This window comes from Flavobacterium tistrianum, from assembly GCF_003254545.1.
Taxonomy (GTDB): domain Bacteria; phylum Bacteroidota; class Bacteroidia; order Flavobacteriales; family Flavobacteriaceae; genus Flavobacterium; species Flavobacterium tistrianum.
Genome location: NZ_QJRH01000063.1, coordinates 1 through 115,343 on the forward strand (window position 1 = coordinate 1; position 115,343 = coordinate 115,343).

Consider the following 115,343-nt stretch of genomic DNA (forward strand, 5'->3'; position numbering starts at 1 on the left):
CTATTTTGCGAGTGCAAAGATATAAATGTTTTTTAATATTCCAAAAAAAATTTCGCACCTCTCTCTATAATTAAAAAAACCACCACATTTCTGTGATGGTTTCCGTTTTTTGAGCCGATAGAGGGACTCGAACCCACGACCTGCTGATTACAAATCAGCTGCTCTAGCCAGCTGAGCTACATCGGCGTCATTACGGGTGCAAATATAAAGCGGTTTTTCAATTTCCCAAAATATTTTTGCACTTTTTTACGCTTTTTTTTGCTTATAATGCGTTGATTTTTTCAATCAATTGATTAGCAGCTTGTTCTAATTCAACATTAATTTGCTTGAAGTGCGCTTTTTTATTTTCAACGTTCTTTGCGTTCACTTTTGTAATCAAAGTATCGAATGCAGCAATAGCTTCATCGACCAAAGCATTCGTTTCTGGAGTAGGATTTCCTGTTGTTGACATCTCAAACAAGTAAACTGCCTCAATAATATCTCCTAATACGAAGTTGATGTCTTTCTTTAAATTCTTAACGTTTGCCATTTTTCTTTTTATTTTAATTTGCGTCTGCAAAAGTACATATTATCTTTAAATTTAATGCTAAGAAATGTAAATTTCTAAAATTGAAGCTTTTCCGCTCAAACTAAATGCATTTATTGCAGCTGGAACCAAAACAGTATCTCCTTTTTTGTAAGCCTGTTTGAATCCATCATATTCGATTTCAAAATCACCTTCGATACACATATATACCGTAAATGTTTCTCCATTTTTAGCAACTTCTAATTTATTTTCTAACGGAAGAAAATTAGTTGTAAAATAAGGACAATCTACAACCGTATTTGAAGTATTAACTTTAGTCTCGTATTTTTTCTGTGTATCAACCTTATTATAGTTAATTGCATCTAGTGCAAGATCTACGTGCAATTCTCTTTTGTTTCCTTGTGCGTCTACGCGGTCAAAATCATATAATCTATACGTAATATCAGATGTTTGCTGAATTTCTGCCACTACCAATCCAGCTCCAATTGCATGAACCGTTCCAGTTTCTAAGAAGAAAACATCTCCAGATTTTGCTTTTACATCATCTAGAATAGAAACTAAAGTATTATCGTGCAAATGCTTTAAATATTCTTCTTTACTAGAATCTTCTTTAAAACCAACAATAATTCTAGCATCTGCATCGGCTTGCATTACGTACCACATTTCTGTTTTTCCGAATGAATTGTGACGCTCTTTTGCCAATTTATCATTTGGATGCACCTGAATAGAAAGATCTTCTCTTGCATCTAAATATTTAAAAAGAAGCGGAAACTGTTTTCCAAATCTCTCATAAACTTTAGTTCCTAAAATAGCGTCTGGTGTTTCATCGATTAAATCCATTAAAGATTTTCCTTTTAAAACTCCATTTGCAACAACACTTACATCTCCTTGTACAGTAGATAATTCCCAGCTTTCGCCCGTGATTTTAGAAACGATTGGTTTGTTTAGAATAGTTTTTAGTTTTTCTCCTCCCCAGATTCTTTCTTTTAAAATCGGTTCAAATTGCAAAGGGTATAAATTTTGACTCATGTTTTTTAGGCTAATATATTTGTTTAATTAATTCTATTCTGATACTATTTTGGTATTCTATGATACTAATTCTTGTACAGCTTCTAACGCTTTCGATATATGTTTAGCCGCATTTGAGCTATCAAATATCGAAATCACCAGTCCATTTTTATCAATTATATAGGTAATGCGTCCCGGAAGAAGTCCAAATAAAATATTGCGGACACCAAAAAGTTTTCTTAATCTTTTATCCTGATCTGAAAGCAAAATAAAAGGTAATTTATGTTTAGCAGCAAATTTATGATGTGATTTTACACTATCGCTGCTAATACCAATTACCTCAGCTCCCAAATCTTTAAAATCTTCGTATTGATCCCGAAAACTGCAAGCTTCGGTTGTACATCCTGGCGTATTATCTTTTGGGTAAAAATAAATCACCAGCGGTTTTCTTCCTAAAACGCTTTGGCTTTCAAAAAGTTCACCATTGTTGTCTTTCGCAGTAAAATTCGGAACTATATCTCCTATTTTTAATGACATTTTTTATTCTCCTTTATAAGTTACAAAATTTCGTTCCGTTTCGTTCAGCACAACCTCAAGGTCAAAGTCGGCATGAATTCGTTGTCTAATTTTATTCCATATCACAACAGCAATATTTTCTGCGGTCGGATTCAAATCTGCAAATTCTGGAACGTCCAGATTGAGATTTTTGTGATCAAACGGAATTTCTACTTCTTCACGTATAATATCCGCTAATACTTTCACATCGAGAACAAAACCAGTTTCGGGGTCAATTTTTCCTGTAACACTTACTGTTAAACCATAATTATGACCATGAAAGTTGGGATTGTTGCATTTTCCAAAAACAGCATCGTTTTTCTCAAATGACCAATCCTTTCGATGCAGTCGATGTGCAGCATTAAAATGTGCTTTTCTTGATATGGTTACTCTCATTTATGCTTTTGGTTAGTTGGCTATAATTTATGGTCTTCTAGATAATGATCAAATTCATCAAAAATTATCTTAAACCATACGGTATAAATTTCGGGCTGTTTTTCAATATCTGCTTTAACATCTTCAATACTCATCCATTTCCAGTCTTCTACTTCGTCTGGGTTTATGTTTGGCTCTTCATTATAGTAACCAATCATAACATGATCCAGCTCATGTTCTGTCAAACCATTGTCAAAAGGCGCTTTATAGATAAAATGGAATAACTCTTTCAATTCAGCTTTAAATCCCATTTCTTCAAACAACCTTCGGCTTCCCGCTTGAATATTTGTTTCTCCTTCTCTCTGATGACTGCAGCAAGTGTTTGTCCAAAGCAACGGAGAATGATATTTATGATGTGCTCGCTGTTGCAGCATAATTTCGTTTTTACTGTTTAAAATAAAAACCGAAAAGGCACGGTGCAAAAGCGCTTTTTCATGTGCTTCTAATTTTGGCATCAAGCCAATCTGTTCATCGTTCTGATTAACCAGTATTACGTTTTCTTCTATCATAATGCTTCTTAAGCAAACAAAAATACGAAAAAAGAAATGGCTTAAAAATGCTAATTAAGCTTGTCAAAAGTTAAGGTTTTGACCCGATTTCTATTTTACTGATTTACAACGTTATAATTTACATTAAATTTTAAAAGCAGTTAAAATTAAGACATAAAAACTACATTGCCTTATTTTACGTAACTAATAAAAAGTTAAAACACACTTAAAAAAATCTCAATAATAACACTCCCTGTATTTTAAAGCTAATTCTCAGCGTATCTTTGATATACAGATTAATTCACCCAAGAACTCATGAAATCCAAAAATCTAATTTTCAGCCTTTGCTTTTTACTGCCGCTGTTTATTTTGCAGGCTTGCGGACAAAACACAAAAAAACAATCTGCAAACACAACTGTTATGGAAAATAAAATCAGTAAACCCGGGAATCCTTATTATTCAAATACCGACACTACGAAATTAAATGTAAGCAATGCCGAATGGAAAAAGGTTTTACCAGAAGATGTTTATGCCGTAATGCGTGAGGCGGACACCGAAAGACCTTTTACAGGAAAATATTGGAACACTGACGAAAAAGGAACATATTACTGCGCTTCTTGCGGAAATTTGCTTTTTAGATCTACAGCAAAATTTTCAAGCAGTTGCGGATGGCCAAGTTTCTTTGAACAGGAAAACAAAAAAAGCATTGTTTTTAAAGAAGATAATTCTCTTGGAATGGAAAGAATTGAAGCGCTTTGCGGACGCTGTGGAGGACATTTAGGACACATATTTGATGATGGTCCTCCTCCTACAGGAAAACGCTACTGCATGAATTCGATTGCTCTTGATTTTATTCCTGACAATAAATAATCACAAAATGAAAAATATACTTTTAATATGTCTTTTTGCGCTTTCGCTAAATGGCGTTTCTCAAAATAAAAAAGCCAATCTAGAAACTATTACACTTGGCGGAGGATGTTACTGGTGCGTTGAAGCTGTTTACGAAAATCTTGACGGAGTAAAATCTGTTGTTTCTGGATTTTCTGGCGGAAAAGTCGCCAATCCAACTTACGAAGAAGTTTGCACAGGAGAAACAGGTCACGCCGAAGTTGTGCAGATTACTTATGACAAAAATGTAACTGATATTAACGAAATCTTCAAAGTCTTTTTTACCGTTCACGATCCGACAACATTAAATCGTCAGGGAGCAGATGTTGGAACGCAATACCGTTCTGTTATTTTCTATAAAAATGACGAACAGAAAAAAGCGGCTCAAAGCATTATTGCCGAATTAAATAAAGCTAAGGTTTACAGCAGTCCAATTGTGACAAAAGTTGAGCCTTTTAAAGTTTTTTATAAAGCCGAAGATTATCATCAAAACTATTATTCCAACAATAAAAATCAGCCGTATTGTAAAATGGTGATTCAACCGAAAATAGAAAAATTTGAAAAGGTTTTTAAAGACAAACTCAAAAAGAAATAACGATTATTAAAAACATAATTCTAAAACCGTCCAAAAAAATGGGCGGTTTTTTTATTTCCTAAACCCTTATGAATACAGGGATTTCCGTTTAATTGAAAAAATATTTTAATTTTTTTTCTCTTTTTTGTCCAATCCTGAAAGTTCGATTGTTATTAGGGTATAAACAATTAAAAAATATACATCATGGAAACTAGATTAAATTTATTCGAACAAGGTCAAAAAGCAGTTAGCACATTATTTGGAATTAGCGGTTACTTGAAAAAAAGTTCAATCGAAGCATCTCTTATGGAATTAATAAATTTCAGAGTATCTCAAATCAACAACTGCGGTTATTGTTTAGACATGCACTCAAAAGAGGCTTTAGCGGCCGGAGAAACAACACAGCGTTTATTTGGATTAAGTGTTTGGAAAGAAACTCCTTACTATACAAAAAGAGAAAGAGTTGCTCTTGCTCTTGCAGAAGCTGTAAATGCGTGCGATGTTCCAGACGAAATTTACGAAATAGCAAAAGCTGAATTTACAGAACAAGAATTAATCGATCTTACGCTTGCAGTTGCAGCAATTAACGCTTGGAATCGTCTTAATATCACTTTTGCAAACGTACCAGGAACTTACAGAGTTGGGCAGTTTGGATAAATAATAATTGGTTTTTATTTTCTAAAAAACAATTAACTTTATACAACTTAAAGCAGATTATTCAATTATAAAAACATAAAAAATGAATGAGTTTTTATTGATTTTCAGAAGAGATTTTAAAACAAAAGAAGCACAGCCTTCTCCAGAAGAATACCAACAGCACCTGCAGCAATGGCAAAACTGGTTTGGAAGCCTTGCTGCTCAAGATAAACTGGCTAGACCTTTACAGCGTTGGGACGGACAAGGAAAACTAGTCAATTCTAAAGGAGTAACTGATGGCCCATTTGTAGAAATTAAAGAATCAATCGGCGGCTTAATAATCATTAAAGCCAAAGATTATGATGAAGCTGCAGAAATCGCACAAGGATGTCCAGTTTTAAATTTTGGCGGAAATGTCGAAATTAGAATGGGTGTTTAATAATAAACCAACTGAAATAAAAATGCCTTTGTATCTTTACTTAGGCATTTTTTCTTAAAAACATGGAGCATAAAGAACTTTTACCCAATTTATTTAGAACCGAATATCAAAAAATAGTTTCAGTTCTCTGCAGCTTATTCGGTATTCAGCATATCGAAATTGCTGAAGATATTGTAAGTGATACTTTTTTGACCGCTTCAGAAACTTGGGCAATTAAAGGAATTCCAGAAAATCCTTCAGCTTGGCTTTATACCGTTGCCAAAAACAAAACCAAAAACTACCTGAAAAGAAATAATATTTTTGAAACCAAAATCGTTTCCGAAATAAAACACAATACTCCATTAAACAATCCTGAAATAGATATTGATTTATCTGATCAAAATATTGCCGACAGTCAGCTCGCGATGATCTTTACGGTTTGTAATCCGTGTAATTCAGAGGAAGCTCAAATTGCTCTTGCCTTAAACCTATTGTGCGGTTTTGGTGTCAACGAAATCTCAGATGCTTTTTTATCTAACAGAGAAGTTATTTACAAAAGAATTAATCGCGCCAAAGAAAAACTGAAGGAAGAAAATATCAAAATTCAGAATCCCAGCAATTCTGAAATAAAAGACAGAATTCAAACCGTTCTAAAAACGATTTATCTACTTTATTCTGAAGGCTACTACTCTATTTCACAAAACACCACTTTACGAAAAGATCTTTGCACCGAAGCCATGCGTCTAACGTATTTATTAGTTCAAAACGAAAGCACAAATCTGCCGCAAACTAATGCTTTAATGGCTTTGATGTGTTTTCATTCTTCAAGGTTTGATGCACGAACTGGCTCAAACGGCGAAATTATTTTATATGAAGATCAAGATCAATCGCTTTGGAATCAGGAATTAATTGGCAAAGGAACTTATTTTCTTAGCCAGTCTTCAACTGGAAACACACTTTCAAAATATCACTTAGAAGCCGGAATTGCGTATTGGCATACCATAAAAACAGAAACTATCGAAAAATGGAAAAATATTTTGGAACTCTATAACAATCTGATCATTTTAGAATACTCGCCAATTGTAGCTTTAAACAGAACTTATGCTTTGTCTAAAGTAAACGGAAAAAAAGAAGCAATTAAAGAAGCCGAAAAACTGAATTTAACTGATAATCACTTTTATTATTCTTTACTCGGAAATCTCTATTCTGAAATTGATGCAAAAAAAGCATCGCAGCATTTCGAAACTGCATTTGGTTTAGCCAAAACCTCAGCTGACAAAAACATTATCAGTAAAAATATTGAACAGTTGAAATTGAAAACAAATTAACTTTAGCATAAAACAAAAAGAGGAAATGATTTTTCATTTCCCCTTTTTTATACTGATTTGTTAAAACTATTGCTTAGCTACTTTTTTAAATCTCATTACCGGAATATCCCCCTGAATTAAATTTAGTTTTCCATCTTTATCAATAGAATAACTAGTAATTTGTCTAATTTGTTTTAAGAATACTTGTTCCCCTCCGCCTTCACAAAACATCATTGTAGTTGGCCCTTCTTCTCCAAAAGTCAAAGAATTTCCTTTTAAAGTGTAAGACGCACTATAACCGTTACATCCGTTATTGCCATAAACTTTTGTTTCTTTTTGTTCAAAAGTAAGCTGTGGTTTTTTATTTGGGTATAATCCTTCAAAAGCAATTCTTGGCCCTGAGATATATTCCAACTCCCAAATTGTGCCAATTAAATCGCCATCATTAGAAGCAGATTTTGACGCCGTACATGAAGCAAATAATAAAGTTAAAACTGAAAGGACTGCTAATGTGTATTTTTTCATAAAAGTGGATTTTAAAGATTTATAATTTGTTTTTCGAAGTTTAAAATTATTCTATAAAAATTCTTTTCTCAATATTCGTGCCCAGTTACAGGTTTATCAAAGTTTTAATTTTAGCATAAACCGTAATTCTCTGTCTCTAAGTTACTACAATTTATTTAAAGTTTTATGACTCAAATGTTTAAAATAAAACAAGCTGCATTATTTTTTTTGTAATTTGCATCGATCAAAAAACCAAAAATCATCAATAAAAAACCAAAAAATGAAACAATTTCTCTTCTTGTTTGTATTTGCATTAACAGCACCATTTGCTCATTCGCAAGAAAACCTTCCAACAGATTATCTCACAAAAGAATTTCATCAAGGACGCCGCGAAGCATTTAGAGCGCTAATGCCAGCCAATTCAGTTGCCGTTGTTTTTTCTTATCCAGAAAGAGTCTTTTCTAGAGACGTCGATTACAATTACCACGCAAATCCTGACATGTATTATTTATCGGGATACAAAGAACCAGATGCTGTATTATTAATTTTTAAAGAAGCACAAGGAACGGAAAAGTACAATGAAGTGCTTTTTGTTAGAGAGAGAAATGCAGCGTATGAAATGTGGACTGGAAGACGTCTAGGAATTGAAGGCGCAAAATCGAAACTAGGTTTTACTACCGTTTATAACGGAAAAGATTTTAATGCCTTTGCAATTGATTTCGCAAAATTTGATAAAGTTATTTATGATAAAATCCCAACAGATGTAGCAGAAAACAATAATCCTGATAATTTATATGCATTATTAAAATCATTTAAATCTAAAGCTGGAATTACGCAAGCAAATGAAACCTCAACCAATTTATTCAATAATATCACCAGTTCTCTTCGTGAAATAAAAACTCCTGAAGAACTTGTTTTGATGCGCAAAACAGTAAAACTTTCTTGTGTTGCACACAACGAAGTTATGAAAGCTGTAGGTCCAGATATGAGCGAGAACGAAGCCGACGGAATTCATGCCTACATTCATAAACATTATGGTGCAGAAGGCGAAGGCTATGGACCAATTGTAGGTGCTGGAGCAAACGGATGTATCTTACACTATTGGGAAAACAACGCCACAAAAATTGACAACCAATTATTATTAATGGATGTTGGTTCTGAGTATCACGGCTATTCTGCAGACGTTACGAGAACAATTCCGGCAAACGGAAAATTTACTGAGGAACAAAAAGCGATTTATCAAATTGTTTATGATGCTCAAGAAGCTGTTTTTAAAATATGCAAAGAAGGAACTCCTCTTGTTGCACTAAATGAAACTGCAAAAGATGTTATAGCAAAAGGTTTGATCAAATTGGGAATTATTACAGATCCGAAAGATGTAAAATTATATTATCCTCACGGCTGTTCGCACTTTCTAGGTTTAGACGTTCATGACAAAGGAACTTTTAAAGGGCCAAATACTCTTATAAAAGAAAACATGATTCTTACTGTTGAACCTGGAATCTACATTCCAGCAAATAGCAAATGCGATAAAAAATGGTGGAATATCGGTGTTCGCATCGAAGATGATATTTTAATGCTAAAAGATTCATACGAAAACCTTTCAGCAGATTCTCCTAGAAAATGGCAGGACATCGAAGCTTTAGCCAAACAAAAAAGCACTTTTAATGATATGAAATTCCCTAAAATATAATTAGTTTTTTTGCCACAGATTAAATGGATTATTAAGATTTTTAAATTCTAAACTTAAAAAAAATCTGTGTAAATCTTTTTATCCCGATAGCTATCGGGAGTGGCCAAGAAAAGTAACTAAGGGGCTGTCTCAAAAGCAAAATCAAGTTGTAGAAATCGCATAAATGGAAAATTTCTCCAATAGCCACCGAATAAAAAAGAGTTTATCTCGACTTTTGCATCTGATTCCAGTTAGAAGCTTTAAACATAGCCCGTGGTTTCAACCACGGGAACGCAATGAAATTCCTCCTCGCATGTCCCCGTGGTTGAAACCACGGGCTATATTTGAATAAATGCGTATAAATAAAAACTATTGAAGCTGTCTCAAAAGCAAAACCAAGTTATAGAAATAACATAAAAGGCAGTCTAGAAAATTTTTGAGACAGCCTCTTTTCTTTTAATTTTTCCCGAACTTTACATTCTTAAATCAATTAAAAATGAAAGCACTTACCTTTTCTTCTTTTGGAGAATCAGATGTTTTAGAATATATAGAAATCCCTAATCCGCAATTAAAGAAAGATGAAATTTTAGTCGAGATGAAAGCCATCGGATTAAATTTCGCAGATGTTTACCGTCGAAAAGGAAATTATCATTTAAAAGGAAATCCACCCTTTATTGCCGGTTATGAAGGCGCAGGAATTGTGGTTGATGCCAACAATCATCCAGAATATAAAATTGGTGATCGCGTGGCTTTTGCCGATGCACCTTTTGCTAATGCAGAATTGGTTGCCGTAAATATAAATCACATCATTCCATTATCTGAAAATATCACTTTTGAAACTGCCGCTTCTGTTCTGCTTCAAGGTTTAACAGCGCATTATCTTGCAACAGACAGTCATAAAACAGCAAAAGGAGAAACGGTTTTAATACATGCCGTTGCAGGTGGAGTTGGTCAGATTTTAACACAAATTAGCAAACTTCTTGGCGCAACTGTAATTGGCTTAACCTCATCGGTAGAAAAAGCAAAAATCGGTTTTGAACAAGGTGCAGACCATGTTTTTCTTTATAATGAAGATTGGAAATCGCAAGTTTTCAAAGTGGCTCCAAATGGTGTCGATGTTGTTTATGACAGTATCGGAAGCACTTTAATGGAAAGTTTTGAAGTCACTAAAGAATGCGGACAAGTTATTTTCTTTGGAATGGCGGGCGGGGATCCAGCACCTGTAGATCCGAGAATGCTGATGGATGGTTCTAAAACTTTAACGGGAGGCGATTTATGGAGCTATTTAAATTCTAAAGAAGAACGAATTAAAAGAGCAACTCAGTTATTCAGCTGGATTACCGAAGGAAAAATCAAACTTTCAGAACCGACATCTTTCAAATTATCTGAAGGAAAACTGGCTCATGATTTCTTGGAAAGCAGAAAAAGTACAGGAAAAATTATTTTGATTCCTTAATTTTTTTTCGCCACGAATTCACGAATTTTACTTTTAAAATCTATGCGTAAAGTTTTTAAATAAATTCGTGAATTCGTGTGGCTATCAATTACAACTGAGTAACTTCAATTTTAGTTCGGTCAGACAATTCTAAAATTCTTTCTACTTCATCTTTGTTTACCACAAAAAACAAATAACTGTCTCCATAGGTTTCATAAGTCAATAACTCTAGATTTGATTTTTCCAATTCAGATTGAATGTACGGAAACAAATCATGACTATAGGTTTCTTCTGGATAATCAAATTTGAAATCTTCGCCAAGCATCTCAGAAATAAAATACTCTGCATCTTCCGGATCAAATTTCCAGTCGCTATGCCAAGTATTTATTTCGTCAAAAAAACTAAAATGATCTTCTGTAGTCTCATAATACGTTTTACCTTCCTTGTTAAGGCTTTCAAAAAGCTTCTCTGAATATTTTTTCACATCATTTTCTTCGATATTATTTCTCGAAACTAATTTGACAAATTCTTCAAAGTCCTCTAAAGCCGCTTTGTCATCTAGCAGCAGATTTTCTGAAGACGGAAGCTCAACATCTGCTGGAATTTCGATATTAAAATACTGAGAGATAGCTTGCAAGACTTTTTTTAAATCTTTAACTCCTATTTCCTGAGTTTCATTTTGAGGATTATTGAAATCAAGATATTCTGAATCTAGCAAACCTTTTACATAATCAGAAAAATGATTGCTGGAATACAACATTCTAAAATCGTTTACTTCTAAACTATTGGTACAGCAAAAGAAAATCATGAAATTATTAATAACACTTGTAAAGTGTTTTTTCATTTCCTGACTAGGTCGCGAATAAAACTGAATATGAATAAAATCATATTGCAAATCATCCTGCATCGCTTCTTCTGACAAGCCTCCAATATTCAGTTTTTTATAAAGCTCGTTCAGAACTTCATACGCATTATTAAATCCTGCTTTTTTAATTTCTGCTTTTCCTTCTTTGTGATCCAATGAGGAAGGAACAGAATATAAATTTACAGTAACCGTATCATGAATTCCTTTTACTTTGAACTCTATGCTATTCGATTCATGATGTAAATGACTATAGATTGAATCAATAACATCAAAAGAAATAATAGATTTCGGATCATTATTTCTATTAAACAAATTGGAGAAAAAGCCCATTACAAATATTTTACATTAAAAAACTAATCGTTTGAATATTTAAAACTCTGATTCATTTTATCAAAAGGAATTACTTCATTGACAATAGATTCTAATTCGAAATCTGTCAATAATCCTCTCGCCGATTCTACTATTTTTGGTGAAACATGTATTTCATAATCAATGATCTCTCGTTTTAAAATATCAGACAGAATATTGTTTTGCTGCTCCGTCAGATATTTTTTGTGCGATTTAAATACTGATTTTATATCGTCTCTAAATTCTTCGTCAGTAAGTTCATTGTAGACATCTTGTTTAGACATATCGATCAATAAAACTTTGAAGATAAAATCTTGAAGGTTCTTTGCCAGATAATTGACTTCGTTTGAATCGTGCCACACAAAAACAATGGGCACATCGCCATTGTTTTCTTCGTTTAAAAAGAAACAATAATGATCACCTCCGCCACTTTTTGCAAACGGAATAAATTTAAATTCTGGATTGATATTTCGATAATCCTCTGGATCTCTGAGTTCTTCTATTTCTTCTGCAACCGATTTCAAATTCAATGATTCAAAATCATACGAATGCAAAAGCAAAGGCGGATTATCTTTTAAGGTTGGATAAACTTCGGTGTACCAATTTGGACCATATTCTCCAACGTCTAACATTCCGTCAGCGTCTAATTGCTTGTATAAAAGCGGGAAAGTGAATCCGTATTTTTCTTCTATTTCTTGTATTGTCATCTTTGGGGCAAATTCTATTACAATCAAACCACTAAGATAACAATCTTTTTACTACACCAAAAAACCTGAGGTCAATTATTTCAAGGACTCCGCAATCATCAAGGCACATTTTTCGCCATCAATTGCTGCAGAAATAATTCCGCCAGCATAACCTGCACCTTCTCCGCAAGGATATAAACCTTTGATTTGCAAATGTTCTAAGGTCATCGGATCTCTCGGAATTCTAACTGGAGATGAAGTTCTACTTTCTGGCGCGTGTAAAATAGCTTCGTTGGTCAAATAACCGCGCATTGATTTTCCAAAATCCTGAAAACCCTGACGCATAATCTGAGTTAGAAATCCTGGAAAAACCTGTCCCAATTCAACAGAAGTAGTTCCCGGCACGTATGAAGTTTTCGGAATATCTGCTGAAACTTTACTCTTAGTGAAATCAATCATTCGCTGTGCTGGAACTTTTTGGGTTTCTCCAGCCAAATGCCAAGCTTTTTGTTCGATACTTTTTTGAAATTCCATTCCAGCTAAAGCTCCGAATTTCGCAAAAGGTTTAAAGTCTTCTAATTTTAATTCGACCACAATTCCTGAATTTGCTGTTGCCTGATCGCGTTTAGATGGCGACCAACCATTTGTAACCACTTCTCCCGGACTTGTCGCACAAGGCGCAATTACACCTCCCGGACACATACAGAAAGAGTACATTCCGCGACCGTTAACTTGCTTTACGATAGAATATGGCGCTGGCGGCAAATGTTCGCCACGGAAATCACAGCTGTATTGAATACTGTCGATTAATTCCTGTGAATGTTCCGCACGAACTCCCAAAGCAAAAGGTTTTGCTTCTATTAGAATTTTCTTTTTATCTAATAATTCAAAAATATCACGAGCCGAATGTCCTGTGGCCAAGATCAATTTATTGGCGTGAATTTTATCTCCGTTTTGGGTTACGATTCCTTCAACTTCATTATTCTTTACTAGAATATCGCTTACGCGAGTTTCGAACAAAACCTGTCCGCCAAATTCTCTGATTTTATTTCTAATATCTTCAATGATTTTCGGCAATTTATTGGTTCCGATATGCGGGTGCGCTTCTACCAAAATATCTTCAGAAGCTCCAAAAGCCACTAAAAGTTCTAAAATTCGAGTTACATCGCCACGCTTTTTAGAACGGGTATATAATTTTCCATCAGAATAGGTTCCTGCTCCACCTTCACCAAAACAGTAATTAGAATCTTCATTTACAATATGCTCGCGGTTTATCGCTTTCAAGTCACGACGACGTCCTCGAACATCTTTTCCGCGTTCTAAAACAATTGGTTTTAAACCTAATTCAATTAATTGCAATGCTGCAAAAAGTCCAGCTGGACCAGCTCCAACAACAATAACTTCTTGTGCATTGGATACATCCTTATATATAGGAAGTTCAAGTTTAGTTTCCTGGAAAGGTTCACCTTTTAAATAAATAAGAACTTTCAAATTGATTTTAATCGCCTTCTGACGTGCATCAATAGAGCGTTTTAAAATTGAAACATGCTGAATTTCTTGAGCAGAAACTTTAATCTGCTTAGACAAATAGTCTTTTAGCAATGATTCGTTTGCAGCAATTTCTGGTGTAACTTGAAGTAAAAGTTCTTTAGGCATTTTGTATTTTTTATTCTATTAGCTTTTCTTTTTACGAAAAGAACATGCAAAAGTACTATTTTGAAATGAGATTTTATATTTACTGTAAAATTTGCATGCAGATTTTCAGCACAAAGAATATCGTAGAGACGCACTGCAGTGCGTCTACGCAACGAATATCTACAACTAATCTACAAATACGTTAGACGCACTGCAGTGCGCCTCTACAGAAAAAACTTTGCGTCCTAGCGTCTTTGCGAGCAAATTGTTTTTTTTCTCTCGCAGATTTTGGGATTTTTTTAACGCAAAGGATATACGTTACGTAGACGCACTGCAGTGCGTCTCTACATGCAACCTTAAAAAAAACCTTTGTACCTTTGCGCCTCAGAACCTTTGCACCTTATAAAAAAATGTCAAGAAAAATAAAACTAATCTGGGATTTCCGTGGACCAGCTTCAGCTAAAACCGCTGAACACCACGAAATTCATTTAAAAGAATATATTGCGATAGAAAAATTGCCTTTAAATATTACAGGATTTAAAATCATAGACGAAATGTACGCCATAGCTTTTATGGTTGTAACCGATGAAAATATGATTCAGGTAAGAGATGCTTTGAAACCACATCGTGGGGAATTGTATGCTGAATAAAATTCCAATATTTTAAATTCCAAATTCCAAGACTGAAATACTTAAAAAATAAAATTCCAAATTCCAAAACTATAGAAGCTTAGAATTTGGATTTTTTTATTTGAAATTCCTCGAAAGGTTGGAATTTGGAATTTAAAATATTGGGATTTAATTTGCTACTTCACTAATAAACTTAATACGCATTAAACGAAGTTCATCAATATCATAGTCGCCATCAAATTCTTTGAGAGCATCCTCGATTTTATCAGATTCCGACTCCATGAAATAATCGTGAATTTCTTCCTGCTGATCGTCATCTAAAATATCATCTAACCAATATTTGATGTTCAGTTTTGTCCCAGAATAAACAATCTGCTCCATTTCTTTAATCAATGCATCCATCGTAAGTCCTTTCGCGGAAGCGATATCATTTAAAGAAAGTTTTCTATCAATATTCTGAATGATGTATAATTTATTGGCAGAATTTACTCCTGTAGATTTTACGACTAAATCGTCTGGGCGAATAATATCGTTGTCCTCAACATATCGGCTGATTAAAGCAACAAATTCGCTTCCGTATTTTTTTGCTTTTCCTTCACCAACACCATGAATATTATATAATTCCTGAATTGTTATTGGATATTTTAAGGCCATATCTTCAATTGAAGGATCTTGGAAAACTACGAATGGAGGAACTCCCAATTTCTTAGCCACTTTTTTACGAAGCTCACGAAGCATTCCAGTTAAAACTTCGTCTGCTGTTCCAGAAGATTTTCCTCCTGTTACAATAGTTTCATCATCGGCTTCAGTGTATTCATGATCTTCAGACATCATAAACGAAACTGGCTTTTTGATAAAATCTAGACCTTCTTTTGTAATTTTTATCACACCATAAGTTTCAATATCTTTTGACAAAAGTCCTGTTACCAAAACTTGTCTCAACAATGCCATCCAATATTTTTCGTCGTGGTCTGAACCAGAACCAAAATAAGGCTGAGTATCTGTTTTATGAGCTTTAATAACCGCATTGATACGACCAATTAAAGTAAACACAATTTCTTTTGATTTGTAAATATGTTTGGTATCACGAACAATTTCAAGCAATTTAACTACTTGATCTTTGGCTTCGACTTTATGTTTCGGGTTACGAACATTGTCGTCCATATCGGCACCTTCTCCTGTTTCGCTGTCAAATTCTTCTCCGAAATAATGAAGAAGGAATTTTCTACGCGACATCGAAGTTTCGGCGTAAGCCACGACTTCTTGCAAAAGTGCAAAACCAATTTCTTGCTCAGCAACTGGTTTTCCAGACATAAATTTCTCCAACTTTTCTACATCTTTATAAGAGTAATACGCTAGACAATGCCCTTCTCCACCATCACGCCCTGCACGACCCGTTTCCTGATAGTAACTTTCAAGCGATTTTGGAATATCGTGGTGAATTACAAAACGAACATCTGGTTTATCAATTCCCATTCCGAATGCGATTGTTGCCACAACAACATCGACATCTTCCATCAAGAACATATCCTGATGTTTCGCCCGTGTTTTCGCATCCAAACCTGCATGATAAGGAACAGCACTGATTCCGTTTACTTGCAAAACTTCGGCAATCGATTCTACCTTTTTACGGCTTAAGCAGTAAATAATCCCAGATTTGCCTTTATGCTGTTTTATAAATCGAATAATATCCGACTCGATGTTTTTTGTTTTTGTTCGAACTTCATAGTATAAGTTCGGTCTGTTGAACGATGCTTTAAAAGTATTTGCATCGGCCATATCAAGGTTTTTCAGAATATCTTCCTGAACCTTTGGTGTTGCGGTTGCGGTAAGTCCAATAATTGGCACTTTCCCCAACTGCTTGATTATATTTCTCAGATTTCTATACTCTGGTCTAAAATCATGTCCCCATTCTGAGATACAGTGTGCCTCATCAATGGCTACAAAAGAAATAGGCACGCTTTGTAAAAAGGCTACATATTCTTCTTTTGTTAGTGATTCTGGGGCTACATACAAAAGTTTGGTCAATCCAGAACTAATATCTTTTTTGACCTGAGCAATTTCTGTTTTGGTTAGAGAGGAGTTTAATACATGTGCAATTCCATTTTCAGACGAAAGGCTTCGAATTGCGTCAACCTGGTTTTTCATCAAAGCAATTAAAGGAGAAACAACAATTGCTGTTCCTTCTTGAATTAAAGCTGGCAGCTGATAGCAAAGAGATTTTCCTCCACCAGTCGGCATTATTACGAATGTATTCTTCTCATCTAAAATACTCGTAATGACTTGCTCTTGCAAGCCTTTAAATTGGCTAAAGCCGAAATACTTCTTTAATTCTTTATGTATTTCAATTTCATTTGAATTCATTCTCTATATTAATGGTATTTTGTATAAATTTGCAACACATAAAGATACAACTTTCTTTTATACATACAAATTTTAAATATTCTGTTTTGATCACAAAAGAAAATATATTGGCGATCGCCAAGAAAACAATACTCTCTGAAAGTGAAGCAATTACAAAACTAATTGATTTTTTGGACGAAAATTTTTACGAAGCTGTCCAACGCATATACGAATCTAAAGGCCGTCTCATCGTTACAGGAATTGGAAAAAGCGCCATTATTGCTCAAAAAATGGTGGCAACTTTTAACTCAACTGGAACTCCTTCTATGTTTTTGCATGCAGCAGAAGCTATTCACGGTGATTTAGGAATGATCCAAAATGATGATGTCATTATCTGCATTTCTAAAAGCGGGAATAGCCCAGAAATTAAAGTGCTTGTTCCTTTATTAAAAAGATTTGGAAATACTTTGATTGCCATTACAGGAAATACAACTTCATTTTTGGCAAAAGGCTCTGATTTGGTTTTAAATACAACTGTTGACACAGAAGCCTGCCCTATCAATTTAGCTCCTACAAATAGTACGACGGCTCAACTTGTAATGGGCGATGCATTGGCTGTTTGCTTAATGGAAATGCGTGATTTTAAACCAGAAGATTTTGCGGTTTATCACCCGGGAGGCGCTTTAGGGAAAAAATTACTGCTTCGAGTAAAAGACATGATCGAGCATTCATTAAAACCAGCTGTCACTCCAGAAACTTCTATCAAAAAAGCAATTTTTGAAATCTCTGAAAAAAGATTGGGAGTTACTGCAGTAATTGAAGACAATAAAATTGTTGGAATTATTACCGATGGAGACATCCGAAGAATGCTAAACGACGTAGATAGTATTGCGGACTTAACTGCAAAGGATATTATGTCAAAAAATCCAAAAGTAGTTTCGTCTGAAACTATGGCTGTTGATGCTTTAAATATTTTAGAAGACTTTTCGATTACACAATTGATTGTTGCGGATAACGGAGAATATAAAGGAGTTTTACATTTACATGACATTTTAAAAGAAGGAATCGTATAATGGCAAAGAAAAATCTTGGCGAAATGTCATTTTTAGATCATCTTGAAGAACTAAGATGGTTATTGGTTAGAAGTACACTTGCAACAATCATAATGGCAATTGTAACTTATTTTATTAGTGATTATTTATTTGATCAAATTATTTTAGGTCCGATTAGACCAACATTCTTTACGTATGTTTGGTTTTGCGACTTATCTCATTCATTAGGCTTTGCTGATAGCATCTGTATTACAGAACTGAATTTCATTATTCAAAATACTGAAATGGAAGGCCAGGTAAATATTTTTGTCTGGATGTGTCTTTTGGCAGGTTTCATCTTGAGTTTTCCTTATATTTTATGGGAAATCTGGAAGTTTATCAGTCCTGCACTTTATGAGAAAGAAAGAAAGAATGCGAAATTATTCATCTTTGTTTCATCTTTGCTTTTCTTCTTAGGAGTATTGTTTGGATACTTTGTTGTAATTCCGATGTCGGTAAATTTCGTAGCGACTTTTTCTGTGAGTGATGTAGTAAAGAATCAGTTTACTCTAGAATCTTATATGGGAATGGTTAAAACGAGTATTCTTGGAAGTGCTATCTTTTTTGAACTTCCAATTGCTATTTATTTCTTAACAAAATTAGGATTAGTAACTCCTGAATTCTTAAGAAAATATTGGAAATACGCTGTTGTAATTATTCTAATCATCGCTGCGATTGTAACACCGCCAGACGTTGTGAGTCAGACCATTGTTGCCATTCCGATGTTGCTTATTTACGAAGTTAGTATTCTAATTTCGAAGATTGTTTATAAAAATAAATTAAAAGAAAATGTCTGATATAGTTCAAGAATTTAACGACTATCGTTCTAGAATGAACGAAAAACTGCTTGCTGACAACAACAAAATTGTAAAGCGAATTTTTAATCTTGACACCAATGCGTATGCAGAAGGCGCTCTTGATGTAAAAACAAAAGAATTACTTGGTTTAGTTGCATCGACTGTTTTAAGATGTGACGACTGTGTAAAATACCATTTAGAAACTAGCTATAAAGAAGGTGTTTCTAAAGAAGAAATGATGGAAGCCATGGGAATTGCTACTCTTGTTGGAGGAACAATTGTGATTCCTCATTTAAGAAGAGCTTACGAATTCTGGGAAGCACTGGAAGAGCAAGGCAAATAATTAGAAAATGTGTCAATTTAATGATTAGATAATTTCTCTTGAAATACGCTAATTATTTAATTTTGAAATACAAGTTCTAAGTTTTGAAAACGCAATAATTTGTTAATTGATTCATTCTATTGAATATTTTACATTTATTTTGCCTTTCAAATCAAATTATAAAATTGATTATGATTTAGTTTTTTTAATTATCTCATTTTCAAATTATCTAATTTTCACATTAAACAAATGAAGCTAAGAGCCGATAATTTAATCAAAACCTATAAAGGACGAAGCGTTGTAAAAGGAATTTCTGTTGAAGTAAATCAAGGCGAAATTGTAGGGCTTTTGGGACCAAATGGAGCTGGAAAAACAACATCATTCTATATGATTGTAGGATTGGTAAAACCAAATCGAGGAAATATTTTTCTTGATGATTTAAATATTACCGATTATCCAATGTACAAACGTGCTCAACAGGGCATTGGTTATTTGGCACAAGAAGCTTCTGTTTTTAGAAAATTAAGTATTGAAGACAATATCTTGAGCGTTTTACAATTGACAAAACTTTCTAAAGAAGCTCAAATTGCTAAAATGGAAAGCTTAATTGAAGAATTCAGTTTAGAGCATATTCGCACCAACCGAGGCGATTTACTTTCTGGAGGTGAGCGTCGTCGTACAGAAATTGCTCGAGCATTGGCAACCGATCCAAAATTTATTTTATTAGATGAGCCTTTTGCAGGAGTTGACCCAGTTGCGGTAGAAGATATTCAGCGAATTGTAGCGCAATTAAAAAACAAAAACATCGGAATCTTAATTACCGATCACAACGTTCAAGAAACATTAGCCATAACTGATAAAACATACTTAATGTTTGAAGGAGGAATTCTAAAAGCTGGAGTTCCAGAAGAACTGGTAGAAGACGAAATGGTTCGTCGTGTTTATCTTGGACAAAACTTCGAGCTTCGTAAGAAGAAATTGGAATTTTAGAAAAAAGTATTCAGTCGCAGTCTCAGTTTACAGTCTCAATAGAAACTGAAAACTGTGACCGTCACTGCAAACTAATTTAAAATGAAATCAGAAAAACCAACTCAGGAAGATTACGATAATTGGCACAAAGATCCAAAGAATTGGTATTTCTTCAACACCTGTTATTATAATCCAAAAGACAAAAGATTACTTCCTCCCAAAAAGATTCAATGGATGGGTTATACTATAAATTTTGCCAATCCGTATTCTGTAATGCTTCTGTTACCTTTTATAATAATTGTTATTTTGGTTTTATCAAATACTCTCTGAAAACTGAAGGCTTTTATTCCACTGTAATAAAATGCAATTGTTCTAAATCGCCGTTGTAAATATTAACATCAACGCGATGTTTGATTCCTGGCAGAGAAGCTTTTTCTGTAAACTGCCAAAACAACCAGTCATCTTCGATTTTTTCTCTGTAGAAATTATAATTGGCAATCCAGAACAAATAATCTCCGAATTCTTCTTTTAAAAAATCAGAATAATATCTTTCTCCTGAATAAATTATGGGACGAACTTGATAATGCTTTTCCACTTTATTCAACCAACGTTTCAATCCTTTTTTCAAACTGTCTAGAGGCTGATTTTTAGGTAATTTTTCGATATCCAAAACAGGCGGAAGATCTCCTTTCTGTAATTTTACTGTTTTGATAAAAAGATCAGCTTGTTCAATAGAATTCTCATTTGGACGATAATAATGATAGGCGCCACGCATTATTTTATTTTCTTTTGCACCTTCCCAGTTTCTTTTGAATTGTCTATCGACACGATCATTTCCTGCCGTTGCACGAATAAACACAAATTGAACGGGATATTTTTCATCTAAGATTTCAACTTCTTCCCAATCTACTTTTCCTTGAAATTCAGATACGTCAATTCCAATTACTTTTCCTTTATGATTCTCTAAAACACGAATATTTCGAACGTCAGAAAGATGTTTATCTACCTCATCTTCATCTAAAACCTTTTCTGTTTTAAAACCTAAATAATAAGCAAGTCCTTTGCGATAATGATAAATTATCCCAATGAATAAAAGTCCGAAAAAAATCAATAAAAGTCCCCGAAAAAGTCTGCTCAGAAAAGATCTTCCTGCTGGTTTTCTTGAATATGTTTTACGATAAGTCGTTTTTCTTGCCATTCAACAGAATTACTTTTTCAAAAAAAGATTATTGATAACTGACAATAATACATAAAAAACAATAATCAACGGAATCGCGATATATTGAAGTAAAACAATCATTAATACAGAGACAATTAAAAATACAATTTGAAGTGTGTTTCCTTTAAAACTAATTTTTTTAACCTTTAAAGAAAACAAAGGAATTTCAGCATTCATGATATAAGCACTACACAAACTAATAACCAATAAAATCCATTGATTAGTTAATAATTCAAGAACAAGAAGTGATGATTCTGCATACATATCTAGAACTACTTGCAAACTAATAATAAAAATGGCATTTGCAGGAGTTGGCAAACCAATAAATGAATCTGTCTGACGTGTGTCAATATTAAAGTTGGCTAATCTGTAACAAGCACCTAAAGTTATAATAAATCCTAAAAAGGGAACAATTGCTTGATTTCCTAATTGATCACCCCCTCTTGCGAACATACTATACATTACATAACCTGGGACAACACCGCTTGTCACCATATCTGCTAGAGAATCTAATTGTAATCCAAGTGGGCCCGCAACTTTAAATAATCTGGCAAAAAAACCATCAAAGAAATCAAAAAAGATTCCTAAGCAAACCATATAAAAAGCCATTAAAAAATCCCCCTTAGAGACAAAGACGATTGCGACACAGCCGCAGAAAAGATTAATTAATGTAATTAGATTTGGTATATGCTTTTTAATATTCATAGCTTAAAAATTTGATAATGGTAGAGAACAAATTTAGTATAATAACTCGATCAAAAACGAGTTTTTTCGAGAGTTTTTTATTTCTAAGTTCGACTTTGGGAATATTTAAGCATAGGAACTCATTAGATGATTAAAATATTATATTTTTGATAAAAATTTAAAACAGGCCTCGATCTGCAAAAACATATACGTTGAAGAAATATTTATTGTTTTTATTCTTTTGGAGTTGTACTTTTCAGTATGCACAAACCGTTCGTAAATACTCGAATGAATTTATGAATATTGGGGTCGATGCCGCTGCTCTTGGAATGGCGAGTGCCGTAACTGCTTCTTCAAATGATGTAAATGCCGTTTACTGGAATCCCGCAGGTTTGACGCATCTCGAAGATCATCAAATTGCTCTGATGCACGCCAGCTACTTTGCCAATATTGCACAATACGATTACATAGGTTACGCAAGTCCAATTGACGACAGAAGCGCGTGGGGAATTTCGATGATTCGTTTTGGAGTAGACGACATCATGGACACGACACAATTAATCGATAACCAAGGAAATATAGATTATAATAGAATCAGTCTCTTTTCTACGGCAGATTATGGTTTTACTTTTTCTTATGCGCGAAAACTGCCTGTTGACGGATTTCAATATGGAGTAAATGCAAAAGTTATTCGTAGAATAATTGGAAAATTTGCCAATTCATGGGGTTTTGGATTTGATATCGGACTTCAGTTTGAAAGAAATGACTGGAAGTTTGGTTTAATGCTTCGCGACATCACTACAACTTATAATGTCTGGAATATTGATGAAAAAGAATATGAAAAAATCGCCAATGCTATTCCAGGAGAAAACAATACTTTGCCAGAAAGTACAGAGATAACATTGCCAAAAGCACAATTGGGAGTTTCAAAACGATTTGATTTTCATAATGAATGCAGTCTTGTTACCTCAGCAAATTTAAACATGCGATTTGAACAGACAAATGATATTATTTCTTCAAAAGCTATAAGTATAGACCCAGCTCTAGGGTTTGAGTTTGGTTATACCGATTTGGTTTTTGTGCGGGCTGGTGCAGGAAACTTTCAGAATGTAATGCAGCTGGATAATACTGAAAAAGTAAATTTTCAGCCTAACATTGGTTTAGGATTTAGATATAAAGGCATACAAATTGATTATGCTTTGACCGATTTAGGAAACCAAAGCACTGCATTGTATTCTAATATTTTTTCGTTAAAAGTAGATTTGGGTATCTTTAGATAATTAGAAATCATAAAACATTTAAAATTTTAAATCATGAAAACTGTCATGTTCAAAAAAGCACTTTTTATTTTATTATTCTTATCAAGTTTTATTGGTTTCAGCCAAAATTTAGCTTTATCGAAAGATGCTAAAATAAGCGTTTTGACATGCGGGCTTGGAAACGAAACGTATTCTTATTTTGGACATACGGCTGTTCGTGTATTTGATCCATCAAATAATATTGATCTCGTTTATAATTATGGCGCATTTGATTTTAGAACACCTAATTTCGTTGCCAAATTCGCGAAAGGCGATTTACAATATTTTATTATTACTCATCCTTTTTCTGATTTTATAAGTGAATATAGTAATGATAAACGAAGTGTTTATGAACAAGAACTTCTAGTTTCTCTTCCTTTAAAACAAAAAATATTCGACAATCTGAATCATTCTTTATTTTCTGAAGAAAGATATTATACTTATAAATTCATAGATAAAAACTGCACTTCGATGGTTGTTGATGTTATTAATAAATCACTAAATCAAAATGCAATAACTAAAAAAGGAGACACAGATAAAACCTACCGTTCTATCCTATTTCCTTATTTTGACGGGCATTTTTATGATAAATTAGGAACAAGCATTATTTTTGGAACTAAAGTAGATCAAATGGGTACCAAAATTTTTCTCCCATTTGAATTGAAAAACAGTTTAGATAAAACCACTTTCCAAAATAAACCTCTTGCAGCTAAAAGCAAAACGCTATTAGAGTTTACAAAAGAAACACCGAAATCTTGGTGGAATAATATCTATACGTATCTTTTTATTCTACTTTTTGTAATCTTTGCCAGAAACAAAACAATCGATAAAATCTATTTTGTGATTTTATCTTTAATTGGAATATTCTTCGTGATTATGGGATTTTATTCATTCCACCAAGAGCTGGCGATGAATTATAACGTATTACTTTTTAGTCCGCTTTTATTGGTTCTAGTTTTGTTTTCAATCTTCAAGAACAAACTATGGACTTATAGATTTTCGCTAATCAACTTTATAATGCTTGTGATTTACTTCTTGTTTTTAATCAATAAAGCACATTTCTTTATCACTTTACCATTGATCATTACAAGCGGAGTGGTTTTAGTGCGAACCGCAATTCGCAACAAAAAACCAATTCCGATTATAATCTAATTTTTTTACTGACCTCTGTAGAATAAAACCGTAGTAATGGTTTTGAAAGTAATACTTAGGTCGAGAAATATACTTCTATGTTTAATGTAATACAAATCGTACTGAAGTTTTATCAAACTTTCGTCGATTGATTCTCCATAAGAATAATTAACCTGCGCCCATCCAGTGAGTCCAGGTTTAATTACGTGACGCGTTTCATAAAAAGGCATTACAGCGGCAATTTCCTCAACAAAAAATGGTCGCTCAGGTCTTGGACCAATTACGCCCATATCTCCTTTTAAAACATTAATAAATTGTGGAAGTTCGTCTATTCTAGACTTTCGCATAAATTTACCAAATGGAGTGACTCTTTTGTCATTATGAGTTGCAAAAACAGCTCCGTTTGCCTCTGAATTCTCGGTCATAGTTCTAAACTTGTAAATTTTGAAAATAACTCCATTTTTCCCCACTCTTTCTTGAGTATAGAAAAGACTTCCTTTATTGGCAAAAAGGTTGCACGTAAAAATTATCGGGATAAAAACTAAGCTCATTAAAAGCCCTAAAACAGAAAATATAAGCTCTATAAGACGAACGAAAAACAAATAGAGTTTGTTGCTATTGCTTCTGCTAAAAGGGAAAAATCTATAAAAATCTCTTTCTATGTAATGAACAGGAATTCGCTGTGTTTTACTTTCGTAAACTTGAGTATACTCACGTATAATATTTCCTTTTTCTAATAAATGAAGCAATTGCTGATACAAATCGGGAGTAATTCCATCTGTTTTCTGAGAAGCAATTACAATTTCTGAGACATAATGTGTAGACACGAAACGTTCTAAATCTTCCTTCTTTATTTCGCTTACATAATGAAAATCTAAATTTTCATCTGCAACAGAATCGGAATTAACAAAACCAACAATTTTATAATGCGGATCTACATTTTCCAGTCCTAAAACTAATTCTTCTACTTCACTCTGATCACATATCAAAACAACATTTTGCGAGAAACGATGAGAGGCCAAGAAATAACAATAAAACAAACGCCATAAAAGCAATGTAATTAATATTGTAAAATAAAATATTACTATTACTAATCTTTGTTTGGGCAGCAAAGGGGAAAGAACTGGCGTTAACAAATAAGCTAAAACCGTTGCAGTAGCTGTAAAAACAACATTCTGCAGAATCTGAAGATGATTGCTTGCTACTTGTAAATTATAGATTTCGAATATTACACCAAAAGCATAAAGATAGCTGACTAATAAAAGTATACTTAGGGAGCTACTTAAATTAAAGGTGAAATAATGATAATCAAAGATTGCGCTTAATAGATATAAAGCAAATAAAATAAAAAGAGCATCGAAAGTAAGGAGCAGTATCTTCCTCTCCGAAATTTCGAAATGCATTTTCTTTTTTGACAACATCACTTGTAGGTTTTAATTTGGTTAGGGCAAAGCAAATGTATCGTAAAAAAATATAACTAATCTATTAATTTTCTGTTTCTTCAGGAATTTTTATTTGAACAGAAAGAAGGCATAGTGCATACACAAAAGCTGGAGCAGCCGTTCGCATTGCCGCGTGATTAATTGTTAAAAGCCAAAAGATAAAGAATGATAAAAAATATAAATGCTGTCTATTTTCTATATAAAATACAAAAGGGGTAACTCCAATTATCAACAATGCAAAAATACCCAATAATCCATGTTCGGAAAAAAGTCTAGTTATTTCGTTATGTGAAGCAATTGCTATTCCAAGTTGATCCTCTCTTTTCTCTTTACTAAGTCCCACACCTACCCCTAAAATGGGATTTTCTAAAAAAAGTGCAATATCCGCATCCATTATTTCTTCTCGACCTCCTAACCTATCTTTCTTTTCTCTCCCTAATGCATCTTTATTAGCATATCTTTTCTCTATAAGGCCTTTTGTTTGAAAAGAACTATATCCCCAAATAGCAGTTCCTAAAGCGATTGTTAAAACAAAAACTAGAGTAAATTTGCTTCTACCTTTTGAATTTGAATAGTAATACAATAAAAGTAAAAGACAAATAATCATTATTACACCAGTAATAATTCCTCCTCTCGAAAAGGTCACAATCCCTCTATAACTTACGAAAACTAACAGTCCTCCATTTATTAATAATTCTATTTTAGATTTTGAAAACAGAATTACTTGCGTAAAGAAAACAAACATTCCTAATCCCAATATTGTAGACACTTGATTTGGTCCAAAACCACCAGAGGTTTCAAAATTTGACTGAGTTCCCGTTACAACATCTTGTATATTCGGAGTATAAAGAAACAAATATACAGTTGTAGAAATAATAGGAAATCCCATAATTACTAATAACTTTTGAATACTCTCGAAAGTAATTTTTCTCCCAAATGTATATATTGAGCATATTCCCAAACATATTGGTCCTGACAAATTAAAAAATAAAACTTTTTTAACATCTGTTCCTGCATTCTGATAATTGGCAGTAATAAGAATAGAAGGAACCAAGAGCACGAAAAAAAACAAATAAATTAATGCGCTTTTTGAGAAATTACTATATATCATACCAAGGAGCATAAAACCTATAACACAAAATTTTGCGTATTCATTATTAAAATTCCCTCCTGTCATGCGAAGAAATACCTCAGCACCTACTAAATATGCGCTAACAAAAAGTACTTCGTTATTTCTGTTTTTGTTTCTAATGATTACAATAACGCCTATTAAAACAATTAATAGCGCATATATTTTTGAAAAAAAAGGAATAACAAAAATAATTAATGCTAACAATGCATGAAAAACGATTATGGGTAAATAACTAAGTTTTGTGTTTTTCATTATAAAATATTTACTTTGTAATAGTAGTTAAAGATTTTAACCATATTAAGTACTCTTTTAAAATTAATTTTTCACCAAAATTTTCATTTACATAAAAATTCAATTGGTTTCCTAATGATTTACGGACATGTTTATTCTCAATCAATATTTGAATTGAATCTACAAATTGGCTTAAATTATTTGAATCAATTACCAAACCTTCTTTAGATGAGGGAATGACTTTTAAAATTTCACCAACATTGGTTGCCACAACAGGTAAATTTGCTAATCCATATTCTAAAGCAGCCAAAGGAAGTCCTTCTGAAAGAGAGGTTAAAACTGCTATTTCACTCTGTTTTAACAATTCCTGAACATTATTTACTGCTCCATAAAAAAATATAACTTCATTAAGCCCTAGCTCTTTTACTTTTTTTAATAAATTTTCGCTGTAAGCATCATTAAATTTTTTACCGACCAAATGGAAAGTCCAATCCGGAAACTTTTTATGGATTTCTAATGCGCCATTAATGAGTAGTTCATGATTTTTTTGAGGGCGTAAATTTGCAACACAGATTATCCTGTAGCCATCTTTTCCTTTTAACTTAAAACTACTTAAAGAAGCATTTGGCTCTATTATAAAATTGGGAAAATACTTAGTATTTGAACAATTTAAATAGTTCTGAGCCCATTTTTTTAAAGCATCGTTTACAGAAATAATTCCTAAAAAGAAAAAAGATGAAAATTTTAACGCCAAATTTTTTCTTGATGAAAGATCCTGCGAAATTCCATAGTGGTCATGCCAGATTATTTTAATTCTAGGCATCGTTAATTTAACTAAAACCGCGATAAAGAAAGAAGAACTATGCGCATGAATTAACTGAACTTTATTCTTCTTGAGATAATTTCTTAATCTAAAAATTGCATTTAAATCAAGAACCGATTTTTTTCCCAGAAATGAATATGCGACTTTTTGATTTAAATGGTCTAAAAGTAAGCCTTCACTCCTTGTTGCAATTAATCCCGAAAATTCAATTCTATCTGCAAGTGAATTTGCATAATTTACAGCCATACGCTCTGCACCACCAACTTCTAATGAATCTATAATTTGTACAATTCTCATTTTATCAGCAATTTTGCAATTTCTTTTTCAAAAACATCTGTGGTGAAATTGCGTGACCATTCCATAGCCATTTCGCTTTTCTTTAAAAAATCATTTTGGTTCACTATTAAATTCTCTATCTGCTTAGCATCTTTATCCAAATCAATTTCTAGTAAAACGCCTCGTTTGCAATAATCTAACATATATGGAACACATGAGACTTTTGTCGCAATTGGAACACATCCCCAAAACATTCCCTCTGCTACAGCTTTAGGCCAACCTTCACTTTTTGAAGGCAAAATTACAAAATGACTATTTTTATAGGCATTTTTCAAAATTTCCCTATTATTATTTCCTCTTAAAAAAACACAGCTTTCCAATTTATTCATTCGAATATAATTTTCTAGAGAATTTCTTTCTACACCCTCTCCATATAAATCTAATGTTGCGCTGTGACCTTTCATTACCAATTTTTCAACTAATTTAATGCCATATAGAGGATTTTTGCCTGAAACCAAGCTTCCAACAAAAATGAACTTAATTCCATTCTTAAAGTCCGTTTTTTCAATATTTTCTTTTTCAGATTCTGAATAAGTTGCTGTGAAAAATGATTTTATATTTTTTGATTGATTTTCCCAATCGCCATATACCAAAACCTGCATATTTCTTGTTAGAAAAGCATTATTAAGAATCCATTTTTGTATTTTATAAGACCATGGCTGTTTACTTTTAGAATCCCAATTTCCAGCATATTTTGCTGTTTTAATTTTATTTGGAAAAAGAATCTGAACAAAACAACCTATTAACCCCATATTTCCTGGGCATCTTAAATGAATATGATTTGCTCCTTTCATTGCCCAAAATATCTTCCAAAAAATCAACGGCAACTTTAATATAGTTAGAATAATTTCTCTTACGCCTGTTAAATTAAAGTTTGGAACTTTTCTGAAACTAATATTAGAATGATTGTAATCTAAATCTATAGCAGTTGAGTTTCCTGTTAATAAAGGAGCAACCACTATAATTTCATCTACAAATTTCAACCAAATGTTCATTTCGCCAATATATGGTCCATAACCAAAATATTGATCATTTTTATGAATATGATTGACATGTGTTACTATTAAAAAATTCATTCTAGCTCCTTTCTACTAATCTTAAAATAACTTTTTTTGGAGTCAGCCATTTATCAAAATAATTTCGACTTTCCACTTCTAAGCTATTTTTAAATGCTGGATCATCTGTCAATTTTGCAATAGATTTTTGTAATTCGTCGTTATTTTCTATGTACAAAACATGTTTTTTATCTTCTAAATTCTCTGGCAACACATTATAATGTTTCGTTGTAATAATTGCTTTCCCTAGAGCAAAAAATTCACCTAATTTCCAACCGTGACAAGAAAGAACAGCCGGTGTGTTGAAAACAAAAGCGGAATTTTTAATTTTTTCGATATAAATGTTAAGCGGAATTTTTTTTGAGTATACTAATTTATCAAAGCCTAAATTGTCTCCATTAGTTCTAGCAGCAAAGCCTCCCTCAAAAATAAGATTAGAATTGTTTTTACATGCTTCAATAAATAAAGCCCTATTCTCATTTGTTTCGTTCTCTTTTTTCCAAATTGAATTCATAAAAAAGATTTCATTAGAAGAAGATTTTACATATTGATATTTTTTCAATTCAAGTCTTTTATATTGTCTCCAATAGTTTGCTAAAAACTCTCTTTTATTTGTAATATTTTTTCTAAACCTAAGAAAATTAAAACTTAAAAAATACAATGTTTCACCTAAATTCCAGATTTTGACGCCAAAACTAGGACCAATAGGAACAATTTTTTTTTCATCACTAACTGGGATATCCTTAGTATTGTAATTTATTTTACCATATACATCACACCATTCAAGTTCAGGAGTATTAATTTCGCTAGAATCTCTTGAGTCTATAATTATTTTTTTTGATTTATTTTCTTCTTCAATAATAACAGCAAAAGTATCTTGATTAAACTGCGGAAATTTAGAAACATTGAACTCAAAATTCTTATAAATTTCATTTAGCCCTTGAATATAATATGAATCATAGAATATATTACAAAGTCCGTAAATGTAAACTTTTGTTCTCATTTTATTTTTTAGGTTTATTTAAAATTAGGCTAAAGTAACCAGAGACACGCCCCATTACTTCGGTAAAAGCACCTTTTTTTTCAGCTCCATTAATCACATTTGTAAATCGTATCAAAATCAATAAAAATGTGATTGCATTCCATTTCAATCGGTCTTTTAAAGACGGATTAGAATTTTTTGTTCTCCAAACATACCATCCATTTCGCAGAACCATTTTGCCATATCTAAATTGGTTTGGTCTACCAGCAGGATCATGATAGTGGTTTAGCTTCGCATCTATATTAAGGTATAATTTTCCTTTTTTAGCCAATCTTAGACAAAAATCAGCATCTTCGTACAAGCCATATCCTTCAAAATAAGTTGAAAATGAAAGCTCCTCAAATACTGATTTTCGAAAAGACGAAACACCTCCCATTAATTGTTCTACTTCATAAACCTTCCCGCTAGGAGGTAAAAACCCAACACTTCTTCCATGAGAAAATCCTGGAGAAAATCCTGGAGAAACATTACTGTCCAAACCCAATCTTTTTCGTAGCACAAAACGACTTCCATCTTTACGTACCCAGCCATCGAAATAGAATTCTTTTATGGAAGGCTTATAATTTTCTTCTGCTTTTTCCCATTTAATTTCATTCGCAATATAACCTCCTACACCTAATGCATCGGAATAAAGTGTGTACGTATTTAATAATTGCTCAAAATAATTGTGCTCTAAGACAGTGTCATCATCTAAAAAACAAATTATTTCAGAATCAAAAGCAACATGGCTGATTCCAAAATTACGTTGTCTTGTTAATCCTCGATCTTTCTCAGAAACTAAAAAATATTTTAAATTCTTAAAATTATTTTTGTCTAGAGCTATTTTTGTTTCTTCATTTAATGATCCATCAATGATCAAAATTTCATCTGGATATTTACTTTGAATATTTACTGAGTTTAATAGTTTAACTAATGGCCCAGGTCGCATATATGTACAAATAATCAGTGAAAATTTCATTGTTTAGCATTTAATTTATTAGCCCAATATTGGCTTTTTGACCATTGTTTTTTATAACTAGAATAGTATCGCAATGGGTTTCTAATTTTTTGAACTTTATAATATTTAAAGAATAAAACAGTTCGATACCCCTCAATCTGTTCTTGCGTAAAATTTAAAATCTTATTTAGCATTACTGTCGGAGAAGGTTTTGGTTTAATCTTTTCTTCTGCCCAAGCCAAAATATGTTTTGTCCTAAAACCGCCGGTTGGTGCTTTTATATGAAGAATTTCTGGCTTTGGAGAATAAAGAATATCATGCCCTAAATTTCTAAGTTGCATTCCAAAATCACTGTCTTCTCCATAACCAAATTCAAAACTCATATTGTAAGAAAGCGTTTTTATATTTTCTGCTTTTACGATACTACAGCCTGAACCAAAACTGCCCCATTGAAATTTCTGTTTTATTTTTTTATCTAAAGGGTAATCAGGTTGATAGCATCCTAAAGTAATCTGTTCTACTCCTTCTTTTTTAATTATCTTAAATGTTTCTTCCAAAAAGTCCGCTTCTATTCTGATATCATCATCTGCCATAAATACCCATTCGCTCCTCACTTCTTTCATGGCCAAATTTCTTGCATTACATGCTCCGGTTTGATGCGTAAAAATATGTTTAATTTGAAATGGCCACTCTTCATTCACAATATAATCAAGTTCTGTGATGCTATCTTGAATAGGATTTTGCTCCACAATAATAATACTGGTAGGCAAAAATGTTTGCAAGGAAAGATCTTTTAGAGTATCAAATAAATATTTTTTTCGTCCAATTGTTGGAATGATTACGTCTATAGTTCTTTTTTCAATTACTTTATTATTAGATTCGGTTTTAACTTCTTGGAATGTATCAGTTTTCAAAAATCTTTTCTTGTAAAAAAAACACATTAAAAAAGGAAAAACAGCCAATGTTTTTTTATAAAGAAATAGATCTAAGAAAAGTAAAAATATCCAACGTGTTTTATAATGTTGTATTGCAAACCTAAAAAGAAGACTCTTATCATCCTTGTACTTTGGAAAAACTTCAAAACAATCTTTTAGCAGTTCGGGATTAGAATAACATAAAAGGCCAAGAGGCATTCCTAATTTTGCTATTGAATTTAAAAAATAGTCAAAATTTGGATCTGCCTTTATCTGATTCTTTAAAAGCAATAAAATAGAAGCATGAATTCCTCCAACGTGACTGCTCATAATCCAAGTTGGATAGCTTACTTCTTTGTTTATTTTTAAAAAAGGCGAAGAATCTATATATCCAATATTATTTGAAATAAAGCTATTGGGAGACAAACTGTATGAAACCATTATCTTATTCTGATGAAAAATTTCATTAAATTTCTCAATATTAAGATAAGACTCTAATGAAATATGACACCAAATAATTAAATCTTGAGGAAATTTCTCTGCAATTTCAATTAAATTTTCAGCAATACTTTTACTTCCAAAGAAAACATTTTTTGTTTTGGCTTCAACTTTAACTATTTTATTATTTTGATGATAAACAATGATCACGCTTTCTTTTTGTTGCAGTTTATGATATTTTGATAAAAACTAATATTTGCTAGTGCAAGGTTATTTATGTCAAATTTTTCTTCAGCTCTTTTTCTAGCTCTTTTTCCTAATTTTAAAACCAAAGAATCATTTTTAAACAATTCTACAATTCTATCAGCATACAAATCATGATTTGACGGATGTACAAGATAACCGCTTTCTTCATCAGTCAGAAGTTCTTGTGACCAACCAATATTGCTATTTACAATTGCCTTACTCATTGCCATAGCTTCTATGGTAACCATACCTAAAGTCTCGGCATAAGTAGGGAATACACATACATTTACTTTTTTTATATGTTCCTGAACTTCATTGTATGGGATTTTACCGAGATAGTTTACATTATTTAAATCATCCTTAGTAAATAGAATTTTCATTAATTCCCAAGTTGATTTAGAATTGGTTTTTATATCGAAAGAATCACTTCCTATTAGAAAAAGTTTTGCTTCTGGAAAAACATTACGCACTTTGCTAAAAATTTCTGGAAGTTCTAAAACACCTTTTTTTCTAATTAAAGTTCCAATGTAAAGAATAGTATTTTTTTCAAAATTTTCTGGTTGCTTATTTTCAAACTCATTAATATTTAAACCATTATGAATGGTCTGGATTTCTTTTCCTTTTATCTTAAAAAGTTTTTTTGAAACTTCTCCTGCAAAAGTTGTTGGCGCTATAAACGCTTGAGTTTTATTTATTGCTAATTTTTCAAGCCAGAAATTTTTAAGTTTTTGTTTTCTATTCTCTAAGTGACAGAAATAAGTATCGCTTCCATGAAAACGAATTATTAGAGGAATTTTGAAATTCATAAATGCTGTAATTCCAGTCCAATCTGCGGCTTCAATTACTTCGATATTCTCTTGTTTTATGATTTGATTACAGTATTTCTCAATGTATTTACGATACAAATACCATCCAAAAAAATTATACTTTTTTATTTGAATGCGATGAATTTTTATTCCGTTATCATTTATAATCTCCGCCACAGGTTGATTATAAATAAAAATAGTGATGTCATTTCCAGAGTTAAACAGTGATGTAGCCAGATTTTTAATACTTGTTCCAATTCCAGCTGATTTTGTAATACTAGAATGTGAATATTCTGGGGTTAGAAATGCTATATGCATAATTATTTATAAAAAAAATCTTTAATAATCCTTGCTGTAAATTTTTTCGCTCCCATATCATTCATGTGACCACAATTGGAGAAGTACTTATCTTCAATCACCATGTTTTCATAATTATAAATTTCAGGATATATTTGGTTAACCTTTTTAAAATAATCGTTTCCAACCGCATTTTCACAGACTGGGGTCATAAAAGCAATAAGCCTAATATTATTTAATTTGCATATCTTTTTTATTTCCTCATAATATCTGTTCCTTTTTGGTTGAAAATTTAAAACCTCAGGAGGCATCTTTCCATTATTAGGAGACAATGGACTGTATCCTCCATTATTTTGTTCTTTATTTTTTTTATTTAATGCATAAAAAAACATTTCTCTAAAACCAATTTTCGTATCAAATTTTAGATATCTAAAAAAAGGAATATAATAAATAACATTAAAATCATTTTGCGTCTCGAAATGTTTTTTGATAACCTCAGAATTATGCAAATACGGTAAAAACCTTAAAGACATTCCTTCCGATTTCTTTTCAGTTTTTAGTGTTACGTCCACATCAATTATTACATTTTTAATTTTATTTTTTTTCTCTAAAAGCAATTTCAAAACCAAATCAGATTCAAATAATTTTGATCCCTGCATCCCAAAATTAAATGCTTTTAAACCTTTATCAGTAAACATTTGCGTAACAAAATGATTATTTGCTCTTGACGAACCCAATATTACAACATCGTATTCTCTTGGTGGAGAGTTATAAATAAGGCCTATTTTATCTCTTTTATTCGATTGAAGAAAAAAAAAGGAATACACATTATCCATAACCAACATCAAAATAAATGTCAAGATTAAAATCTTTAAAATATAAAATAAAAACTTCCTTATATCCATGCAGTTATTCTGTAAGGTAGATGAATCATATTTCTATTTATTAAAAAAATCTTTAATAATTCTAGTGGTAAACAATCTTGCTCCTTCATCTGTCATATGCCCGCAAGAAGAAAAATATTTGTTTTCAATAACTGTATTTTCGTAATTGTAAATTTCTGGATATGCCTTTTTTACCTTATCAAAATAATTCATGCCTACAACATTCTCACACATAGGAGTCATAATAGCGATAAAATTAATGTTATTCTTTTTGCATATATCTTTAATCTCTTCATAGTACTTATTATGTGGTAGCGGATTTAAATTGACAATATTATTTTTCATATTACCATTTTTATGTTTTTCTAATGGATGATATCCTAAATTTTCTAAGGAATTTGTTTTTTTGTGTATTGCTGTAAAAAATGTTTCCCTAAAACCAATTTTACTATCATATTTTAAATATCGATAAAATGGAATATAGTATAATTCATTGAAATTATTTTCATTTTTATAGCGCTCTTTTATTATTTCAGAATTATGAATGTAAGGCAAAAATAAAGCAGCAATTCCTTCAGCTTGATGGTCACTTGAAAGATTTAAATCGGCTTCAAGAATTATATTTTTTATTTCATATTTTCTTTCTATCATCAATTTCAACATTAATGAAGCTTCAAACAAATGTCCGCCGCTCATTCCGTAGTTAAACGTTTTTAATCCTTTATCTTCAAACATTTGAGAAACAAAATGATTATTAGCTCTTGAAGAACCTAAAATTACCACATCGTATTTCTTTGCTGTAGAATTGAAAACAGTTTCTATTTTTCCACGATTTCTGGACTGCATAAAAACATAAGTATACAATCCGTCCAAGAGAACTGCAATCAAAACTGTTAAAAGAAAAATTCCTAATATATATAATAAAAACTTCTTCATTAAAACTGGAAATAAATAAATTCTTTATAATCAGAATAAGTTCCGAAAGCAATAATTACCATAATTGCCAATGCCATTTTTAACCAACTTCTTTTTCCAGAAATTGGTTCTACTTTAGTTTTATTATTCCATTCTACTAAAACGAACAGACCAATCATCAATAATAATTCATAATTATATCGCTCGTTATCTAAATACTGAGGGCTAAACTCGCCATTAGTAAATATTCTTTTTAAATACAAAACAGCATCTGTAATAGTTTTTGCTCTAAAAAACACCCAAGCAATGCAAGTCAATAAAAATGTGGTTAGCATACTAAATAATACTTTCACAGAATCAAGATTCCATTTTAGAATTATAGAATCCATATTATTTCTATTACTATTTGAAAGTAATAACGGAAGGAAATAAACTGCATTTATAAACCCCCAAACAATATACGTCCAATTGGCACCATGCCAAAATCCGCTGACAATAAATATGATAAAAGTATTTCTAATTTTCATCCAAAGTCCACCTTTACTTCCTCCAAGCGGAATATATAAATAATCTCGAAACCAAGAGGAGAGCGAAATATGCCAGCGACGCCAAAACTCTGCTATATCTCTTGAAAAATAAGGATAATTGAAATTCCTCAGCAACTCTAAACCAAATAATTTAGAGACTCCAAGTGCAATATCTGAATATCCAGAAAAATCTCCATAAATCTGAAAAGCAAAATAAATTGCTCCCAAAATCAATGAAAATGAATTCATCGAAGGATAATGATCAAAAATCGCATTTGCATAAACTGCACAAGTATCTGCAATCACAACTTTTTTGACCAACCCCCAAACAATTTGGCAAATTCCTTCTTTTGCTTTTTCTAAATTAAACTCACGTTTCTCTTTTAGCTCAGGAAGTAAATGTGTAGCTCTTTCAATTGGTCCAGCTACTAAAAGAGGAAAATAGCTGACAAATAAGGAATAATCAATAAAATTATACTCTGCTTTTATTCTTTTATAGTAAATATCAATTACATAAGATAATCCGTGGAAAGTGTAAAATGAAATTCCAACAGGTAGAATTACATTCAATAAAAATGGACTTACCTTAAATCCAAACGAAGTAAACATTTCTGCAAATGATGTTGCAAAGAAGTTATAGTATTTAAAAATTCCTAAGAATCCTAAATTCACTAAAATGCTAAGCCAAAACCAAAATTTTCTACTTTTATCTGAATTACTCTTTTCAATTTGTATTCCCGTGAAATAATCTAAAAATGTAGAAAAAACTAGCAAAAACAGAAATCGCCAATCCCAACAGGAATAGAAATAATAACTGGCTACAATTAGCAAAGCATTTTGCGTACTTTTATTTTTATTGAAGACAAACCAATATAGTAAAAAAACAATTGGTAAGAATATGGCAAAAGCCAATGAGTTAAAAAACATGAATTAAAATGGTTTTATTCTAGATCAAAAAATCTTTAGTAGTTAAGAATTGTTTCTATTGATTTCCATATTCTAACAGAGGAAATTTCTGGTGGTTCCTGATTGATAATCCTAAACCAATTTTGAACACTTTCTAATGTTTCTCCTGTATTCAATCCATGTAGAATTTTATTTGAGATTTCATCTGCTGAATTTAACCAAATAACAGAATTTAAATTTGGCATCGAACGAAAATGTACATAATTATAAATTTTAGAAACTGACCAATTCATATCTATTTTATTTGGAACATCATAATTTAAAAACGCGCATGGCTTTTTAAAACATGCATAATCAAATACCATTGAGGATCCTAGATTTACAACCATTTCAGTATGGAATATTGTATTAGCAAGTAATTTAGCATCTTCTTGTGTTGGCAGAATGGTATTCCATTCTTTTCCTATTCTTTCCCAAATAGGGTCAATTGGCACAATCAAATCTTCATTTCTTTTAAGAACTTCATCATACCTAGTAGAAAAATCAACTGGACAGCGTCTAAATATAATACCTAATGACTCATTATTCTGCTCATTTAATCTTCGCACTCCATCTGCAACATCTGATAAATACTTGGGATCGTCTGGACAAGTTGTAAAATCATCGCCAGAATAACAAATGTATTTTTTGTTTAGATCTAGTTTGTATTGATTAAAAAAACGAGTCCTATCTACAATATTGTCTGCATTAAAATGATTTTCGAATTGTGGTGTACCAACGACAAAAACCTGATTTTCTTTTATATATGGATAATATTTAAGAAGTTCTTTCTTCATGTATTCACTCCATACAAAATAGTAATCGGTTTCAATTACCATTGTCGCTTTTGGCAGATTATCCCATGAAAAAATAAAAGTTGCTGTTGGTATTTTTAGTTCTTTTGCGGCCAATATTGGAGCTATTGCTAAAACGGGACGCTGGTTAGTACAAAACACAAAATTAGGTTTCTCTTTCTGAAGTGTTTCTAAGCAATTCTTATAAAACTCGGTTTTCTTTTCTTTGAATTTTATTTTTTCTCTAACCTTTTCTAAGCCTTTTTCTGAATTGTTTATCGCAATAAAAAGTTTTGTTGCATAACTTTTAACCGCACCTTTTATACTTTTAAAGGAAAAAGGAAAACGATAAGAATCATAAACATTATCTGCCGCTCTTTTTATATTAAGATTCAGCTCGATGTGCTTTCGAGCATTTTTATAACTATCTGTAAGAGGATTTGTTTTAGCGTTCTTAATTCTAATTTCATTAAAACCTAAACTTGTCAAATCAAAAGGTGTATTATTCCAGTAAACAATATCAAAGCCTTTTCCTAATTGATAAAAACTAGAGAAAGCAAAATTCTTAAGCCCCACTCCATCAGGCAGTAAAATAAATATTTTTTTTTTTGACATTTTATATAAATCTACTTGCAAATATATTTTTTTATTCTTTTTTTGAATTTATTCTTTTTTTGAATGAATATTATTTTTGAGCCAACTAAAAACTCATAGACAAAACCTCTGATTTGGAAAACTAAATATTTTTTTTCAAGGCTTTGATTTTTGTCATCAAAACTAACCCATCTTTCTGGAAAATAGTCAACATCGTTGTTTTTTTTTGCAAAATCTCCTCTAAAATTTTTTAATGGTCTTATAACCTTTGAGCTCTCCTTTTCGCCTAGCCAAGCTATCCACCAAGAAAAAGTTGAATTACTAATTACAAAATCATCACATTTTGAGCCCAAAACCAATTGTTCTATCGCTGATAAGTTTTCCAAAAAAAAACTATTTTTCAAAAAAGAAAAATGATACTTACAATAATTTATGTCGTCACTCGTAAAAATTATTCTACGATCTTTCCAGTCTGGAAATTTTTTTATTATCGCTTTTAAATAATATAAATGCGACAATTGATAATAATAGGGGTGTTTTACAAAATCTCCTCTTCTTACAGATACCAAAATTGTTTTTTTTGTAAAAAGATAATCGAATTTTAAATGCAATTCATTTGCAAAATCTTTAAACTGAAAAACTTCTTTTGTCTTTTGTATATCAAAATATTTTTCAGATTGAAGCCATCCATCAAGATCATAATTTCCTTGATCTAAATTCCATTCATAATGGTTATATGATTTCTCTTTTATGAGCTCAAAAGAATTGTCTTTTTTTAAAAAAGGAATTGGATTTTTAAAATACTGAGAAAAGTTCCAATTTGGAAAACCGTATTCGTATCCATATTTTTCTCCAATGCCGATAGTTGAGGCAATTTGAAATAATTGATTCCCAAGATTTCCTTTATCTCCAAGCTTAGAAAATGTTATCATTCTTAAGTTATGCATCTCTAAATTGCTTTTGATGATTTAGTTGCCAAATATTTGACTTCTGCAAACAATCTAAAAATAATTGATTACTATTCCCATCTCCAAAATCATCCTCCAAACTTTCAATTTTATGCAAATCTATTATTGCGAGAGCCTCCTTTATTTGTGCTTCGGTATAATCTGTATTGATTATATCTGCATGTATAGACCTGTTTTTCTGTCTTGTACCAATATTGATAATCGGAATTCCATAATATGGCGCTTCTCTAATTCCTGCACTACTATTACCAATGATAAATTGGCTATTTTTTAAAAGAGTTAGAAAATATTCAAAACGAAGTGACGGAAAAACTCTAAATCGCGAATTTTTTTCAAGTTTTTTATAAGCCTTAAGAATAAATTGACTGCCTAGATCATTATTAGGAAAAATTACCACATAATTATGATTATCTTCTAAAAGGGATTTTACAAAAATTTCTGCATATTTTTCCATTCCATTTATTTCTGTTGTTACGGGATGAAACATTACAATGGCATAATTTTCAAAATTGATATTATAATAATTTTTAGCTGTTTCTATATCAGGTAATTGATCTGAAAACATGATATCAACATCTGGAGATCCAATAGTAAAAATGGATTCCTTAACTTCTCCCATTTGAATAAGCCTTTTAGCTGCCTGCTTGTTAGAAACAAAATGAATATGACTTAATTTACTAACACTATGGCGGATTAATTCATCAACGGTTCCCGAAACTTCACCGCCTTCTATATGTGCTACCAGAACATTATTAAGAGACCCAACAATTGCTCCTGCAAGAGTTTCAACACGGTCACCATGAACAACAATCATGTCAGGCACAATTTCTTTGCAATAACTCGAAAAACCTTCGATAGTTTTAGCAAGAGTAAGATCCATGGTAGTTTCATGTGTATGATTCACAAAAGTGTGAATGTTTTTAAAATTACATCGTTCAATTTCAATAAGGGTATACCCATATTCTTCTTGCAGATGCATACCAGTCACGAAAACAAAAACTTCAAACTCTTGATGTTTTTCAAGAATTGTGATTAATGATTTTATTTTCCCAAAATCGGCTCTAGTACCTGTTAAAAAAAGGATTTTTTTCATTGATATTATTGAATATCTTCCCAAGTTAATTGTTCATCATTCTGAATATCTTTCGTTGCCGTTTTACCAATTATATCATTAAAACTTTCAGCCAAAATTTTTCCTGTTCCAGGTCTTTTAACCCAGATATTTTCTTTGGTAAAAATTTCTCCTTTTTTAATTGAAGCAATAGAACAAACTGTTGCAAAAGCAAAATCAATAGTTACTTGTTCTTCATCGGCAGGCTTTTTTGAACCACCACGCATTTGTGCAATTTCTGCACTTGAAACGATTAGTTCGTGACAAGCATTTTCATCCATGCTGCAAACAATATCTGGTCCAGTGCGCTGCATATGATCTGTAAAATGTCTCTCTAAAATACTTGCTCCTAATGCTACCGCACCTAAACAAGCATTGTTATTCAATGTATGATCGCTTAAACCAAAAACTTTGTCTGGAAATGCTTCATTCAATTCGACCATGGCACCAAAACGAACTAAATGAATTGGTGTTGGATATAAATTTGTAGTATGCAATAAAGCAACAGGAACATTATATTTATCAAATACAGCTACTGCTTTTTGAATGCTTTCAATTGTGTTCATCCCTGTACTTAAAATTACTGGTTTTCCAAAAGAAGCAATATGTTCTAATAGTGGATAGTTGTTGCATTCTCCAGATCCTATTTTATAGGCTGGAATATTGAACTTCTTTAATCTTTCTGCTGCTGCACGTGAAAATGGAGTTGAGATAAAAATCATGCCTTTACTTTCTACATAATTTTTAAGCTCTAATTCATCCTCTTCGTTTAATGAACAACGTTCCATAATTTCATATATAGAAACATCTGCATTTCCAGGAATGACTTTTTTGGCTGCCCCAGTCATTTCATCTTCTACAATATGAGTTTGATGTTTTACTACTTCAACTCCAGCGCGATGAGCTGCATCAACCATTTCTTTTGCAACTGCTAAAGAACCTTCGTGGTTAATTCCTATCTCGGCAATTACTAAAGGCTGAAAGTCTTGACCTATTTTTCTTCCTGCAATTTCTATATATGGTTTCATTTATTTATCTATAAGGTTTTATAAGTTTTAAATACAAATATTCTGTATAATCAAAATCTTCTTGTGTATCGATATCAACGTTTGCAAAAATATGATCTATTACAAGAGGAAATGCATCTTCTGAAATAATTATATTTTCTTGAATTAAATTGGCTTTTGTAATATAAAGTAATCCATTTTCAAAATAAATAGGAGACAGATCTTGGCTTCTTTGACCTATTTTGTAGTTGTATGGAACAAACTTTTGATCAATAATTTTTCCAAATTTTTGATGATTTCTTGAGACAGTAAATAAACTATTGTAGTTTTCATTTTTATAGGTTTCAAAAGCTTCCTTTAACAAGTTTTCAGGTCTAAGAGGATTTGTTGGTTGTAATAAAATTACATTTTCAACATCTGCATCAATGTTTTGTAAAACATGTTTTAATGCCGAAACAGTTAACTCATTGTCACCAGAAATATTTTCTGGCCTATCTATTACTTTTGCTCCATATTGTAATGCAATATTTTTTATATCCTCATCATCAGTTGAAACATAAATTTCGTCAATGATATTACTATTTTCTTGTGCATATAAAATACTAAATGCTACTAATGGAATTTTATCAATTTCTCTTATATTTTTTTGAGGCAATCTTTTTGAACCTCCTCTAGCAGGAATAATAGCAATGTTTTTCATAAAAAAATTATTGTTCCTTCGGCAACCAATAAATTTTGGTTTCACCAAGTTTTTGATACTCTGAAAACTCTAACTCTGAAAATCTATTTTTATTTTTTACTATTTCTGGAACAAAAGTAATTAAATCAAATCCAGCTAGAATTAAAGCTTTTAGTGCCATAAAATCACCCTTAAAAACTTTCATTTTCAATTGCATCCAGATTGAATAAGCCATTTTTCTTGGTATTAATTTTAGTGGCATAAATAAAAAATAGAGAGACCAGCCAGCTCTTAAAGACCTTTGCAATCTAATTGAGTAATCTGCGTCTTTTTTTCGTAATTTAATATCAACTCTATGATTTATTAAGACTTCTGGAAGATAGTGTATTTCCCACTTTTTTTTAAACAATTGATATGATGCAAAATCTTCTTCTCCATAAAATATCAGCCACTCTGGGTAATTTGTAATATCTTTCCACGCTGACATACGCCAAACATGTCCACAACCAACAAAACTTTTCATTTGATGCGAAGCTTCAAAATTACTACTGTTTTTAGGCTCATTTAAACCCCAAAAAATTCTAAATCCTAATAATCCTATTTTAGGATTATTATTAAATGCTTCTTCAATAAAATCCAAGGGATTTTCAGTAATAAAATGCGCATCATCATCTATCGAAATAGCATATTTAGAATTAACCAGCGAAAGAAGCCTGTTCCTACTATATATAAGTCCTTTGCTCACTTTATTTTGAATAAATTGAATTTCGGGAAATTTTGATTTAATAAATGTGGCTGTATCATCGGTGGAACCATCATCGCAAATTATACAAACTACATCTTCCCTTTCTATTATTTTTTTGATTTTAGTTAATGTAAAAATCAAATCATTACATCTATTTTTCGTTGTAATTAATATTGAGAATTTCACCTCCTTTAAACTCATAGATTTAAGAATTTAAATTACTATTATAAAAAAGAGAAAATGTTTGTTTTATAATTTTCTTTCTCAAATTATAAAGTTTGTTTTTAAATCGAGAATCAAATAAATCCAGACTTTGTGTAAAATCTTTCTCAATTTCAAAATCCTGCTTTATTTTTTTTAGATTATTATCCTGAACATCAACCATCCACTTTTCCACATTATTCCCCATATGAAATGCATAATTGTTATAGGTAGATAATCTTAGCTTGCCCAACTTGTCAATAGGCTGATCAACGTAATTAAATTCGGACTCATTGCCTACTAATGTTAAACTTGGATTTGAAGGCACTTTTCTAAACAAAATATCTCGAGTAATTGTCAATATTTGGTGTCCGCTCCCAATTACAGCACTATTTCCATTTTTTTCAATTATTGGCCACTTAATATTCTCATTCTTCTCCAAGTCCCAGTTAATGCTTTCTAAGTAACGATTATAATCTTTAAAGTTTTCAGGAATTGATACGCGTTTAAATTTTACTCTTTTAAAAATAATTTTTTTTAAAACCGAACTTGTTCCGTAAAACAAAGCATGTCTAACAGGAATTGGAGAAACTGATCCTACATCTTTAAAATTTTCAAAAACTTCTTCTACTTTTTGCTGCCAATTTTGAACGAAAAGTATATCTGAATCACTTAGCGTAATATACTTTTCACGACTTCCTCTTGCGGCACCAATCATGGCGTCAATTTTTCCTATATTTTCATTATGATGTATTAAGGTATCAATTTTCTTATCTTCTAAATAAGAGTTTAAAAAACTTGAAACTTCCTTACATGACCCATTATTTACAACCGTGATAAGGCAATTTTTATCTATGGTTGCAACAAGAGAATCTATACATAATTTAAAAACCTCGGCCGAGTTACTGTAAAAACCTTTCGAATCTGGAATATATACCACTACTATAACTCTATGATGTGTTTTAAGTATAATTTTTTTATCACTCTTTTGTGGATTTACTCCTATTCTCATTCTCTTTATTTTAAATTTTAGTTATTTTCTAGCTTCAACTTGACTATAAAATTGGCATTTTTAATGCCATTCTATAGGCCTTTATTAAGATCCTTATATCTGACAATTTCCCTTGCATAAATAGAAGCTTAATAGCAAGAAAAAACTTTATATAAAATTGTTGCTTTACTACAGTATTTGAAAAATGTTTATTTAGGAAATAAAAATATAATCTCAGTTTTTCTAATTCCATATTTGTGGTTTTCCATTTATCTCTTTGTCCTCCTACTGAAACCCATAGATGCTCAACTAAAATTTTAGGTTGAAAATAAATATTTGCACCCGCTTGCAGCAAGCGCATTCCATAATCCCAGTCATCTCCCCAAATTGTAAAATTTTCATCAAATAAAAAACCCGCTTCCTTAAAAGTTTCTCTTCTTGTAATATTTAATCCCGAACAAACCTGAAGTCTAAAACGAGGCTTTGAAAAATTACTAGGTTTAGAGATAGTATCTAAAATTGTGTGATACTTAAATTCTGTGGTTTCCATTCCTTCAAATTGAATTCCTGGTATTAGAACATCAATAATATTGGGTTTTAACACTTCAATTATCTTCTCAAACGCCACATTCGGAATTCTTAAATCATCGTCAAGAAAAAACAACCATTCTTCATTTTGATAAAATTTTAATGCTTGATTTCGAGAATGATTAACTGAATTTTCTCTTTCGTTTTTTACAAAAGTAAATTTATAACTCAACGATAATTTATTTATATCTGCTTCTATATCCTGCTGACTTTGATCAACAATGACAACTTGCGAAATATGTTCTTCGAATGCATTTAAATCTATAAGTAAATTAGACAAATACGATAATCTGTCTCTTGTTGGGATAACTAAAAAAAAGTTTTTCATTTATTTAGTAATTTGTCATATATCGCATAAATGCCATTAAAAATTTTAAGTTTTTTCAAGATCAAAATTATATTATATTTTATTAAACGCAACTGAAAATCTATGGTAGCCCAAAATCCTAGCTGTCCAAAATAATGTTTTGTTATTTTTTGATATGTTTTAAACGACGGAATATTAAAAAAAGCAACTTCAAGTTTTTTTAAAATTACTTTCTTTTGAAATTTTGTAAAAAGTAAAGTATGATCCTTAAACAAAATCTCGCAAAATTCAAAAGTTGCCCAATTCTTTTGATTGTTTGAGCCAGAATCGCCAGTGATACTTAAATTTGATACTCGAATTAACAACTGAGCTTCATTAATTGAATAAATAGAATTTGGAATTGAGAATTCTAAAACAGCCAAGTCATCTGAATGCCAAGCTAAAGGAAGATCTTTAAACTTTACATTTTTTATCTGTTCCCTTTTAAAAAAGTATTCCCCTAGTGAGCTTCTAGTTTTTTTTGAAAATTTTCTTGTTAAAAAATCTTGTCCAGTTTCTAAAACTGGATGCTCATGTTTTTTGGAAATAGTTTCCTCTTTTTCATTTATTACCGTCGTAGCAAAACGAACAACATTTATTTCATTCTTATTTATATCTTCTAAGTTCCTATAAAAAGATGCTACTACATTTTCATCAAGGACATCATCATCACCTAAAATCATGATCCATTCTTCACTTTCAACTAAGTCTACACACCTCTCCCATTGTTTTACTAATGAAATCCCTCCTAAATTCTGCTCAAAAAGATAGTACTTGAAGTCAAAATCATTTTTATATTTTTCTAATAGAGAAAACGGATTTTCTGGACTTGAATCATTTCCTATGTAAACTTTAAATCTTTTATCAATTTGTTTTTTTAAGGATTCTAAAGTTTTTTCAAAAAACTCAAGTTTATAATACGGAATTACTATAGCAATCATTTTTTAAATTTTTTAAGTATCCAATTTCCGAGAGAGAGCAGGTGTAAACTGGCTAAAATATTTTTAATTTTATTTCCTAATTTATAAGAACCTGAGTTTTTATATTTCTTAACCTCGATCCCCTTTTCTCTAGACTGCTGGTAATACTTTTCAATTAAAAAAATTAAAAAATTCTCAAATTCATCTTCTGTTAATAATGATTTTAGAATTGGAAAAGAGTAGAAAAAATTACTTTTCATATGAACAAAATCTTTGGTCATATTTTTTTCATGATATCTATAGTATGCCAAAAAACGATCTAAAAAAACGACTTCTGGATTCTTTTTAAAAATTTTCAGCCACATGATCCAATCTTCTTTTGCTCCTAATTCTGTCGAAAATTTAAAATCTTTAAAAATACTTCTATGGAAAAAACCACAATGAATTGGTATATTAAACTCAAAGTCCCAATCGAATAAAACTTTTTCAAAAGTAAACTCTTCTAAAGAAAGTTTACAAAATGGAGGCTCTACATTTTTCAGATTCCCTCGAAACATCATAAAATTAGAAATAACTATTTTATTGTTTCTTTCCTCGCCAGCTATAATGTCTAATGATTCTTCAAGTTTCTTTTCATGTAATAAATCATCCGAATCTAAAAATTGAATAAACTCTCCTGAGATTTTACTTAAAGCATGGTTACGAGCAAAACTTACACCTTTGTGCTCTAAACAATAAAGTAAGAATCGAGAATCTTTCTTTACAAATTCTTTAACTATATCTACCGTCTTATCTGATGAACCATCATCGACAATAATACATTCCCAGTTTGAGTAAGTTTGCATTTCAATCGACTGCAACGTTTCTATTATTAGAGATTCTCTATTGAAAGTTGGAATTACAATCGAAATTAACGCAGTATTTTGATAATGTATATTCATTTTCTTAATATCTGCCAATTATTTTTTTTATAGCTTTTTTTAAGATAATTTTTAAGGGTAAATTCACTAAATTTTGATGATTTCTTTCTGAGAACTTATCAATAAATTCATCTATTGATTCTGCAGGTAAAAAATGAAGTCTATTCCATACTTTTGGCAACAAAGGATGTATATTGGTATAATTTTTATAATTTAAACTTGATAGTGATTTCCAAAAGTGAAAATATTTTTGTGTATCAAAATCATCTCTATGTCCCCAATTTGTAATTTTTTGCACTATTTCACCTTCACTTCTCGCCCAAGATTGATGAATAACATTTACTTCTGAGTAATAATTCCTAATATTATCATTTCTTCTTGTGTGAGAATTCAATAATTGATTTGTTATAAAGGGAAACTGTTCTTTATTATCTATAAATAGATATCCATCATTTAGTTGTTTATATAACGTGACTAATTTTCCTTGAATACATATTGGAGTTACATTGGGAAAAATGTTTAGATACCAATATTTATTTAAGTATTTATACAATTTTTCAAAATCATATATATATTCATCAACATCTAATTGTAATTTCCAACCTCTTCCTAATTTTTTCAAAATCATATTTCTTTCTCTTGATTCGCATTGAGTTGGATTTAAAGAAGGAATATAAAAATTATCAAAATAAAATTCTATTATATTTTTGGTATCAAAGGCTTTAACCTCCTGAAAAAAAGAATCTGGAATCTCAAAAGAATTTCCACTCCATGTTTTATAATTACAGTCTATACCAATAACAATTTTATCTACATAATTATACAATTGCTTTACAGATGTTAAAAACATGTGATAATCATACGAAACAAGATAACCTACCTTAATCAAAATATATTTTTTACTTTTTTTGTAATTGTGCTTAATAAAAATGTGCAATAATAAAACTTGAACTCTTTAAAATTACAGATGATATTTTTTAGTTCGAAATTACTTTTTAAATCTTTCAGAAAACTTTTATCAAGACTGTTTTTATAATACTTATACACTTCGATTTCACGATTTTTATAAAATTTGCACAGATATATATAATCAGAAATCATTTTTTTTGTTTTAAAACTTTCATCTATTCCGCTCCACACTCCACCAGCATGCTCTCGATAAGAAGCTCCATTAAAATCTAAATACTTTGCTTTTCCATAATCCCCTAAAAAAGAGGTCAAGAATAAATCTCCACAGTTAACCTTGTCAAAAAAAACTGGATATTCTTTTATTACATTTCTAAAACACCTTGTTAATGTAGGAAGCCATGCTCCTTTTTTTAAGTCTTTTTCATTATAGTCATTTTTATAATTTTCTAAAAATGATTGTACCGTTAGATTATTAAATTGATCAACTACAGAGCAATCATGATAACATACCACATAATCTGAATTGTTTTCCAAAAAACTAACTTGTTTTTGTAGTTTTAACGGATCAGTCCAAAAATCATCTCCCTCGCATAGAGCTATATACTTACCTGAGCAATGTTCCATAGCAAAAATAAAATTAGACATCATACCAATATTTTTCTCATGTCTAAAATATTTTATTTTTGAAGCTTTGGGATTACTCTTTAAAATCTCCTCAATAACTTTATCTGTTTGATCCGGAGAGCTATCGTTGGCAATAATCAATTCTATTTCAAAATCACATTCTTGCATTAATACGCCTTCTATGGCTTGATGAATGTATTTTTCATGCCCATAGGTAATCATACAAACACTTACTTTCACAGTATTTTGCATATCTAGAAATCTAACGCCTCTAATTCTTTAAGAACTTTACCTGGTATGCCAACAACTAGAGAATTATCAGGAACGTCTTTTGTTACCACAGATCCAGCACCAATAATTACATTCTTACCAATTTTAACTTTAGGCAAGACAGTTGCATTGGTTCCTAAGACACTATAATTTCCAACTATACAATTACTAGAAATACTTACTCCCGGAGATAACTCTACAAATTCACCTATTATAGAGTCATGTCCTACTGTACAATTTAAATTGATTAAAGAACCTTGTTTTATAATCACATCTGATGTGATAACTGTTCCCGTCATAATATTACATCCTTTTTGAATTTCGTTACCGAAACTACCAATATGTGCATATGGACTAACTGTCGAAGAGAAAACGCCACCTATTTCACTGAATTTATCATAAAGTTTTTTTCTTAAAATTGGATTGCCAATTCCGATTGTAAATCTATTATCAATTGTTTTAAAATAAACTGAAGCATCATCAATATTTTTCAGAATGGGGAATTTATCATATAAATTTCCGCATACGTCTTCATTAACATCATCATAAAATGCCAAGTTATCTAATTGGTTTAATTGATGGAGTACTTCTAAAACTTCTTTTGCAAAACCTTTGCCGCCAGTAATCAACATAAAATAGTATTAATAAGTAAAACAATTTTTTCTAATTCCTCTAATTGTAACTCTGCATAAAGTGGCAAACACAATATTCTTGAAGCAATGCTTTCTGAAATTGGCATTTCATCACCTTCTGTGTATTCAATTGTGTTTAATGACGGATAGAAATATCTTCTCGGAAAAATATTATTCTCGTTCATTTTTTTTTGTATTGTGAGCAAATCTTTCTCCGTTTCAAAAATAACTGGATAATAACTATAATTCCATTGTGTATTTTCCCTAATTTTCAAAAAATCAATTTTTTCAAAATTGAGATTAGAATTATAAAATCCCACTATTTTTTTTCTTTCATCCATTATTTTATCCATATAAGGAAAAACAGCCAAACTCAGTGCAGCTTGTAACTCTGAAACTTTACCATTAATCCCTAATCCGTGAAAAGCTAAAGTGCCATTATGTCCAAAGTTATGCGAATAAAACAATTTATCCCTCAGATCTGCATCATTAGTAAACATGGCACCACCTTCTCCAGTATGAAATAACTTTTTTGCATGAAAACTACAAGTACTTACATCTCCATAATCAAAAATAGATTTATTATTGAATTTCACACCAAAACAATGTGCGGCATCATAAATAACCTTTAAATTATACTTTTTTTGCAATTAACTTAATATCAAACACATTTCATGGATTTCCAAAAACATGAGTAGCTAATATAGCTTTAGTTCTCGATGTAATCGCTGCTTCTATTTTAGTTTCATCAATTGTCAAATACTCTGGATGGATATCCACGAAAACTGGGCTACAATTTTCCCAAACTATTGATGCAGTAGTTGCTACATAACTAAAAGGGGGCGTTATAATTTCACCTTGATTTCCTAATAACTTCAACGCTATTTGTAATGGTATAGTACCATTGTTCGTTACAATAATATTAGACACATTTAAATATGCCTTTAACTTCTCTTCTAATTCCAATACAAGCTCTCCTCGATTTGTGAGCCATTCGATATCCCAAGCTCGTTTAAGATAAGAATTATATTCTTCTAAAGGAGGAAGAAAAGTTTTGGTAACATTTATCATTAGTTCTTTTTTAATATCCAATTAAATTTAGGTTTAATGTAACCTGGTTCTCTTCCCATATATACCCCTAAATCTCGTCCCCCATCAATAACAGTAAAACATAGAATATCATTTTCAACAAAACGAGCTTCCCGTTTGTCTTTTATAAAAAAGAATGATAAAAAATATTGACCTGACTGAAAAAATGAGGAGGGAAAAAAACATATTAATTCATTTTTACCATATTGCAATTTTTCCTTTTCCTCTCCATTTGAAAAAGAGAAAAGAGCTTCTCCCATCTCGTTATATAAATGATACGTTACATGATAACTCCCCAAACAATCATCTTTCAAATTTATTACTGTTTTTAATTCAATTTCACTATTTTCTATTAGTGGCTCATTTATACTTTTACCTAAACAATTAATTGAAATTTTTTCTAACTTAAACTCGTCTGTTTCGTAATTTGGACCAAATGTTTTTTGATTGATAACTTCCGAATCTCCACTTAGGTAATAACTAACTGCTTTTTCAATATTAGTAATAAGTTTCACTTTTCCATGCTCCAAAACAATTCCTCTTGTACACAAACTTTTTACTGCCGCCATATTATGACTTACAAACAAAACAGTTCGTCCCTCTCCCTTAGAAATATCCTGCATCTTACCAATCGCCTTTTTTTGAAACTCAGCATCTCCAACAGCTAAAACTTCATCCACAACTAAAATTTCAGGTTCTAAAAATGCGGCAACAGCAAATGCTAAACGCACAGTCATTCCAGAGCTATATCTTTTTACAGGAGTATCTATATAACGTTCACATCCTGAAAATTCAATAATTTCATCTAGTTTTGATGTGATTTCTTTTTTGGTCATTCCTAAAATCGCTCCGTTTAGAAATATGTTTTCTCGTCCAGTCATTTCTCCATTAAAACCTGTACCTACTTCTAATAATGAAGCAATACGGCCACGAGATTTTATGCTCCCAGTTGTAGGAGCGGTTACTTTTGAAAGTATTTTTAAAAGTGTAGATTTTCCAGCTCCATTCTTGCCAATAATTCCTAAAACTTCTCCTCTTTTGACTTCAAAATTAATATCTTGCAGTGCCCAAACATAATCTGAAGTTCCTTTTCTGGAACGATCATTTGCGTCTCCAATCTTTAAATACGGATTTTCTTTTCCACGAACTTTATGCCACCATCTATTTAAATCATGACTCAAAGTACCAGTTCCTACTTCTCCTAAACGATATTGTTTGGAAATATTTTCGGCTTTTAATATAATATCTTTCATTTATACTGTATCTATAAAGCTTTTTTCTGTTCTATTAAAAACCAATAATCCAGCAAAAAAGACAACTAAGGTAACTACCATTGTATATAATAATCCTAAAATTGATATACTACCAATATTTAAAAGCATATATCGGGATGTTTCTATTACATAAGCCAATGGGTTATATTGAACTATCCAACCAAATTTCGGGAGTTTTTCTTTTATCAATTCCATCGGATACATTACTGCAGATACATACATTAACAATTGTACCCCAAAACCAACTAAATTATTTAAGTCCCTATATTTTGTAACCATTGACGAAATCATCATTCCTAAACCAAGCCCTAAAATTCCCATAAACACAATTAGAACTGGAAAGAACAATATTGATATATTTAGGTTTAAATCTGCTCCTTGAATATAAAAGAAAAGATAAAAGAAAATAAATATCCCAAATTGAATTCCAAATTTGATCAGGTTTGAAATAACTATTGACAAAGGAGTGATAATTCTTGGGAAATATACTTTCCCAAATATACTGGCATTGGATTTAAATGTATCTGAAGTTCCATTTAAACAAGCAGTAAAATAATTCCAAACCATAATTCCCGCAAGATTAAATAAAAAGGGCGGAATAGAGCCGGTTTTAATTCCGGCAACATTGTTGAATATAATAGTAAAGGTTATAGAAGTAAACAAAGGCTGTATAAGATACCAAAGTGGTCCTAAAACCGTTTGTTTATAAACTGTAATTATATCTCTTTTTACAAAGAGCATTAATAAATCTCTATACTGCCAAATCTCTTTAAAATTCAGAGAGAAAAATTTATTCTTCGGCGTTATTTCAAACAACCAATCATTTGTGTTTTTAGAATCCATTTAAAAGAGCTAAAAAAATCTTGTCTAAAAAAATTAACAAGATTTTTAACATTTTAGAATTTGTTTAAAAATGTCAAAAGGCGTTTAAAAAAACACCTTTTGAACTATATTTTGTATATAAATTTGATCTATTATTTGTCTAAAATCTCAAAAGCAGAATTCATGCTCTTAAATTCTGGAACAATTTTTTTCATCTTAGCCACAATATCATCATTTTCATAAAAATCAGCAATTCCAATTAATTCGTCTACATCATTATGAAGAGTTTCATATTCGTCTTGAATTTCTTGTGCAATCATAATCTTATTATGGTATGTCGGAAGAGTTTTAGAAGTATCATTTAATAATTCTTCATAAAGCTTTTCACCAGGCCTTAGACCAACTATTTTTATTTTAATTTCTTTATCTGGAATAAAACCTGCCAATTTTATCATCTTTCGTGCTAAATCAATAATTCTAACAGGTTTACCCATATCAAAAATATAGATCTCGCCACCATTCCCCATTGCTCCTGCTTCTAATACAAGCTGACAAGCTTCTGGAATTGTCATAAAATAACGTATAATATCCTGATGTGTAATTGTTACTGGCCCTCCTTCTGCAATTTGTTTGGTAAATAAAGGAACTACAGATCCATTTGATCCCAAAACATTTCCAAAACGAGTTGTAATGAATTTTGTGCCACCTTCCACATTTTCGCGTTGATTCTTTAAGAATAAAGACTGCACATATTTTTCAGCAATACGTTTACTCGCTCCCATCACATTACTTGGGTTCACGGCCTTATCTGTAGAAACCATTACAAATTTCTTCACATGATACTTACAGGCTAAATCTGCCAAGTTTTTTGTTCCCTTTATGTTAGTTTGAATTGCCTGAGAAGGATTTTCTTCCATCAAAGGCACATGTTTATATGCGGCGGCATGAAAAACAACATGCGGATTATAATTTTTAAAAACTTTATCTAATGCTTTTTTGCTTCTTACATCTGCAATTACCGCCACAATTTTTGTACTAAAATTCATTGCTTGAGTTTCTAAACATAAATTATGCAATGGTGTCTCAGCATGATCTAAAACAATAACGTTTTTTGGATTAAAATTCAGAACCTGTCTCACAATTTCACTTCCAATTGATCCAGCCGCGCCAGTAATTAAAATAGTTTTATCTTTTAATTGTTTAGAAATTGATTTACTATCTAGAACTATAGGTTTTCTTTCTAATAAATCTTCAATCTGAATATTTTTAACTTTTTGAGAGATTTCCTTCTGATTTTCCCAATCTGAAATCAATGGAACGGTATATACTCTATAATTAAACTCTAGACATTGATCAACAATAATAAGCTGTTCTTCTTTTGATAAACTTTTATCAGCAATAATAACTCCTTCTGCAGCAACAGAACGCATTAAAGCTGGAAGTTTCTTTCTTAAAATTAAGATCGGTAAATCCAGCATTCGTTTAGATGCATTCTGATTATTTTTATCTACAAATCCTACAATCTTAAATCTGGAAGGTGTTTCAAATTTCAAAGCGTTGGCTACTGAAATTGCATTTGCATCTGTACCATAAATAACAGTCCTTACCAATTTTGTTGTCGCTTTTTCTGAAAAGTACATTTCGAAAGTCTGTTTTACAATTACTCGATACAAGAACAACCCGCAAAAAGACAAAACTAAATTGATAAATAAAGCTGTATTCAAGAAAGCTTTATGTCCAGTATATAATTCGAATATTAAATTTATAAACAGAAAGAAAACTAATACTGACATTTGAGAAAAAAGCAATTTTATAGCATCAATATATGATGAGTGTCTAATAATTCCTGAGTACGTTCTAAAGAGCCAAAAGAAAAACACATTGACCGTTATTAAACTTGCAACAAAATAAAAATCATGTGATGTTATAATATATCCTATTGCCGTCCCATCGAAAAGCAAATAAGTAAAAGAAAAAGAAAAAAACAAAACCATTATGTCAATAGCAACAATAATCCATCTTGGCAAATAACTCAAATTATTGATGTTTGCCCTTAGATTTCTTGGTGAAAAGGCTTTATAAAATAAAGCCGTTATAGTATTTGGTTTGTCGGTATTCAATTTAGCTTTTTTTAAGTCAGTAAAGTTTGAACTTTATACAAAAATACAAATTAAAGGTTTTAAACGATTGCTTATAGATACAAATTAAACTTTAACACCTTTTTTCTTTTGTTTAAGGAAGTCCAATAAATAGGTTCCATAACCAGACTTTAACAAAGGTTGGGCAAGTTCTTCTAACTGATCATCATTAATAAAACCTTGTCTCCAAGCAATTTCTTCGATACAACCTACTTTTAGGCCTTGCCTTTCTTCTAGTACCTGAACAAACTGACCTGCCTGCATTAAACTATTAAAAGTTCCAGTATCTAGCCAAGCTGTACCTCTGCTTAATATACCCACTTTTAGCTTCCCTTTCTCGAGATAAATTTTATTAACATCTGTAATCTCATATTCGCCACGGGCACTAGGTTCAATGTTTTTTGCGATTTCTACAACTGAGTTATCATAAAAATATAGACCAGGAACGGCATAATTTGATTTTGGTTCTAATGGTTTTTCTTCTATAGATATTGCATTTTTGTTTCCATCAAACTCAACAACTCCATATCTTTCAGGATCAGAAACATGATAAGCAAAAACAACCCCGCCTTCCGGATCGGCATTATCTTTTAATAATTGTTGCATGTTTGTTCCAAAGAAAATATTATCTCCGAGAACTAACGCTACTTTATCATTACCTATAAACTCTTCTCCAATTACAAAAGCTTGGGCTAAACCATTTGGATTTGGTTGTTCAGCATAACTAAATTTACAACCAATTGTACTACCATCGCCCAAAAGCTTTTTAAAATGTGGTAAATCATGAGGAGTTGATATAATTAAAATCTCATTTATTCCTGCCATCATTAAAGTTGACAAAGGGTAATAAATCATAGGTTTATCATAAACTGGCATTAGTTGTTTACTTACGGCTAATGTTAATGGATGTAATCTTGTGCCAGAACCTCCGGCTAATATAATTCCTTTCATAAATCTTATTTCTATAAATCTTTAGATTTGCGAAATCTAAAATCAAATTTTAGATCTTATACAAACATTTTTTTTAAACTTTCCATATAATATGGAATATCTAAATTATAAACCCTTTTTATCTTTTCCTTATTCAATAATGAAAAATTTGGCCGTTTTGCAATGGTTCTATAAGATGAGGATTGGATTCCTTTTACTTCACAAGCATATCCTCCTAATTCTTTGATATTTAATGCAAATTCATACCAACTAATCTCCCCTTCATTCGAATAATTGTAAACTCCTGGAATCCATTTTAAAGATTCAAGTATATCAATCATTGCTTTTGCCAAATCAGCAGCATAAGTTGGAGAGCCAATCTGATCGTTTACAACATTAATTTCATCTCGTTCCTGCATTAATCGCTGCATAGTTTTAACAAAGTTATTTCCAAACTTACTGTAGACCCAAGAAGTTCTAATAACAATTGATTCCGGATTTTCTTTTAAACAAGCCATTTCACCAACTAGTTTACTTTTCCCATAAACATTTATAGGATTTGTTTCCTCATCTTCATCTAAGGCAATAGATGAAGATCCATCAAACACATAATCCGTTGAAATATGAATTAATTTAGCATTATTTTCTGCACAGTATTTTGCAATTAATTCTACTGCTAAATGATTCACTTTAAAAGCCAAATCTTTTTCTTCTTCAGCTTTATCCACAGCTGTATAAGCTCCGCAATTAAATATAATATCAGGCTTAATTTTATCTAGTTGAGATTGAAGCAATTCTAAATTATCTAATGTTACTTGTATGCGATCAGCAAATATCCATTCATATTGAGGATAAGACGGCGCTAAAACTGAAAGTTCAGATCCTAATTGCCCTGTTGCTCCAGTTACTAGAATTTTTTCCATTAAAATAAGCTGTTACAATTTTCTATAAAAGGCAGGATTTGATCTTTTTCTGAAACTATAGCTTCATCCAGATTCATACCCCAATCAATATTTAAAGAAGGATCATCATATTTAATTCCGCCTTCAGAGTCTTTCTTATAAAATTGGTCACATTTGTACATTACTGAAGCTGTTTCGCTAATAACAGAAAATCCATGTGCAAATCCTTGTGGAACTAATAACTGTTTTTTATTCTCTGCTGACAATAAAATACTAAATGATTTTCCATAAGTCGTAGAATCTTTCCTTAGATCTACAGCAACATCAATAATTTCCCCTTCTAAAACACGAACTAATTTTGTTTGTGCAAAAGGAGGATTTTGATAATGCAGCCCCCGTAAGGTTCCTTTTTTTGAAAAGGATTGATTATCTTGAACGAAATCAATATCAATTCCCAAATCTTCAAATTTGTTTTTACTATAAGATTCAAAAAAGTATCCTCTTTCATCCCCAAATACTGTTGGTTCCACAATTACCAGATCTTTAATAAATGTTTCTTCGATTTTCATGTTTTATGATTTAAAAAAAGCTGTAAAAGCTTCTTTTATTCTATTTTTATCATTTTCTGTAAGATTTGACCCAGATGGCAAGCATAATCCATTTTTAAACAAATTCTCAGCTACATCACCTCCATAATAAGAATACTTTTCAAAAATTGGCTGTAAATGCATAGGTTTCCAAAGTGGACGGCTTTCAATGTTTTCAGCCTCTAAAGCTAGTCTTAAATCTTCTCTAGTATTTCCATCAACTTTGGCAGGATCGATAACGATTGCTGACAGCCAATGATTTGAATAATATTGGTCATTTGGCTCTGTTAATACCGTAATACCTTCAACATCCTTAAAGTAATCTACATAAAAATCATGTATTTTTCTTCTTAAAAGAATATGCTTATTTAAGACTTCCATTTGCCCACGACCAATCCCCGCACATATATTACTCATTCTATAATTGAAACCAACTTCACTATGTTGATAGTGTGGTGCATTATCTCTTGCTTGCGTTGAAAGAAAAACAGCCTTATCTTTTTTTTCTTTAGTTTTAGTTACTATTGCACCTCCCCCTGAAGTGGTAATGATTTTATTTCCATTAAAAGAAAGCACACCAATTTCTCCAAAAGTTCCGCACTTTTGATTTTTATAGTAACTTCCTAAAGCCTCAGCACTATCTTCCAAAACAGGAATTTCATACTTCTTTGAGATGGCATTAATTTCTTCTACTTTGTATGGCATACCATAAAGATGCACGGCTATAATAGCTTTTGGCTTCTTTCCTTTTGAAATTCTATCTTTAATAGCTTCTTCCAGTGCAATTGGGCAAATATTCCAAGTTTCTTTTTCGCTATCTATAAAGATTGGAGTGGCACCGAGATATAATATTGGATTTGCTGAAGCCGAAAAAGTCATACTTTGGCAAATAACCTCATCACCTGATTTAACGCCTAGTAAAATCAAACCTAAATGTATTGCAGCAGTACCAGAACTTAAAGCTCCCACATGAACCTCTTCTTTTAAATAATGTTCCAGATCTTTTTCAAAACCGTTAACATTAGGCCCTAATGGCGCGACCCAATTAGTCTCAAAAGCTTCTTTTACATAGTTTTGTTCTGCGCCTCCCATATGTGGTGAAGAAAGCCATATTTTTGAATTACTCATTTTTTTAAAATATTTTTTTTGCAGGGTTACCAAAATAAGTTCCTTTATTTTTTATCGATTTTAAAACTACAGCACCTGCACCAATTCTTGTATCGTCAGGAATTTTAACACCTGGAAGAATTACTGCATTAGAACCTATAAAAACATTTTTTCCTATTTGGGCACTACCACCTATATCGACATTTGCCATGATGCTTGTAAAATCACCAATGTTGACATCATGACCAATCTGGGAACCATTATTAATAAAAACTAAATCTCCGATTCTACAATCACATGAAATGACTGCATAAGGAAGCAAAACCAATCCTTTTCCACAGATTGTTCGTTCTCCTATAAAACAAGATTTATGTACAAAAGAAAATATTGAAATCTGGGATTTAATTATTTCATTAAACAATTTCTCTTTTACATTCACATCAGCAATTGCACAAATTACTGATTGATTTTTTTTTACCTTATCCAGTTCTATTTTTCCAATAATTTTTTGATCTATGTTATAGTTATTTAAAGCTTCAAGATTTTCATCCATAAAGCCTATTATCTTCCTATTGTCTTCACTAGAACCTATATTATACCAACTTGCAATTTCTCGAGCTAACCCACCTGCTCCTAAAATGATAATTTCTAAATTATTGTATTGAATACCCTCCATCAATTTTTAAATTTTGTCCTGTTATCCATTTACTAGAATCTGACAACAAGAATGTTATCGCAGGCACGACATCATCTACTTCGCCAATACCTAGAGGGTGCATTTCTTTAATTCTTTGAATATTATCCTCTTCAATTTGAGAAAATAATTTTTGGGTCATTGGTGTATTTACGACTCCAGGAGCTACTGAATTAACTCTGAATTTTCTTTTTGCAAGCTCAAGCGCAGATGCTTTTACAATTCCTAGAATAGCAGACTTTGTGGCGCAATAACCAATTTTTCCAGGCTGTCCCAATTCTCCCATAACCGAAGAAAGAAAAACTACACTAGCTCCATCATTTGAATATTTTTTCTTAGAAAAATATCTTAATAATTCAACTCCTGAAAACACATTGATATCAAATATACGCTTTACATTTTCTGGATTATACATCGTTAACGGTAACGTTTCTTCTATCCCAGCGCAATGAACGAAACCATCAAATTTTTCTCCGTTCAGCATTTCATCAAAAACCATAGTATAGCTCTCAAAATCAATTAAATCAAGAGACAAAAACTTTAGTTTATTATCAGCCTTTTCAATAAGATCTTTAATTTTATCTTTATCTCTTCCAATTCCTATTACGCTGCAATCCTGTTTTATTAAAAAATCACAAAGAGCTAATCCTATTCCAGACGTAGCTCCTGTAACTAATATTTTTTTATTTTGTATCATTTCAAATATTTTTTATACTCTTGCTGAAAATAAAGAACTCTTTCTTCTTCTTCACTTAGCTCGCCATCATATGAAGAAAATTTGACACCTTTTTGAACTTCTTGACAGATGGCTTTATCTTCATCAAAAACTTTTCGATTAAAATCTACTAGACTCTCTTCATAAACTTTTTCTAAAATAGACCCTTCACTTTCAATATCTTTTTTAGCAATAAAAACAAAACTTCTAAACAATGTCTTGTCTTCTGAAAGAGGAATAATTTGTGATAAATTAAAAGAAACTCCGTAAGTTGACGAAATTAAAATATTAGGAAAAATAATTAAATGTTTATATCCTTCAATTTTGTAATTTCTATTTTGAAATGGTTTATGAACTTTAGCTTGTTTTCCTTCATTTTCTTTCATTAACAAAACAGCATCCCACATAGAATGGTTTTTTGAAAAAGAAAAATCTAAACCATCAGCTCCTAACTTCTGAAATGTTTCAGAATGAATTAAAGCCACATGATAGCTTTCTAATGTATTCTCGACAACGATTTTCCAATTACATTTGATTTCAATTTCATTTAAATCTATTTGCTTTCCAAAATTATTAGACATATTTTCTATTTCATTATAGAATTCACCTAAATAATCTTGAAGAGTTGTTTCATCATTCTTTACTTTTAAGAATACTAAACTTCCACAGATATCAACCGAATATTCTTCTAACTTCAGACATTCTAATTCTTCTTTTGTAAAATTAAATAATGGCTTTTTAGGGATTCCAAAAGGAATTCCTTTGTCATTATATGCCCACCCATGATAAGGGCACATTAAAGGTCTGTTTCCCTTCTCACAAGTTTGAATTATAGAGTGTCTATGGGAACAAACGTTTTTAAACGCTCTAATTTTACCTTTTAAATTCTGCACAACAACTGATATACCTGAAACATTAGATACCACGAAATCATTTATTTCAGCAAAATCAGAAATAAAACCTACAAAGTTCCAAATTTCCGAAAATAACTCTTCTTTTTCTCTCTCAAAAATCTCTTTTGTGTAATATTCTTTTGGCTTTATTAAAGCTTTCATAATTTCTTATATTTCTATTATATCGAAAATCTTAGTTTTGGATAAATTAATAATCAAATTTCCCCAATTTAACCCAGAGCCATATCCACTCATTAAAACATTTTGCGAGTTATTTAATAACTCTTTGTGAGAACATACTAAAAGTGGGATTGAAACTCCACTAGTATTTCCAAAATTACTAATGTTCAAAAGCATCTTTTCTGGCTCTACTTTTAGCTGGGAAGCTACTTGCTTTATAATAAACTGATTAGACTGATGCAAAAGAAAACAATCAATATCTTCTTTTTTAATATTTGTTTTTTCTAACAAGCTAATAATGCTATTTGAAATTTCTCGCAGGGTAAAATCAAAGACTTTTGGACCATTCATACTCAAATGAAGACCATTTTTCCTATTCCCCATCTCATCACTTACAATTTCAAGACTTTTCTCAGTGATTCCATTACGGTATCCGCCATCAGGAATTTGAATTGCATTGGCATTTTCTCCATCCGAAAAGAAATTTAAATAGGATTTATTATTAGATTGATCGGCACTAATTAAAACAGCCGCCGCACCATCTCCAAATAACATTGCGGTGCTTCTATCTTCAATTGAAAGTATCTTTGAAAGGGTTTCTGCTACTATAAACAACACTTTTCCTTTCTTTAAAGATTTCACAATTGAGAATGCAGTGCTTATCCCTTGAATAAATCCTGCACAACCCGCATTAATATCTAAACATAAAATTTCTTTTTTTAATTCGAGTTTATATTGGAGAATATTGGACGTAAATGGAATTTTATAATCTGGTGTTTGACTTAAAAAAATTAAACACTCAATATCTTCTTTATTTATTTTGTGTTTATCAATTAAATTTAAAGCTGCACTAAGACCTAAATCAGATGCAGTTACATTTTCTTCAGCCCAACGTCTTTCCAGTATACCTACCGTTTTTTCAAAAACTCTATACTCTTTTGGAGACAACAGTTCTCCGAAAGAATCGTTTAAGATTTTTCTCTTAGGGACACAAGCACTAATTGCTTCAATTTCTACACCTTGAAATTCCTGAAGCATATTAATTAAATTTATCTAATCCAATTCGTTCAATCAATGAGTCAATTGTCGTTATGTCTTTCAAATCGTCACCATTTAAAGTAACTCCAAATTCATTTGACACATATCCTATTAAAACCATAGCTGCCATAGAATCCCACTCATCTAAATCTTTAAGATTTGTAGTACTTTCTAAGGTAGTTTCAATTTCCAATTCTTCAGCTAAGCCTGAAATAAAATCAACTTTTTTCATAATATTATAATTTATTCTTAATTTTAATAAGTCCTCCTGACCAAGAAAGACCAACTCCAAATCCGACAATAATTATTGCAGATTCTTTGTCAATCAATTCACTATATTTTTTTAATGCAATAGGTATCGTACAAGAAACTGTGTTTCCACCATCTTCCAAATCGATAAAAAAATTATCACTAGCAATCTTCAATCTTTTACGCATAAAATTTAACATATATGCATTTGCCTGATGAAAAACAAACTGATCAATTTTGTCAACGCTTAAGTTGTTTAGTTCAACAATTTCTTTTGTAAAGTTTGGTATAACTTCATTTGTAAAATTAAACACATCAGGTCCATTCATATACAAATGATTGTCCGTATATGTATTATCTGTCCCATATACTATTTCGGGAGCATTTGGATCATATGAAAATCTGCTACATCCATTTTTAACAATTAACTTGTCGTAGCCTAAACCATCTGTCCCGAACATGAAATTGCCAATTCCATCCTCTTCTTCTGAATATGATATTAATGTGGCAGTTGCAGCATCTCCAAAAATTGATCTATTAGATCTATCATTAGGATGAAGATATTTAGAATAAGTTTCTGCTGTTACTAATAATACATTTTTTACTTGTTCAGAACTTATTAACCCCTTTGCAAGACTAATCCCATATGTATACCCTGAACATCCAAGATTAAAATCTAAAGCTCCAATATTCTTTTTTATTCCTAATTGATTTTGCAAAATACAGGCTGTTGTAGGCAAAAAATATTCTGGACTTTGCGTGCAATACAAAATATAATCAATTTCTTGCCTATCGTAATTTTCAAATAACTTTTCACATGCTTTCAAAGCTAAATCAAAAGCCGTTTCATTTTTACCAACCCAGTATCTATTTTTTATACCTACTTTTTCTTCAAATTTTGAAAAGTCATAATCTGGAAATGCTTCTTGTAAATCTTTGTTTGTGATTTTGTTTTCAGCATGAACATATTCAATTGCCTTAATAACCATACCCATATTTAATTTCCTTTAAATGATTCTGTTGTTGCCGCATTATTGGCATTTATTCCCTCTGACCTAAAAACTTTTTCAATAGTTAAAAATACTATTTTTAAATCTAATAAAAATGAAACATTTTTCGCATAATAAACGTCAAATTTAAATTTTTCTTGCCAACTAATAGCATTTCTTCCATTTACTTGAGCCCAGCCCGTTATACCAGGTCTAACATTGTGTCGCTGTTTTTGAAAATCATTGTAGAGTGGCAAATATTCAGGCAGTAATGGTCTTGGCCCTATCAAACTCATATCTCCCATTAATACATTTAACAATTGTGGCAATTCATCTAAAGAAGTCTTCCTAATAAATGAACCCACTTTTGTTAATCTTTCCCCATCTGATAACAAAACCCCTTCTAAATCGACTTTGTCATTCATTGTTTTAAATTTGGTAATTTTAAATATTTTTCCATTTTTACCAGGTCGTCTTTGTCTGAAAAAAGGCTTGCCATTATTCGCAATAGTTAGACAAAAGATTAGTATTAAAATTATTGGCAAAGTACATATTAATAAACTCAAAGCTCCAATAAAGTCTATAAATGGTTTAAGGATTTTATACATTATTTTTTAACTTTAATTGGCATTAAACTTATTATTCCAAACTGAATCATCTTATTTCTACTTCTCATTAATTGAAAATTATATCTAAAAATAACGTAAAATCTTGTAAAATAATTTTTTGAATATAAATTATAGATTTTCATATACTCAGAATTCTTTGGAACCAATTTTGAAAAATCTTTTATTTGCTGGAAATACCAGCCCTCTTTTATTAATTTCAATCTTTCTTTAATTGCATGAATTGACATTTTATTTAATTGACCATGCACATTCTCCCCGTGGATTCTATATAAAATATAAGCATTACTGTCAACTGATATATTGTAATTGTTAATTCTTGCAAAAAAATATACAAACCAATCATGTGAAAAAAACTTCCATTTACTATAATCAATTTTATGCAAACAGCTTTTTAAATCTAATGCAAATTTTCTCGTAAAAACGTAAGTACAACCAGCGCTACCGCCTTCAAACAAAAAATCGTATTTTTTTTGTGGATAGCATTTTTTTATTAATGATTTATTATCTGTTTTCTGATCCCATAAAATTAAATTAGAAAAATATAAGCTAGATTTTTCACTCTTTAACATTTCAACTGCAGATATTATTTTTTTTGGCAGCCAAATATCATCCTGATCAGCAAATAATACATAATCATATTTTTCTATAAAATCTTCTTTCAAATATTTAATTGCACCAAAAAAATTGCTTGCAGCGCTCCCTGTTGGATGGTCATTTACTACTAAACGAATTCGTTCGTCTTCTTTAAATAAATTTACAATTCCTAATGTATCATCTTTACTTACATCGTCAAAAATAACCACATGGACATGCGCTTTCTCTTGAGACAATATCGAATCTAATTGCTCTTTTAAATACTTTTCTCCGTTATAAGATGCTAATATGATTAAAACTTTCATATAAGAAACATGTATGTTTTCAATTTCATTACTCTTTTATTTCAAACTATTTTAAGTTTTCGCGTCCCATTTTTCTAACTTATCAGCATAAACTTTAATGACTTTAGCTGGAGAACCAACTGCTATGGAATTTGAGGGAATATCTTTTGTAACAACACTCATTGCACCAATGATTGCCCCGTCTCCAATTGTTACACCAGGCAAAATAGAAACAAATTCTCCTATCCAAACATTTTTTCCAATCTTAACTTCTTGTGATTTTAAAATTCTCGAAATCGGTTTTTCATATGGGCTGCTTTGGTCTTCACCACTATAACTTCCATGATTATGATCTGAAATAAAAACCTTTGAAGCTATAAGGGTATTATCGCCAATTGTTACGCGGTTTGTAACTCCTATATGAACATAATCGTTAATTTGAACGTCATTCCCGATAATGAGAGAGCTTTTTTTTCCTATAATATCAACTCTCAAATTAATTCCAGTAGTTAATCTAACTCCCCCTATTATTCCTTTTTTGCCACGAACATAAACAGGCATCCTAACTATTCTTGCTTTTGGGTAAAATAAAATTGTAAATATTTTATCTCTTAATAAACGTAAAAAACCAAAAAATCCATATTGATCTAAATAACCATTCATCTAAATATATTTAATTTCATTTTTAAAGAACCCATCTAACCTTCCACTTATTGCTAATAAATATTTTCGCGAAGATTCTTTATGAATATTCAAAATAAAACGTAACACTTGATAAAACAGAGAAAACAGAAACAAGACAAACAAACTAAAATTCAAATTCTTACGAATTATAGATGCGTATCCATAAGCATATTTATACACTTTTTCATTAGGCATTGTTGAGACGCCCAATATAGGATGCCAAACTTGAATTAAGGAGTAATAATATACATTATAGTTACTATTAATAGAATTAATTACATAATCTAATTCTTCGCCAGAAGATATTCTTGAGCCAACCCCATAATTTTCATCAAATCTTATCGATTTAATTCTTGTAAAACAAGTAATCGCCGAATAGTAAAAACTAAAGTTAAATGAATTCAATTTTAGCAATTTATTCTCAACATCAAATTGATTATTCTTATATAAATCGCCATACCAAACACTACCAAAGACAATATCAGCTGTTGGATTCTCTTCAAAGAACGTCAAAGCGCTGGAAATTGTATTCGGATAAAAAGTACAATCATCATCGGGGAAAGTAATTAACTCACCTCTAGCCAATTCTATTCCTTTGTTTTTTGCTTTTGAAAGCCCCTTTACATCCGTTTTATAATGATTTAATATTAAATCATTCTTATATAAATCTGTCAATGATGACAAATTAATCACATCATTTTGATCAATTAGAATTACTTCAAAATTTTCTCTGCTATAATCCTGTTTTAAAAGACTATCAAATAGTTCCTTTAATTCTTCATATCTACCATAAGTAGACACTACTAAGCTTACCTTAATTGCCATAAAATTTCTAAAAAATAACGGAAACACTTAGATCTGTAAGTGTATACCATATGATATTCGCATTTATTCTTCACCACAAACATTAGTTCTGATAATAGTCTTCATACAATGCAACAATTTTATTAAGAGAAAATTGTTTAGAAAAACTGAGACTATTCGTGGCAATTTTTTCATAAAACTCCTTGTTTTCAATTAGCTCAAAAATATTATCTGCTAAAGCAACTTCATCAAACATTGAAAACAAGAGACCGTTTTCTTTATGAATTATTAAACTTTTAAAACTATCATTATCAGCGGCAACGACAGGTAGACCCATTGCCATTTTCTCAATTAATGTTAATGAAAAACCTTCAAATTCTGAAGGAAAAACACAAAACGATGAAACTGACAAAAGTTCTGCAACATTTTTGATAGCTCCAAGCAAAATGACATTTTGTTGCAGTTTGTTTTTATCCAAAAAATCTTCGATAAAGCCTCTTCTTTCACCATCCCCTGCCAAAATCAATTTAGCGGAAGGATACTTATTTACAACTATTTTTATTGCTTTTAATAGAGTTTCATGATTTTTTCCATCGCAAAACCTAGCCACGTACGTGATAATAATGTCATTTTCATTACAACCAAAGTCTGTTTTTTTTGCATCATAAATTTCTTTATGGTAGATTTCTAAATCAACACCATTTGGTATATACCTTGAAGTCTTAGATTGATATCTATATAATTGAATATTATTGCTTTGCACAACTTCAGAAATTCCTACAAGAAAAGGATTTACCAATCCGATCGTAAATTTTTCAAACAAAAATTTAAGCTTGTCAAAATACTTGTCGGATTTATAATACATTCCCGAAGTATGAACTGTATGAAAACTTTTAAAGTCATTTTTGATCCTTTTTATTGCTAAATTCTCTATTAGCAATCTGTGAAGATAAGAATGTGTATGAACTATATTTGGACATATTGAGTCTAGTACATTTGATAAATTCTTGATAGCTTTAAAAAAGAAAAAAACAGCATTAACCCCCACTAATTCATGATGTTTAATCGGAAGAGAATAGAGAGTCACATCTGAATTTATTTTATATGACAATTCATTTAAATCATTAGTCAAAGTGATAATAAAAACCTTGTATTTTTTTTTATCTAAATGATTACAAATATCAATTACAGAATTCTCTCTTCCTCCTACACATAAAGTATCTATAATATGAACTATTTTTTTCATAATTATAATTCAGAATAAAATTCACTAAACAATTTGTTTGGAGAAAATCTATTTATTGCCCATTCAGAAAAATTAGCCGTTTCCCTTTTCAAATTATTTAAGTAATACTCCTCAATTCTTTCGCTAAAGCCATCCACATCAAATGGGCTAATTAATTCGTTATGTAAAATTTCTGGTGTAGTTTCCATTATAGGTTTGATATTGGAAGCAACTATAGGCAAACCTGTTACCATAGCTTCAATTAAAGCATTTGGTTGTCCTTCTGTAATTGATGGAAAAAGATACAAATCAAAAATGGTTAACATACTCGGAACATCATTGCGATAACCTAAAACTTTAACTCTATTTTTTAAAATTTTATTCTCTTGAATACGATTTTCTAGATAAATATCTGTGTTCTTGCCACACAGTATAAAATAGATGTTTTCAAATTTAGCGCAAATAGCTTCTGCCACTTTAAGAATTGTTTCGTGATTCTTAGCTCTATTATATCTTCCAGTATGCCCTATTACAAAACCGTCTTGGGGTATACCGAAATCATCCTTATTATATTTTCTGGAAATGATCTTTTCAACATCAATTCCATTATAAATTACTTTATATTTTTTGTCATCCACATCTCTATTAGGAAAATAGAAATCAAATGCTGCCATTGAATTAGATAAAATTTTTGTTGAATTTTTGCTAGCAAGTATTTTTAAAAAATCAACAAACGATCTTTTTAAAAAAGACGATTCAAAATCATGACTAGAGCCTCTGTAAAATACTATTCGCTTTTTTAAACCCGTTAAATTTGCCAAAAACATTAAAATTCCTGAATAACTTCCTGTAAAATCTACAATACTATCTGCATTCTTATTTTTCAGAATTGAATACAAATCTTGATAAGGTTTAATTTGAAGTTTTTGTAAATCAACTTTAAGTAGTTCAATATTATTAATTTTTCTATATTCTTCTTCAAGTTCCCCAAAATGATTTCCTCTACAAATTACAGTAGGTTCTATCTTATTTTCAAAATGCCTCAAAAAACGTAGGAGATAATTTTCTATACCTCCAGAATCAAGAGTTGTTACAATAAATATTGTTTTTTTCATTACTTTTTTTAAAATCGCTATATATAAAATCTATTTTATTCTAAAAAATCTTTTTGTTGTAAGGGATCAGCTGTAAAAATAGTTGTTAAAAATAAATTGCCTTTTTTCGAAAATGTGGCAGTAATATTAGGAAGAGCACTAATTATTTCAAAAAAAAGAATAGATATCAATAATAAATGAAAAAAGCTTACAATAATTTTTTGTTTGTATTTGTATAATTCATAAATCAAAAGAAAGACAAATAAAAATCTAAGTAGAATATTATATCTATAAAAAATAGTTGGAACTGAATAAAAAAGATTTATTACTGCTGCAGTGAGCAAAACAATATTTCTCAATGTACTATCTCTATTTTTTGTTAACAAAATATAGCCATAACCGCATAAGATCCAAATTAAATTAAGTGAACTGCTAATTCGAAGAAGATATGATTCATCTAATCCTTTTTTGATAAAGTCTTCCCCTTCTAAATATGCTTCTTTTTTAACACTTAACCCCCCTGACATACCTATTAAATCAAGTATTGAATTCAATATTTGCTGAGGCATCAACATAAAAAAAAGGGAGATAACAAATATTGTTTTATATATCTTATTACTATTTGGAAAAAATAATAATATAAAAAAGACGGGCAAAAAAACAAATGTACTAAAATGGATAAATGCCGCTATTAACATAAAAAAAACAGCATAAAACTTTCTTTCAATGACACCTGTATAAAGTCCTGCCAAAGCAAATGAAGCTGCAAACATGAAACGCGTTCCTGAAAACAAATCAACATATGGTATGGCAAGACATAAAAGTAATAATGCTATTAGTCTTCTTTCTAAATTAGTTTCTACTTCAATGGTTAACTTATAAAAAATCTCTAAAATTAGACTCATAGTCACAATAGTGGTAATTGCAAAAACAAGTTGAGCAGAAAACTCTATTTGAGAAGCAAAATAAAACATGGACTGCAATATAAAATCTTGTCCAGTAAGCATTAAATATGCAAATAGTTCAAAAAATGATCCATCTTTAAAATCTTCATACAATTCAAAATATCTTGCTCTATCATTTGAAAAATGTGGTACATACATATAGCTTACCACTGCAAAAACTAATACAAGCAATTGTAATGAGAATTTTGATTTATTAATAACTCCCACAAATATAGTAGGAATTGCTAAAAAGGGAGAAACTACAAATAACCCCAAATTCAATAAATCAATTTTTTTTAACTTCATTATTACAATAACGAATGTACTTCTACAAAGTAAAATACATTCAATTTTATTACATTTTAAACTCTTTATACCATTTAGCTAACACAAATAATTTCCAAATATTAAAAGTATAATCGGTCTTATTTTCTAAATGAAGTTTTAATTGTTTTTTAAATTTCGAAACATCCAAATTGGGAACTTTATTCAAGAAATCATCAGATAACTCTAAAGTTATCTCCTCTTTTAACTCTTTTCTGATCCATTGATTCAACGGTATTGCAAATCCTCTTTTGGGCTGATTAAAAACTTTCTCTGGAATGTATTCAGTTAAAATATCTTTCAGAATTTTTTTCTTTACTCCTTCTTCATATCTATAAGAAACTGGCAGTTTTCTAGCAAATTCAATTATTCTGTAATCTAAGAATGGGCTTCTCACCTCAACAGAATAGGCCATACTAGCTCTATCAACCTTAACATTACTATCATTTTCCAACCAAAGTTTAATGTTTAAATCAGCTATCCTTTGAAAACAATTTGTTGAATATGTTCTAAAGTTATCATATAATTCAGCCCAACTTTTATAATGCTTCTTTTGCAAACTATCAAAACCAGTAAATATACCCCATGAATAATCATCACTTGATTTTGTTTTTAGGAGAGAATTAACTGTTGATGGTTGAATTTTTGTCAAATTCTCATTGTAAAAGAAAGCAATAAATTTTCTAATAAAAAAAGGAATACGTGAAATTTTATTGAACTTTTTTAGTGCATCAAAATGATTGTACCCCAAAAAACTTTCATCACCACCATCTCCTGACAAAGCTACGGTTACGTGTTTTTTTGTTACCGAATTTAGAAGTAAAGATGGCAAAGCAGAACTATCTGCAAAAGGTTCATCGTATACTTCTATAAATTTGCTTAACATTGTCAATGCATCATCTGACTTACAAATTGTTTCAGTATGATTTGATCCTATAATGGAAGCAAATTCCGCCGCTACTTTGCTCTCATCAAATTTTGGATCTTCAAAGCCAATAGTAAATGTATTTATTCTATTCTCTGATAACTTTGATGCAATTGAGGATACTAAAGCAGAATCAACCCCACCAGAAAGAAATGTCCCAATTGTAACATCTGATTGAAGTCTGATTTTTACGGCATCAATTAAAAGCTCATGCAGTTCTTTTTTTGCTTCAGCATATGAAATTTCACTAACTTTTACAGGCTTCAAATTCCAATATTCTGATATCGTTTTTGTTTGAGCACTTAAATCAATTAACATTGTATTACCTGGAGGTAATTTGTAAACATCTTCTAAAATAGAAAAAGGACTAGGTACGTATCCGCAATCCAAATACATTGAAATTGATTCGTCTGATAATTTACTTTTAGGATTAATTAGTGGTCTTAATTGACTACAAATTTCGAACTTTCCTTCTCTCCAAAAATAAAAAAAAGGCTTTACACCGACTCTATCACGAGCACAAAATACTGTATTTGAAATAGTATCAAAAATAGCAAAAGCAAACATTCCATTTAATTTTGGAACTATGTCTACTCCCCATTCTCTATAGCCGAAAAGTAAGACTTCTGTATCGCTTTTTGTATTGAATTGATAACCTAAATCAATTAACTCCTTTTTTATCTCAAGAAAATTATAAATTTCACCATTAAAAACAACATGAAAATGTTCAAAGGTCATAGGCTGATTAGAACGTTCTTCTAAATCTAGAATTGACAATCTTAAATGGCCTAAAGATACATCACGAACTTTTTTATAACCCAAATTATCAGGTCCTCTAAACTCAATTGATTTTAATTTATCTAATACCTCTTCTTTTTCGTAAGGAATGTTTGTTATATATATACCACACATAAAATTAATTTCATTAATTAATAAAGAACTATTTCTAAAAAATTAAATGAATTTCAAAAAACAATCGATTACTTTAATTTTCACTAAATAGTAACCTTTAAATATTTTTACGTCGCATTTTTGAAATCTTATATACTGAGTATATTTATAATGTATTATTTTGAAAATCAAACTATAATTATTATTCAAAAAAATCTGCCAATATTTTAAAGTACCCAAAAACTTTTCATATACGTTATATGAAACTGTATTACTAACACTACCAGTATTAACCCTATAAATAGAAAACAAATCAGGATGATATTTTATTTTCCCATCCACTCCTGTTTTTATGACAACTAATGACTGATCCCCCGCATGTACGTCTTTAAACCAATCGGGGATAGGTTCATTTGAATTTCTAAAAACAAAAGATGAAGTCTGTGAAAATGGGTTTTTGATATAATCCTTTAAAACATATGTTTCTTTTTTATGTGGATTTACTAACTCAGGTCTTTGTGTAATTTCACCTGTGGATTGCATAAACATGTCAACTCTACCCATTGAAAAAGAATAGGAAGGATTAGCCTCTAAAAAGTCTATTTGTTTTTTCAACTTTGAAGAATCTACCCAATAGTCATCCCCTTCACAAATGGCAATATATTTTCCTTTACATTTTTCAAAAGCAAAAACGCTATTAAGTTGCATGCCAATATTTTCTTTATGCAAAAAATATTTTATTTTATAACCTTTTGGATGATTTCTTATTATTTCAGATACAATTTTATCAGTTGAATCAGGGGATGAATCATTAGATACAATCAAATCGTATTCAAAACTTGTTTCTTGCATCAAGACCCCTTCAATTGCTTCTCTAATATACTTTTCATGTCCATATGTAATCATACAAACAGAAACTAATATATTTTCAGTATCTTTCATATTTATCCAAAAATTTTTACTGCAGGATTCCCAAAAACTGTTGTTTCAGACTTAACTTTTTTAACAACCAAGCTTCCAGCTCCAACCGTTGCACCTTTCTCTATTTCCAATCTGTCAAGTATTGTGGAACGGACATATACTGTTACTTCTTCTCTAACCTTTGCATATCCTCCAAAAAAACAATGAGCTCCAATATGAGAATACTTCCCTATAACAACATCATGCCCAAATAAAGAATGAGAATGAATGGAAACGTAATCATCTATAACAGCATCATTATTTATCACAGAATATTCACATACAATACAACCTTTACCAATAGAAACATTTTCCCCTATCCTCACAGATTTTTCAATTATATTAATAAATTCACCTCCTTTTTCAAGAATAATTTCAATATAATGTTTTTTCCATTTTACTGATCCCAATGCACACACAAAAACATCGTCTTCTTGAATTTCATAATCTTCAACTGACCCAATTATCGGTGGATAATTCTCAAATTCATCTAAGACCTCTGATTTACTATCTAAAAAACCTTTAATACTAAATTCCTCATTGTATCCTATAGAACGTGTAGCCAAAGAAAAAACTTCTCTTCCAAATCCTCTAGCTCCGATAATAATTAATTTTTTCATTATTTAATTTTCTTTCTATATAAAGTTTTAAAAATAATTGGCAGTATGGTTCCTTTATCAAATACTTTTGCAAATATTCCTTTAAAAGGTGTAGACAAATTCAGTTATTACTTATCTAACCTTCTTCATCTAATTTAATTATTCTGTGCTCTCAATATTAAACGACAAATCAAATCAACTTCTTCCACCGTTAAATCATGATATAGAGGTAAACATAATACTCTTTTAGAAATTGACTCAGTAACTTCGATTATTATAGGTTCTAAATATGGCAATGTACTAGCCAACGAAGGATAAAAATAGCGACGCGTAAAAATTTCATTTCCATCTAAAACTTCTTTTATTCTTAGCAATAATTCTTCGCTTTCAATAACTAAAGGATAGTAAGCATAATTTAATGACGCGCCCTCAAGCCATAAAGGTTTATATGCTTTAAATGATTTTAGTTTTTCATCATATCGGTTTGTCAGTTTTTCTCTTTTATGATGTATCGATTGGATATATTTCAAATTAACCAGTCCCATAGCAGCATGGAATTCTGAATTTTTTCCGTTAATCCCCAATTCAGCAAAAGCTTCTGGTCCATTAAAACCAAAATTTCTAATATAGGCCAATTTTTTTAGCAAATCGGTATTTTTTGTTATAATTAATCCTCCTTCTACTGAATGATATAATTTGGTAGCATGCAAACTACAAATTGAAATATCACCGTATTCAAATATAGATCGCCCTTTAAATTTAACACCAAAAGCATGAGCACCATCATAAATGACTTTAAGATTATGTTTTTCCGCAATTTTTTCAATTGCAACAACATCACAAGGGTTTCCATAAACATGAGTTGCTAATATAGCAGATGTTTTATTTGTAATTGCAGCTTCAATTTTTGAAGCATCAATGTTTAAAGATTTTTTATCAATATCAACAAATACTGGTTGACAATTTTCCCATACAATACAACTTGTAGTAGCAATAAATGAAAACGGTGTTGTAATAATTTCTCCTTCAAGTTCAAGAGCCTTAATTGCCATTTGTAATGCAATTGTTCCATTGGTAACAAATAACAAATGATTTACACTAAGATGTTCTTTAAGACTCATCTCCAATTCACTCGCCAATGGCCCCATATTGGTGAGCCACTGTCGTTTCCAAATACCTTCAACTAATTGCTGATATTCTTCGTGCGGAGGTAAAAATGGTTTTGTAACTGGTATCATTGTTTTTTTATAATTTTAATCAATTCTTTTAATGAATTCATTTTAAATACATATGCTGCAAACAAATACAATATAGCATACGTAAATCCATTAATTGTTAGTCTTATTGCATCATATTTAAAATAATCCATAAAAATAAAATCCAATTTATAAATAATTACTCCTATTATTGTAGCCAAAACAATTATAGGCAATAAATCTAGTAATTGATTTATGGATTTATAATTAATAAAAACACCTGTATAGTGACTATTAATAAAGAATGCTAAAACTGATGTCAATATGCTTCCATATAAAAGTCCTTGAATTCCAAATCGAATTGTAATTACAATTACTACTACAATCATCAATTTTTTTATTACTTCTAGTTTCAAAAAGAGGTCGCTTCTTCCTTTAACCTTAAGTATATTAAGGTTATATGCATGAATTGGATACAATATTCCGTTCCAGCATAATATTTGAAAGTATGGTACAGCTGGTAGCCATTTTTCAGAAAAAAGTAAACGAAATAAAGGTTCTGCTAAAGCTGACATGCATAATAAGACAGGGGCAACAAAAAACAAAACCATTTGCATAATTCTTTTATAGATATCTTTAAGCCGCTCATCATTATCATGCACCTGCGCAAATAATGGAAAAGTAACTTTGTTTAAAACTACAGAGATATTACTAACTGGCAATTGTTTTAAAGTATCTGCTCGGTTATAAAAACCAACCTGAGCTGGAGCAAAAAATTTTCCAATTATAATTGAATAAGCATTAACAAAAATGGCATCTAAAACACCTGACAAAGTCAGCTTATACCCATAATGAAAATGGTAATTAAATTTTTCTCTATTAAAATTCAAAGTAGGTTTCCAATCTGATCTAATCCATAATTGAATTGATGCCAAAACTGATTGTGTCAAAGCACTAACAATTAAACTCCATATCCCATAACCCATATAAGCCATGGTTATTCCAACAATACTACTTAGAATCAAAGACGGAACAACGATTGTAAGTTCCTTCTTAAACTTCATTTCTTTGGACAATTTTGTATATTGTACGCTTGAAAAAGCATTTGTAATAAAAATGACGCAGTACCATTTTATTATTAGCTCAAGTGATGGTTGCTGATAAAATTTAGCAATCGAACCAGCAAATAAAAAAACGATAATATAAATTAAAAAACTGCCAATTAGATTAAAATAAAAAACTGTAGTATAATCTTCTTCTGTTGGATCATTTGTCCTAATAAGAGATTGTCCTAATCCTCCTTCCATTAAAACAGTACCAATACTCATCAATACTGTAATCATTCCTATTAGTCCAAATTCTTCAGGAGAAAGCAATCTTGCTAAAACAACTGACACAACAAAAGCAATGCCTTGTGTACTAAATTGTTGTATCGTTGACCATAAGACCCCCGCTAAAGCAGCTTTTTTTAAAGACATAGAATAAAATTACAGCTGACCGTCGATTTCACATTTTAAAAAACCTTTTACATCGTACAAAATACTATTTGGTTTTTGAATAGTTTTAAAATCAATTTCACGAAACTGCTTGTGTGAAACACCTAAAACTACAGCATCAAATTGAGCATCCGGTAATTTTGAAGTTGTGGACAATCCATATTCATGCTCAACTTCTAATGTATTTGCTAAAGGATCAAATATCGTTATCTTAATGCCATAGTCTTTTAATGAATTAACAACATCAACTATTTTCGTATTACGAACATCAGGACAATCTTCTTTAAACGTAATACCAAGCATTAATAGATTTGCACCATTAATTACAATTCCTTTTTTAATCATTAATTTTATAACTTGAGAGGCTACATACTCTCCCATACTATCATTTAATCTTCTTCCTGCTAGAATTATTTCGGGGTGATATCCAAACTCCTGTGCCCTTTGAGCTAAATAGTAAGGGTCTACACCAATACAATGTCCTCCTACTAAACCTGGTTTAAATGGCAAAAAATTCCATTTAGTGCCAGCCGCTTTTAAAACAGCACTAGTATCAATATTCATTAGATTAAATATCTTCGCCAATTCATTTACAAAAGCAATATTAATATCACGTTGGGCATTTTCAATTACCTTAGCCGCTTCGGCAACTTTTATTGAAGGTGCTAAATGAGTTCCTGCAGTAATAACGCTATTGTATAGATTATCTACTACAGTACCAATCTCCGGCGTAGAACCAGAGGTAACTTTCAAAATTTTATCAACTGTATGTTGTTTATCTCCAGGATTTATCCTTTCTGGAGAATATCCAGCAAAAAAATCTATATTAAATTTCAAATTAGATCTTTTTTCTAAAACAGGTATGCATTCTTCCTCTGTAACTCCTGGATATACGGTAGATTCATAGATTACAATATCTCCCTTTTTCAAAACACTGCCTACCATCTCACTAGCTTTATACAGCGGAGTCAAATCTGGTCTATTATTTTTATCAACTGGTGTAGGAACCGTAACAATAAAAACATCGCATTTTTTCAAAAATTCGATATCATCAGTACAATAAAGACCAATATCCTCAGAACTTTTTTCAACTAAAACTGCCTTCAATATCTCGTTTTCGACCTCAAGTGTACTGTCTTGTCCTTGGTTTAAAGACTCTATTCTCTCTCTGTTAATATCAAAACCAATTACAGAATATTTTGTAGCAAACAACCTCGCTAAAGGTAAGCCTACATAGCCTAAACCAATAATGCCAATTTTTCTCATTTTTTAATATTTTCTTAAATAAAAGAATGTATGCTTATGATTTTAAATTATCATAATACCAATTAACAGCTTCTTCAATTCCTCTTTTAATTGAATATTCCGGTTTATATCCTAGCAATCTTTCCGCCTTAGCAATACTAGCTAAAGAATGAGGTATATCTCCAGCTCTGTTTGGTCCATATAAAACCTCAACGGCGCGGATTTTTGGATCCAAATTTGAAAGATTTTCCTTTAACATCTCAACTAATTGACTTAAGGTTGTTCTGTCACCGAATGCAGTATTATAAACTGTATTTATAGCTTCAGGATTGTTTGTTAACATTGCTAATTCATTCATTTGAATAACATTATCAATATAAGTGAAATCACGGGAGAAATTCCCATCGCCATTAATCACGGGACTTTCATACTTCATAAATTGCATTACAAATTTTGGAATAACTGCTGCATAGGCTCCATTTGGGTCTTGTTTTCTACCAAAAACATTAAAGTAACGCAAACCGATAGTTTCTAAACCATATGTTCTGCTAAAAATGTCTGCATATAATTCATTAACATATTTTGTAATAGCGTATGGTGATAATGGTTTTCCTATTATCTCCTCTACTTTGGGCAATCCCACAGAATCCCCGTATGTCGAAGAACTTGCTGCATAAACAAAACGCTTTACTTTTTCATCTCTGCAAGCAACTAACATATTTAAAAATCCTGAAACATTTACTTCATTAGTTGTTATTGGATCATTTATAGATCTCGGTACAGAACCTAAAGCTGCTTGATGCAATACAAAATCAACATTTACAACGGCTTTACGACAATCTTCTATATTTCTAATATCACCTTCAATAAGTTTAAAATTAGTGTTGTCAAGACAATTTTTTAAATTATGCATATAACCTGTCGCAAAGTTATCGAGACAAACAACTTCATAACCTTTATTTAAGAAATGTTCTGTTAGATTTGATCCTATAAAGCCTGCTCCACCTGTAATCAAAATTTTCATGAAAAAGATTTTATTATTTTTTTTAATATTAAAAAAACTATTACAAAAAAGCCACCCAAAAAACCACCTATAATAATCCCCTTAATTTTACCAAAACGTTCTTTTGCCAAGGGCAAAATAGGCTGATCAATAATTTGGATCAATGGTGTTTCTTTACGCAAAGTAACTTTTGCTAATTCAGCTTGCTTAACTAATTCTGTTAAGATAGCTGTATTTGCCTGAACATCAACCTGTCTTCTTGCCGATGGGGCTCTACGAACATTCAGTGCTGGGTTTAAGTTAAAAGTATTATCATTTGCAACAGCGACACCTGTAATGGCACCATTAAGTTCTCCACGTATAGAATCAACTTGATGTTCCAAAATTGACATATTCATACGAGCTTTTTTACTCTTTGTTTCAACATAAAATTTGCCAACTTGTTTTGCTAATGCTTCACAAAAAATCTTCGAAAATAGTTCATTCGTAGAACGAACTTCCATTGTTATAATTGAAACTTTTTTGTCCTTTTGAGAAACAGATAGACTTGATTTAGATAAACCTCCATACATTACTCCTAGAATACTATCCTGAACTCTTGTAAACTTTTTACGATCAGAATTTGGCAAAAATTGGATCTTACGCAAAAAAGGTTTATCGCTCCAACCTTTACGCCACTTATTATTCTCAATGTACATTTCTGCAATAGAAATTTCCTTTCCATTTAATTTTACAGGAGACAAAAGTGTCTTTTCAACCATAGCTCTTGATTTAAATAACTCTGTTAGGTTAGAACCAGTAAATATTCCACCTCCACTTCCTCCTAAATCTAAACCAAAAGAACTAGCCAAACCTAATGCCCCTCCAAGACCTCCTCCAGTTTTCTCATCTTCTAAAGCGAATGATAATGTTGCAGTGTAAATTGGCTTTTTGAATATTGAATAAGATATTCCTAATGTTGCACCTATTATTCCTGCAAAAACAATAATTTTCCACTTAGAAAGTAAATAGATATACCATTCATGTCCTTTCTCAAATAAATCTTTTAACGAAATTTCATCGTTTTCAATAGTTTTTTTTTCCATTAAAAAATTATTTAAATGCTGTAACTATTAATAATGCCAAGCTAGCAAATGCTGTTCCTAGACCAGCCCATTCTCCTGCACTCATTTTTTTCCTTTCAGGCTTCTCTGGTACAACAATTTGTGAATCTGGTTCTACTTTTGGATATGATCTAAAAAACAGAAATGAAGTTGTTACGGCAGCTTTCCCATTAGGATAGATGATATAAGCTTTTCTTTTCCATCCCTTATTGTCGACCCCACCAACAGAATTTATGTAATATTTAAATCCTTTTCCATTTCTATATGGGATTTCAGAAGTTAACAACACGTTGCCAGTAACTTTTACTCCTTCGTTATATACTGCAACTTCAATTTCATCTCCTGGAAATAAAGTAACATTTGAATAGTGATTTTTGTCTTTTACAATTTTTTCCCAGTTAACTGGGATTGTAGTGTATTTTAATTCGTCTCTTAATTTTTTTGATAATTTAGATTTGAGGGTATCTTTAGATTTAAGATTTGATTCATCTAAAGCTCCTTCTTTTTTATCTAACGTTTCTTTCTTCTCCAAGTTAAGATTTACAGTTTCTAATTGCTCTAATTGTTCCTCTTTTATTGGTCTTTTTATCTTCATACCATCCAAATTTGCTATAGACGTTAATCCTCCAGCTCTCATGACCACATTATAAACCCTTTCTTTTTTATTGGCCAATACATATTTTCCCGGATAGGTTACAGCTCCACTTACTTTGACCATTTCCGGTTTTTCATATACGGCCATTCTACGAATATTAATAACATCAAAAGGTTTTAAAACAAAATTCTTAATTTGTTCATTATTTTCTGCTGTAATCTCCAATTCAACTAATTCTATACGTTTAGGATCTGCATCGTCAATAGCATCAGATTTTATCATTCTAGCAATTTCAACTCTTTTTGAAGCTGAACCTGTTAACCCACCTACTTGAACTACTAAATCATTTAAAGTAAGATTCTCAAAATATTCGTATTCACCTGGGTTCTTTACTTCACCGTCAATTGTAACTTTATACTCCTCTCTAAAATCTAAAATAGAATATACCGTAACTATATCTTCTCTTTTTAATTCAATATCTGCATTTAAATCTCCTGACAGAGCAGCTCCTAAATCTACATTAACAATTTCTGTTGTTAAATCTGTTTTTAAACGGATAATTCTTGCCCTTTTACTATAAGCATCTTCTTTTAATCCCTCTGCTCTTGTTACAAGATCTGAAATTCTCATTCCTTCTGTAAAAGAATAATAATCTGGCCTGAAAACAGCTCCTTCAATCTTGATACGATTTTCAAATCGATTAAGGATTTTAGTTATTCTAAAAACATCTCCTGATTGAGGTTGATAAGAATTATACTCACTTTCGTTTATATCATGAACTTTAAATTCTTTTCCCGTCTTTTGCAGCACATTTACCGAAGCTGTATAAGCAAATTCATTAAATCCAGAAGCAAAATTTAATAAATCAGAAAACTTCTCGCCTTTTTTCATTTCAAAAATACCGGGACGCTTAACTTCTCCGTCAACGGTTACTCTTTGGCTATAGGCAGGAATTCTAATAACATCATTCTCTTTTAAAGAAATATTATCAGATTGATCTCCTTTAACTAAGAATCTATAAATATCAATATTTTTGTAAACCTTATTGTTTCTGATCAATTCTATGTTTCTATAACTCCCATTTTTTCCAGGTCCGCCTGCTAAATGCAAAGCATTATAGACTGTTGCTAACGAAGAAATCGAATAATTACCTGGCTGCTTACCTCCAACAATTGTTACTTTAATAGTACGTATTTTCCCTAAACTAATGCTTACCTGAGATTGTCCAGAACGAACTGTGCTGTAAACTTTAGCGATAGCTGCTTTTATTTTTTGTGTAGCGGCCTCTATAGACATTCCTGAAACAGAGATTTGTCCTACATAATCTATACTTACTTTTCCTTCTACACTTACAGGTATATTAGCATTATACTCTTGAACACCATAAACACTTACTTGTAATTCATCACCAGGACCAAGAATGTAATTCATAGGTGTAGCCAAATTCAAATCTGGCTCAAAATTTAATGTAGGATTATCAAATAACTCGGAACCAAAAATTAATGCATTTACAGAATCTTTTACTTTATCATTTTTTATTTCCCCCTGTTTTCTCCCAAATTCTGAAGTTTTCTCGCCTGTTTTTAATTTACTATCCTTATTTTTATCTTTTGCATTTTTCTTTTCATACTCATTAAGTTTAACTCTAAGTTTATTAAACTCTGTTTGACTCATCCCTTTTGAAAGTGCCATCGATTCGACTTGATCAATTGTTGCATTATTACTTTTTAATTGAGCACTAAGCTTTGCTAAATCATCATCAGATAAGTAGTCAACTTTTACTGTAGTTAAATCTTTAGATTTCATTATATCTTGCGCAGTTGCATTAAAAGTAATTAATGCAAAAAATACAATAAGAACGTATATTATTTTTTTCATATTAGGAAAAATTATTAAAAAATATTTACAATAAATATTTTCTTTTATGAGTATTGTTTTTGATAATAATCTTTATACGAACCAGAAGTAACGCTTTGAAGCCATTCTTGATTATTCAAATACCAATTTATAGTTTTTTCCAGTCCTTCTTCAAAAGTGACCGAAGGTTTCCACCCTAATTCTCTATTAATTTTTGAGGCATCTATTGCGTAACGTAAATCGTGACCAGGTCTATCTTTTACATAAGTAATTAGTTTTTCAGAAGTACCTTTTTCTCTTTCTAATTTACCATCCATTATTGCACACAATAATTTAACTAAATCAATATTTCTCCACTCATTAAAACCACCTATGTTATAAGTTTCGTGGTTTTTTCCTTCATGAAAAACCAAATCAATCGCAATGGCATGATCTTCAACAAATAGCCAATCTCTCGTATAATTGCCATCACCATATACAGGCAATGGCTTATTATTTATAATATTATTTATAAAAAGAGGAATAAGTTTTTCAGGAAAATGGTAGGAACCATAATTATTTGAACAATTGGTAAGAACATAAGGTAACCCGTAAGTTTCACCATAGGCTCTTACAAAATGATCAGAACTTGCTTTTGATGCCGAATAAGGAGAGTTTGGATCATAAGGAGTATTTTCAGTAAATAATCCTTCAGCACCTAAAGAACCATAAACTTCATCCGTGCTTATATGATAAAATCTCTTTCCTTCAAAGTTATTTTTCCAATTATTCTTAGCGGCATTCAATAAATTCATTGTTCCAATAACGTTGGTTTTAACAAATGCAAGCGGATCCTCAATGGAACGATCCACATGTGATTCTGCGGCTAAATGCAGAACTCCATCAAATTTATGAAGATCAAAAAGCTCATTAACAAAACTCTCATCAACAATATCTCCTTTAACGAAAGTGTAATTTTTTTTATTTTCAATATCTTTTATATTTTCAAGATTTCCAGCATATGTCAATGCATCTAAATTGAAAATTTGATATTCTGGATATTTGTTCACAAAACGTCTTACTACATGAGAACCAATAAAACCAGCACCGCCAGTTATTAGAATTTTTTTCATTTTTATTCTTTAATTTAAGAGTTTTGAATTCTGCTTTTCTAATTCGCTGTAAAGATCTTTCACATCTTGCGAATTTTCTTTTTGCAAAATTAGATTAGCAGTTTCAGTATAAACAAAAATAGTGTTTTTCAAACCGAGAAAAGTTGTATGCTTATCACATCCGATAACCATGTTACCATTAGAATCTGTTGAATGTCCTTTTGAGTATAAATAATCATAAACCGATTCAAATGAGCCTAAATCCGACCATGAAAAAGAAGCAGGAACAACTTTAATTTTTTTACTACGTTCCATTACTGCGTAATCAATACTAATAGAAGGAATTTCCATAGATAAATTTAAATCTAGAAGCCCTTCTTTACTTGCTTCCCAAACTATTCTAGATTTTTCGTAAACTTCAGGCTGGAATTTCTTCAGTTCCTCTAAAAGTACACTTGCTTTAAAACAAAACATTCCACTATTCCACAAGAAATTACCTTTTGCGATAAATTCTTTTGCAGTTGTTTTGTTTGGTTTTTCACGAAAGGAAATTACATTATCTGCTTTTGCCTCTATATAGCCATAACCTGTTTCTGGCTTTGTTGGGATAATTCCAAAAGTAACTATAAAACCGTCTTTTGCTTTGGAAATTGCTTCGTGAATTGCTTTATTGTAATCTTCTATTTTATCTATTATGTGATCAGAAGGAGTTACAATTAATATATCTTCCGGGTTTGAAGCAAAAGCCGCAAAAGCAATCGCGGCTGCAGTATTTCTAGGAGTCGCTTCCACAATATTGGTATAGGTAGTATTGGTTTTGTTCATAACAACACCACTCAAATGATGATTATCAACATTTCCTACTACCATCACTTTATCAGCTAAATGACGATTGCGTTCTACCGTCATTTCGAATAATGACTTCCCTTCAAATATCTCTAAATACTGTTTTGGTCTGCTTTTACGAGAAAGAGGCCATAACCTACTGCCTACTCCCCCCGTTAGAACCACATGTATTATTGAATTTTTTGTTTCCATTTTCTCTAAAAATAAAAAAAGACTTTTAGTTCTATAGTCTATTATCGGCTATAGCACCTAAAACTCCTTTTACATCATATAATAAACTATTTGACTTTTGCAATTCAACAAAATCTAATTCTAAAAACTCAGCGTGTGAAACTCCCAGAACTATGGCATCAAATTTATTGTTTGGAAGAGAGTTTAATGTTACTAAATTATATTCTTTTATTACATCATGTACATCTGCTAGAGGATCAAATATGGTGACTAAAATCCCATACTCATTTAACGCTTTTACAACATCTACAATTTTAGTATTTCTTACGTCTGGGCAATTTTCTTTAAAGGTAATTCCAAGCATCAATAATTCAGCTCCATTAACCGAAATACCTTTTTTAATCATTAGCTTCACTATTTGTGAAGCTACATATTCTCCCATACTATCATTCAAACGTCTTCCTGCTAAAATTATTTCAGGGTGGTATCCAAACTCTTGAGCCCTTTGCGCCAAATAATAAGGGTCCACGCCTATACAGTGTCCTCCAACAAGACCTGGCTTAAAAGGCAAAAAATTCCATTTTGTCGCTGCCGCCGTTAGCACTTCTTGTGTATCAATATTCATTAGATTGAAAATCTTCGCCAATTCATTGACAAAAGCAATATTAATATCCCTCTGAGAGTTCTCAATTACTTTTGCCGCTTCTGCAACTTTTATAGTAGGCGCTAAATGCGTTCCTGCAGTAATTACCGATTTATACAATGCATCAACTTTTAAACCGGTTTCTGTAGTTGAACCAGAAGTAACTTTTAGGATTTTTTCAACTGTATGTTCTTTGTCTCCTGGATTAATTCTTTCTGGGGAATATCCTGCAAAAAAATCTTCATTAAATTTCAATCCCGAAACCTGTTCTAAAACTGGCACACATTGTTCCTCTGTTACTCCAGGATAAACAGTAGATTCATAAATAACAACATCACCTTTTTTTAAAACTTTACCGACAGTTTCGCTCGATTTGTAAAGGGGTGTTAAATCTGGTCTATTATTCCTGTCGACTGGAGTAGGAACTGTAACTATATAATAATTGCAATTCTGAATATCTTCTAATGAAGTTGTACAATATAAACCAATTTCCTTACTGGGTTCTGCAATTAAGACTTTTTGTAAAACATCATCTTCAACTTCTAAAGTTGTATCGGTTCCCGATTTTAAAGAATTAATTCTAGATTCATTTATATCAAAACCAACTACAGAATATTTTGTTGCAAATAATCGAGCTAATGGCAATCCAACATAGCCTAAACCAATAACTGCAATTTTAACATTTTTTTCTAATTCCATTTTTTTAATTTATTTAGGCTTTTAAAAACTCACGGCTTCGCCGTTCCAAGTCACAAAATCTGACTCAGATGCCTAAATTAATCATTTTCGCGCAAATATAATATATTAAGTCTAGTTATTCAATACGGTTTCACGTAATACTCAAAAACAAATTGTTAATTTAAAAACGCTTAACTACAACATATTATTAATCAGGCTGTAAATAATTACTTTATAAAAAAAACAGAAGAAAAAAATCTAAAAAAAGACTTCTCTTCTGTTTAATTTTTACTTGATAACGTTGTTATTTGTATTTTATTTTTAAAACACAGCCCAAACTTTCTAAAACTAATATATAGTAATTATTAGAAACTTCCCTAACAATTGCATTTTGATTAACAAATGCACCTGATTCTAATTTAATTTTATCTCCTACTTGAAGAGTTGAAACAGTTATATCACTAATATTTGACGCTTTAAGACTAGCTTTTATAATTTCAATTTCTTGGTCTTTTACAATTGCTGGTTTTCCAAGCCAAAATAAGTACCTTATAACTCCTGCGACTTGAAAAACTAAATTTCTTTCTGAATCCTCCAATTTTACAAAAACATAGGAACTAAAAAGCGGAACCTCAATTTTTTTCTTTCTGTCAGACCATTGCTTAACTTGAATAATAAGAGGACAATAACACTCAATTCCTAATTGATTGAGTTTATCTGCAACTTTTTTTTCCCATTTAGGCTTTGTATAAACTACGTACCAATTCATTCTTCTTATTTATCACGAAGCAAAACCTACTACACTTCACATTAAAAACATCATTTTACTTCACTAAAAACTTTATGCCCCTATACCATTGTAAATAAAACCTATAGATTCTAATTCTTTAGCATTCAAAATATTTCTTCCATCAAAAATAAAAGCTGGCTTATGCATAGAATCGTAAATTTTTTGCCAGTCATACGTTGTAAATTCGTCCCACTCTGTTAAAACAGCAATTGCATGTGCATCTTTACACGCTTCGTAAGCATTCTCAAAAACATTTAACGCTTTTGCGTTTTCTTTATTTAATCTTGTTTCTAAATAATCTAGATCACTTAACATCTTATTTTCAGAAACTTTCGGATCGTAAACTGAAATTTTAGCTTGTTCATTTATTAAATCATCAGCCACATAAATTGCAGCAGATTCTCTAGTATCGTTTGTATCTTTTTTGAAAGCCCAACCTAAAAAAGTAATTTTTTTATCAGCAACAGTATTATATAATGTCTGAACAATTTTATTTGAAAATCTTCTTTTTTGATGATCATTCATAATAATGACTTGTTCCCAGTAATCCGCAACTTCATTCAATCCGTATGACTTTGCTATGTAAACCAAGTTTAGAATATCTTTTTGAAAACAAGAGCCTCCAAATCCTACTGAAGCTTTTAAGAATTTAGGTCCAATTCTACTGTCCATTCCAATTGCTTTTGCAACTTCGTTCACATCAGCGCCCGTTTTTTCGCATAATTCCGACATTGCATTAATAGAAGAAATACGCTGTGCTAAAAATGCATTTGCAGTAAGTTTAGACAATTCTGATGACCAAACATTTGTTGTTAGAATTTGATCTTTATCAACCCAATTAGAATAAACTTCTACTAGCGAATTAATAGCCTCTTCTCCTTCTGGTGTTGTATCTCCACCAATTAAAATTCGATCTGGATTTAACAAATCTGCAACTGCAGTTCCTTCCGCCAAAAATTCTGGGTTAGATAAAATTTGAAATTGAACGCCATTTCCTGTATTATCTAATATACTTTTAATTGCTTCAGCCGTTCTAACTGGCAAAGTAGATTTCTCGACTACAATTTTATTTTGTTTTGCTACTCTTGCTATTTGCCTTGCGCATAACTCAATATATTTTAAGTCAGCAGCCATTCCTTTTCCTTTCCCGTAAGTTTTGGTTGGAGTATTAACTGAAATAAATATCATTTGTGCTTCATCTATTGCTTGATCAACATCTGTAGAAAAAAACAGATTTCTGCCTCTCGCTTCTGCTACAATTTCAGAAAGACCTGGCTCATAAATAGGAATATTTTCAGGATTCGGATCATTCCAATCCGCAATTCTTTGTTCATTTAAATCAACAACTGTAACTTGAATGTGTGGGCATTTCTGAGCAATAACTGCCATAGTTGGACCACCAACATATCCTGCACCAATGCAGCAAATTTTTGTAATTTTCATTTGATCTATTTTATCTTGATCTATTTATTTTAAATTATTCCAGTACCACCACACAGCTTCTTTCAATCCTTCTTGCAAAGAATATTTTGGTTTATAACCAAGCATTGTTTTTGCCTTTTCGATACTTGCTAATGAATGGGGAATATCCCCTACTCTGGTTTCTCCATAAATAATTGGTACATCTTTTATTTTTGGATCAAACTCTGATAAATATTCTTTTAAATATTTAGCTAAATCATTTAATGTATTTCTATCTCCAAATGCAGTATTGTAAATAGAATTAATCGCTTTCGGATTTTGAGAAGTCATTGCCAGCTCATTCATCTGAATAACATTATCAATATAAGTGAAATCACGCGAATAATTTCCATCTCCATTGATTACTGGACTTTCATGATTCATAAACTGCTTTACAAATTTTGGTATTACAGCCGCATAAGCTCCATCTGGATCTTGCTTTCTTCCAAAAACATTAAAATAGCGAAGACCAATTGTTTCTAAGCCATAAGTTTTACTGAAAATTTCTGCATATAGCTCATTTACATATTTAGTAATTGCATAAGGAGATAATGGTTTTCCTATAACATCTTCTACTTTTGGCAATCCTTGAGAATCTCCATAAGTTGACGAGCTCGCTGCATATACAAATCGTTTTACTTTTGCATCGCGCGCTGCCGTAAGCATATTTAAAAAACCCGAAACATTTACATCATTGGTAGTAATTGGATCTTTTATTGATCTTGGAACAGAACCTAAAGCAGCTTGATGCAAAACATAATCTGCTCCTTCAACTGCTAAATTACAATCAGCTAAATTTCGGATATCACCTTCGATTAATTTAAAATCTGGATTATCTAAAAAATCTTTCAAATTATGACGATGTCCTGTTGAAAAATTATCCAAGCAAACGACCTTATAACCTAAGTGTAAAAAATACTCGGTCAGATTCGAACCTATAAATCCAGCTCCTCCGGTGATTAAAATTGTATTTTTTGTTTTATTTTCCATTTATCCAAATTTAACTTTTTCTAATTCGACTCATAAATGTTTTCCAAAACCCAACTTTTACTGCTTCTTCATGATAACCATTTGAATATGCCCCGTAACCGTAGCCGTAGCCATAACCAGAACCATATTTTGCTTTATTTTCATAACCATTTAATACAATACTAACATTACTTAATTCTCCACGTTTAAGTCTGGTATTTAATACTGTTATCATATCTTTTTTAGTATAATTCTGTCTTACGATATACAATGTCACATCTGCAAACTGAACCAATTCTAATGAATCTGCAACCAAACCAACTGGAGGAGTATCTAAAATGATATAATCATATTTCTGTTTTAACTCATCAATCAATTCTTTCATTGCATCACTTAAAATTAACTCAGAAGGATTTGGAGGAATTGGTCCAGATAAAATTACATCTAAATTTGGTATTGGTGTAGAATTAGTAATTTCTTTCAAATTATTTTGTTTTATCAAATAATTGACAACTCCTAAAGATGATTTTATTTGAAATTCATCAGCTAATCTTGGTTTTCTTAAATCTAGACCAACAATTACAGTTTTCTTTTCGCTTAAAGCAAAAACGGTAGCAATATTAATAGAGCAAAATGTTTTTCCTTCTCCACTAATCGAAGAAGTAATCATTAATGTTTTTGACCCGCTCACTTGCTGCTTTTTATACAAAAACTGAAGTGAAGACCGTATGCCTCTAAAAGCTTCTGAAAGAGCCGATTTCGGCTTGTCAAAAACTGCTAAACTACCCGAATCCTTATTTAGTCCGATAACACCAAGCAATGGAATTTGAGTTAATTTACTAATATCTTCACTATTCTGAATTGAATTATTAATAAAAAAGATTACTAGAACAAACAGCAATGGAATTAAAATACCTAAGAATAGTGCCATTACATAATTCACAGAAGTCTTAGGACCAATTAACCCTCCGCCAATATCTTTTGCAGGATCTATAAAATGAATATCTGACAAATTGGAAGCTCTTACAATTTCTGCTTCATTTCTTTTTTGAAGAAATTCCGTGTAAATATTATCATTTAAATCATATTTTCTCTTGATTTTTAATAATTCTTGCTGCTCTGCAGGGAGTCTTCTCACTGTACTTTCTGCTTGGCCAATTTTTGCATTAACTAATGATAAATCATACAATAGAGAAGCTTTTGCAGTAACAATATTCTCTTGAAGAACGTTTTTCACTGCCGCCATTTGATTATCAAAATCCTTAAATATTTTTTCACTTTTTACTGCATAAGCCATTTCAGATCTTTGAGTAGAAAGTGCAATAAGTTTAGAAACATTAGCAACAATATTGGGGTCTTCTATTCCAGCAACAGAAGGAGCTGGTAATCTAGAATAGTCGACACTATTGTTCAAATATGTTTTTAACGAATTATAGTAGGCTATTTTTCTTGCTATTTGGTCTTTTTCAACATCGAAATCCATTATTTTTTCTGAAACTTTAGAACCACCGCCTTCTATTTCGTAAACATTTTTATCTTTTTGAAAAGTTTTTAATTCGTTACCTGTTTGCTTAAGCTGAGATTCCATTGCCACAAGAGTGCTATCAATAAATCTAATGGTATTTGTAGCAAATTGATTTTTCCCATCAAGCTGGATTTTAATAAGCATTTTTACAGTAGAATTCAAATAATCAACCATTCTTGCTTTGTTTGTTCCCTGCATTGACAAAGTTAATATCGATCCGCCGCTTTTACCTGCGTCCACATTCACCCCTTTATATTGAGATACGGTTCCATCAAAATCATTAAATCTTACGAAGTACTCTTTCCCCTTATAAAAACCCGGATTATCATTTATTTGAAGCTTCCAATTCAGAAACGGAAGATTAACAGCTTCTCCAACTTTATATTTCTTTATAAAAGTTATAGGCTGTACAGAAGTATTGCCATAAGAATTATTACTGTAAGTAATCAGTGAAACTGAGCTACTTTCAAATGGAATCTGAATCTGATATTCATTTTCACTTAAGAACTTAATACCAATTAGGGCATTTGCAAGCTGTCCCTTAGTTTTATCAATATCAACATAAAATGGTACAGCTCCGTATGAATCAATTAAATTATATTTTCCTTGCTCTAAATAATCAATATAAAATTGCAACTTATCAATCACCAACTCATTATGAGATCTTGATTGGAGAATTGTGGAAATACCATTTACCTGATCAGAAATTCCTCCCCAATTAAAAACCAGACTTGTATTTGAAGTAAAAAAAGGATTATTTTCTTCTTTAATAGAAACCAGAGTCTGCATTTCATAAATTTTTTCTTTACGAATGTTTATCTGATAAGCAATAGTGAATGTAATAATCAAACACACAAGAAACCATTTCCAGTAACTCGTAATTTTCAATAGAAACCCCTTAAAATCAAAGTGCGAATGATTTTCAAAAATGGCAAGGTCTTTAATATCTAACATTTTAAAAAATTATTTTTACTTTATAATTAGGTAAACAGTTGTAGCTAAGGACAATAATGTAATTATCGTTCCAATTGACTGTATTCCCGTCTGACCTGTTCCCCAGGTTTTTTGTCTCAATGGCTTAACATAGATATAGTCATTTGGCTGTAAATAATAATAAGGTGATTTCATCACATTTACATCTGTAAGATCAATATCATGCATTTGCACACCTGTTGGGGTCTGACGAATTACGGTTACTTCTTTTCTATTACCAACTGTTGTGATATCTCCCGCATTTGCAACAGCTTCCAAAATAGTTACATTATCTTTAAACAATGTTTTTGTCCCTGTACTTCCAACTTCTCCATTAATGGTATATCTAAAACCTGCTAATTTAACGGTAACAAAAATATTGGCTTCGCTTTTAAAATATTCTTCAAGCAATTTCTTTTCAATTTTCACACGAACTTCTTCAAGTGTATAACCAATTACATTTATCTCTCCAAGAATTGGCATCCTAATATTCCCATGATCATCAACTGTAAAACCATCAAAGTATAAAGCCGATTCACTTTTTCCTGCTTGCCCCCCTTGATCTTCTGTTGTATTAAAAATAGAAACCAGTTTTGGATCTATTGCCTTTATATTGACTTTTAAGATATCATTAACTTGCAATCTATACGGTTTTGCTTCTACCGCTGCAATCGCTGCTTGCTCTCCAGAATCATTTTTATCTTGAAGATAAACCAAATCTTTAATCGGAATACATGATGTAAATAATACTGAAATTAATAAGAATAGAAAAAAACTTTTTTTTGTCATTCGTTCAATTTTATGGCAAGTATAGCTTTTCCATTTAATATTCAGGAAAACCTAACTTTTGTTTGGGGCTCTGTTAATTATTTTTAAATGTTTTTTCAAAAGGGATTCTGTGCAAAATACTTCGTCCTAATGTTATTTCGTCTGCATACTCCAATTCATCACCAACCGATATCCCTCTCGCTATCGTTGAGATTATAATATTAGAATCTGCTATTTGTTTATAAATGTAAAAGTTGGTTGTATCTCCTTCCATTGTTGAGCTTAATGCAAAAATAATTTCCGACACAGTTCCTGATTTCACTTTTGTTACCAAACTAGAAATATTTAACTGATTTGGCCCTACTCCTTCAATTGGCGAAATTTTTCCGCCTAGAACATGATATATTCCTTTAAATTGTCCAGTATTTTCTATTGCCATCACATCTCTAATATCTTCTACAATACATATTGTTTCATGATTTCTAACTGGATTAGCACAGATTTCACAAATTTTAGTATCAGAAATATTATGGCAACTTTCACAAAACTTAATATCCTCTCGCATATTCAATAATGCTTGAGACAAAAAAACAGTTTGTTCTTTAGGCTGTTTCAACAAATGAAGAACTAATCGAAGTGCCGTACGCTTACCTATTCCTGGCAATTGCGACATTTCGTTTACTGCTTTTTCAATTAATTTTGATGAAAATTCCATGACGACAAAAGTAATACTTTTAATGGTTTAGCCTAAATTACAGCCATTAAATTCAAGTCTTAATCCTATTTAAAATTTAGCACGAAACCTCTTTCTTTTTCTTTACTAAAAAAATGCTTAATATTGATTTGTAGCTAATAAGACTAAAGTGCAAGCTACTTCTACCTCAATACCATTAGATTCTAATAATTGGTAAAATTCTGGATTTTCAGTTCCAGGGTTAAAAATTACTCGCTTAGGATGTGATTCAATTATATAATTATAATAATCTCTTTGACGAACAGGATTTAAATACAAAGTAATGGTATCAATATTTTTAATCGGGATTGTCTTTGTTTGAATTTTTACTCCAGCAACCTCACCTGCTCTTTGACCAATAGCCAATACTGAATGTCCTTTCCCAACCAACATATTAACAGCTCTAAATGAGTAACGTTCTGGATTTGTAGATGCGCCTATAACTAATGTTTTTTTACTTTTCATAGTTTTTGTTTAGACTGCAAAAGTAATCAAAAAAGAACGATTTAACTTTATGTCTTTGATTTAGAATTAATAGCAATTAAAAACAGAAACATAACATATTTTCATACAAAAGCATCAAAAAATAACTACATTTACTTCACTAACCAATGTAATATGGAATTATTTATTTACTTATTTGCTGCTTTATTTTCGGTATTGAACCCAATCGGAACTGTACCTATTTTTGTTGGATTAACACAACACGATTCTCAAAAAGAAAGATCACGTATTTCTCTCTGGACTGCTATTAATGTTTTCATCATATTATTGGTTTCCTATTTTATTGGCCAATATGTTCTAACTTTTTTCGGCATTAGTATAGATGCTCTAAGAATAGCAGGAGGAATAGTAATTGTAAATTCTGGATTCTCTTTACTCTCAGGCAAATTCAACAAAAAACGAGGAATCAATAAAAAAATTGAAAATGAGGCGCAACACAGAAATGATATCGCACTTACGCCATTAGCAATACCAATGCTTGCCGGCCCTGGATCTATGTCACTTTTAATTGCTTTCTATCAAGAACACCATGGAATAGAAGAAATTATAATTTCTTCATTAGCTATACTAGCTATTGCTGTAGCCATTTTTGCGATTTTAAAGAGCGCACATTATCTAGCTAGAATTTTAGGAGCTTCGGGAATTGTTGCAATTTCAAGAATTGTAGGCTTTATCGTAATTTCAATCGGCATTCAATATATTGTAAGTGCAATTGTAAATATTATTAAAGGAAATTTTTAATTCAAATACATTTTCCAAAAAGAAAAGGGATAAAATCACTTATGATTCTATCCCTTTTCTTTTATAAATTAGTTTTATTTTATTCTCTTGGCAAGAAAACTTCAGCCATCATACATCTTGCACTTCCACCGCCACAAGCTTCGATAGTATCAAGACTTGAACTCAAAATCTCTGCATGATTTTCTAACTGCGTAATTTGTTTTGGAGTCAAGCTTTGATGTGCAGAAGCGCTCATTACAATATATCTCTTATCATCTTTCCCACGAACCTCAAGCATATTTCCAGCAAAATTGTTCACCTGATCTTCTGTAATTAAAATAATTTCTTTTTTATCTTCTTTCAGATTATCTAAAACCATTTTTCGCTCTTTCTTATCATCAATAGAATCTGCGCAAATAACTGCAAAAGTTTCACCTAAGCACATCATCACATTAGTGTGATAAATTAGTTTTCGTTCTCCATCAACTGTTTGAAAAGCTTCGAAAATAACTGGAGCATAATCAAAATCTTCGCAGAACTCTATAAACAATTCTTCATCTGCTCTCGGAGATAATGCACAATATGCTTTTCCATTAGCTCTGTCTAAAAGCAAACTTCCTGTTCCTTCTAAGAAAATGCCGTCTTCTTCTGCAGAAGTATAATCCATGATATTAGAAATTTCAAATCCTTTTTCTTCCAAAGTATCCAAAATATCTTCACGGCGTTCTTGACGACGATTTTCAGCAAACATTGGATAAAGTGCAACGTCTCCATTTTCATGAAATGAAACCCAATTGTTTGGAAAAATACTATCTGGAGTATCTGTCTCTAAATTGTCATCAACAACAGTTACGTCAACACCAACCGCTCTTAACTTTTCTACAAAAGCATCAAATTCTTGTTGCGCTTTAGCATTAACAGTACTTGGCAAAAGTCCGTCTAATACTTTTTGATAATAATTATTTACAGCCGTCTGTTCATTCATTCTGAATGCAACTGGACGAATCATCACGATAGCATTAGTAGTTTGTTTCATTTTTTATATATTTTTTCGCTTAAAGTTTCAGGTTTCACGTCTTATAAAAAACTTGAAACCTGAAACAAAAAAAACTCTTTTAGTCTCTAATTAATGGTAAAGTTGAACATCTCAATAAACCTTCTTGTTTTGAAATTTCAGCATAGGGAATCTCTTCAACCGTAAAACCATTTTCTCGAAGCCAGTTGTTCAATCTTGTAAAGTTTTTCTCTGAAACCACTACATTTTCATCAATTGAAAAAACATTTGAAAACATATTATACATTTCGTTTCTTTCGATATGGAATAAGTTTTCTTTTCCAAAAAGTTTCACTAAATAAAGATAATCCGCTTCTTCGCGAAAACCTCTTTTGTAGATAATTCCTTTATTTTTTCCAACAGGTTGAAAACAACAATCTAAATGCAGTGCATTATCTCTTGCTTCTAACTTAGATTTTACTAAATCAAACTCTTTTACAATTTTATTAGGAAACAAAGATTTGATATAATTTACACCATGCATATTGGTTCTTGCAGTAATGTAGTCTTTATAATCACTCCCTTTATAAGTTCCAATAAAAATATGATCATTCCAAAGCATAACATCCCCTCCTTCAATATGAACTTCTTCTGGAGGACGAACAACTTTTAAGGGATCAATCTGATCAATTACATATTGAATGGCATCTAATTCTCGTTCTCTATCTGGCAGAATATTTGATTTTACAAAAACATCGTCAATTACAAATCCAATATCACGAGCAAAAATCTGATTATAATTTTCGATCATTTCCGGACGATAAACAGTTACATCATATTTCTGAAAAACAGCATTAAAAGCTTCCATTTCAGCAACCATATCTTTTTCTACAGGATAAGTTCCTGCCTTAATATGTTCCAATGATTTAGGGTCATAAGCCTCATCTATAGTTGGAGTTGGACCATTATGAACAGCAGAACCCAAAACTACAGCCCGAAGCCGAGACGTTTCGTTCTTTACATTTAATTGCAACATAACTTTATTATATTTTGAGCAAATATAAAAAAAGCTTCACAGTAAAGTGAAGCTTTCGTTTTTTATTTATTAGACTTAAATTCTCTTAAAGGATGTCCTGTATAAATTTGTCTTGGTCTTCCGATTGGCTCTTTATTTTCACGCATTTCTTTCCATTGCGCAATCCAACCTGGCAATCTTCCAATAGCAAACATTACAGTAAACATATCAGTTGGAATTCCTAAAGCTCTATAGATAATTCCAGAGTAGAAGTCAACGTTTGGATATAGGTTTCTTGATTTGAAATATTCATCTTCAAGAGCAGCTTTTTCTAATTTTCTTGCAATTTCTAAAATTGGATCTTCAACACCTAAAGTTTCTAATACTTCTGTTGCTGCTTTTTTGATGATTTTAGCTCTTGGATCAAAGTTTTTGTAAACTCTGTGCCCGAATCCCATCAAACGGAATGGATCATTTTTGTCTTTTGCTTTCGCTAAAAACTTATCTGTATCTCCACCGTCTTTGTTAATTTCTTCTAACATTTCAAGCACTGCTTGGTTTGCTCCACCGTGAAGTGGCCCCCAAAGTGCAGAAACTCCTGCAGAAACAGAAGCAAATAAGCCGGCGTGAGAAGAACCTACCATTCTAACTGTAGAAGTAGAACAGTTTTGCTCGTGATCAGCATGAAGAATAAATAATTTATCTAAAGCATTTACGATTACTGGATTTGCAGCGTAAGGTCCCGTAGGCAATTTAAACATTAATTGCATGAAGCTTTCTACATAACCTTTAGTATTATCATAGTAATTCAAAGGATAACCCATAGATTTTCTGTAAGTCCATGTAGCAATCACTAAAAATTTTGCCATTGTTTTACAAATAGCTTCATACATTTCTTTCTCATTATCAACATTAACCGCTTTAGGATTAAAAGCTGTTAAAGCGCTTGTTAAAGCAGATAACACTCCCATAGGGTGAGCTGTTTTAGGGAAGCCATCGATGATATTTTTCATTTCTTCGTTTACCAAAGAATGCTTTTTAATACCATTTTCAAAATCTTCTAATTGTGAAGCCGTAGGCAATTCACCAAAAATCAAAAGATATGAAACTTCCAAGAAACTAGCTTTTTCAGCAAGATCTTCAATTGAATATCCTCTGTAACGTAAAATTCCTTCTTCTCCATCTAGGAAAGTAATTTCACTTGTGCAAGATCCCGAATTCTTGTAACCTGGATCAAGTGTAATATAACCTGTTAAATCACGTAATTTGTTAATATCGATAGCTGATTCGTTTTCACTTCCTGTGATTACCGGAAGCTCAATCTTTTTACCATCTATTTCTAATGTAGCTATTTTTGACATAATATACTGGAAATAATTCTTTAAATAATAATTTATCAAATCTAATGAATTTAAGACTAATTAAAAAAAGAATACTGCTATGAATTTGTTAAAACTCCAAAAAAAAACCATCCGCGGTGGCAGATGGTTTTTTCCAATATATAATTTCTAAGATTATTTGATTTTAAAAGCATTTAAACCAGGGAAATAAGCAGTACTTCCTAGTTCTTCTTCAATTCTCAATAATTGGTTGTATTTAGCCATACGATCAGAACGAGAAGCAGAACCTGTTTTAATTTGACCACAGTTTAAAGCAACAGCTAAATCTGCGATTGTATTATCTTCAGTTTCTCCAGAACGGTGAGACATTACAGACGTATATCCAGCGTTTTTAGCCATATTTACTGCTGCAATAGTTTCAGTTAAAGTTCCAATTTGGTTTACTTTTACTAAGATTGAGTTAGCAATTCCTTTTTCGATACCAGTTGACAAACGAGCAACATTAGTAACAAACAAATCATCTCCAACTAATTGAACTTTATCTCCAATTTTTTCAGTTAAAGCTTTCCATCCATCCCAGTCATCTTCGTACATACCGTCTTCGATAGAGATAATTGGGTATTTAGTAGCAAGTTCAGCTAAGTATTCAGCTTGCTCAGCAGATGTTCTGATTTTTCCAGTTTCTCCTTCAAATTTAGTGTAATCGTATTTACCATTTACATAAAACTCAGAAGCAGCACAGTCAAGAGCAATCATGATTTCGTCACCGAAAGAATATCCAGCTTTTTCAACCGCAAGTTTAATAGTATCTAAAGCATCTTCAGTTCCACCAGCTAAGTTTGGAGCAAAACCGCCTTCATCACCTACAGCAGTACTTAAACCTCTATCGTGTAATACTTTTTTCAAGTTGTGGAAAATTTCAGTTCCCATTTGCATAGCATGTGTAAAAGAAGTAGCTTTTACTGGGAAAATCATAAACTCTTGGAATGCGATTGGCGCATCAGAGTGAGAACCTCCGTTGATGATATTCATCATTGGAACTGGCAATGTATTAGCAGAAACACCACCTACGTATCTGTATAATGGCAATCCAAGTTCGTTAGCAGCAGCTTTTGCAGCAGCTAAAGAAACTCCTAAAATAGCATTAGCTCCTAATTTAGACTTGTTTGGAGTACCATCCAAATCAATCATTAATTGGTCAATTGTGTTTTGTTCGAAAACAGAAGTTCCAACTAATTCTTCAGCAATAATAGTATTTACATTATTCACTGCATTCAAAACACCTTTACCTAGATAAGCTTTACCTCCATCACGTAATTCAACAGCTTCGTGCTCTCCAGTTGATGCTCCAGATGGAACAGCAGCTCTACCTAAAACTCCATTTTCAGTTACTACATCAACTTCAATAGTAGGATTACCTCTAGAATCAAGAATTTGTCTTGCGTGAACTTTAATTATAATACTCATTATTTTTGTTTTTTATTAATAAATTATATTTTTTTTTCGAAATTATAAAAATATTTAATACCATAAACGAGCTTTAGTCATTAGACCCGTTTATTTATTAACTACATCGTTTTAGGCTTTGCTACTTTTAATATTCTCTACAAATTGGTCAAACAAATATGACGAATCATGCGGTCCTGGGCTAGCCTCTGGGTGATATTGCACAGAAAAGCAATTTTTGTTTTTCATTCGCATTCCAGCAACAGTTCCGTCATTTAAGTGTACATGGGTAATCTCCAATTCTGGATGATTTTCTAACTGTTCTTTTCTAACAGCGAACCCATGATTTTGAGAAGTTATCTCACCTTTACCGGTAATGATGTTTTTAACTGGGTGATTAATTCCTCGGTGTCCGTTAAACATTTTATACGTTTCAACCCCATTTGCTAAACCAATTACTTGGTGTCCTAAACAGATTCCGAACAAAGGTTTATTATCTGCTAAAATTTCTTTTGCTACCTGAATTGCTCCAAATAAAGGATCTGGATCTCCAGGTCCATTTGACAAGAAATATCCATCTGGATTAAACTCCGACATGTCTTTATAAGTTGAATCGAAAGGATACACCTTAATGTAACAATCTCTTTTTGCAAGATTTCTCAAGATATTCTTTTTGATACCAAGGTCTAAAGCCGAAATTTTATAAGTAGCATTTTCGTCTCCGAAGAAATATGGCTCCTTAGTAGAAACTTTTGATGCCAATTCTAAACCTTCCATATTTGGCACGTTAGCCAATTCTTTCTTCAGATCTTCTATTGAAGTTCCATCTGTACAAATTACAGCATTCATAGCACCGTTATCACGAATATAACTTACAAGTGCACGAGTATCTACATCAGAAATACAGATTAAGTTTTGTTTAGCAAAATAATCTTCTAAACTTCCAGAAGCATTTTCTCTAGAATAATTAAAACTGAAGTTTTTACAAACTAAACCGGCAATTTTAATACTATCAGATTCCACCTCAGAATCATTAACACCATAGTTTCCGATATGTGTATTTGTAGCAACCATTATTTGCCCGAAATAAGAAGGATCAGTAAAAATTTCCTGATACCCTGTCATTCCAGTATTAAAACAAACTTCACCAAAAGTTTTACCGCTAATTCCGATAGATTTTCCGTGAAAGATTGTTCCGTCACTAAGTAATAAAATGGCGCTTTGTCGTGTTGTGTATTTCATTATTTAATTTGTATTGTTTTTTTTTAATCAAGTTATAAAACCTAATCAAGGTTTTAAGTGTAATTAGAATTTTGCAAATTTACTTCTTTAAAATAGCCCTTCCAAGATTTTTTAAAACTTTCACTCGTAAAAATAAAACCTATCATTTTAAATAAGTTACATTTCTGCAGTTTCAAAAAAATCAAAAAAAAAGGATAAACTAAAAATTAGTTTATCCTTGATTTTTATAGAATGATTACTTTCATAATTATTCAGAAGCTTCAGTAGTCGTTTCTGATTCAGCAGCAGGGGCTTCAGGAGCAGCAGTTTCAGCTTTTTTAGCTTTACCACCACGACGGCTTTTCGCTTTTTTAACTTCTTTTTTACCTCCGTTGTAAAGTTCATTGAAGTCAACAAGTTCGATCATCGCCATATCAGCGTTATCTCCCAAACGATTTCCAACTTTAATGATACGTGTGTATCCACCTGGACGGTCACCTACTTTAGCAGCAACATCTCTGAACAAATCAGTTACAGCGTATTTGTTACGTAAGTAAGCAAAAACAATACGACGATTGTGAGTCGTATCCTCTTTTGATTTTGTAATTAAAGGCTCAACAAATTGTTTAAGCGCTTTAGCTTTAGCAACAGTAGTGTTAATACGTTTGTGCTCGATAAGAGAACAAGCCATATTAGCCAACATAGCTTTTCTATGTCCAGTCTGTCTGCTTAAGTGGTTGAATTTTTTTCCGTGTCTCATGACGTGTTTTTTTTATCTTCATCTTGCTACAATCCACCATGGAGAGCAAAATATGAAGTAAATTATTCTTTATCTAATTTGTATTTAGCTAAATCCATTCCGAAAGTTAAATTCTTCACTGCAACAAGTTCATCAAGTTCAGTTAAAGATTTTTTACCAAAATTACGGAATTTCATTAGGTCATTTTTATTGAACGATACTAAATCACCAAGTGTATCAACTTCAGCCGCTTTCAAGCAATTTAATGCTCTCACAGATAAATCCATATCAACAAGCTTAGTTTTAAGCAATTGTCTCATATGCAATGACTCTTCATCATACGATTCTGTTTGTGCAATTTCGTCAGCCTCAAGTGTAATTCTTTCGTCAGAGAATAACATGAAATGGTGAATTAAAACTTTAGCAGCTTCAGTAAGAGCATCTTTAGGATTGATAGATCCATCAGTTTTGATTTCAAAAACTAATTTTTCGTAATCCGTCTTTTGCTCAACACGGAAATTTTCGATTGCATATTTTACATTTTTTACCGGAGTAAAAATAGAATCTGTAAAAATCGTTCCAATTGCAGCATTCTGTTTTTTGTTCTCTTCAGCAGGCACGTATCCTCTACCTTTTTCGATTGTTAAATCGAAATTCAATTTGATTTTAGAATCTAAGTTACAGATAACAAGGTCTGGATTTAGAACTTGGAAACCTGAAATAAATTTCTGAAAATCACCTGCTGTTAATTGATCTTTACCTGAAACAGAAATAGTAACTGATTCATTATCGATATCTTCAATTTGACGTTTGAAACGTACTTGTTTTAGATTAAGGATAATTTCGGTAACATCCTCAACAACACCTGAAATAGTAGAAAACTCATGATCTACACCTTCGATACGAACAGATGTAATTGCATAACCTTCTAACGCTGAAAGCAAAACTCTTCTAAGTGCATTACCAACTGTCAATCCGTAACCAGGTTCTAAAGGTCTAAACTCAAATTTACCTTCAAAATCGGTTGAATCGATCATGATAACTTTATCGGGCTTTTGAAAATTAAATATTGCCATAAATTTCGACTAAGTCAATTATTATTTGTTGTACAACTCTACGATTAATTGTTCTTTAATGTTTTCTGGAATTTGAAGTCTTGCAGGTACAGAAACGAAAGTTCCTTCTTTAAGATCATTGTTCCAAGTAATCCATTCATAAACATGACTTGAATTTGATAAAGAACGTTCGATAGCTTCTAAAGATTTAGATTTTTCACGAACTGCAACTTTATCACCAGGCTTAAGGTGGTAAGAAGGAATATTAACAACCTCTCCATTTACAGTAATGTGTCTGTGAGAAACGATTTGACGCGCACCTCTTCTAGATGGAGCAATTCCCATTCTAAAAACAACATTATCTAATCTTGCTTCGCATAATTGTAATAGAACTTCACCAGTTACTCCTTTAGTCGCTGATGCTTTTTCGAATAAATTTCTGAATTGTTTTTCTAAAATTCCATAAGAATATTTAGCTTTTTGCTTTTCCATTAACTGAACAGCATACTCAGATTTTTTTCCTCTTTTTTTAGCCATCCCGTGTTGTCCAGGTGGGTAATTTCTTTTTTCGAAAGATCTATCATCTCCGAAGATTGCCTCGCCAAATTTACGAGCGATTTTGGTTTTAGGACCAGTATATCTTGCCATTTTAAAAAAATTTTAAGGTAGAAATTATGAATTCAGGTCTAATCCTTCGATAATTTATGTTCTACCTTGATTATACTATAAAAATAAAAAATTAAACTCTACGTCTTTTTGGAGGACGACATCCGTTGTGTGGCATTGGAGTAACATCAATAATTTCAGTAACTTCAATTCCACCGTTATGAATAGAACGGATAGCAGACTCACGTCCGTTACCTGGTCCTTTTACATAAACTTTCACTTTTTTAAGTCCTGCCTCAAGTGCTACTTTAGTGCAATCTTCTGCTGCCATTTGAGCTGCATAAGGAGTGTTCTTTTTAGAACCTCTGAAACCCATTTTACCAGCTGAAGACCAAGAGATAACTTCACCTTTCTTATTAGTCAAAGAAATAATAATGTTATTAAAAGTGGCAGAAATATGAGCCTCACCCGTTGATTCAACGATAACTTTACGTTTTTTTGCAGTTGCTTTAGCCATATTACTTATTATTTAGTTGCTTTTTTCTTGTTAGCAACAGTTTTTCTTTTACCTTTTCTTGTTCTTGAGTTGTTTTTAGTTCTTTGTCCTCTTAATGGAAGACCAGATCTGTGACGAATACCTCTGTAACATCCAATATCCATTAAACGTTTAATGTTTAAAGAAATTTCAGAACGTAATTCTCCTTCAATTTTGTAAAATGAAACAGCTTCACGAATTGCTCCGATTTCATCATCATTCCAATCTTGAACTTTTTTATCTTGGCTAACTTGAGCTTTTTCTAAAATCTCAATAGCTCTACTTTTTCCTAATCCGAAGATATAGGTAAGTGCAATAACACCTCTTTTGTTTTTTGGGATATCTACCCCTGCTATTCTTGCCATAATTATCCTTGTCTTTGTTTAAATCTAGGATTCTTTTTGTTTATTACGTACAGTCTCCCTTTTCTACGCACGATAATGCACTCGGCACTTCTCTTTTTTACTGATGCTCTAACTTTCATAGTGAATATCCTTTAATATCGATAAGTAATTCTTGCTTTTGACAAATCGTAAGGACTCATTTCTAGTTTCACTTTATCACCAGGTAATAACTTGATGTAATGCATTCGCATTTTACCAGAAATATGAGCAATTACAATATGTCCATTTTCTAACTCTACACGGAACATAGCATTTGACAATGCTTCTATAATTGATCCGTCTTGTTCTATTGCTGATTGTTTTGCCATAAATATATTAAGCTACCGCTTTTCTATTTTTACCAGTCTTCATTAAACCATCATAATGTTTGTTTAACAAGTATGAATTGATCTGTTGAATAGTATCTATTGCAACACCAACCATAATTATTAATGAGGTACCTCCAAAAAACATTGCCCAAGATTGTTGTACATCCATAATACTTACAACAATAGCTGGGAACACAGCAATCAAAGCAAGGAATAAAGATCCTGGGAAAGTTATTAAAGACATCACTTTATCAAGGAAGTCAGAAGTTTCTGCTCCTGGACGAACGCCTGGAATAAAACCACCGCTTCTTTTTAAATCATCAGCCATTTTGTTAGTAGGAACGGTGATTGCAGTATAAAAGAATGTAAATACAATAATTAAAGTTGCAAAAACAAAATTATACCAAAAACCAAACATATTACTAAATGCACCAACAATAGATTGTGATGTATCTGATTTAGACAATCCAGCCACAGCTGCAGGGATAAACATAATTGCTTGAGCAAAAATGATTGGCATAACTCCAGAAGCATTAAGCTTTAGAGGAATCCATTGTCTATTACCACCTGCCAAATCTTGTTCGTAATCTCCACTTGTAGTACGACGAGCATACTGCACAGGGATTCTACGTACTGCCATTGTAAGCAATACACAAGAAATGATAACTAACAGCCACACAATAATTTCAATAACTAATAACATTGGACCTCCATTGTTATTGGTAACACGAGTTGTAAACTCTTGGATAAAAGCTTGTGGTAAACGAGCTAAAATACCAACCATAATTAACAATGAAATACCATTTCCAATACCTTTATCTGTAATTTTTTCTCCAAGCCACATAGCAAAAATTGTACCAGTAACTAAGATAATAACAGACGAGAACAAAAATTCAGGTGAATTAAAGCCTAGCAAAAATGCATTACTAGGCAATGTTCTGTATAAATTATAGATATAAGTTGGACCTTGAACCAATGTGATAGCGATTGTCAACCAACGAGTGATTTGATTAATCTTTTTTCTACCACTTTCCCCATCATTTTGAAGTTTTTGCAAATATGGAATCGCAATTCCCATCAACTGAACAACAATAGACGCAGAAATATAAGGCATGATACCTAAGGCAAAAACTGAAGCCTTAGAGAAAGCACCCCCGGTGAACATGTCTAGAATAGATCCTAGACCATTTTTAGTTTGTCCCGCTAAACCAGTCAATTGCGTTGCGTCAATTCCAGGAAGCGTAACGTGTGCTCCAAAACGATATACTAAAAGCAATCCTAAAGTAATTAAGATTCTATTTTTTAGTTCTTCGATTTTCCAAACATTACTTATTGATTCAATAAATTTCTTCATCTTAATAGATAAGTTATATAGTTACAGCTTCTCCTCCAGCAGCTTCAATAGCAGCTTTTGCAGTAGCAGTAAATTTGTGGGCAGTTACTTTTAATTTTGCTTTCAATTCTCCTCTACCTAAAATCTTAACGATCTCATTTTTAGAAGCTAGACGATTTGCTACGAAATCTGCCATTGAAACAGAATCAGTAATTACACCGTTATCAACTAATAATTGAAGAGTATCTAAATTAACACCTTCGTATTCTTTACGATTGATGTTTTTGAAACCAAACTTAGGTACACGTCTTTGAAGTGGCATTTGACCTCCTTCAAAACCAATCTTTTTAGAATAACCAGAACGAGATTTTGCTCCTTTGTGTCCACGTGCAGCAGTACCACCTTTTCCAGAACCTTCTCCTCTACCTAATCTTTTATTTTGATTGTGTGTAGATCCCTCAGCAGGTTGTAAGTTACTTAAATTCATAACAGTATTTGTTATTTAGCTTCTTCAACAGAAACTAAGTGTTTAACTTTGTTTATCATCCCAAGGATAGCAGGATTTGACTCATGCTCCACAACTTGTCCAATTTTACGTAGACCTAAAGCTTCCAACCCTCTCTTTTGAGAAAGAGGACAGTTGATTTTGCTTCTTACTTGTTTTACTAATAATTTAGCCATAATTTCCTGAATTAACCTTTAAAAACTTTTTCTAAAGAAATACCTCTCTGTTTTGCAACAGTATGAGCGCTTCTCATTTGCAATAAAGCATCAAAAGTTGCTTTTACTACGTTATGTGGATTTGATGATCCTTGAGATTTAGACAATACATCGTGAATACCTACTGACTCAAGAACTGAACGAACAGCTCCACCAGCGATAACTCCAGTACCATGAGATGCTGGAATTAAGAATACACGCGCACCACCAAATTTACCTTTTTGTTCGTGAGGAACAGATTGACCGTTCAAAGGAATTCTCACCAAGTTTTTCTTAGCATCTTCTACTGCTTTCGCAATTGCTTCAGAAACGTCTTTAGATTTTCCTAATCCGTGACCAACTACTCCATTTTCATCACCTACAACTACAATAGCAGAAAAACCAAAAGCTCTACCTCCTTTTGTAACTTTAGTAACACGATTTACACTAACTAGACGATCTTTTAATTCAAGACCACTAGGTTTTACCAATTCTACATTTTTGTATTTAGACATAATATATTAGAATTTAAGTCCAGCGGCTCTTGCGCCTTCTGCTAATGATTTAATACGACCGTGATATAAATATCCACCTCTGTCGAAAGTGATGGTATCAATCCCAGCTTTTAACGCTTTCTCTGCAACTAATTTTCCAACAGCAGCAGCTACTTCAACGTTAGTACCTTTTCCTATTTCTTTTTCTCTTGAAGATGCAGCTAATATAGTAACTCCATTTACATCATCAATAATTTGAGCGTAAATTTCTTTATTACTTCTAAAAACAGAAAGTCTAGGTCTTGCAGCAGTACCACTAACCGATTTTCTAATTCTGAATTTAATTCTCTGTCTTCTTTCAGATTTTGTTAATGACATAATCTTATATTTTAAGCTGATTTACCTGCTTTTCTTCTTAATACTTCACCCACAAATTTAACACCTTTTCCTTTGTATGGCTCAGGCTTACGGAAACTTCTGATTTTCGCAGCTACTTGACCTAAAAGTTGTTTATCAAATGATGTTAATTTTACGATAGGGTTCTTACCTTTTTCAGATATTGTTTCTAAAGATACTTCTGGAGCAATTTCCAAAACAATATTGTGAGAATATCCAAGAGCTAAATCTAATTTTTGACCTTGGTTTGAAGCTCTATAACCAACTCCAACTAATTCAAGTTCTTTTGTAAAACCTTCAGATACACCAACAATCATGTTACTGATTAAAGCTCTGTATAATCCGTGTTTTGCTCTTTGGTCTTTATAATCAGATGATCTTTCTATTGTGATTTGATCACCTTCAACTTTTACAGTTACGTCCGAAAACTCCTGAATTAGTTGACCTTTTTTTCCTTTTACTGTAATACTACCTTCTTTAACTTCAACAGTTACACCAGCAGGAATTACAATTGGACTTTTACCTATTCTTGACATCTTATCTAGTGTTTAAAATTAGTATACGTAACAAATTACTTCACCACCTACATTTAATTGCTTAGCTTGTTTTCCAGTCATCAAACCTTTTGATGTAGAAACGATAGCAATTCCTAATCCGTTAAGGATTCTTGGTAATTTGGCAGCACCTGCGTACTTACGTAAACCAGGTTTACTAATTCTTTGAATATCTTTAATTACAGGCTCTTTAGTATCTTTATCGTACTTTAAAGCAATTTTGATAGAACCTTGAACTGTGTTCTGCTCAAATTTGTAACTCAAGATGTAACCTTGATCAAATAAGATCTTAGTTATCTCTTTTTTTAGATTAGATGCTGGAATCTCAACAACTTTGTGGTTTGCTGCCACAGCGTTACGAACTCTAGTCAAATAATCTGCAATAGGATCTGTATACATATGTATTTGATTGCGATTATGGTTTTCAGGAAGCACCCCGCTTCCTGAACCTTTAATCAATTTATAAACTTTTTTAAATTACCAGCTTGCTTTTTTCACACCTGGAATTAATCCATTGTTAGCCATTTCACGGAAAGTTACACGTGAAATACCGAATTGACGGATGTAACCTCTTGGTCTTCCAGTCAATTTACAACGGTTATGCAAACGAACAGGTGAAGCGTTTTTTGGTAATCTTTGTAAACCTTCATAGTCTCCAGCTTCTAATAAAGCTTTTCTCTTTTCAGCATACTTAGCTACCGTTTTCTCTCTTTTCACCTCGCGGGCTTTCATTGATTCTTTAGCCATGTCTTAATTCTTTTTAAAAGGTAATCCTAATTCAGCCAATAATGACTTCGCTTCCTTGTCAGTTTTTGCAGTAGTAACAAATGTAATATCCATTCCTGAAATTTTGTTTACTTTGTCAATATCAATTTCTGGGAAAATGATTTGCTCTAAAACTCCAAGATTGTAGTTACCTCTTCCGTCAAAACCAGTAGCTTTAATACCATTGAAATCTCTAACACGTGGTAAAGCAGAAGTAATAAGTCTATCTAAAAACTCATACATTCTTTCTCCACGTAAAGTTACTTTTGCTCCAATAGGCATCCCTTTTCTTAATTTGAAAGATGCAACGTCTTTCTTAGAAATTGTAGATACTGCTTTTTGTCCAGTGATCTTTGTTAACTCATCAACTGCATAGTCAATAAGTTTTTTATCAGATACAGCTGCACCAACTCCACGGCTCAAAACGATTTTTTCAAGTTTAGGAACTTGCATTACGTTTGTATATCCGAACTCTTCTTTAAGAGCAGAGATTACTCTACTCTTATATTCTTCTTTTAGTCTAGGTGTATATGCCATTACTATAGTACTTGATTAGATTTTTTTGAAAATCTTACTTTCTTATCTCCTTCTACTCTGATACCTACTCTAGTTGTTTCCTTAGTTTTAGGATCAATTAAAGCAATGTTAGAAATTTGAATAGAAGCCTCTTTCTTAACGATACCACCTTGAGGGTTTTTAGCACTTGGTTTAGTATGTTTAGAAACCATGTTTACACCTTCAACGATCGCTTTGTTTTTTTCACGGTAAACACGTAAAACTTTACCTTCAGCACCTTTATGGTCTCCAGCAATAACTCTTACAATGTCTCCTGATTTTATTTTTAGCTTTATCATCTTAAAACGAATTAAAGCACTTCTGGTGCTAATGATACAATTTTCATGAATTGTTTTTCACGAAGTTCTCTTGCTACCGGACCAAAAACACGAGTTCCTCTCATTTCCCCTGCAGCATTCAAAAGAACACATGCATTGTCATCGAAACGGATATAAGAACCATCAGCTCTTCTCACTTCTTTTTTAGTACGCACAACAACTGCAGTTGAAACAGCTCCTTTTTTCACGTTTCCGTTTGGAGTTGCATCTTTGATAGAAACTACAATTTTGTCACCAACAGAGGCATATCTTCTTTTAGTACCTCCTAAAACACGAATAGTTAAAACTTCTTTAGCTCCCGTGTTATCTGCTACTTTTAGTCTTGATTCTTGTTGTACCATAATTATTTAGCTCTTTCTAAGATTTCAACTAATCTCCAACATTTTGTTTTACTTAAAGGACGCGTTTCGCTGATCTTTACAGTATCACCAATGTTACAGTCGTTTTTTTCGTCGTGTGCAACGTATTTTTTTGTTTTCAACACGAACTTACCGTATAATGGGTGTTTTACTTTTCTTACTTCAGAAATAACGATAGATTTATCCATCTTATTTGAAGTAACAACACCTATTCTTTCTTTTCTTAAATTTCTTTTTTCTTCCATCTTTCAGCAGAATACAATTATTGTAACTCTCTTTTAGTTAACTCTGTAGCCAATCTTGCAACTGTTCTTCTAACGCTTCTAATTTGAAGTGGGTTAGCAATTGGAGAAATAGCGTGAGCCATTTTTAGGTCAGCATATACTTTCTTAGTTTGACTAAGCTTTTCTTGCAACTCCGCTGCAGAAAGATCTTTTATTTCTGATTGTTTCATAATAAATATAAATTATGCTTCGAAATCTCTAGCAACGACGAACTTAGTTTTTACTGGAAGTTTTTGAGCTGCAAGACGTAAAGCCTCTTTTGCAACTGACAATGGAACCCCTCCAACTTCAAACATAATTCTTCCTGGTTTAACAACAGCAGCCCAATACTCAACTGCTCCTTTACCTTTACCCATACGTACTTCAAGAGGTTTCTTAGTAATAGGTTTGTCTGGGAAAATTTTAATCCATAATTGTCCTTCTCTCTTCATGTAACGAGTTGCAGCGATACGTGCAGCTTCGATTTGACGAGATGTTAAGAACATTCCATCTTCATGTACAGATTTAATACCAAACATTCCATTTGAAAGTTCATGCCCTCTTTGAGAGTTACCCTTCATTCTACCTTTTTGTACCTTACGGTATTTTGTTCTTTTAGGCTGTAACATTTTTCTTTAGTTTAAAAATTTACTTTCTTTTACGAGCGTCTGGTTTTCCACCTTTGTTAAAGTTAGATTTGCCTCTAGGAGCATCTCCACCTTTTCCACCACCTGTACCAGATTGTTTTTTGTCCATTCCAGCAAGTGGAGAAAGTTCTCTCTTACCGTAAACTTCACCTTTCATGATCCATACTTTGATACCCATTCTACCGTAAGTAGTGTGAGCTTCAGCCAAAGCATAGTCAATGTCAGCTCTGAAAGTTGATAGAGGAATTCTACCTTCTTTGAAACCTTCTGAACGCGCCATCTCAGCACCATTTAAACGACCAGAAATCAAAACTTTGATACCTTCAGCGTTCATACGCATAGAAGCAGCAATAGCCATTTTGATTGCACGTCTGTAAGAAATACGGCTTTCGATTTGACGAGCGATGCTTGTAGCCACAAGATAAGCATCTAGCTCAGGTCTTTTAATTTCAAAGATGTTAATTTGAACCTCTTTGTCAGTAACTTTCTTAAGTTCTTCTTTTAACTTGTCTACCTCTTGTCCACCTTTTCCGATAATGATACCAGGTCTAGCAGTAGTGATAGTAACGGTTACAAGCTTCAAAGTTCTCTCGATGATTACTTTTGATACACTAGCTTTTGATAAACGAGCGTGGATATACTTTCTGATTTTGTGATCTTCAGCTAATTTATCGCCATAATCATTTCCACCATACCAGTTTGAGTCCCATCCTCTGATGATACCAAGTCTATTTCCAATTGGATTTGTCTTTTGTCCCATGCTGCTTAAGAATTGCTTTGTGTGTTATTGATAGCTCCAAGCACGATTGTTACGTGATTAGAACGTTTTCTTATTCTGTGTGCACGACCTTGTGGAGCTGGACGAAGTCTTTTTAACATCATTCCACCATCTACTCTGATCTCTTTAACAAATAATCCAGCTTCTTCTAAATTACCTTCACTATTTTTTTGCTCCCAGTTATTGATTGCAGATAATAATAGTTTTTCTAATTTTCTTGAAGCTTCTTTAGAACTGAATCTTAAAATGTTAAGTGCTCTTTCTACCTTCTGACCTCTTACCAAGTCCGCTACTAAGCGCATTTTTCTAGGTGAAGTAGGGCAGTTATTCAATTTTGCGAAAGCGATAGACTTATTAGCCTCTTTTCTCGCATCTGCTGTTTCTCTTTTACGAACTCCCATTGCTTCTTTTATTTTTTACCTTTATTTTTTGCTCCAGCATGACCTCTAAAAGATCTAGTTGGTGAAAACTCTCCTAATTTGTGACCTACCATGTTTTCTGTTACGTAAACTGGTACAAATTGACGACCGTTATGAACTGCGATAGTTTGTCCAACGAAATCTGGTGTAATCATTGAAGCTCTAGACCAAGTCTTAACAACTGCATTTTTACCACTTTCTACGTTTTCTTGAACTTTCTTGTCTAATTTATAATGAACGAAAGGTCCTTTTTTTAATGAACGTGCCATATCTTATTATTTCTTTCTACGTTCTACGATATACTTGTTACTCGGGTTTTTCTTAGAACGAGTTCTGTAACCTTTAGCTGGCAATCCGTTTCTTGAACGTGGGTGCCCTCCAGAAGAACGTCCTTCACCACCTCCCATAGGGTGATCAACAGGGTTCATCGCTACTGGTCTAGTTCTAGGTCTTCTTCCCAACCATCTTGTTCTACCTGCTTTTCCAGATACAACTAATTGGTGGTCAGAGTTAGAAACAGCTCCAATTGTAGCCGAACAAGTTAACAAGATTAATCTTGTCTCACCTGATGGCATTTTAATTGTTGCGTATTTCCCGTCTCTTGCCATTAACTGAGCAAAAGTTCCAGCTGAACGAGCGATAACAGCTCCTTGTCCTGGACGTAACTCAATACAAGATATAACAGTTCCAAGAGGAATTCTGCTTAAAGGTAAAGTATTACCAATCTCTGGTTGAGACTCTGGTCCAGAAACTAATTTCTGACCAACTTTCAATCCATTTTGAGCGATAATATAAGTTTTCTCTCCATCAGCATAAGCTAATAAAGCGATAAATGCAGTACGATTTGGATCGTATTCAATTGATTTCACTGTAGCTGGAATTCCATCTTTAGTTCTTTTGAAATCGATGATACGATATCTCTGCTTGTGACCACCACCCGTATAACGCATGGTCATCTTTCCTTGACTATTTCTACCTCCTGAGTTTTTTATCGGTGCTATCAAAGAGCGTTCCGGCTTATCAGTTGTAATAGCGTCATAACCATTCACAACTCTAAATCGCTGACCCGGGGTAATAGGTTTTAATTTTCTTACTGACATTTTTCTATCTTAGATATTGTTGTAAAAATCAATTGTTTCTCCTTCTTGTACTTGAACAATTGCTTTTTTATATGCATTTGTCTTTCCACTGATTAAACCACTTTTAGTGTATTTAGTAGATCTATCTGGTCTCACATTCATTGTGTTAACAGAAACGATAGTTACTCCATAAGCAGCTTCTACAGCTTTCTTAATCTCAACTTTGTTTGCTTTTTTGTTAACAACGAATCCGAAGCGGTTTAGAACTTCACTTTCTTTGGTTACTTTTTCCGTTACTATAGGTCTAATAATGATGCTCATATTCCTATTATTTACTTAAATTTTCTTCAATTAACTCTAAAGAACCTTCCAAAAGCACTAAATTGTTAGCGTTTAATATTGCGTAAGTGCTTAATTCTGAGCTAGTTACGACGTTTGAAGCCTTTAAATTACGTGACGACAAATATACGTTTTTATTTGACTCACCCAACACAAATAAAGATTTTTTATTCTCTAACCCTAAAGCTTTCAAAACGTTAATGAAATTTTTAGTGTTTGGCGCTTCAAAATTAAAGTCTTCTACAACTACGATATTTGACTCTTTTGCTTTGATTGAGAAAGCAGATTTTCTAGCCAATCTTTTTAAACCTTTATTCAATTTGAATGAATAACTTCTTGGTCTTGGTCCGAAAACTGTTCCACCACCTTTAAACAATGGACTCTTAACACTTCCTGCACGAGCAGTACCAGTTCCTTTTTGTTTTTTAATCTTACGTGTACTTCCAGTTACTTCAGCTCTTTCTTTAGCTTTATGAGTACCTTGTCTTTGATTAGCAAGATATTGCTTAACATCAAGATATACAGCGTGATTGTTTGGTTCAATTGCGAATACTGAATCAGAAAGTTGAACTTTTCTTCCAGTATCTTTTCCGTTGAAATCTAATACTTTTACTTCCATTACTTCTGAATGATTACATAAGAGTTTTTGTGCCCAGGAACGCATCCTTTAACAACAAGTAGATTCTTCTCAGCAACTACTTTTAAAACTCTAAGGTTTTGAACTTTTACATTTTCTCCTCCCATTCTTCCAGCCATACGCATTCCTTTGAATACTCTAGATGGATAAGAAGAAGCTCCTACAGAACCTGGCGCTCTTAAACGGTTGTGCTGACCATGAGTAGCTTGTCCAACACCACCAAAACCGTGACGTTTAACAACACCTTGGAAACCTTTACCTTTAGACACACCTTGTACATCTACAAATTCTCCTTCTTCAAAAATAGTAACATCAATAAGATCTCCTAATTTTTGTTCAGTTGCAAAATCTTGGAATTCAACGACTTTTTTCTTAGCAACAGTTCCAGCTTTTTTAAAGTGCCCTAAAGCAGCTTTAGTAGAATGTTTCTCGTTTTTGTCATCGAAACCAAGTTGCAACGCTTCATACCCGTCAACCTCGTTGGTTCTGACTTGGGTAACAACGCATGGTCCAGCTTCGATTACTGTACAAGGAATGTTTTTCCCGTTTTCGTCGAAGATACTAGTCATGCCGATTTTCTTACCAATTAACCCAGACATAAATATTAATTATTAATTACTAAAATTCCCTTCAATTTGAAAATAACAGAAATTTCCAAACAGGGAGTGCAAAAGTAGATATTAAAATTGAATAAACCAAACGGTTACAAAAATTAAATCGCTCATTATCAAAATCCAAGCACCAAAACACCGTCAAAATAAACCTTATTGGCACTAAAATTCGAGCTCGTTTTCTCCGTCTTCAAACATTTTACGCATAACAATTAATTAATAAAATCAGAACAAAAAAAACTCACATCCCTTTAAAACAAAGGCTTTTACAAAATTCATAAAATCATAAACCTTTAAAATTTCACTAATTAAAACTAACTTTTACAAACAAAAAAAGCGAGACAAAAAATGTCTCGCTTTTTATATAAAAAAATATAAAAAAATTATACTTTAATCTCTACTTCAACTCCACTTGGCAATTCAAGTTTCATTAAAGCATCAATAGTTTTAGATGAAGATGAATAAATATCAATCAATCTCTTGTATGACATTACTTCAAATTGCTCTCTCGCTTTTTTATTAACGTGCGGAGAACGCAATACAGTGAAAAGTTTTTTGTGAGTTGGCAACGGAATTGGACCTGTTACAACCGCTCCAGTAGTTTTTACTGTTTTTACGATCTTTTCAGCAGATTTATCTACCAACATGTGATCGTAAGATTTTAGTTTTATTCTGATTTTTTGACTCATTTTCTTAAAATTAAGCGTTACCTTTTGCTTTTTTGATTACCTCTTCTGAAATGTTAGAAGGTGTTTCTGCATAGTGAGAAAACTCCATTGTTGAAGTTGCTCTACCAGAAGATAATGTTCTTAATGTAGTTACATAACCAAACATTTCTGATAAAGGCACATCAGCTTTAATAGTTTTAGCACCATTTCTATCACCCATGTCATTAACTTGACCTCTACGACGGTTCAAGTCACCTACGATATCACCCATGTTTTCTTCAGGAGTAATAACCTCGATTTTCATGATTGGCTCAAGAATAACAGCTCCAGCAGCACGTCCTGACTCTTTATACCCCATTCTTGCAGCTAATTCAAAAGAAAGAGCATCAGAATCCACAGGGTGGAAAGACCCGTCTAATAAAGTTACTTTCAAACTATCAACAGCATATCCAGCTAATGGACCTGTTTTCATAGCCTCACGGAAACCTTTTTCAACAGCAGGGATATATTCTTTAGGAACGTTACCACCTTTTACCTCATTAACAAACTGCAATCCTACAGGAACTTTACCATCAACTTCATCAGCAGGCTCGATTCTAAATACGATATCACCGAATTTACCACGACCTCCAGATTGTTTTTTGTAAGTTTCTCTATGTTGAGCAGATTTAGTAAACGCCTCTTTGTACTCTACTTGTGGCTCACCTTGATTAACCTCTACTTTAAACTCACGTTTCATACGATCAACTAAGATATCTAAGTGAAGCTCACCCATACCAGAAATAATAGTTTGACCTGACGCCTCATCAGTTCTTACAGTAAACGTCGGATCCTCTTCAGCTAATTTAGCCAAAGCCATACCCATTTTATCAACGTCAGCTTTAGTTTTAGGCTCGATAGCAATACCAATTACCGGCTCTGGGAATTTCATAGATTCCAAGATAATTGGACTCTTCTCATCACACAAAGTATCCCCTGTTTTGATATCTTTAAATCCTACAGCAGCTCCAATATCTCCAGCCTCAATAAATTCGATTGGATTTTGTTTGTTAGCGTGCATTTGGTAAATACGAGAAATTCTCTC

At 31.7% G+C, this 115,343-nt stretch carries 126 protein-coding genes, 1 tRNA gene and 1 pseudogene (1 of these 128 running past the window's edge); 16 read left to right on the forward strand and 112 right to left on the reverse strand.

Going from position 1 to position 115,343, the window contains the following annotated elements:
* Positions 1–112: 112 nt before the first annotated feature.
* The 6 genes from DMB71_RS05230 to idi form a co-directional block, all read right to left on the reverse strand.
* A tRNA-Thr gene (locus DMB71_RS05230) sits at positions 113–186 on the reverse strand.
* 76 nt (positions 187–262) lie between these two features.
* Positions 263–529 (reverse strand): hypothetical protein, encoded by a 267-nt coding sequence (locus DMB71_RS05235; protein ID WP_111364281.1) that lies wholly within the window; start codon positions 527–529, stop codon positions 263–265.
* Between the two features lie 57 nt (positions 530–586).
* Positions 587–1,555: a type I phosphomannose isomerase catalytic subunit gene (locus tag DMB71_RS05240; protein WP_111364283.1), complete on the reverse strand. Its 969-nt coding sequence runs from the start codon at positions 1,553–1,555 to the stop codon at positions 587–589.
* A 57-nt stretch (positions 1,556–1,612) separates the two neighbouring features.
* Entirely contained in the window at positions 1,613–2,071 is a 459-nt protein-coding gene (locus DMB71_RS05245) for a peroxiredoxin (RefSeq protein ID WP_111364285.1), read from the reverse strand.
* A 3-nt stretch (positions 2,072–2,074) separates the two neighbouring features.
* Positions 2,075–2,485, reverse strand: a complete 411-nt coding sequence (locus DMB71_RS05250; protein WP_066033610.1) for a 6-carboxytetrahydropterin synthase — start codon at positions 2,483–2,485, stop codon at positions 2,075–2,077.
* 20 nt (positions 2,486–2,505) lie between these two features.
* On the reverse strand, positions 2,506–3,033 hold the full coding sequence (gene idi / locus DMB71_RS05255; protein WP_111364287.1) for an isopentenyl-diphosphate Delta-isomerase: 528 nt from the start codon (positions 3,031–3,033) through the stop codon (positions 2,506–2,508).
* Positions 3,034–3,327: 294 nt separating this feature from the next.
* Here idi and msrB point away from each other — a divergent pair, with 294 nt between their 5' ends.
* From msrB to DMB71_RS05280, 5 genes are all read left to right on the forward strand, one after another.
* Positions 3,328–3,882 (forward strand): peptide-methionine (R)-S-oxide reductase MsrB, encoded by a 555-nt coding sequence (msrB, locus tag DMB71_RS05260; protein ID WP_111364288.1) that lies wholly within the window; start codon positions 3,328–3,330, stop codon positions 3,880–3,882.
* 7 nt (positions 3,883–3,889) lie between these two features.
* Positions 3,890–4,495: a peptide-methionine (S)-S-oxide reductase MsrA gene (gene msrA / locus DMB71_RS05265; RefSeq protein WP_204251765.1), complete on the forward strand. Its 606-nt coding sequence runs from the start codon at positions 3,890–3,892 to the stop codon at positions 4,493–4,495.
* A gap of 183 nt (positions 4,496–4,678) precedes the next feature.
* Positions 4,679–5,131 (forward strand): carboxymuconolactone decarboxylase family protein, encoded by a 453-nt coding sequence (locus DMB71_RS05270; RefSeq protein WP_111364289.1) that lies wholly within the window; start codon positions 4,679–4,681, stop codon positions 5,129–5,131.
* Between the two features lie 82 nt (positions 5,132–5,213).
* A complete protein-coding gene (locus tag DMB71_RS05275; protein WP_111364290.1) occupies positions 5,214–5,549 on the forward strand; it encodes a YciI family protein in 336 nt (111 codons plus the stop codon).
* 62 nt (positions 5,550–5,611) lie between these two features.
* Entirely contained in the window at positions 5,612–6,856 is a 1,245-nt protein-coding gene (locus tag DMB71_RS05280; protein WP_111364291.1) for an RNA polymerase sigma factor, read from the forward strand.
* A gap of 66 nt (positions 6,857–6,922) precedes the next feature.
* Here DMB71_RS05280 and DMB71_RS05285 read toward each other — a convergent pair whose 3' ends face one another.
* On the reverse strand, positions 6,923–7,360 hold the full coding sequence (locus DMB71_RS05285; RefSeq protein ID WP_111364292.1) for an META domain-containing protein: 438 nt from the start codon (positions 7,358–7,360) through the stop codon (positions 6,923–6,925).
* A 259-nt stretch (positions 7,361–7,619) separates the two neighbouring features.
* Here DMB71_RS05285 and DMB71_RS05290 point away from each other — a divergent pair, with 259 nt between their 5' ends.
* Together DMB71_RS05290 and DMB71_RS05295 are read left to right on the forward strand one after the other, a co-directional pair.
* Positions 7,620–9,032 (forward strand): aminopeptidase P N-terminal domain-containing protein, encoded by a 1,413-nt coding sequence (locus tag DMB71_RS05290; RefSeq protein WP_111364293.1) that lies wholly within the window; start codon positions 7,620–7,622, stop codon positions 9,030–9,032.
* Positions 9,033–9,507: 475 nt separating this feature from the next.
* Positions 9,508–10,467, forward strand: coding sequence for a quinone oxidoreductase family protein (locus DMB71_RS05295; RefSeq protein ID WP_111364294.1), 960 nt, complete (start codon positions 9,508–9,510; stop codon positions 10,465–10,467).
* 88 nt (positions 10,468–10,555) lie between these two features.
* On the opposite strand, the gene DMB71_RS05300 is transcribed toward DMB71_RS05295, so the two are convergent.
* The 3 genes from DMB71_RS05300 to DMB71_RS05310 all read right to left on the reverse strand — a co-directional run bounded on the left by DMB71_RS05300 (position 10,556) and on the right by DMB71_RS05310 (position 14,001).
* Positions 10,556–11,641, reverse strand: coding sequence for a DUF6630 family protein (locus DMB71_RS05300; RefSeq protein ID WP_111364296.1), 1,086 nt, complete (start codon positions 11,639–11,641; stop codon positions 10,556–10,558).
* Between the two features lie 23 nt (positions 11,642–11,664).
* Positions 11,665–12,366, reverse strand: a complete 702-nt coding sequence (locus tag DMB71_RS05305) for an SMI1/KNR4 family protein (RefSeq protein ID WP_111364298.1) — start codon at positions 12,364–12,366, stop codon at positions 11,665–11,667.
* A 75-nt stretch (positions 12,367–12,441) separates the two neighbouring features.
* Entirely contained in the window at positions 12,442–14,001 is a 1,560-nt protein-coding gene (locus DMB71_RS05310) for an NAD(P)/FAD-dependent oxidoreductase (RefSeq protein ID WP_111364300.1), read from the reverse strand.
* A gap of 389 nt (positions 14,002–14,390) precedes the next feature.
* On the opposite strand from DMB71_RS05310, the gene DMB71_RS05315 reads away from it, so the two are divergent.
* Positions 14,391–14,630: a hypothetical protein gene (locus DMB71_RS05315; RefSeq protein ID WP_111364302.1), complete on the forward strand. Its 240-nt coding sequence runs from the start codon at positions 14,391–14,393 to the stop codon at positions 14,628–14,630.
* A gap of 147 nt (positions 14,631–14,777) precedes the next feature.
* On the opposite strand, the gene recQ is transcribed toward DMB71_RS05315, so the two are convergent.
* Complete coding sequence (recQ, locus tag DMB71_RS05320; RefSeq protein ID WP_111364304.1) at positions 14,778–16,973, reverse strand: DNA helicase RecQ; 2,196 nt, start codon at positions 16,971–16,973, stop codon at positions 14,778–14,780.
* Positions 16,974–17,059: 86 nt separating this feature from the next.
* Between recQ and DMB71_RS05325 the strand changes: the two genes are divergently transcribed.
* From DMB71_RS05325 to DMB71_RS05345, 5 genes are all read left to right on the forward strand, one after another.
* A complete protein-coding gene (locus DMB71_RS05325) occupies positions 17,060–18,025 on the forward strand; it encodes a KpsF/GutQ family sugar-phosphate isomerase (protein WP_162614784.1) in 966 nt (321 codons plus the stop codon).
* On the forward strand, positions 18,025–18,840 hold the full coding sequence (gene tatC, locus DMB71_RS05330) for a twin-arginine translocase subunit TatC (protein ID WP_111364306.1): 816 nt from the start codon (positions 18,025–18,027) through the stop codon (positions 18,838–18,840). Before DMB71_RS05325 ends, tatC begins: the two co-directional genes overlap by 1 nt.
* On the forward strand, positions 18,833–19,183 hold the full coding sequence (locus DMB71_RS05335; RefSeq protein WP_008464444.1) for a carboxymuconolactone decarboxylase family protein: 351 nt from the start codon (positions 18,833–18,835) through the stop codon (positions 19,181–19,183). Before tatC ends, DMB71_RS05335 begins: the two co-directional genes overlap by 8 nt.
* Before the next feature lie 228 nt (positions 19,184–19,411).
* A complete protein-coding gene (lptB, locus tag DMB71_RS05340; protein ID WP_111364308.1) occupies positions 19,412–20,152 on the forward strand; it encodes an LPS export ABC transporter ATP-binding protein in 741 nt (246 codons plus the stop codon).
* Between the two features lie 81 nt (positions 20,153–20,233).
* Positions 20,234–20,461, forward strand: a complete 228-nt coding sequence (locus tag DMB71_RS05345; RefSeq protein WP_008464442.1) for a DUF5808 domain-containing protein — start codon at positions 20,234–20,236, stop codon at positions 20,459–20,461.
* A 13-nt stretch (positions 20,462–20,474) separates the two neighbouring features.
* Here DMB71_RS05345 and DMB71_RS05350 read toward each other — a convergent pair whose 3' ends face one another.
* Positions 20,475–21,329, reverse strand: a complete 855-nt coding sequence (locus DMB71_RS05350) for a glycoside hydrolase family 25 protein (RefSeq protein ID WP_111364310.1) — start codon at positions 21,327–21,329, stop codon at positions 20,475–20,477.
* A gap of 9 nt (positions 21,330–21,338) precedes the next feature.
* A complete protein-coding gene (locus DMB71_RS05355; protein ID WP_111364312.1) occupies positions 21,339–22,055 on the reverse strand; it encodes a CDP-alcohol phosphatidyltransferase family protein in 717 nt (238 codons plus the stop codon).
* Positions 22,056–22,246: 191 nt separating this feature from the next.
* Between DMB71_RS05355 and DMB71_RS05360 the strand changes: the two genes are divergently transcribed.
* On the forward strand, positions 22,247–23,314 hold the full coding sequence (locus DMB71_RS05360) for a putative type IX sorting system protein PorV2 (protein ID WP_449528460.1): 1,068 nt from the start codon (positions 22,247–22,249) through the stop codon (positions 23,312–23,314).
* Between the two features lie 33 nt (positions 23,315–23,347).
* Positions 23,348–24,484, forward strand: coding sequence for a lipoprotein N-acyltransferase Lnb domain-containing protein (locus tag DMB71_RS05365; protein WP_111364316.1), 1,137 nt, complete (start codon positions 23,348–23,350; stop codon positions 24,482–24,484).
* Between the two features lie 5 nt (positions 24,485–24,489).
* Here the strand turns inward: DMB71_RS05365 and DMB71_RS05370 are convergent, their stop codons facing one another.
* The 64 genes and pseudogenes from DMB71_RS05370 to DMB71_RS05685 all read right to left on the reverse strand — a co-directional run bounded on the left by DMB71_RS05370 (position 24,490) and on the right by DMB71_RS05685 (position 92,903).
* Positions 24,490–25,884: a sugar transferase gene (locus DMB71_RS05370; protein WP_111364318.1), complete on the reverse strand. Its 1,395-nt coding sequence runs from the start codon at positions 25,882–25,884 to the stop codon at positions 24,490–24,492.
* 64 nt (positions 25,885–25,948) lie between these two features.
* Positions 25,949–27,289 carry an O-antigen ligase family protein gene (locus DMB71_RS05375; protein ID WP_111364320.1) on the reverse strand — a complete coding sequence of 447 codons (1,341 nt, stop codon included), beginning with the start codon at positions 27,287–27,289 and terminating at the stop codon, positions 25,949–25,951.
* 10 nt (positions 27,290–27,299) lie between these two features.
* Positions 27,300–28,388, reverse strand: a complete 1,089-nt coding sequence (locus DMB71_RS05380; RefSeq protein WP_111364323.1) for a glycosyltransferase — start codon at positions 28,386–28,388, stop codon at positions 27,300–27,302.
* Entirely contained in the window at positions 28,385–29,503 is a 1,119-nt protein-coding gene (locus DMB71_RS05385) for a glycosyltransferase (RefSeq protein WP_111364325.1), read from the reverse strand. The genes DMB71_RS05380 and DMB71_RS05385 overlap by 4 nt, the downstream gene beginning before the upstream one ends.
* Position 29,504: 1 nt before the next feature.
* Complete coding sequence (locus tag DMB71_RS05390; protein ID WP_111364327.1) at positions 29,505–30,485, reverse strand: glycosyltransferase; 981 nt, start codon at positions 30,483–30,485, stop codon at positions 29,505–29,507.
* A gap of 1 nt (position 30,486) precedes the next feature.
* Positions 30,487–31,482: a glycosyltransferase family 2 protein gene (locus DMB71_RS05395; protein WP_111364329.1), complete on the reverse strand. Its 996-nt coding sequence runs from the start codon at positions 31,480–31,482 to the stop codon at positions 30,487–30,489.
* Positions 31,479–33,023, reverse strand: a complete 1,545-nt coding sequence (locus DMB71_RS05400; RefSeq protein WP_111364331.1) for a glycosyltransferase family 2 protein — start codon at positions 33,021–33,023, stop codon at positions 31,479–31,481. The genes DMB71_RS05395 and DMB71_RS05400 overlap by 4 nt, the downstream gene beginning before the upstream one ends.
* Positions 33,020–34,183: a glycosyltransferase family 4 protein gene (locus DMB71_RS05405; RefSeq protein ID WP_111364333.1), complete on the reverse strand. Its 1,164-nt coding sequence runs from the start codon at positions 34,181–34,183 to the stop codon at positions 33,020–33,022. Before DMB71_RS05405 ends, DMB71_RS05400 begins: the two co-directional genes overlap by 4 nt.
* A 2-nt stretch (positions 34,184–34,185) precedes the next feature.
* Positions 34,186–35,067: a hypothetical protein gene (locus tag DMB71_RS05410; RefSeq protein ID WP_317048395.1), complete on the reverse strand. Its 882-nt coding sequence runs from the start codon at positions 35,065–35,067 to the stop codon at positions 34,186–34,188.
* 33 nt (positions 35,068–35,100) lie between these two features.
* Positions 35,101–35,982 (reverse strand): hypothetical protein, encoded by an 882-nt coding sequence (locus DMB71_RS05415; RefSeq protein ID WP_111364335.1) that lies wholly within the window; start codon positions 35,980–35,982, stop codon positions 35,101–35,103.
* A complete protein-coding gene (locus DMB71_RS05420; protein ID WP_111364336.1) occupies positions 35,982–37,415 on the reverse strand; it encodes an MBOAT family O-acyltransferase in 1,434 nt (477 codons plus the stop codon). Before DMB71_RS05420 ends, DMB71_RS05415 begins: the two co-directional genes overlap by 1 nt.
* Before the next feature lie 35 nt (positions 37,416–37,450).
* On the reverse strand, positions 37,451–38,842 hold the full coding sequence (locus tag DMB71_RS05425; protein WP_111364338.1) for a glycosyltransferase family 28 protein: 1,392 nt from the start codon (positions 38,840–38,842) through the stop codon (positions 37,451–37,453).
* Positions 38,843–38,853: 11 nt separating this feature from the next.
* The gene (locus tag DMB71_RS05430) at positions 38,854–39,768 is read right to left on the reverse strand and encodes an alpha-1,2-fucosyltransferase (protein ID WP_111364340.1); all 915 of its coding nucleotides are present in this window, start codon (positions 39,766–39,768) and stop codon (positions 38,854–38,856) included.
* Positions 39,761–40,882 carry a UDP-N-acetylglucosamine 2-epimerase gene (gene neuC, locus DMB71_RS05435; protein ID WP_111364342.1) on the reverse strand — a complete coding sequence of 374 codons (1,122 nt, stop codon included), beginning with the start codon at positions 40,880–40,882 and terminating at the stop codon, positions 39,761–39,763. Before neuC ends, DMB71_RS05430 begins: the two co-directional genes overlap by 8 nt.
* A gap of 5 nt (positions 40,883–40,887) precedes the next feature.
* Positions 40,888–41,928, reverse strand: coding sequence for an N-acetylneuraminate synthase (neuB, locus tag DMB71_RS05440; protein ID WP_111364344.1), 1,041 nt, complete (start codon positions 41,926–41,928; stop codon positions 40,888–40,890).
* Between the two features lie 4 nt (positions 41,929–41,932).
* Positions 41,933–42,607, reverse strand: coding sequence for an acylneuraminate cytidylyltransferase family protein (locus tag DMB71_RS05445; RefSeq protein WP_111364346.1), 675 nt, complete (start codon positions 42,605–42,607; stop codon positions 41,933–41,935).
* 7 nt (positions 42,608–42,614) lie between these two features.
* The gene (locus DMB71_RS05450) at positions 42,615–43,532 is read right to left on the reverse strand and encodes a glycosyltransferase family 2 protein (protein WP_111364348.1); all 918 of its coding nucleotides are present in this window, start codon (positions 43,530–43,532) and stop codon (positions 42,615–42,617) included.
* A gap of 4 nt (positions 43,533–43,536) precedes the next feature.
* The gene (locus tag DMB71_RS05455; RefSeq protein ID WP_111364350.1) at positions 43,537–44,544 is read right to left on the reverse strand and encodes a glycosyltransferase family A protein; all 1,008 of its coding nucleotides are present in this window, start codon (positions 44,542–44,544) and stop codon (positions 43,537–43,539) included.
* Between the two features lie 43 nt (positions 44,545–44,587).
* Positions 44,588–45,439: a glycosyltransferase family 2 protein gene (locus DMB71_RS05460; protein WP_111364352.1), complete on the reverse strand. Its 852-nt coding sequence runs from the start codon at positions 45,437–45,439 to the stop codon at positions 44,588–44,590.
* Positions 45,436–46,398 carry a glycosyltransferase family 2 protein gene (locus DMB71_RS05465; protein WP_111364354.1) on the reverse strand — a complete coding sequence of 321 codons (963 nt, stop codon included), beginning with the start codon at positions 46,396–46,398 and terminating at the stop codon, positions 45,436–45,438. Before DMB71_RS05465 ends, DMB71_RS05460 begins: the two co-directional genes overlap by 4 nt.
* Positions 46,395–47,336: a glycosyltransferase family 2 protein gene (locus DMB71_RS05470; RefSeq protein WP_111364356.1), complete on the reverse strand. Its 942-nt coding sequence runs from the start codon at positions 47,334–47,336 to the stop codon at positions 46,395–46,397. Before DMB71_RS05470 ends, DMB71_RS05465 begins: the two co-directional genes overlap by 4 nt.
* A complete protein-coding gene (locus DMB71_RS05475) occupies positions 47,323–48,186 on the reverse strand; it encodes a hypothetical protein (RefSeq protein ID WP_162614785.1) in 864 nt (287 codons plus the stop codon). The genes DMB71_RS05470 and DMB71_RS05475 overlap by 14 nt, the downstream gene beginning before the upstream one ends.
* A complete protein-coding gene (locus DMB71_RS05480) occupies positions 48,183–49,082 on the reverse strand; it encodes a glycosyltransferase family 2 protein (protein ID WP_111364360.1) in 900 nt (299 codons plus the stop codon). Before DMB71_RS05480 ends, DMB71_RS05475 begins: the two co-directional genes overlap by 4 nt.
* Before the next feature lie 2 nt (positions 49,083–49,084).
* On the reverse strand, positions 49,085–49,732 hold the full coding sequence (locus DMB71_RS05485) for an acetyltransferase (RefSeq protein ID WP_111364362.1): 648 nt from the start codon (positions 49,730–49,732) through the stop codon (positions 49,085–49,087).
* Positions 49,726–50,803 (reverse strand): annotated as a pseudogene (locus DMB71_RS05490) (DegT/DnrJ/EryC1/StrS family aminotransferase). Before DMB71_RS05490 ends, DMB71_RS05485 begins: the two are co-directional and overlap by 7 nt.
* Positions 50,803–52,074, reverse strand: a complete 1,272-nt coding sequence (locus DMB71_RS05495) for an ABC transporter ATP-binding protein (RefSeq protein ID WP_111364364.1) — start codon at positions 52,072–52,074, stop codon at positions 50,803–50,805. The pseudogene DMB71_RS05490 and the gene DMB71_RS05495 overlap by 1 nt, the downstream one beginning before the upstream one ends.
* Positions 52,075–52,938 carry an ABC transporter permease gene (locus DMB71_RS05500; protein WP_111364366.1) on the reverse strand — a complete coding sequence of 288 codons (864 nt, stop codon included), beginning with the start codon at positions 52,936–52,938 and terminating at the stop codon, positions 52,075–52,077.
* Between the two features lie 131 nt (positions 52,939–53,069).
* Complete coding sequence (locus DMB71_RS05505; protein ID WP_111364368.1) at positions 53,070–55,037, reverse strand: polysaccharide biosynthesis protein; 1,968 nt, start codon at positions 55,035–55,037, stop codon at positions 53,070–53,072.
* 84 nt (positions 55,038–55,121) lie between these two features.
* Positions 55,122–56,006 carry a glucose-1-phosphate thymidylyltransferase RfbA gene (gene rfbA / locus DMB71_RS05510; protein ID WP_111364370.1) on the reverse strand — a complete coding sequence of 295 codons (885 nt, stop codon included), beginning with the start codon at positions 56,004–56,006 and terminating at the stop codon, positions 55,122–55,124.
* A 56-nt stretch (positions 56,007–56,062) separates the two neighbouring features.
* Positions 56,063–56,908 (reverse strand): dTDP-4-dehydrorhamnose reductase, encoded by an 846-nt coding sequence (rfbD, locus tag DMB71_RS05515; protein WP_111364372.1) that lies wholly within the window; start codon positions 56,906–56,908, stop codon positions 56,063–56,065.
* Positions 56,908–57,456 carry a dTDP-4-dehydrorhamnose 3,5-epimerase gene (gene rfbC / locus DMB71_RS05520; RefSeq protein WP_111364374.1) on the reverse strand — a complete coding sequence of 183 codons (549 nt, stop codon included), beginning with the start codon at positions 57,454–57,456 and terminating at the stop codon, positions 56,908–56,910. Before rfbC ends, rfbD begins: the two co-directional genes overlap by 1 nt.
* Before the next feature lie 3 nt (positions 57,457–57,459).
* Positions 57,460–58,602 (reverse strand): DegT/DnrJ/EryC1/StrS family aminotransferase, encoded by a 1,143-nt coding sequence (locus DMB71_RS05525; protein ID WP_111364568.1) that lies wholly within the window; start codon positions 58,600–58,602, stop codon positions 57,460–57,462.
* 4 nt (positions 58,603–58,606) lie between these two features.
* The gene (locus DMB71_RS05530; protein ID WP_111364376.1) at positions 58,607–59,257 is read right to left on the reverse strand and encodes an acetyltransferase; all 651 of its coding nucleotides are present in this window, start codon (positions 59,255–59,257) and stop codon (positions 58,607–58,609) included.
* Positions 59,235–59,972, reverse strand: coding sequence for an SDR family NAD(P)-dependent oxidoreductase (locus DMB71_RS05535; RefSeq protein ID WP_111364378.1), 738 nt, complete (start codon positions 59,970–59,972; stop codon positions 59,235–59,237). Before DMB71_RS05535 ends, DMB71_RS05530 begins: the two co-directional genes overlap by 23 nt.
* Complete coding sequence (locus DMB71_RS05540) at positions 59,969–61,045, reverse strand: aromatic ring-hydroxylating oxygenase subunit alpha (protein ID WP_111364380.1); 1,077 nt, start codon at positions 61,043–61,045, stop codon at positions 59,969–59,971. Before DMB71_RS05540 ends, DMB71_RS05535 begins: the two co-directional genes overlap by 4 nt.
* Positions 61,046–61,051: 6 nt before the next feature.
* Positions 61,052–62,101 carry a 3-oxoacyl-ACP synthase III family protein gene (locus DMB71_RS05545; protein WP_111364382.1) on the reverse strand — a complete coding sequence of 350 codons (1,050 nt, stop codon included), beginning with the start codon at positions 62,099–62,101 and terminating at the stop codon, positions 61,052–61,054.
* Between the two features lies 1 nt (position 62,102).
* A complete protein-coding gene (locus tag DMB71_RS05550) occupies positions 62,103–62,333 on the reverse strand; it encodes an acyl carrier protein (protein ID WP_111364384.1) in 231 nt (76 codons plus the stop codon).
* Between the two features lie 4 nt (positions 62,334–62,337).
* Positions 62,338–63,345 carry a ketoacyl-ACP synthase III gene (locus tag DMB71_RS05555; RefSeq protein ID WP_111364386.1) on the reverse strand — a complete coding sequence of 336 codons (1,008 nt, stop codon included), beginning with the start codon at positions 63,343–63,345 and terminating at the stop codon, positions 62,338–62,340.
* Between the two features lie 2 nt (positions 63,346–63,347).
* The gene (locus DMB71_RS05560; RefSeq protein ID WP_111364388.1) at positions 63,348–63,947 is read right to left on the reverse strand and encodes a sugar transferase; all 600 of its coding nucleotides are present in this window, start codon (positions 63,945–63,947) and stop codon (positions 63,348–63,350) included.
* The gene (locus DMB71_RS05565) at positions 63,947–64,867 is read right to left on the reverse strand and encodes a glycosyltransferase (RefSeq protein WP_111364390.1); all 921 of its coding nucleotides are present in this window, start codon (positions 64,865–64,867) and stop codon (positions 63,947–63,949) included. Before DMB71_RS05565 ends, DMB71_RS05560 begins: the two co-directional genes overlap by 1 nt.
* 51 nt (positions 64,868–64,918) lie before the next feature.
* The gene (locus DMB71_RS05570; protein ID WP_111364392.1) at positions 64,919–65,509 is read right to left on the reverse strand and encodes a DapH/DapD/GlmU-related protein; all 591 of its coding nucleotides are present in this window, start codon (positions 65,507–65,509) and stop codon (positions 64,919–64,921) included.
* Positions 65,510–66,355, reverse strand: coding sequence for a glycosyltransferase family A protein (locus DMB71_RS05575; RefSeq protein ID WP_111364394.1), 846 nt, complete (start codon positions 66,353–66,355; stop codon positions 65,510–65,512).
* Positions 66,356–66,437: 82 nt separating this feature from the next.
* Positions 66,438–67,580 (reverse strand): glycosyltransferase family 4 protein, encoded by a 1,143-nt coding sequence (locus DMB71_RS05580; RefSeq protein ID WP_111364396.1) that lies wholly within the window; start codon positions 67,578–67,580, stop codon positions 66,438–66,440.
* A gap of 2 nt (positions 67,581–67,582) precedes the next feature.
* Positions 67,583–68,674: a glycosyltransferase gene (locus tag DMB71_RS05585; protein ID WP_111364398.1), complete on the reverse strand. Its 1,092-nt coding sequence runs from the start codon at positions 68,672–68,674 to the stop codon at positions 67,583–67,585.
* A 35-nt stretch (positions 68,675–68,709) separates the two neighbouring features.
* Positions 68,710–69,903 (reverse strand): EpsG family protein, encoded by a 1,194-nt coding sequence (locus tag DMB71_RS05590; RefSeq protein WP_111364400.1) that lies wholly within the window; start codon positions 69,901–69,903, stop codon positions 68,710–68,712.
* Between the two features lie 49 nt (positions 69,904–69,952).
* Positions 69,953–71,758 carry an asparagine synthase (glutamine-hydrolyzing) gene (gene asnB, locus DMB71_RS05595; protein ID WP_111364402.1) on the reverse strand — a complete coding sequence of 602 codons (1,806 nt, stop codon included), beginning with the start codon at positions 71,756–71,758 and terminating at the stop codon, positions 69,953–69,955.
* A gap of 42 nt (positions 71,759–71,800) precedes the next feature.
* On the reverse strand, positions 71,801–72,679 hold the full coding sequence (locus tag DMB71_RS05600; RefSeq protein WP_111364404.1) for a glycosyltransferase family 2 protein: 879 nt from the start codon (positions 72,677–72,679) through the stop codon (positions 71,801–71,803).
* 2 nt (positions 72,680–72,681) lie between these two features.
* Positions 72,682–73,317, reverse strand: coding sequence for a NeuD/PglB/VioB family sugar acetyltransferase (locus DMB71_RS05605; RefSeq protein WP_111364406.1), 636 nt, complete (start codon positions 73,315–73,317; stop codon positions 72,682–72,684).
* 134 nt (positions 73,318–73,451) lie between these two features.
* The gene (locus DMB71_RS05610; protein WP_111364408.1) at positions 73,452–74,534 is read right to left on the reverse strand and encodes a DegT/DnrJ/EryC1/StrS family aminotransferase; all 1,083 of its coding nucleotides are present in this window, start codon (positions 74,532–74,534) and stop codon (positions 73,452–73,454) included.
* Positions 74,531–75,970 (reverse strand): lipopolysaccharide biosynthesis protein, encoded by a 1,440-nt coding sequence (locus DMB71_RS05615; RefSeq protein WP_111364410.1) that lies wholly within the window; start codon positions 75,968–75,970, stop codon positions 74,531–74,533. Before DMB71_RS05615 ends, DMB71_RS05610 begins: the two co-directional genes overlap by 4 nt.
* A 9-nt stretch (positions 75,971–75,979) precedes the next feature.
* A complete protein-coding gene (locus DMB71_RS05620; protein WP_111364412.1) occupies positions 75,980–77,254 on the reverse strand; it encodes a nucleotide sugar dehydrogenase in 1,275 nt (424 codons plus the stop codon).
* 34 nt (positions 77,255–77,288) lie between these two features.
* Positions 77,289–78,257, reverse strand: coding sequence for an SDR family oxidoreductase (locus DMB71_RS05625; protein WP_111364414.1), 969 nt, complete (start codon positions 78,255–78,257; stop codon positions 77,289–77,291).
* Positions 78,254–79,321 carry a GumC domain-containing protein gene (locus DMB71_RS05630; RefSeq protein WP_111364416.1) on the reverse strand — a complete coding sequence of 356 codons (1,068 nt, stop codon included), beginning with the start codon at positions 79,319–79,321 and terminating at the stop codon, positions 78,254–78,256. Before DMB71_RS05630 ends, DMB71_RS05625 begins: the two co-directional genes overlap by 4 nt.
* A 7-nt stretch (positions 79,322–79,328) precedes the next feature.
* Positions 79,329–81,812 (reverse strand): SLBB domain-containing protein, encoded by a 2,484-nt coding sequence (locus tag DMB71_RS05635; protein WP_111364418.1) that lies wholly within the window; start codon positions 81,810–81,812, stop codon positions 79,329–79,331.
* Between the two features lie 44 nt (positions 81,813–81,856).
* Positions 81,857–82,903 carry a dTDP-glucose 4,6-dehydratase gene (gene rfbB / locus DMB71_RS05640; RefSeq protein WP_111364420.1) on the reverse strand — a complete coding sequence of 349 codons (1,047 nt, stop codon included), beginning with the start codon at positions 82,901–82,903 and terminating at the stop codon, positions 81,857–81,859.
* Between the two features lie 9 nt (positions 82,904–82,912).
* Positions 82,913–83,920, reverse strand: a complete 1,008-nt coding sequence (locus tag DMB71_RS05645; protein WP_111364422.1) for a mannose-1-phosphate guanylyltransferase — start codon at positions 83,918–83,920, stop codon at positions 82,913–82,915.
* Between the two features lie 31 nt (positions 83,921–83,951).
* Positions 83,952–85,241 carry a nucleotide sugar dehydrogenase gene (locus DMB71_RS05650; RefSeq protein ID WP_111364424.1) on the reverse strand — a complete coding sequence of 430 codons (1,290 nt, stop codon included), beginning with the start codon at positions 85,239–85,241 and terminating at the stop codon, positions 83,952–83,954.
* A 283-nt stretch (positions 85,242–85,524) separates the two neighbouring features.
* On the reverse strand, positions 85,525–85,989 hold the full coding sequence (locus DMB71_RS05655; protein WP_111364426.1) for a UpxY family transcription antiterminator: 465 nt from the start codon (positions 85,987–85,989) through the stop codon (positions 85,525–85,527).
* A 72-nt stretch (positions 85,990–86,061) separates the two neighbouring features.
* The gene (locus DMB71_RS05660; protein ID WP_111364428.1) at positions 86,062–87,453 is read right to left on the reverse strand and encodes a UDP-glucose 6-dehydrogenase; all 1,392 of its coding nucleotides are present in this window, start codon (positions 87,451–87,453) and stop codon (positions 86,062–86,064) included.
* A gap of 24 nt (positions 87,454–87,477) precedes the next feature.
* Positions 87,478–88,461 (reverse strand): SDR family oxidoreductase, encoded by a 984-nt coding sequence (locus DMB71_RS05665; protein WP_111364430.1) that lies wholly within the window; start codon positions 88,459–88,461, stop codon positions 87,478–87,480.
* Positions 88,462–88,471: 10 nt separating this feature from the next.
* On the reverse strand, positions 88,472–90,919 hold the full coding sequence (locus DMB71_RS05670; RefSeq protein WP_111364432.1) for a polysaccharide biosynthesis tyrosine autokinase: 2,448 nt from the start codon (positions 90,917–90,919) through the stop codon (positions 88,472–88,474).
* Between the two features lie 15 nt (positions 90,920–90,934).
* The gene (locus DMB71_RS05675) at positions 90,935–91,726 is read right to left on the reverse strand and encodes a polysaccharide biosynthesis/export family protein (RefSeq protein WP_111364433.1); all 792 of its coding nucleotides are present in this window, start codon (positions 91,724–91,726) and stop codon (positions 90,935–90,937) included.
* 73 nt (positions 91,727–91,799) lie between these two features.
* Positions 91,800–92,420 carry a recombination mediator RecR gene (gene recR, locus DMB71_RS05680; protein WP_111364435.1) on the reverse strand — a complete coding sequence of 207 codons (621 nt, stop codon included), beginning with the start codon at positions 92,418–92,420 and terminating at the stop codon, positions 91,800–91,802.
* Between the two features lie 117 nt (positions 92,421–92,537).
* A complete protein-coding gene (locus DMB71_RS05685) occupies positions 92,538–92,903 on the reverse strand; it encodes a CoA-binding protein (RefSeq protein ID WP_111364437.1) in 366 nt (121 codons plus the stop codon).
* Positions 92,904–93,056: 153 nt separating this feature from the next.
* Between DMB71_RS05685 and DMB71_RS05690 the strand changes: the two genes are divergently transcribed.
* The gene (locus DMB71_RS05690) at positions 93,057–93,683 is read left to right on the forward strand and encodes a MarC family NAAT transporter (RefSeq protein ID WP_111364439.1); all 627 of its coding nucleotides are present in this window, start codon (positions 93,057–93,059) and stop codon (positions 93,681–93,683) included.
* A 79-nt stretch (positions 93,684–93,762) separates the two neighbouring features.
* On the opposite strand, the gene ctlX is transcribed toward DMB71_RS05690, so the two are convergent.
* The 35 genes from ctlX to fusA form a co-directional block, all read right to left on the reverse strand.
* Positions 93,763–94,698: a citrulline utilization hydrolase CtlX gene (gene ctlX, locus DMB71_RS05695; protein WP_111364441.1), complete on the reverse strand. Its 936-nt coding sequence runs from the start codon at positions 94,696–94,698 to the stop codon at positions 93,763–93,765.
* 79 nt (positions 94,699–94,777) lie between these two features.
* Complete coding sequence (locus tag DMB71_RS05700; RefSeq protein WP_111364443.1) at positions 94,778–95,692, reverse strand: dimethylarginine dimethylaminohydrolase family protein; 915 nt, start codon at positions 95,690–95,692, stop codon at positions 94,778–94,780.
* A gap of 62 nt (positions 95,693–95,754) precedes the next feature.
* Positions 95,755–97,032: a citrate synthase gene (locus DMB71_RS05705; protein WP_111364445.1), complete on the reverse strand. Its 1,278-nt coding sequence runs from the start codon at positions 97,030–97,032 to the stop codon at positions 95,755–95,757.
* 153 nt (positions 97,033–97,185) lie between these two features.
* A complete protein-coding gene (gene eno, locus DMB71_RS05710) occupies positions 97,186–98,478 on the reverse strand; it encodes a phosphopyruvate hydratase (protein WP_111364446.1) in 1,293 nt (430 codons plus the stop codon).
* A 111-nt stretch (positions 98,479–98,589) separates the two neighbouring features.
* A complete protein-coding gene (carA, locus tag DMB71_RS05715) occupies positions 98,590–99,699 on the reverse strand; it encodes a glutamine-hydrolyzing carbamoyl-phosphate synthase small subunit (protein WP_111364448.1) in 1,110 nt (369 codons plus the stop codon).
* Positions 99,700–99,946: 247 nt separating this feature from the next.
* Positions 99,947–100,438 carry a 50S ribosomal protein L17 gene (gene rplQ, locus DMB71_RS05720; protein ID WP_008464331.1) on the reverse strand — a complete coding sequence of 164 codons (492 nt, stop codon included), beginning with the start codon at positions 100,436–100,438 and terminating at the stop codon, positions 99,947–99,949.
* A 62-nt stretch (positions 100,439–100,500) separates the two neighbouring features.
* Complete coding sequence (locus DMB71_RS05725) at positions 100,501–101,493, reverse strand: DNA-directed RNA polymerase subunit alpha (protein ID WP_008464329.1); 993 nt, start codon at positions 101,491–101,493, stop codon at positions 100,501–100,503.
* 21 nt (positions 101,494–101,514) lie between these two features.
* The gene (gene rpsD, locus DMB71_RS05730) at positions 101,515–102,120 is read right to left on the reverse strand and encodes a 30S ribosomal protein S4 (protein ID WP_111364450.1); all 606 of its coding nucleotides are present in this window, start codon (positions 102,118–102,120) and stop codon (positions 101,515–101,517) included.
* A gap of 91 nt (positions 102,121–102,211) precedes the next feature.
* On the reverse strand, positions 102,212–102,595 hold the full coding sequence (gene rpsK / locus DMB71_RS05735) for a 30S ribosomal protein S11 (RefSeq protein WP_008464324.1): 384 nt from the start codon (positions 102,593–102,595) through the stop codon (positions 102,212–102,214).
* Positions 102,596–102,603: 8 nt separating this feature from the next.
* The gene (gene rpsM / locus DMB71_RS05740) at positions 102,604–102,978 is read right to left on the reverse strand and encodes a 30S ribosomal protein S13 (RefSeq protein WP_008464322.1); all 375 of its coding nucleotides are present in this window, start codon (positions 102,976–102,978) and stop codon (positions 102,604–102,606) included.
* 2 nt (positions 102,979–102,980) lie between these two features.
* Positions 102,981–103,097, reverse strand: coding sequence for a type B 50S ribosomal protein L36 (ykgO, locus tag DMB71_RS05745; RefSeq protein ID WP_002987490.1), 117 nt, complete (start codon positions 103,095–103,097; stop codon positions 102,981–102,983).
* A 12-nt stretch (positions 103,098–103,109) separates the two neighbouring features.
* On the reverse strand, positions 103,110–103,325 hold the full coding sequence (gene infA, locus DMB71_RS05750; protein WP_007136545.1) for a translation initiation factor IF-1: 216 nt from the start codon (positions 103,323–103,325) through the stop codon (positions 103,110–103,112).
* A 7-nt stretch (positions 103,326–103,332) separates the two neighbouring features.
* Positions 103,333–104,679: a preprotein translocase subunit SecY gene (gene secY, locus DMB71_RS05755; RefSeq protein ID WP_111364452.1), complete on the reverse strand. Its 1,347-nt coding sequence runs from the start codon at positions 104,677–104,679 to the stop codon at positions 103,333–103,335.
* Positions 104,680–104,692: 13 nt separating this feature from the next.
* A complete protein-coding gene (gene rplO, locus DMB71_RS05760) occupies positions 104,693–105,145 on the reverse strand; it encodes a 50S ribosomal protein L15 (protein ID WP_008464317.1) in 453 nt (150 codons plus the stop codon).
* Between the two features lie 11 nt (positions 105,146–105,156).
* Positions 105,157–105,339 (reverse strand): 50S ribosomal protein L30, encoded by a 183-nt coding sequence (gene rpmD, locus DMB71_RS05765; protein ID WP_008464315.1) that lies wholly within the window; start codon positions 105,337–105,339, stop codon positions 105,157–105,159.
* 11 nt (positions 105,340–105,350) lie between these two features.
* Positions 105,351–105,875, reverse strand: coding sequence for a 30S ribosomal protein S5 (gene rpsE, locus DMB71_RS05770; RefSeq protein ID WP_111364454.1), 525 nt, complete (start codon positions 105,873–105,875; stop codon positions 105,351–105,353).
* A gap of 3 nt (positions 105,876–105,878) precedes the next feature.
* A complete protein-coding gene (gene rplR / locus DMB71_RS05775) occupies positions 105,879–106,229 on the reverse strand; it encodes a 50S ribosomal protein L18 (protein ID WP_008464310.1) in 351 nt (116 codons plus the stop codon).
* Between the two features lie 11 nt (positions 106,230–106,240).
* Positions 106,241–106,783: a 50S ribosomal protein L6 gene (gene rplF, locus DMB71_RS05780; RefSeq protein WP_111364456.1), complete on the reverse strand. Its 543-nt coding sequence runs from the start codon at positions 106,781–106,783 to the stop codon at positions 106,241–106,243.
* Positions 106,784–106,801: 18 nt separating this feature from the next.
* Positions 106,802–107,200, reverse strand: coding sequence for a 30S ribosomal protein S8 (gene rpsH / locus DMB71_RS05785; RefSeq protein ID WP_008464306.1), 399 nt, complete (start codon positions 107,198–107,200; stop codon positions 106,802–106,804).
* A gap of 78 nt (positions 107,201–107,278) precedes the next feature.
* Positions 107,279–107,548: a 30S ribosomal protein S14 gene (rpsN, locus tag DMB71_RS05790; RefSeq protein WP_008464305.1), complete on the reverse strand. Its 270-nt coding sequence runs from the start codon at positions 107,546–107,548 to the stop codon at positions 107,279–107,281.
* Between the two features lie 3 nt (positions 107,549–107,551).
* Positions 107,552–108,103, reverse strand: a complete 552-nt coding sequence (gene rplE / locus DMB71_RS05795) for a 50S ribosomal protein L5 (RefSeq protein WP_008464302.1) — start codon at positions 108,101–108,103, stop codon at positions 107,552–107,554.
* 2 nt (positions 108,104–108,105) lie between these two features.
* Positions 108,106–108,420 (reverse strand): 50S ribosomal protein L24, encoded by a 315-nt coding sequence (rplX, locus tag DMB71_RS05800; RefSeq protein WP_026727873.1) that lies wholly within the window; start codon positions 108,418–108,420, stop codon positions 108,106–108,108.
* Positions 108,421–108,431: 11 nt separating this feature from the next.
* On the reverse strand, positions 108,432–108,800 hold the full coding sequence (rplN, locus tag DMB71_RS05805; RefSeq protein WP_007803649.1) for a 50S ribosomal protein L14: 369 nt from the start codon (positions 108,798–108,800) through the stop codon (positions 108,432–108,434).
* A gap of 2 nt (positions 108,801–108,802) precedes the next feature.
* Positions 108,803–109,063 (reverse strand): 30S ribosomal protein S17, encoded by a 261-nt coding sequence (rpsQ, locus tag DMB71_RS05810; RefSeq protein WP_111364458.1) that lies wholly within the window; start codon positions 109,061–109,063, stop codon positions 108,803–108,805.
* 17 nt (positions 109,064–109,080) lie between these two features.
* Positions 109,081–109,272 carry a 50S ribosomal protein L29 gene (gene rpmC / locus DMB71_RS05815; RefSeq protein WP_008464297.1) on the reverse strand — a complete coding sequence of 64 codons (192 nt, stop codon included), beginning with the start codon at positions 109,270–109,272 and terminating at the stop codon, positions 109,081–109,083.
* A 12-nt stretch (positions 109,273–109,284) separates the two neighbouring features.
* Positions 109,285–109,710: a 50S ribosomal protein L16 gene (gene rplP / locus DMB71_RS05820; RefSeq protein WP_008464295.1), complete on the reverse strand. Its 426-nt coding sequence runs from the start codon at positions 109,708–109,710 to the stop codon at positions 109,285–109,287.
* 19 nt (positions 109,711–109,729) lie between these two features.
* Positions 109,730–110,488 carry a 30S ribosomal protein S3 gene (gene rpsC, locus DMB71_RS05825; RefSeq protein ID WP_008464292.1) on the reverse strand — a complete coding sequence of 253 codons (759 nt, stop codon included), beginning with the start codon at positions 110,486–110,488 and terminating at the stop codon, positions 109,730–109,732.
* Positions 110,489–110,493: 5 nt separating this feature from the next.
* Complete coding sequence (gene rplV / locus DMB71_RS05830; protein ID WP_007803631.1) at positions 110,494–110,907, reverse strand: 50S ribosomal protein L22; 414 nt, start codon at positions 110,905–110,907, stop codon at positions 110,494–110,496.
* 8 nt (positions 110,908–110,915) lie between these two features.
* A complete protein-coding gene (gene rpsS, locus DMB71_RS05835) occupies positions 110,916–111,194 on the reverse strand; it encodes a 30S ribosomal protein S19 (protein ID WP_008464288.1) in 279 nt (92 codons plus the stop codon).
* 6 nt (positions 111,195–111,200) lie between these two features.
* Entirely contained in the window at positions 111,201–112,025 is an 825-nt protein-coding gene (gene rplB, locus DMB71_RS05840; RefSeq protein WP_008464287.1) for a 50S ribosomal protein L2, read from the reverse strand.
* Between the two features lie 9 nt (positions 112,026–112,034).
* The gene (gene rplW / locus DMB71_RS05845) at positions 112,035–112,325 is read right to left on the reverse strand and encodes a 50S ribosomal protein L23 (protein ID WP_008464286.1); all 291 of its coding nucleotides are present in this window, start codon (positions 112,323–112,325) and stop codon (positions 112,035–112,037) included.
* Positions 112,326–112,332: 7 nt separating this feature from the next.
* On the reverse strand, positions 112,333–112,962 hold the full coding sequence (rplD, locus tag DMB71_RS05850) for a 50S ribosomal protein L4 (RefSeq protein WP_008464285.1): 630 nt from the start codon (positions 112,960–112,962) through the stop codon (positions 112,333–112,335).
* Positions 112,962–113,579, reverse strand: coding sequence for a 50S ribosomal protein L3 (rplC, locus tag DMB71_RS05855; RefSeq protein WP_008464284.1), 618 nt, complete (start codon positions 113,577–113,579; stop codon positions 112,962–112,964). The genes rplD and rplC overlap by 1 nt, the downstream gene beginning before the upstream one ends.
* Positions 113,580–113,974: 395 nt before the next feature.
* Positions 113,975–114,280 (reverse strand): 30S ribosomal protein S10, encoded by a 306-nt coding sequence (rpsJ, locus tag DMB71_RS05860; protein WP_007803605.1) that lies wholly within the window; start codon positions 114,278–114,280, stop codon positions 113,975–113,977.
* 10 nt (positions 114,281–114,290) lie between these two features.
* Positions 114,291–115,343: the end of an elongation factor G gene (gene fusA / locus DMB71_RS05865; RefSeq protein ID WP_111364460.1), read on the reverse strand. It continues 1,104 nt past the right edge of the window; 1,053 of the gene's 2,157 nt are visible here — the last part of the coding sequence; the start codon falls outside the window, past its right edge; the stop codon is at positions 114,291–114,293.

What these genes read in the sequence shown, in the direction of transcription:
- DMB71_RS05235 (WP_111364281.1), bottom strand. Translation starts at nt 529, where the DNA reads ATGGCAAACGTTAAGAATTTAAAGAAAGACATCAACTTCGTATTAGGA.
- DMB71_RS05240 (WP_111364283.1), bottom strand. Translation starts at nt 1,555, where the DNA reads ATGAGTCAAAATTTATACCCTTTGCAATTTGAACCGATTTTAAAAGAA.
- DMB71_RS05245 (WP_111364285.1), bottom strand. Translation starts at nt 2,071, where the DNA reads ATGTCATTAAAAATAGGAGATATAGTTCCGAATTTTACTGCGAAAGAC.
- DMB71_RS05250 (WP_066033610.1), bottom strand. Translation starts at nt 2,485, where the DNA reads ATGAGAGTAACCATATCAAGAAAAGCACATTTTAATGCTGCACATCGA.
- idi (WP_111364287.1), bottom strand. Translation starts at nt 3,033, where the DNA reads ATGATAGAAGAAAACGTAATACTGGTTAATCAGAACGATGAACAGATT.
- msrB (WP_111364288.1), top strand. Translation starts at nt 3,328, where the DNA reads ATGAAATCCAAAAATCTAATTTTCAGCCTTTGCTTTTTACTGCCGCTG.
- msrA (WP_204251765.1), top strand. Translation starts at nt 3,890, where the DNA reads ATGAAAAATATACTTTTAATATGTCTTTTTGCGCTTTCGCTAAATGGC.
- DMB71_RS05270 (WP_111364289.1), top strand. Translation starts at nt 4,679, where the DNA reads ATGGAAACTAGATTAAATTTATTCGAACAAGGTCAAAAAGCAGTTAGC.
- DMB71_RS05275 (WP_111364290.1), top strand. Translation starts at nt 5,214, where the DNA reads ATGAATGAGTTTTTATTGATTTTCAGAAGAGATTTTAAAACAAAAGAA.
- DMB71_RS05280 (WP_111364291.1), top strand. Translation starts at nt 5,612, where the DNA reads ATGGAGCATAAAGAACTTTTACCCAATTTATTTAGAACCGAATATCAA.
- DMB71_RS05285 (WP_111364292.1), bottom strand. Translation starts at nt 7,360, where the DNA reads ATGAAAAAATACACATTAGCAGTCCTTTCAGTTTTAACTTTATTATTT.
- DMB71_RS05290 (WP_111364293.1), top strand. Translation starts at nt 7,620, where the DNA reads ATGAAACAATTTCTCTTCTTGTTTGTATTTGCATTAACAGCACCATTT.
- DMB71_RS05295 (WP_111364294.1), top strand. Translation starts at nt 9,508, where the DNA reads ATGAAAGCACTTACCTTTTCTTCTTTTGGAGAATCAGATGTTTTAGAA.
- DMB71_RS05300 (WP_111364296.1), bottom strand. Translation starts at nt 11,641, where the DNA reads ATGGGCTTTTTCTCCAATTTGTTTAATAGAAATAATGATCCGAAATCT.
- DMB71_RS05305 (WP_111364298.1), bottom strand. Translation starts at nt 12,366, where the DNA reads ATGACAATACAAGAAATAGAAGAAAAATACGGATTCACTTTCCCGCTT.
- DMB71_RS05310 (WP_111364300.1), bottom strand. Translation starts at nt 14,001, where the DNA reads ATGCCTAAAGAACTTTTACTTCAAGTTACACCAGAAATTGCTGCAAAC.
- DMB71_RS05315 (WP_111364302.1), top strand. Translation starts at nt 14,391, where the DNA reads ATGTCAAGAAAAATAAAACTAATCTGGGATTTCCGTGGACCAGCTTCA.
- recQ (WP_111364304.1), bottom strand. Translation starts at nt 16,973, where the DNA reads ATGAATTCAAATGAAATTGAAATACATAAAGAATTAAAGAAGTATTTC.
- tatC (WP_111364306.1), top strand. Translation starts at nt 18,025, where the DNA reads ATGGCAAAGAAAAATCTTGGCGAAATGTCATTTTTAGATCATCTTGAA.
- DMB71_RS05335 (WP_008464444.1), top strand. Translation starts at nt 18,833, where the DNA reads ATGTCTGATATAGTTCAAGAATTTAACGACTATCGTTCTAGAATGAAC.
- lptB (WP_111364308.1), top strand. Translation starts at nt 19,412, where the DNA reads ATGAAGCTAAGAGCCGATAATTTAATCAAAACCTATAAAGGACGAAGC.
- DMB71_RS05345 (WP_008464442.1), top strand. Translation starts at nt 20,234, where the DNA reads ATGAAATCAGAAAAACCAACTCAGGAAGATTACGATAATTGGCACAAA.
- DMB71_RS05350 (WP_111364310.1), bottom strand. Translation starts at nt 21,329, where the DNA reads ATGGCAAGAAAAACGACTTATCGTAAAACATATTCAAGAAAACCAGCA.
- DMB71_RS05355 (WP_111364312.1), bottom strand. Translation starts at nt 22,055, where the DNA reads ATGAATATTAAAAAGCATATACCAAATCTAATTACATTAATTAATCTT.
- DMB71_RS05365 (WP_111364316.1), top strand. Translation starts at nt 23,348, where the DNA reads ATGAAAACTGTCATGTTCAAAAAAGCACTTTTTATTTTATTATTCTTA.
- DMB71_RS05370 (WP_111364318.1), bottom strand. Translation starts at nt 25,884, where the DNA reads ATGTTGTCAAAAAAGAAAATGCATTTCGAAATTTCGGAGAGGAAGATA.
- DMB71_RS05375 (WP_111364320.1), bottom strand. Translation starts at nt 27,289, where the DNA reads ATGAAAAACACAAAACTTAGTTATTTACCCATAATCGTTTTTCATGCA.
- DMB71_RS05380 (WP_111364323.1), bottom strand. Translation starts at nt 28,388, where the DNA reads ATGAGAATTGTACAAATTATAGATTCATTAGAAGTTGGTGGTGCAGAG.
- DMB71_RS05385 (WP_111364325.1), bottom strand. Translation starts at nt 29,503, where the DNA reads ATGAATTTTTTAATAGTAACACATGTCAATCATATTCATAAAAATGAT.
- DMB71_RS05390 (WP_111364327.1), bottom strand. Translation starts at nt 30,485, where the DNA reads ATGAGAACAAAAGTTTACATTTACGGACTTTGTAATATATTCTATGAT.
- DMB71_RS05395 (WP_111364329.1), bottom strand. Translation starts at nt 31,482, where the DNA reads ATGAAATTTTCACTGATTATTTGTACATATATGCGACCTGGGCCATTA.
- DMB71_RS05405 (WP_111364333.1), bottom strand. Translation starts at nt 34,183, where the DNA reads ATGCATATAGCATTTCTAACCCCAGAATATTCACATTCTAGTATTACA.
- DMB71_RS05410 (WP_317048395.1), bottom strand. Translation starts at nt 35,067, where the DNA reads ATGGATATAAGGAAGTTTTTATTTTATATTTTAAAGATTTTAATCTTG.
- DMB71_RS05415 (WP_111364335.1), bottom strand. Translation starts at nt 35,982, where the DNA reads ATGAAGAAGTTTTTATTATATATATTAGGAATTTTTCTTTTAACAGTT.
- DMB71_RS05420 (WP_111364336.1), bottom strand. Translation starts at nt 37,415, where the DNA reads ATGTTTTTTAACTCATTGGCTTTTGCCATATTCTTACCAATTGTTTTT.
- DMB71_RS05425 (WP_111364338.1), bottom strand. Translation starts at nt 38,842, where the DNA reads ATGTCAAAAAAAAAAATATTTATTTTACTGCCTGATGGAGTGGGGCTT.
- DMB71_RS05430 (WP_111364340.1), bottom strand. Translation starts at nt 39,768, where the DNA reads ATGCATAACTTAAGAATGATAACATTTTCTAAGCTTGGAGATAAAGGA.
- neuC (WP_111364342.1), bottom strand. Translation starts at nt 40,882, where the DNA reads ATGAAAAAAATCCTTTTTTTAACAGGTACTAGAGCCGATTTTGGGAAA.
- neuB (WP_111364344.1), bottom strand. Translation starts at nt 41,928, where the DNA reads ATGAAACCATATATAGAAATTGCAGGAAGAAAAATAGGTCAAGACTTT.
- DMB71_RS05445 (WP_111364346.1), bottom strand. Translation starts at nt 42,607, where the DNA reads ATGAAAAACATTGCTATTATTCCTGCTAGAGGAGGTTCAAAAAGATTG.
- DMB71_RS05450 (WP_111364348.1), bottom strand. Translation starts at nt 43,532, where the DNA reads ATGAGTTTAAAGGAGGTGAAATTCTCAATATTAATTACAACGAAAAAT.
- DMB71_RS05455 (WP_111364350.1), bottom strand. Translation starts at nt 44,544, where the DNA reads ATGAGAATAGGAGTAAATCCACAAAAGAGTGATAAAAAAATTATACTT.
- DMB71_RS05460 (WP_111364352.1), bottom strand. Translation starts at nt 45,439, where the DNA reads ATGAAAAACTTTTTTTTAGTTATCCCAACAAGAGACAGATTATCGTAT.
- DMB71_RS05465 (WP_111364354.1), bottom strand. Translation starts at nt 46,398, where the DNA reads ATGATTGCTATAGTAATTCCGTATTATAAACTTGAGTTTTTTGAAAAA.
- DMB71_RS05480 (WP_111364360.1), bottom strand. Translation starts at nt 49,082, where the DNA reads ATGCAAAATACTGTGAAAGTAAGTGTTTGTATGATTACCTATGGGCAT.
- DMB71_RS05485 (WP_111364362.1), bottom strand. Translation starts at nt 49,732, where the DNA reads ATGTTGATTACTGGCGGCAAAGGTTTTGCAAAAGAAGTTTTAGAAGTA.
- DMB71_RS05495 (WP_111364364.1), bottom strand. Translation starts at nt 52,074, where the DNA reads ATGAAAGATATTATATTAAAAGCCGAAAATATTTCCAAACAATATCGT.
- DMB71_RS05500 (WP_111364366.1), bottom strand. Translation starts at nt 52,938, where the DNA reads ATGGATTCTAAAAACACAAATGATTGGTTGTTTGAAATAACGCCGAAG.
- rfbA (WP_111364370.1), bottom strand. Translation starts at nt 56,006, where the DNA reads ATGAAAGGAATTATATTAGCCGGAGGTTCTGGCACAAGATTACATCCA.
- rfbD (WP_111364372.1), bottom strand. Translation starts at nt 56,908, where the DNA reads ATGGAAAAAATTCTAGTAACTGGAGCAACAGGGCAATTAGGATCTGAA.
- rfbC (WP_111364374.1), bottom strand. Translation starts at nt 57,456, where the DNA reads ATGAAAATCGAAGAAACATTTATTAAAGATCTGGTAATTGTGGAACCA.
- DMB71_RS05525 (WP_111364568.1), bottom strand. Translation starts at nt 58,602, where the DNA reads ATGAGTAATTCAAAAATATGGCTTTCTTCACCACATATGGGAGGCGCA.
- DMB71_RS05530 (WP_111364376.1), bottom strand. Translation starts at nt 59,257, where the DNA reads ATGGAGGGTATTCAATACAATAATTTAGAAATTATCATTTTAGGAGCA.
- DMB71_RS05535 (WP_111364378.1), bottom strand. Translation starts at nt 59,972, where the DNA reads ATGATACAAAATAAAAAAATATTAGTTACAGGAGCTACGTCTGGAATA.
- DMB71_RS05540 (WP_111364380.1), bottom strand. Translation starts at nt 61,045, where the DNA reads ATGAAAGCTTTAATAAAGCCAAAAGAATATTACACAAAAGAGATTTTT.
- DMB71_RS05545 (WP_111364382.1), bottom strand. Translation starts at nt 62,101, where the DNA reads ATGCTTCAGGAATTTCAAGGTGTAGAAATTGAAGCAATTAGTGCTTGT.
- DMB71_RS05550 (WP_111364384.1), bottom strand. Translation starts at nt 62,333, where the DNA reads ATGAAAAAAGTTGATTTTATTTCAGGCTTAGCTGAAGAATTGGAAATT.
- DMB71_RS05555 (WP_111364386.1), bottom strand. Translation starts at nt 63,345, where the DNA reads ATGGGTATGGTTATTAAGGCAATTGAATATGTTCATGCTGAAAACAAA.
- DMB71_RS05560 (WP_111364388.1), bottom strand. Translation starts at nt 63,947, where the DNA reads ATGTATAAAATCCTTAAACCATTTATAGACTTTATTGGAGCTTTGAGT.
- DMB71_RS05565 (WP_111364390.1), bottom strand. Translation starts at nt 64,867, where the DNA reads ATGAAAGTTTTAATCATATTAGCATCTTATAACGGAGAAAAGTATTTA.
- DMB71_RS05570 (WP_111364392.1), bottom strand. Translation starts at nt 65,509, where the DNA reads ATGAATGGTTATTTAGATCAATATGGATTTTTTGGTTTTTTACGTTTA.
- DMB71_RS05575 (WP_111364394.1), bottom strand. Translation starts at nt 66,355, where the DNA reads ATGGCAATTAAGGTAAGCTTAGTAGTGTCTACTTATGGTAGATATGAA.
- DMB71_RS05580 (WP_111364396.1), bottom strand. Translation starts at nt 67,580, where the DNA reads ATGAAAAAAATAGTTCATATTATAGATACTTTATGTGTAGGAGGAAGA.
- DMB71_RS05585 (WP_111364398.1), bottom strand. Translation starts at nt 68,674, where the DNA reads ATGAAAAAAACAATATTTATTGTAACAACTCTTGATTCTGGAGGTATA.
- DMB71_RS05590 (WP_111364400.1), bottom strand. Translation starts at nt 69,903, where the DNA reads ATGAAGTTAAAAAAAATTGATTTATTGAATTTGGGGTTATTTGTAGTT.
- asnB (WP_111364402.1), bottom strand. Translation starts at nt 71,758, where the DNA reads ATGTGTGGTATATATATAACAAACATTCCTTACGAAAAAGAAGAGGTA.
- DMB71_RS05600 (WP_111364404.1), bottom strand. Translation starts at nt 72,679, where the DNA reads ATGAAAGATACTGAAAATATATTAGTTTCTGTTTGTATGATTACATAT.
- DMB71_RS05605 (WP_111364406.1), bottom strand. Translation starts at nt 73,317, where the DNA reads ATGAAAAAATTAATTATTATCGGAGCTAGAGGATTTGGAAGAGAAGTT.
- DMB71_RS05610 (WP_111364408.1), bottom strand. Translation starts at nt 74,534, where the DNA reads ATGATACCAGTTACAAAACCATTTTTACCTCCGCACGAAGAATATCAG.
- DMB71_RS05615 (WP_111364410.1), bottom strand. Translation starts at nt 75,970, where the DNA reads ATGTCTTTAAAAAAAGCTGCTTTAGCGGGGGTCTTATGGTCAACGATA.
- DMB71_RS05620 (WP_111364412.1), bottom strand. Translation starts at nt 77,254, where the DNA reads ATGAGAAAAATTGGCATTATTGGTTTAGGCTATGTAGGCTTACCTTTA.
- DMB71_RS05625 (WP_111364414.1), bottom strand. Translation starts at nt 78,257, where the DNA reads ATGAAAATTTTGATTACAGGTGGAGCAGGCTTTATAGGATCAAATCTA.
- DMB71_RS05630 (WP_111364416.1), bottom strand. Translation starts at nt 79,321, where the DNA reads ATGGAAAAAAAAACTATTGAAAACGATGAAATTTCGTTAAAAGATTTA.
- DMB71_RS05635 (WP_111364418.1), bottom strand. Translation starts at nt 81,812, where the DNA reads ATGAAAAAAATAATATACGTTCTTATTGTATTTTTTGCATTAATTACT.
- rfbB (WP_111364420.1), bottom strand. Translation starts at nt 82,903, where the DNA reads ATGAAAAAAATTCTAATAACTGGCGGTGCTGGTTTTATTGGTTCTCAT.
- DMB71_RS05645 (WP_111364422.1), bottom strand. Translation starts at nt 83,920, where the DNA reads ATGGAAACAAAAAATTCAATAATACATGTGGTTCTAACGGGGGGAGTA.
- DMB71_RS05650 (WP_111364424.1), bottom strand. Translation starts at nt 85,241, where the DNA reads ATGGAATTAGAAAAAAATGTTAAAATTGCAGTTATTGGTTTAGGCTAT.
- DMB71_RS05655 (WP_111364426.1), bottom strand. Translation starts at nt 85,989, where the DNA reads ATGAATTGGTACGTAGTTTATACAAAGCCTAAATGGGAAAAAAAAGTT.
- DMB71_RS05660 (WP_111364428.1), bottom strand. Translation starts at nt 87,453, where the DNA reads ATGAAAATTACAAAAATTTGCTGCATTGGTGCAGGATATGTTGGTGGT.
- DMB71_RS05665 (WP_111364430.1), bottom strand. Translation starts at nt 88,461, where the DNA reads ATGGAAAATAAAACAAAAAATACAATTTTAATCACCGGAGGAGCTGGA.
- DMB71_RS05670 (WP_111364432.1), bottom strand. Translation starts at nt 90,919, where the DNA reads ATGTTAGATATTAAAGACCTTGCCATTTTTGAAAATCATTCGCACTTT.
- DMB71_RS05675 (WP_111364433.1), bottom strand. Translation starts at nt 91,726, where the DNA reads ATGACAAAAAAAAGTTTTTTTCTATTCTTATTAATTTCAGTATTATTT.
- recR (WP_111364435.1), bottom strand. Translation starts at nt 92,420, where the DNA reads ATGGAATTTTCATCAAAATTAATTGAAAAAGCAGTAAACGAAATGTCG.
- DMB71_RS05685 (WP_111364437.1), bottom strand. Translation starts at nt 92,903, where the DNA reads ATGAAAAGTAAAAAAACATTAGTTATAGGCGCATCTACAAATCCAGAA.
- DMB71_RS05690 (WP_111364439.1), top strand. Translation starts at nt 93,057, where the DNA reads ATGGAATTATTTATTTACTTATTTGCTGCTTTATTTTCGGTATTGAAC.
- ctlX (WP_111364441.1), bottom strand. Translation starts at nt 94,698, where the DNA reads ATGAAACAAACTACTAATGCTATCGTGATGATTCGTCCAGTTGCATTC.
- DMB71_RS05700 (WP_111364443.1), bottom strand. Translation starts at nt 95,692, where the DNA reads ATGTTGCAATTAAATGTAAAGAACGAAACGTCTCGGCTTCGGGCTGTA.
- DMB71_RS05705 (WP_111364445.1), bottom strand. Translation starts at nt 97,032, where the DNA reads ATGTCAAAAATAGCTACATTAGAAATAGATGGTAAAAAGATTGAGCTT.
- eno (WP_111364446.1), bottom strand. Translation starts at nt 98,478, where the DNA reads ATGAGTATTATAATTAAAGTTCACGCAAGACAAATTCTTGATTCTAGA.
- carA (WP_111364448.1), bottom strand. Translation starts at nt 99,699, where the DNA reads ATGAAATACACAACACGACAAAGCGCCATTTTATTACTTAGTGACGGA.
- rplQ (WP_008464331.1), bottom strand. Translation starts at nt 100,438, where the DNA reads ATGAGACACGGAAAAAAATTCAACCACTTAAGCAGACAGACTGGACAT.
- DMB71_RS05725 (WP_008464329.1), bottom strand. Translation starts at nt 101,493, where the DNA reads ATGGCAATATTTAATTTTCAAAAGCCCGATAAAGTTATCATGATCGAT.
- rpsD (WP_111364450.1), bottom strand. Translation starts at nt 102,120, where the DNA reads ATGGCAAGATATACTGGTCCTAAAACCAAAATCGCTCGTAAATTTGGC.
- rpsK (WP_008464324.1), bottom strand. Translation starts at nt 102,595, where the DNA reads ATGGCTAAAGCAACTGCAAAAAAACGTAAAGTTATCGTTGAATCAACG.
- rpsM (WP_008464322.1), bottom strand. Translation starts at nt 102,978, where the DNA reads ATGGCAAGAATAGCAGGGGTAGATATCCCAAAAAACAAAAGAGGTGTT.
- ykgO (WP_002987490.1), bottom strand. Translation starts at nt 103,097, where the DNA reads ATGAAAGTTAGAGCATCAGTAAAAAAGAGAAGTGCCGAGTGCATTATC.
- infA (WP_007136545.1), bottom strand. Translation starts at nt 103,325, where the DNA reads ATGGCAAAACAATCAGCAATAGAACAAGACGGATCAATTATAGAAGCA.
- secY (WP_111364452.1), bottom strand. Translation starts at nt 104,679, where the DNA reads ATGAAGAAATTTATTGAATCAATAAGTAATGTTTGGAAAATCGAAGAA.
- rplO (WP_008464317.1), bottom strand. Translation starts at nt 105,145, where the DNA reads ATGAATTTAAGTAACTTACAACCTGCTGAGGGATCTACACACAATCAA.
- rpmD (WP_008464315.1), bottom strand. Translation starts at nt 105,339, where the DNA reads ATGGCTAAATTATTAGTAAAACAAGTAAGAAGCAAAATCAACTGTCCT.
- rplR (WP_008464310.1), bottom strand. Translation starts at nt 106,229, where the DNA reads ATGTCATTAACAAAATCTGAAAGAAGACAGAGAATTAAATTCAGAATT.
- rplF (WP_111364456.1), bottom strand. Translation starts at nt 106,783, where the DNA reads ATGTCAAGAATAGGTAAAAGTCCAATTGTAATTCCTGCTGGTGTAACT.
- rpsH (WP_008464306.1), bottom strand. Translation starts at nt 107,200, where the DNA reads ATGTATACAGATCCTATTGCAGATTATTTGACTAGAGTTCGTAACGCT.
- rpsN (WP_008464305.1), bottom strand. Translation starts at nt 107,548, where the DNA reads ATGGCTAAAGAATCAATGAAAGCCCGCGAGGTGAAAAGAGAGAAAACG.
- rplE (WP_008464302.1), bottom strand. Translation starts at nt 108,103, where the DNA reads ATGGCATATACACCTAGACTAAAAGAAGAATATAAGAGTAGAGTAATC.
- rplX (WP_026727873.1), bottom strand. Translation starts at nt 108,420, where the DNA reads ATGATAAAGCTAAAAATAAAATCAGGAGACATTGTAAGAGTTATTGCT.
- rplN (WP_007803649.1), bottom strand. Translation starts at nt 108,800, where the DNA reads ATGGTACAACAAGAATCAAGACTAAAAGTAGCAGATAACACGGGAGCT.
- rpsQ (WP_111364458.1), bottom strand. Translation starts at nt 109,063, where the DNA reads ATGGAAGAAAAAAGAAATTTAAGAAAAGAAAGAATAGGTGTTGTTACT.
- rpmC (WP_008464297.1), bottom strand. Translation starts at nt 109,272, where the DNA reads ATGAAACAATCAGAAATAAAAGATCTTTCTGCAGCGGAGTTGCAAGAA.
- rplP (WP_008464295.1), bottom strand. Translation starts at nt 109,710, where the DNA reads ATGTTACAGCCTAAAAGAACAAAATACCGTAAGGTACAAAAAGGTAGA.
- rpsC (WP_008464292.1), bottom strand. Translation starts at nt 110,488, where the DNA reads ATGGGACAAAAGACAAATCCAATTGGAAATAGACTTGGTATCATCAGA.
- rplV (WP_007803631.1), bottom strand. Translation starts at nt 110,907, where the DNA reads ATGGGAGTTCGTAAAAGAGAAACAGCAGATGCGAGAAAAGAGGCTAAT.
- rpsS (WP_008464288.1), bottom strand. Translation starts at nt 111,194, where the DNA reads ATGGCACGTTCATTAAAAAAAGGACCTTTCGTTCATTATAAATTAGAC.
- rplB (WP_008464287.1), bottom strand. Translation starts at nt 112,025, where the DNA reads ATGTCAGTAAGAAAATTAAAACCTATTACCCCGGGTCAGCGATTTAGA.
- rplW (WP_008464286.1), bottom strand. Translation starts at nt 112,325, where the DNA reads ATGAGCATCATTATTAGACCTATAGTAACGGAAAAAGTAACCAAAGAA.
- rplD (WP_008464285.1), bottom strand. Translation starts at nt 112,962, where the DNA reads ATGGAAGTAAAAGTATTAGATTTCAACGGAAAAGATACTGGAAGAAAA.
- rplC (WP_008464284.1), bottom strand. Translation starts at nt 113,579, where the DNA reads ATGTCTGGGTTAATTGGTAAGAAAATCGGCATGACTAGTATCTTCGAC.
- rpsJ (WP_007803605.1), bottom strand. Translation starts at nt 114,280, where the DNA reads ATGAGTCAAAAAATCAGAATAAAACTAAAATCTTACGATCACATGTTG.